Here is a 105,411-nt window from a genome sequence, read left to right on the forward strand (position 1 = left end):
ACCCAAGGTGACTCTTTTGAAAGATAGATTAACGACCGGCTTCCAGTACATCAAACAGGGTATCGGCAATTGAGGTGCCGAACTGGGCATCAATTTCACGGATACAGGTTGGACTGGTCACGTTAATTTCAGTGACATAGTTACCAATCACATCCAGACCGACAAATACCAGACCTTTTTCACGTAAAAATGGCCCGACTTTGGCAGCAATTGCCTTGTCATTGTCGGTCAATGGACGTGCTTCACCCAGACCACCAGCGGCCAGGTTGCCACGCACTTCGCCGTTTTGCGGAATACGTGCCAGACAATACGGAATTGGCTCGCCATTGACCATTAAAATGCGTTTATCCCCTTCTACAATTTCCGGGATATAACGCTGCGCCATAATTGGCTGGGTGCCGTTATTGGTCAGAATTTCAATGGTAGAGCCAATATTCACACCATTCTGATACAGACGGAAAATGCCCATGCCGCCCATCCCATCGAGCGGTTTCACAATCACATCGCCATGTTGCTGAATAAATTCACGAATCAGGCTTTGCTGAGAGGTCACCAAAGTCGGCACCTGCAGCTCCGGGAACTGGGTCGCAAACAGTTTTTCATTACAGTCACGCAGGCTTTGCGGCTTGTTAATAATCCACGCTCCTTCGCGCTCTGCCTGTTCCAGAATATAGGTGCTATAGACAAAGTTCATATCAAATGGCGGGTCTTTACGCATCAGCACCACATCATAGGCTGCGATGGATTCTTTTTGTTTTTCGCCCAGCTCATAATAATGGTTGTAATCTTCAAAGACTTTTAACGGGCTGATTAGACCGAAAGCCTTGCCCTGATCAATATATAAATCTTGTTGTAGTGCATAACCGAGTTCATGACCCCGACGTGCCGCGGCCCACAGCATGGCCATGGTGGAATCTTTTTTCAGGTTCACCGTTTCAATCGGGTCCATCACCACAAGTACGCGCATAATGACTGCTCTTTTAAAATTGCTATGATGTGGAGTATAACGGAGATTCGCTGCCTGTTTTTCTGAATTTGAGTAAAGCTTTGCAGCACTGTATTTGCTGATTTCAGGAAGCTGCCCATGCAACAGCCAATTGTGGGATATCATTTAGATGAAGAAAATCATTGGGTCGCAGAGCTGGCCTGTGGTCATGGCCAGCACGTGCGCCATAATCCGCCATGGCAGAACCGGCCCTGGGTGATGACGGAGCAAGGACGCAAAGAAAAATTAGGGGTGATGCTAGAGTGTAAGAAGTGTGAGGAGGGATTGGAGTAGGTTTCGTGTAAGATATTAAATCAAAAAATAATCCCCTAAAAATAGGGGATATTGCTAATAATGGAATTGACATTGAATAATAGAGATTCGTTCATCTGTCACTTCATAAACCAATCTATGCTTTTCATCAATTCTACGGCTCCAAAATCCTGAAAGATTCGCTTTTAAAGATTCTGGTTTTCCTGTGCCTTCAAAAGGTGTCCTTTGACATTCTTTGATTAAAGTATTGATACGCTTAATTATCTTTTTATCCTGTGTTTGCCAATAGATATATTTATCCCAGACATTATCAGTCCATTCGACGTTACGATTCGTCATCCTCAATCAACTCTCTTTGTTTGGTTTTTCCCTGCACGTAAGTGAGCAATTGATTCATTTAAGCGACTGGCATTATTTGGAGATGAAAGCAGATATAACGTTTCCATTAGGCTATCGTAATGATTTTGCCCCATTACTACAGTATGATCACCTTCTTTTCTTGTAATAAGAGCAACGTCTACATCATCAAGACTTTATCTAAAACAGATTTTAAATTGTTACGTGCATCCACATATGTAAATACATTGTATATATCTATCCCTCATAGGGTAAGCTGCGTCAAAACGCTGCTAGCTAGACTACCTCAGCGGTAGGGATTGAAACTTTACAATATAAATGCACAGAATTCTGTACATATTGTCAATTTCGTATAACAGTTTATTTTAAATAGCTCCAAAATTAGTGGATATTTCTTGAAAATTCAAAGCTGTTTCTTGGGTATTGGGAACATGCCCAAACACATACTCATTCTTCGCCTGAAAAAAGAAATCAAACCTTTTACTCATCAGTGGGTCTTGTTTGCTCTGCTTTTGATACATCGGTGCAAGGTGGTTGAGATAGTAATTAATCCATTCAGCTTTATCGGTAAAGGTGCTGTAATCTTTTAGATCAGCATAGAGGTTTTGTAAGTCATTAGATATGGCTTCAATATTAGGATGAAACAACCAAACTCTAATATCCATAGGGGAAATCACGGTGACTTCATACGGTTGTGAGGGTTCAAAGCGTTGTATTGTATAGAGCTGTGCGCCATATTCGCTATAACTGGAACAAAGTAGTTTAGTATTTTCAATCTGAAAATAGTCAGTTCCTACTTCGAATTCTCTTATTTGTCTAGAAATATCGAGGCATTGAGGAAGTTTGTTGATGTCTGAGTGAGCTAATGTCTTAAATAGTTCAATAGATCGGCTAATGACATAACTTTCACCTATACCCGTGATAATACCTTTGTCCCATGAGTAGATTTTTTGACTTTTTTTAGTATTAAATTGAATTTCACCAGATTCTTTTAAAACAATTTTTTTATTGTCTGTGGTGACAATGATGCTATCATTTAATTGTATGGCTACAATGAAAGTCATGTTTACACCCAAGGTTTTGAAATGTTTATATTTTCCAATTTTAATTGAATTTTTACAATTGATAAAGAATAGGTAAACCTATGGCTGGTGGTTCTCAGATTATCATTAATAAAGATGGTATTAAAATTATAACTCCTGCAAAGTTTGAAGCCAAAGCAGGACAACATCTTTTTAAAAATGGAACAAAAGTTGACATTGCTAGAACAGTTTTGCCTGATATAAGAATTAAAACAGAACATCGAAATTTTCAGGCAATTAATTCCGAAAATAATGAAATTTTAATAAATATTCCTTATTCAATTTTGAATAAAAGAACAGGCATTAAGACCTATGGGTTTACAGATAATGAAGGGATGACACATACAATTAAGTCTCCTGAAACTGATGAACTAGAAGTAAAATGGTTTGATCAAGAAGAGAGTTAATGTGACGACAACAACAACAAGTAATACAACAAAAAGTTCAAACTCACCAACTCAACAAGTTTCTTTAAAACCTGAGGCTGAATTACATCTGTTGGTAGGAAGTGCTTATGGTACAGGAGAAAAGGAATCTCCTTATGGACATACTGCTGTATATATTAAAGTACAAGGGAAAGAGTATATTTACGATTTTGGTCGTTATGGTCGCATTAAACCTGAGACTTTTGGTCCTTTTACTCTATCTGGAGCTAGTAGTCCTCGTGGCGAAGGTATCTTAAAAGTTTGGAGTAGTTTTTCAGCATATATTGAGGAAGAAAATAGGCAAGGGGCGAATAGCGGACGTTCTAGAACAACTTATGCCTATGGCTATAAAATTTTTGATAGTCAGGCTAATTTAGTTATTAATTATTATAATAATTTAATTAAATCATCTTTATCTGTCCAAAATACTACACATTATAAACGATATAAGCTTAATCAAGATTACTTTGCTTTAGGACCTAACTGTACTACCCAAAGTTTAGATGCAACAAAAAAGGCCATACCAAGTATGGCTAAATCAGGTCATAGATTTGTTAACTCTGATAAAGTCTTACCTACTACGGCTAAACTTGCTTTTAAGGCTAGTAAATATGAAATGCCTAACTATTTATTTTTACCAGATAATTTGAATGATTACTTAAAAGAGTCTCCAGATGTAAAAGTTAACATAAAAAACACTTATCGTATTAATAGGTAGTTGAAATGAAAAGAAAATTAATAATCATAATATTATCTTTACTTTTTCTCATTCAACTTTTATTGAATATATATCTATGGCGAGGAACAGAAGTGCCAAAAATTCATATATTAGAAAGACCTTTAAAGATTTATTCATTTGAAGGTAAATATTCCCAGAACTCTACATTACCAGAATATTCGATTCTTCCAGAGGGAACAGTACTATATGATGATAGTGACTCTTTAAATCAAAGAGTAAAAGTTTACTTCAATTTACAGGGGGTTGATTTTAATTTTGAAGAACAAGATCCTGAAATTTTAAAGCAACCTAGTGAGCTTTCAGCCATAAGATCTAAAGACTTATTAAACATGGCTAAAAGTGTAGCTTTAATCCAGAAAGATATATATTTGATTATTAAAAATGATGAGACTATAAATGATTCTGTACGTTCGGCACTTTTTAAAAAGTATAAGATAGATCCATCAGAGTATGAAATTGATTAAAAATTTTTTACAATTAAAATAATACATCTTATGCAAATTCAAAAAGCGAGGATATAAATTCTCGCTTTTTTTCAAAATGAATAAATAAACTTCACCAATAGATCTCTTGCGAAAGTTAATTCAAGAGCATCCAATTCACCATTCCAACAATTAAATTCATTCTTAGACCAAATCGTTTCCGTCTATTTCTATAGCGTTCTGTTAATATCCGAAAATATTTAAGTTTGCCGTTGATAGGGCGACTTGCGCGTGATTTTCCAAATGCCTTTGTGCACTGGAAAATGGGATGTTTACCATCGGTTGGATAATGGGAGCCGGATGAGCTGAGAGGTTCACGTCCGGTTCTGCGAGGGGCTAAGGGTGAGATTCCCTTGGTCTACTCACCCTTATATCCGCACTCATGAAGGGTGGCTATATCTCGCAGTTGTGATTGACCTGTTTTCACGTCTTGTTGTTGGCTGGTCTATGAAATCCAGAATCACGGCAGATCTGGTTTTAGATGCGTTATTGATGGCTTTGTGGCGAAGAAACCCAAAGAACAAAGTCCTAATCCATTCTGACCAAGGCAGCCAATACACCAGTCATGAATGGCAGACATTTCTCAAGCATCATAATCTTGAAAGTAGTATGAGTCGTCGACTTGCGCAGTACACTGCTCATGCCATGACAATGCTGTTGCAGAAAGCTTCTTCCAGCTATTAAAGCGGGAACGAATTAAAAAGAAAATCTATGCGACCAGGACTGAAGCAAGGTCGGATATCTTTGAATATATTGAGATGTTCTACAATTCAAAACGCAGACATGGTTCCAATGGTCAGCGTTCTCCATTAGATTATGAAAAGGCCCATCAAAAGATGATTATGTGTGTCTAGAATTTTGGTGGCTATTCATATCATTCTGATTCATAAGCTCTATCTAAATCCAAAAGCAAATAGGTTTTAAACGGTTCCATCGTATTAAGAAGTTTAAGTCTATCTCAAATTAGCATAATACGCCTCATACGAAATCATATTTTTATTTTATATAAATCATATAGTTATTATATAAAAAAAGCTCAACTCAGCTGAGTTGAGCTTTTTATAGATTGATCACATTCCACGCTGAGTTAGATCAACATTCCAACGATCATTCAATAAAACTGACAAGCACTTAGATCCCATACTTCACACGATAGGCTTCCATCTTCACCAAAGCCTCTTTTTCACCTTTGGCATCTAGATAATTCATCAAATCTTTCATGGTAATTAAGGCATGTACCGGAATTTCTAGCTCTTTTTGAACTTCCTGAATCGCAGACAAATCACCCTGCCCTTTTTCCTGACGATCTAGCGCGACCAGTACACCGGCAATTGTGGCACCCGCATTTTTTAAAATGGTCACCACTTCACGAATTGCTGTACCTGCGGTAATCACATCATCAATAATCCAGACTTTTTTACCTTCAACCGATGCACCGACCAATACGCCACCTTCACCATGATCTTTGGCTTCTTTACGGTTAAAGCCCCAAGGCACACTCACGCTATGATTTTGCGATAAAGCCACCGCCGTTGCCGCCACAAATGGAATGCCTTTATAGGCTGGGCCAAAAATCACATCAACATTTTCACATTCTGTTAACTTGGCTGCATAGCCTGACGCCAGTAATGACAAGGCTTCGCCATCATTTAATAAACCGGCATTAAAAAAATAAGGACTCACGCGACCCGATTTTAAAGTAAACTCACCAAATTTAAGCACACCACGTGATAATGCGAGTTCGATAAAAGCTTGAGGGTTAAATGTCGCTTGCGTTGACATGAGGTGCTCCAAAATTCATAAATTGAGGTAAGACCTGCGCATGATACCAAAGAGTAGCTATCCGAGTGATCAAAAAATTCTTCGTGTGGTTTCAATTAACGTCAATGGCCTGCGTTCTTCGGTCAGTAAAGGCCTGCTGGAGTGGATGGAAAAATCAGAGGCTGATGTCATCTGCATTCAGGAAAGCCGTCTGACCCATGCGCAGTGGACTGATAAATTCAAACCGGAAGGCTGGTATACCCATCTGTTCGCAGCTGAACGTCCGGGCTATGCCGGCACCGCCATTTACAGCCGCCTGCCATTTGTGTCTATTCAGGATGGTTTAGGCTTTGAACTGGCCGACTCCCAAGGCCGTTTTGTCACGGCAGAATTTGATTTAGGGCTGGGTTATCCGGTGCATATCTGCTCACTGTATCTGCCATCGGGTTCATCGGGTGAAGAAGCACAAGCCCGTAAAGACCACTTCCTCGAAGAATATACAAAAATCCTGAAACAATGGCGCGATGAAAATAAATCGATCATTGTCTGCGGCGACTACAATATCGTGCATAAACGTATTGATATTAAAAACTGGTCAGGCAACCAGAAATCTTCCGGCTGTTTACCGCATGAACGTGCCTGGCTCGATCATATCTATGATGATCTGGGCTATGTCGACACCTTCCGTGAAGTGCGCAAAGAAGCCGAACTGTATTCCTGGTGGTCGAACCGTGGCCAAGCGCGTGCCAAGAACGTTGGCTGGCGGATTGACTATCATGCCTGCTCACCGGACTGGAAAGCACGTACCGTCAATGCCTGGGTCTACAAAGAGGAATGGTATAGCGACCACGCCCCGGTGATTATTGATTATAAACTCAACTAAAAACCTTCCTATTGAGTGAACAATTGTTCACTCAATAGAGGTTTATTTCCGACATATTTTGTCGTCATTCAGACCTTTATCTGCTTTTTAAATCGGCGCATTATTGCAGCACGGCAAAGGGACAGTGTCAGGATGACAGCAAAGGGACAGGAAGCCGTAGGATGCAAATAAACAAAGCCATGATGGTCTTTGTTTCAAGGATGTGACATCGGACGTTGTAGTGAGACCCGCATAATCAGGATGATTAAATGCGGGTTTTCTACATCTGGGCTTTTATTTTTTATATTGGCTATTTGCTTTTCGTTTTTTTCTTAGCACGAATAATTCTTATCAAGTGCTGTCTTGTTTTTCTGCCACTATTATGGCGCGGTAGCGTTGCATTTTAATGACGGTTTAATTTCAGAACCATGAACTCAATATTTATACCCGCTATAGTGCAAAACCAATTTTTTGGTTAATCTCTTGAGCATTGTGTTTCTTGCTGGAATCCGCTTTATGCTTAAAATTTATGGTATTAAAAACTGCAACTCCATGAAAAAAGCCTTTGATCTGCTCAATGAACTGGGCCTGGCTTATGAATTTCATGATTATAAAAAACAGGGTATTGATGCAGAAACGCTAAAACATTGGCTGGATGCCGAAGGTCAGGACAAAATTCTGAATAAAAAAGGCACCACCTGGCGCAAGCTGTCGGAAGCGGAACAGGCACAAGCCCTGTCTAGCGAAGCAGATTTAATTGAAGCCTTACGCACTCACAACAGCCTGATCAAACGTCCTGTGCTGGCCACTGCAGACGGCTTTATTGTTGGTTTTGATGAAACCGCCTATCGCGCCTTAAACGGATAAGTTCTTTTATCCGCTTTTGATTTATCCGCTTAAAATCAAAAAGCCTGATGCATCTGCATCAGGCTTTCTGGTTTAATCCGTTTCTATTGGCTGGCTTATTTCACACGAACCCAGGTCTGGTTACGCCCCAGCGCTGCTACGCCAATATAGCCACGCAATTGTAATTTCTGCCCGCCATCAGCCAGTTGACCTTTTAACTTGTAGGTTTTACCTGATTGCGGATCCAGAATTGAACCGCTGTCATAGTTGGTACCACCCGAATTCTTTAAACCACGTACAATGGTTAAACCTTTCAAGGATTTGTTTTTGTAAGGTCCTTCACATTTTGTACAGGCATTTTCTTCACCCGGCGTTAAAATGGACTGAATTGTTGCAGTTAACGTGCCATTTTTCTGCTCGGTAAATTTGACGGTTGCTTTTGCTTGCTTGGTTTTGTCATCAATTGTTTTCCAGACAGTACCATTTAGCGGATCAGCAGCATTCGCCAAAGCTGTTAAACCCATTAATCCTAATGCCAGTGCAATTTTTTTCATTTTTTTTGATTCCCTAGTCTAGTGTTAGACAGCCTTAGTATTAAAAAGTCACTACAAATTTGCAATTTTTGAATGTGACCATTTAGTGTAACCTTGTAAATTGTGTTGGTAAATACGCAAGCACAGGCCAAAATCAAGAACAAGATGGAAGAACAATGAAGATCAACCCGTTATTGAAACAAATTTTCACAGAAGGCTTTTTAAAAACCACCATCCGCCTGCCAAGCCAATATAATTTACCGCATAATCCGCTGCGTTTCGCCCTCGAACAGATGTGCCGGCTGTTTCCGACCAATAAAACTGTCGAAGTCCGCGCTTTACGTCTGGCTGGCCTGAAAGCCGAAGAAATCAAGCCACAAGATGAAGCCACCCAGCTGATTTTCTATATTCACGGTGGCGCCTTTTATTTAGGGTCTTTAAATACCCATCGCCCATTTCTGACTGAACTGGCCGCCCGCACCCAGATGCAGGTGATTCATATCGATTATCCGCTGGCGCCTGAAAATCCATTCCCGGAAGCCTTAGAAGCAATTTTTGATGTCTATCAGACCCTGCTGGATCAGGGCGTACAGGCCAAAGATATTTTGCTGGCAGGAGATTCCTGCGGCGCCAATCTGGCGCTGGCCTTAGCCTTAAAAATCCGTGATGAACAGTTACCGCAAGTCAGCGGCCTCATGCTGCTTTCACCATTTTTGGATTTAACCCTGACCAGTGAATCAATTCGTTATAACCGCAAACACGATGCCTTATTGTCGATTGAAACTCTGGAAACCGGGATTCAATACTATGTGCCACCGTCGGTCGATCGTGGTGATCCGCGTGTTTCGCCGCTATTTGATGATTTAACCGATTTACCACCAACCTTGGTGCAGGTGGGTTCTAAAGAACTGCTGCTGGATGATGCGCAGCGTTTTCGTGACAAGGCCGAACAGGCGGGCGTGAAGGTCAGTTTTAAACTGTATACCGGTATGTGGCATAACTTTATTATGTTCTCACCGTGGTTTGATGAAGCCAAAATGGCGCTGGCCGATTTAGCCGAATTTGCCCATCAGCAGGACCAAGATTAAAACGCCATAAAAAAAGGTCAGTAGAAACTGACCTTTTTTGTGATTAATGCAGCGCCGTAAAGCTTAGATTTTGGCAATCTGGTCTAATGCCGTAGTAATCGCCTGATCTTTAATATCGCTCATGCTAACCCCTTCAGCACGTACTACTTCAATATCACTGACACCGGTAAAGTTAAACACGGTTTTCAGGAATGCTTCCTGGAAATCAACCGGGCTTTGTTCGCCATAGACACCACCGCGGCTGCTGGCGATATACACTTTCTTGTCACCTGCCAGACCGACCGGGCCATTTTCGGTGTATTTAAAGGTACGACCTGCCACGCTAATCCGGTCAATCCAGGCTTTTAAAGTCGATGGCAGACCGAAGTTATACATGGCTGCGCCCACCACCACGACATCAGCATCTAGATATTGTTGCAGAATCTGTTCGCCTAAAGCGCTTTGCTCGGCATTTTGTCCCATTAAAATTTCAGCGGTTAAATGCGGAATGGTCTGTTCAGCCAGATCCAGATAGTCAACTTGGGCCGCTGTATTTTTCGCCTGTAGCTGGTTCACAATAGCTTTAGACAACTGACGTGATACAGAAGCGTCGCCTAAAATACTCGAGTCGATATGCAAAATTTTCATGGGAGAGAATCCTAAACTGTGATTTTTTCAATAGCGCCATTTTACTGCAGTTTAAAATAGAAATAAGTGATTTAAACAACACACACTGTTGCACCCATGCAACGATATTTTCCCGAAAAGTACAAAAAATAGCCATTACCAATTCTCTAAAATCATGATATGTTAGGTTTTATTAAAATAATTGTATAAAAATGAGACTTTAGACGCTCATTTTTGGGGTCGTGATTCACGCATGAAAAGTCGCATTGCGCACAGTGCTGTGCCCACATTTAAATACAAAGTCACCCGTTATTTACTCGAAAAAGAAGTGGTGATGAACTGGAGCACGTTAAACAAATGTATTCTGATGCTGTTTCTGGGCAGCCTGATGCACGTGATCTGGGCCATCTGGAAAAGTGTGGTATTACTCACCCCGGAACTGTGGCGCTGGGTCAATCTGGCCTTGTTAAAACAGCAGCTGGTCATTAATTTATTCGGACTGTTCGTGTTTATTGGCATGATTGGCATCTGCCACTACTTTCGCAAACAGGACTGGACCCGGCGCTATATGCCCTATATTGCGGTGGCCACCTTTGTGGTCAGTCTGTGCCGCGATGGCTATCTGGTCGGGGTGCTGAGTCCGGCCACTATGGTGACCTATATCAGTCTACCCACGGTCGGTCTGGTGCTGTTTGAACGCAGAATTGTCTATTCGGCCTTAATTCCGGCCACACTGTATCTGGTCAGCTGCGGTTATTTAAGCTTTTTCAGCCAGTTAACCTATGCACCTTTATTTTTATTAACCGACTTTCCTTTTGACATCCTCTCCGACCTAAAGGACGGAGATTCCTCCTGCGAGACGCCCATGTCCGAGCGCAAGAATATTCAGTGCTGAGTTTATATCTCTATCGTGGAATGTACCGCACTCCACACACTGCCATTCTCTTATTCCAAGTCCTGCTCTACCTTTCAGACTACTGGAGCGTGAGCCGCAGCACGAGCAAGTTTGGGTGGTATAGGCTTCATTGACTTCTTCATACCATACCCCTGCGTTCTCGCATTTATACTTGAGCATGGTTCTTAAGGTCGTCCAACCTGCATCGAGTACAGACTTAGCTAATTTTGTCTGTGCCAATGCTTTGGCATTCACATTACCAACGAAGATGGCTGCATGTTCATTCACCAGTTTATGACTGAATTGATGCAGCATATTTTGACGTAGATTTTTGATCTTGGCATGAATCGCTTTGACACGTTTTTTATTTCTTGCTCTTTGAGCAATACCAAGTTTTTGTTCATATTGACGATAGATTTTAGGGGCTTTGAACTTTACACCATCTGAGCAAGTCGCAAGGTCTTTGAGTCCTAGATCAATGCCAATTGAGGTTTTAGCGGTGGTTTTCTCTGTTTTAATTGAATCAACCACAAGACATACATACCAACGCCCTCGGCTATCCTCGACAAACGAGCCTGTTTTAACATTGTATTTACTTAGTCCGTAACTGTCCCATAGCTTAAATTGATGCTTGCCGTATTGGACATACCCATCGGCATATTTCACCGCCACTTTTTTAAATGGAATCCAACCGAGAGAACGTCTAGCATTTTTTTTGTTACTGACACGCCATTTTAGCTTGGCTTTTTTAAATTGCTTTCTTCGAGTAACTAATTCTTCCGCAACTGCCTGTATGGTTTGGCTGTGCAAATTGCACTCTTTTGATGTACCTTTCGTGTATTTAGCAATATCGTAAGCTGAAAAGAATTGTTGTTTTCTTTGCAAGTGTTTAAAACACAAATCATTGACATAGTTCCAGACAAAATTAACTTCAGATGCCAATTGGTCTAGCACCTTGCAATGTTTGTCTTTTATGCGTAATTTAAGTGTCTTCATCACTAAAATATATTTGGTCTATGGATAATAGTCAAGAGATTAGAACAGGTCGTCACTGTGTTTTTAATATGCACGTTCATTTAGTCTTTGTGGCTAAATATCGTAGAGATGTTTTTACCAAAGCTATGCTCGAAACTATGAATGAAGTATTCAAGCGCATTTGCTTAGACTTTGAAGCTAAGTTGGTAGAATTTGAGGGTGAGCATGATCATGTTCATTTACTTGTGAACTATCCACCAAAAGTAGCTATTTCTAGCTTGGTTAACAGCCTAAAAGGTGCATCTAGTCGTATTTTAAGAACTAAACACCCTGAAATTAAAAACAAATTATGGGGGAATGCTTTGTGGTCGCCTAGTTATTTCGCTGCATCGTGTGGAGGTGCTCCCATTGGGATTATTAAACAATATATCCAACAACAGCAAACACCGCATTAGCAATCCTAGCTAATCCCCACAAGGGGGACTAGCGGATTGCAGCCTTATATCCCCGCCCTGAAGGGCGAGGTTTTACGGCTAAAGGGAATAAAAATGGCTTCTGGGTGCTGTCGATGCTGTTTTTTATTGTGCCGATTCTGCTGACCTGCCTGGTGCTGTTTGAAATTCTGCTGAGTCAGTGGCGCTATCGGGAGGCGCTGATTGCACATTTAAGTCAGGTCGATCCGCTCACCAATACCTTTAACCGGCGCAGTATCAACCAGTGTCTGGAACAACTGAACCACAAACAGGCACCCTGTTATGCAGTGATTCTGGTCGATCTGGATCATTTTAAGCAGATTAATGATGAGCATGGCCATCATAAAGGCGATGAAGCCTTGGTCCAAGTCTGTCATGTGCTGGCCGGCCATATCCGCGAGCAGGATGTGCTGGGCCGTTTTGGTGGCGAAGAATTTATTCTGGTCCTGAAACAGGCCACTGCGCACCAGGCCAAACAGGTGGCCGAGCGCTGCCGGCAGGCCATCACCCAGATTGAACTGTATGATGAACATAACCAGCCCATCCATTTTACCGCCAGCTTCGGGATTGCCTTATCGCACCACAATACCCCTTATGAAAAGCTGCTCAGTCAGGCCGATCAGGCCCTGTATCAGGCCAAAGCCTATGGCCGTAATCAGGTGGTGCTGTATCAGCCGCTGGAACCAGCAGCCTCTTAAGACTTAGCTAGAGGATGGTTCAGACTGATAAGGCTCCAGATAATTGACCCAGTCTTGTTCCTGTTTCGCGGCCTGTTCCCAGGCCTGCATTGCCGGATGTTGCAGCATGGTCTGCATATAATACTGGCTGTCTTCATTCACGGGCAGCGCATAGCTTTTCAAACGCCAGACCACCGGTGCATAAAAGGCATCAGCAATCGAGAAATCACCACAGAGAAAACCGCCTGGGTCCGGACGCTCAGACCAGATCTGACAGACACGGGCTACATCGTCACGTAAATCAGGTTGCTCAGCCCATAACGTCTGTCCGACTTCTGCCAGATCAGCGCGAATATTCATGCCGCAATGGTTACGCAGTGCCTGAAAACCGCTATGCATTTCAGCAGCCAAAGCGCGTGCCCGAGCCCGCTGTGCCCGACCAGCCGGCCATAGCTGGCGCTCCGGAAACTGTTCGGCCAAATATTCACAAATCGCCAGTGAATCCCAGACCATTAGCCCGTCATGTACCAAGACCGGTACCTTGCCATTCGGGTTAATTGCCAGTACATCCTGTTTAAAATGGCCCGTGCCGCGTTCTTTAGGAAAAGGTAACAGCACTTCACGAAACGGCAGTTCAAAAGCAGTAAGGACCAGCCACGGCCGCATGGACCAGCTGGAGTAATTCTTGTTGGCAATGTACAGTTCCATCATGACTCATCCTCCTCTTGTTGTTTTTAATATTCACGATCGCTGGGCAGTGCCACCTGATGAGATCAAGGGATATGGCGCCAAAGCCTATACAAAGCGACTTAAAAGCTAAAGTTTAATGGGCGGACAGGCCTCGCGCTTATCCGCTGTGATCATCACCATCATGATAGCGTGATCTGCCAGCGCCTGTGTCGAGATCTGTAGCAATTCTGCTGCTAAACCAGATATAAAAACGGCCTGTGAACAGACCGTAAGCAGAATAAGTTGCAGCTCTCTAGCAGTCAGCGAGAGACTCTACTCCCCCGCTTTCTACAGCGCCATAACCAGAGCGCACTTAGAACAGGAAGGCCACACCTAAACCGGCATGATAACTTTTATCAGCGCCATTTAAATCAACACCGACACTGGCATCCAGCTGGGTACGTGCATTTAAGGCATAAATCAGACCTGAACCCAAGGCATATTCTACCTTCTGGCTTTCTGCTTTGCGGTAAATAAACTCGGAGAAGCCGGCCCATTTATCGCTGAGCTGATATTGAATCCCCGGCACTGCCTGCAAGGCCCAATTGCTGTCCTGCCACTCATAACGCATGCTAATTGAGGTGGTGAGTAAATCATTATAGGCGTAGGCCACTGCCGAGCTGAGGCTGTAAATATCCTCTTCGGCACTAAAACCGTCATTCCCGGTGGCAATCTGCGCTTCGGCCAGCACCGCCATCGACAGTTTTTCATCATCTAAATCAATGGCATGTTTCAGACCAATGCTGACATCCCCCAGACCATCTTCTTCAACCGACTGGCCAGCACTTTTTACCCGGCTCCAGCCCGGACCCTGCCAGCCCAGCTGTAATTCTAGATTATCCGCCAGACCGGTACGCAGTAAGGTATCGGCGTGCAGCTGAGTAATTTCCTGCGTCAGACCATTGTCATCTTTGGTTTTCTGATAGTGCGCATTGGCCAGCGCCTGCTCCCAGGCCAACTGACCGACCGGCGTAATTCCGGTGCTCATGCCCACACCCGGACGGTCAAATGCAAACTCGGCGGCAAAGACCTGACTGCTGACTGCAGTCGCCACCATCACACCCAATAATTTCAATGCTGACATAGTGTTTATCTCAATTTTAAGCCAATTCTTTGGTCATTTTCGCGCCATGGGCACGGAGCAGTTCTAAGGTTTGCTGTTCTTCAGGCAAGGCTTCAGCCCAGTTAATTTCATCAAAGTCGCAATCAAAGAATAAATCACTGATGGATGACAAAATGGTCAGGCCATCTTCATCTTTACGGTTTGGATCGACGTTTTCTTCAAGCAGGCGCTTTACCGCAGGTGCACAGGCGGCACTGGCGGCGTCCCATAACGGGCCATAGACTTCTTCCGCATCCCACAAATGCAAATTGACCTTGGCCTGAATTAACGCGTCCAGAATTTCCATATGGACGGCCAAATCCTGCTGTTTTTGTGCTTCATTGTGCGGCTGGCCCGCCTCATAGGCCTCGCAAATGGCTTCCCACCACTGAAACAGGCCATCAGACCAGACTGAAATTACCGGGCCTTTTTCAGGATCAATAAAATTCGGATCAAGCCCCGCGGCCAGAAGCTGTTGCACTTGGGCCTGATCTAGTTCTTCTATGGCTTGCACCAAGCGTTGTTGTTGTGCCGTTAACATGCAGAGAGCTCTCTTCAATCAAATCAATTTCGTTCTATTATGCCCAATTCAGTGAAAATTGTTTAAGCGAAATGTAATCTTGTCGCATGAATTTGCTATAAAAAAAGCCCCAATACTGGGGCTTTTCTGCTTTTCAGCCAATACCTGTCTTATTCGTCGACATCGGTATCTAGGTCAACTCGACCCGGCTGTCCACCACGCGGATGTTCTTTTTTCTCAAAGACATGCTCCAGACTACGTTTTAAACGGTCAATGGCGCCATGAATTGCGGTATCGACATTATGACCACGATGATTGACCACCACAGGCTTCAAGCCGGCCGGGCGTGCTTCAATCATACATTTGATGTCATCATCTCCGCCTTTGTCCCCGTTTTCATCACTTAAATGTACGGAAAAATGGGTAATACGCTCACTATGGCGTTTAAATTCATCACTTAGCTCTGCACGTACGTAACTAATTAATCGTTCGCTACCTTGGATGTTCTTATCTGTACGGATTTCAATATTCATAATCTCATCCTCTCTTTCTTTCGTTTTCTGAATCTTTTTTGTGCAAAACTATTTTATCTTGGCACGTTTGTCGCTTGCTGTTTTCCAGCATATTGAACATCTTCAACCTAATTTGGACGCTACCCTCCACATTGAACGATGAACACTTTTGAGTCTGCAGAACCGTGTCCTTATACTTTGAATATCGGGCCTAACTCAAAAATATGCAAGCAATATTTGATAAAAATTAGCAAAAGGATAACCTGTTGTGACAACTGCTTACTTGCGTGGTCAGGCACTGATTGACTCAATCCGCTCTGCCCCTTATTCACGTGATTTAATTGGCTATCATGGCCAACCGCCGCATCCGCAGTGGCCGAATCAGGCACGTATTGCAGTGCAATTTGTGCTGAATTATGAGGAAGGCGGCGAAAATCATATTGAACATGGTGATGCCGGTTCTGAACAGTTTTTATCTGAAATTGTCGGTGCGGCCAGCTTTCCGGCCAGACATATGTCGATGGATTCGATGTATGAATATGGCTCGCGGGCCGGTTTCTGGCGCATTCATCAGGAATTTCAGCGACGCCAGTTACCGATGACCATTTTTGGGGTCGGTATGGCGCTGGCGCGGAACCCGTATGTGGTCGAGGCCATTCAGCAGGCCGACTATGATGTGGTGTCGCATGGGCAACGCTGGCTACATTATCAGAGCATGGACATGGCCACTGAACGCCAGCATATGGATCAGGCGATCAGTGTCTTAGAAACCCTGTTTGGTCATGCACCCATTGGCTGGTATACCGGCCGCGACAGCCCCAATACCCGCCAGTTACTGGCCGAATTCCCGCAAATTCAGTATGACTGTGATTATTATGGCGATGATTTACCGTTCTGGCAGACGCTGACCAATGCCCAAGGCCAGTCACGACCGCATTTAATTATTCCCTACACCCTCGACAGCAATGACATGAAGTTTGCCGCTGCAGCCGGCTTTAATAGCGGCGAGCAGTTTTATCAATACCTGAAAGATGCTTTTGATGTGCTTTATGCCGAAGGAGAAACTGCACCTAAAATGCTCTCGATTGGTATTCACTGCCGTCTTTTGGGGCGCCCGGGACGCTTTAAAGCCCTGCAACGCTTTTTGGACTATATTCAGTCGCATCCACAGGTCTGGATTTGCCGCCGCGGTGATATTGCTGCGCATTGGTATCGCCATCACGCACCAGAACCCGTCAAATAAAGAAAAACTCGCACTGGACTTGTGCAGCTTTAGCCGTCTCAGTAAAAAATTGGCTTTTCACCGAAATTTGGCACTGATATTGCACTTTTAGCAACAAAATTAAATGTAATGATGAGACCCTTACTGTGCAACTGGATCAATTTAATCAGGCCCCTGAAGCTGAGATTCACCAATTCTTGCAGCAATGTGTACACATTCCGGCATGGGCAACTGCCATTGTCCAACAGCGTCCTTTTGAGAGTATCGAGCAACTTTTAGAATTTTCCCGGCAGCAGGCCAGCCACTGGAGCTGGCCTGAGATTCAGGCCGCACTAGCAAACCATCCTCGAATTGGCGAAAAACAGGCGCAGCAGCAACTCACGGTACAGGAGCAGGCCTTTTCTGCCCGGGAACAAGCCGCCGTCCAGCTCAATAGCGACACCCAGCAGGCACTTTTACAGGGTAATCTGGCCTATGAAAAAAAATTCGGATTTATTTTCCTGATTAAAGCCTTTGGCTTGAGCAGCGAAGATATCCTACAAGCCCTGCAGTATCGTCTGCTGAATGATGCCGACACTGAACAGCGCATTGTGCAGCAGCAACTTTCAGACATTGCCTTACTGCGTTTAAGCCAGGAGCTTCAGCCATGATCAGCACCCATATTTTAGATACCCATTTGGGTCAACCGGCTGCCGGCGTGAAAATCCGGCTGTTTAACCAGCAACAACAGTTGCTGGCCGAAGCCGAAACCAATGCCGATGGTCGGGTCACGGCCGCCGATTTTGCTTTGGCCGACTGTCCGGAAGGCTCATACAGCCTGGAGTTTTATACTACAGCCTATTTTGAGCAAAAAGGCCTAGATAGCTTCTTTCCTAAAGTGGTGATTTACTTCCAGATTAAGGAGGCGACACAGCATTATCACATCCCGTTATTGATCAGTCCTTTTGCCTATTCGACCTATCGCGGCAGCTAAATTTGGTCGGAAAATTGCCAATAAAAAGTTAAATTTGGCTTTATTTTTGCTTAATAACCTGTATCCTTGACACGCTTTTTGGGGAAGACGAAGACACCGTTATGAAACTTACGCAACTTGCTGCACTTTGTGCATTCTCAACCGCTGCTGCCTTCACTCAGGCGAGTCCTATTGTATGGCAAGACTTTAGCTTGACTGGTCTTTATGGTGAAAACTACGAGTTAGGCACTGAAGACCGTACCACCTTAACTGCTGAATACGCAGCTAAACTGAAATATGCAGATGTATTCTTCTTTGTTGACCAGCAATGGGATGGCAACAATGACGATTCAACTTACTTTGAATTGGCACCACGTTTAAGCCTAGGCGAAGTGACTGGTCAAAATCTGGCATTTGGTCCAGTGAAAGACGTGTTAGTCGCAACAACTTGGGAGCACAACGCAGGGCACGGTGGCAACCCTGAGTTCAACAACTTCTTATATGGCGTTGGCTTTGCTTTAGATATTCCATATACCCAATATGCGAACATCAACTTCTATCGTGCTGATAATGATACGACAGATGATGATTATCAAATGACCATCACCTATGCTGTACCATTTAAACTGGGCAATGAAGACTTCCTGGTTGATGCCTTCCTGGACTGGTCAACAGCTGAAGATACTCATGCCAGCGAATTCAACTGGACTTCTCAGTACAAATGGAATGTGGGTAAACACATTTCTCCAGAAACACGTTTATACGTGGGTATTGAACACTCAGTATGGAACAACAAATTTGGCGTAAAAGGCGCAGACCAGAATGATGTCAGCGCACTGGTGAAATACCATTTCTAAGTCGTATACATAACCTAAAAAAGCAGGACTCCGGTCTTGCTTTTTTTATGCCCGCAGCGGCATGATAATGCGCTCATTCCTACCCTGATGTACTGCTTATGCGCTTTCATCTTCGTCCTGCCACCGAACACGATCTTGCTGCCATTCAGGCGATTTATAACCCGGAAGTGCTACAGCATGTAAACACCTGGAATGAACAGCCCTTTGATCTGGCACATTTCCAGCACTGGTTCCAGCAATTACAAAAACAGAATTTTCCGCTGCTAGTAGCCGAACATCTGGACACCGGACAAATTGTCGGCTATGCCGATTATTCCACCTTCCGCAGCATCAGCGGTTTTAAACATACAGTCGAACATTCGGTGTTTATTGACCGTCAATTCAGCCGGCAGGGTTTGGGCAAACAGTTGATGCAGGCCTTAATCCAGCATGCACAGGCACATCAGGTTCATGTGATGGTGGCCGCCATTGACCATGACAATAGCGGTTCAATTGCCTTGCATCAGCAATTAGGTTTTCAGCATTGCGGCTATATGCCCCAAGTTGGAAGAAAATTTGGTCAATGGCGTGATCTGGTGCTGATGCAACTCATTCTGGATCCAGCATCAGAGCAGCCAGCCTCAACACCAGTCGATTGACCTGTATTTCTTGAAAAGCATCCTGCACAGAAAGTTTAATCCAGCGGATTACCGACTATATTGCTGATAATGCCTTTCATGATATGTGGCCCCTGCTCTTGGCGCAGTTCGGCATACCAGGCTTCCGTCACCTGCTGGTCTTTCATATGCGTAACATCACAGCGTTTACGCGCGCGCAGCACCAGCTCATTGGCGCGCTCATTACGTTTATTCTGGTAGCGGCTTAAGGCATCCTGCATACCCAGGGTATTAATTTGTAAGGCACGCGCCAGATAAATAGCATCTTCCATGGCCTGACAACCACCCTGCCCAATATCTGGCGTGGTGCTATGTGCGGCATCTCCCACTAGCACCACCCGGCCTTTATAAAAATTGGCGAAAGGCTCAATATCATGAATTTCCACGCGATTGGTGCGCTGTTCATCAATCGAGTCTATCAGCTGCTGCACCTGCGGACACCAGCCCTGAAAATACTGTTTTAACAGTGTTTTATACTGGCTGCGGTCATTCTCCAGTCCGGCCGCTAGCGGCACATCAAAGAAAAAATAAAAACGCTGATCGGCCACCGGCATCAGGGAAGCGCGCTTGCCTTCTCCGACAAAGGTAGTCCACTGGTCGGCCGGGGCCAGCTGTTCGGACACCTCCACCAGACCATTCCAGTTGACATAACCGGCATAACGGCGCGCAACGGTTTCATCCAGCACATAGGCGCGGGTTAAAGAGTGGGTACCATCAGCGCCGACCAGCAGTTCGGTTTGTAGTTGGGTGCCATCAGCAAAGCTGACCGTCACCTGCGAACCATCTTCCTGGAGTGCCACCATTTTCTTGCCTAAATAGATGTGCTCGCGGCCAAATGCATCCATCAGCATATTTTGCAGTTCCGCGCGCGATACCGGATACGGACGCTGCCCGACTTCTTCAATTAACGGCATCAGGCTGAACTGGGTCATCACATCACCGCTCAGGCCATCGACATAGGCCAGATGGTCCATCTGCCCGCCCAGCTGGGCCACCTGCTCGGTTAGCCCGAGGTAATTCAGGCATTTCACCCCATTGGACCACAGGGAAATAGCCGCACCCACCGGAAGAATCTGCTCGGCCTGTTCATAAATACGTACTTCATGACCAAACTTTTTTAGTGCAATCCCTGTGGTTAATCCGCCAATACCTGCACCAATAATTGTAATTTTCATTTTTCCTCCCAAGGCTTGCCTGTCAAAACTGAACAGCTGAAGCGAAAAACGTGCCATTTCATGCTTAGTCTGGGTCGTATGGCCAGAAGTTGGCACAGGCTGTGCTTCTATCCGCACTAATAGGCCTGCTGTGCAAGCCAAATCTGGCAATCTGGCGCCACTGCCTGATTTCGATACACGGCCGTGCCTGCTGTGAATGAATAATAAATGGAAGAGAATTATGGCCACTTTAATTGCACCAACATTTGACCTACCGCCCCAGCTTCAAACACTGACCAACCTGGCAGATACTCGTATTGGTGCAAAAGTTCTTGAATGTTCAGATGATTTTTTTGCCGATGCGCAGCGTATGCTGCAATTTGCAGCACCAGTATTTGTGGAAGATAAATTTGATAATCATGGCAAATGGATGGACGGCTGGGAAACCCACCGCAAACGCCATGCCGGTTATGACTGGGCCATTGTCCAGTTAGGTGTGGCCGGAACAATTCAGGCACTGGATATTGATACCACCTTTTTTAGCGGTAACTATCCCGCTTCAGCCAGTGTTGAAGCCTGCTATGCACCGCAAGGCAATCTGGAGCAGGCCGAATGGCAGCCACTTTTAGCCAACAGTATTTTGGGACCCAGCCAGCATCATCTGTTTGAAGTCAGCTCTGATGCGGTCTATACCCATGTGCGTCTGAATATTTTCCCCGATGGCGGTGTCGCACGTTTTCGCGTATATGGTGAGGTGAAAATTCAGGCTACAGATCATCAGGGTACGCTGGATTTACTGGCGCTTGAAAACGGCGGTCGGGTAATTGCCTATAGCGATGCCCACTTTGGCCATCCACGGAATCTGATTAATCCGGGTCGTGGCATCAATATGGGCGATGGCTGGGAAACCAAACGCCGCCGCGCGCCCGGCTTTGACTGGTGTATTCTGGCTTTGGGACAGGCCGGCCAGATTGAAAAAATTGATATCGACACCGCCTATTTCAAGGGCAACTATCCGGCAGAAGTGTCGATTCAGGCCGTCTATATTGAAGATGCCACCGATCCGCAACTGATTCCCCAAAGCATGTTCTGGCCATTTTTACTGGAGGCGCAGCCCATGCAGATGGACCATGTGCATTCCTTTATCGAGCAGATTTTAAAGCACGACAAAATCTCACATATCCGGGTCAATATGATTCCCGACGGCGGTATTAGCCGGATTCGCCTCTGGGGCACACTGGTGGACTAACACACCAGCGTCGCTGTTGGCCCACTCCACAGGCTGACAGCGACCTCCATCTCTACCAGTTGATGATGACCATAAAAATACCCGCCCTGGAACCCTCAAACAACATGAAAAATACCATTCAGATTCAAGCATTGACCCTGGACAATTTTGCCCCTTTTGGTGAAGTGATCAGCTGTCAGGGACATGACTATTTTCATATTAACCATGCCCAAACCGAGCGTTATCATGCGCTGGCCATGACGGAAATTCTTGGTGAAGCACAAGCAGGCATTAGTATTTTCCGCAATATCCAGAGTACCCAAATACCGTTTCAGGTAGCAATGCTGGAGCGCCATCCTCAAGGCTCGCAGGCTTTTATTCCGATGCAGGGGCAAGCGTTTTTGGTGGTGGTGGCACCGGGTTTAAATACAGATGAGCCGGACATCAGCCAGCTTCAAGCATTTATTAGCGATGGTTCACAAGGCGTGAATTACCGCGCCGGGACCTGGCATCATCCCCTGCTGACGCTGGAGGCACCTAGCGATTTTGCCGTGATTGACCGGATTGGCTCTGGTCCCAACTGCGATGTGTATGAATTTAACTCGCCCATCCAGATTGTTTCTGCCCAGATTTAATTCTCCATTTGGTTTGACATCCTCACCCACCTGAAAGGAGGGTGATTCCTACTGCTAGACGCTTATGCCCAAGCGCAAGTATGTTCTTGGCGGAGTTTAAATCGCGTTGATTTACACTTCCGCATTCACATTCCCATACTCTTATTCGCAAATCTATCTTTCGGACTGCTTGCGGTGATTGCACCGCAGCTCGAACAGGTTTGGGTTGTGAATCTCTCGTTGACTTCCTCAAACATGACCCCTGCGTTCTCGCATTTATACTTGAGCATGGTTTTGAGTGTTGAAAATCCTGTATCTAAAACAGATTTCGCCATTTTAGTTTTTACAAGTTTGTTCGCACTTAGATCACCAACGACAATCAGTGCATTGTCTTTCACCAGCTGGGTGCTAGCCTTGTGCAAATGGTCTTTACGACAGTTTGCAATCTTGGCGTGTAATGCACGGACACGCTTTTTATTTCTCGCTCTCTGAGCAATCCCTAATTTCTGTTCATATTGATGGTAGAACTTGGGATTGGAAATGATCGTACCATCTGAACAAGTAGCAATATCTTTTAAGCCTAGATCAATGCCCACGGCTTTTGTGGCGGTAGGTTTGTTTTGTTTGGGTGAATCAACCACTAAGCAGACATACCAACGTCCACGACTATCCTCTACAAATGAGCCTGTTTTAATGCTGTATTTCGATAGTCCGTAACTATCCCATAGCTTGAATTGATGCTTGCCATACTGAACGTATCCATCGGCGTATTTAATAGCGACCTTTTTAAAGGGTATCCAACCTAGTGATCTTCTTGCTGATTTCTTATTACTGACACGCCATCTCAATTTTAATTTTTTGAACTGTTTTCTGCGAGTGACCAATTCTTCTGTTACAGCCTGAATGGTTTGGCTATGAAGACTACATTCCTTTGATGCGCCTTTCGTGTATTTAGCAATATCGTATGCTGAAAAGAATTGTTGTTTGCGCTGTAGGTGTTTGAAACACAAATCATTGACATAGTTCCAGACAAAATTAACTTCAGATGCCAATTGGTCTAGCACCTTTGTGTGACTGTTTTTTATGCGTAATTTAAGTGTTTTCATGGGCTTATATTAGGCTTAATATATTGTTTTTTAGCAATTAAACGACATTTCATGTCGTGTCGCTTATATCTCTGACTGAAAGACAGAGGTTTACGCTTCATTTGATAAAAAATAAGCCGGCTTGCCCTTTACAAGCCCAGTATGTGCATGTTTTAGTCAGTACTCTGCCAGTCCGTTGAAATACGCATGTCTAAAGCCGACCTGATGGTTCTGATCTTTTGTATCATTGCTGCCCTGTTACACGGGATCAGCGGCTTCGGCTTTCCTATGGTCAGTACCGCGGCCATCTCCACCTTGTACCCGCTGTCGACCACGGTAGCCTTTGTACTATTACCCTGCCTGATCCTGAATCTGTTTTTACTCAATAGCGACCCCGAACGCAGCTTTCTTCAGGCGCTGCGCTATTATTCCGGTCAATATTGGGGCCTGATTATCAGCAGTCTGATCGGAAGTGTATTCGGTGTGCAGTTACTGCTACATCTAAATGATGGCTATCTCAAACTGCTGATGGGGCTGTTTATTTTATGGTATGTGCTGGATCAGTTTCGCAGCCAGCCCCTGCGCATTCAGGCCAGTCTGAAAAACATGCTGCTGTTTGGTCTGCTGGCCGGTGTGATCGGCGGAGCCACCAATGCCATGGCACCCTTTCTGATGATGTACCTGCTGAGTACCGAACACAGCAAAACCGAAATTGTGCTGATCAGCAACTTGAATTTTGCGGTCAGTAAACTGATTCAGCTGCTGCTGCTTTACCCGGTGATGCTGCAATTTAAATCTGAACAATGGTCCTTACTGGGCTTATTAACCGTGGTGTCGCTGCTCGGGGTCTGGGCTGGCGGCCAGTTACGTGCCCATATTTCCCAGCAGAAATTCCGCTGGCTGATTCTCAGCTTACTGGCCGTGCTGGGCTGCTCAGCTCTGTGGCAAGCCGTGCAACTCCTCAGTCAGAACCCGCATTTTTTTGTGGTTTAATCTTCACTTAGCTGCAAAATAATCAATTTATACTTTGCCCCCTGCTTGAAAAATATTAAATAATAGGCCGATTACTCTAATTCCTATGAATCTATAAAAGGCTCGTATATGAATACAGATACGTTAAAACCACCGATCGAGGCCGCGCCGAAAGGCATTGTCAAAGGCTGGATTATTATTGTCATTGCCGCCCTGCTTTCTTGGGGCTTTTACCATATTTTGCCCTATGATGATTATGCCAATAAAGGCCTAAGCCTGTTACTGTTTATCGGGATTTTATGGCTGACCGAAGCGGTGCATATCACCATTACCGCACTGCTGGTACCGGTGCTGGCAGTAGCGCTTGGGATGCCGATTGAAAATGCCAGCAAAGAGCTGGTGCCGATAACCACCACTCAGGCACTGCAAACTTTTGCTGACCCGGTCATTTTCCTGTTCTTTGGTGGTTTTGCCTTGGCCACTGCCCTGCATATCCAGAAACTGGACCGTAAAATTGCGATGTGGATTATTTCCATGTCTGGCGGACATTTGGGGATTTCGGTGCTGGCCATTTTTGCTGTTACAGCCGCACTGTCGATGTGGATTTCCAATACCGCCACCGCAGCGATGATGCTCCCGCTGGCTTTGGGTCTGCTGTCGCACCTAGATTCAACTAAAGAGCGCTCTACCTTCGTCTTTATTCTGCTCGGGATTGCCTATTCGGCCAGTATTGGCGGCTTAGGAACGCTGGTGGGTTCACCACCGAATGCGATTGCTGCCAAAGCACTGGACTATGACTTCGCTGACTGGATGAAAATCGGTTTGCCGATGATGCTGATTTTACTGCCGGCCATGCTAGTCAGTTTATATCTGGTGTTGCGTCCGAAACTGAACCAGAAAATTCATTTTGAAACTGAAGTGATTCCATGGAACCGAACCCGTATCGCGACCATGATTCTGTTTATCTGTACCGCAATTGCCTGGATTTTTGGCAAAAAACTCAGCGAGAACTTTGGTATTTCATCTCCGGATACCTGGACTGCACTGGTCGCCGCCTGTCTGGTGGTGATTTTAGGTACAGCCACTTGGAAACAGGTTTCTGAAAATACCGACTGGGGTGTATTACTGCTGTTTGGTGGTGGTTTAACCTTAAGTGCGATGTTAAAAGATTCAGGTGCATCGCTGGTGCTGGGTCAAACCGTTGCGGATGTATTTGGTACGGCATCACCGCTGGTGATTATTTTTGTGGTGACCATTTTCATTATTTTCCTGACTGAATTTACCAGTAACACCGCTTCTGCTGCACTGCTGGTACCGGTCTTTGCCGCCATTGCCGACCAGATGGGTATGCCAAAAGAAATTCTGGTGATTATTATTGGTATTGGTGCATCGTGTGCCTTTATGTTGCCTGTAGCAACACCGCCAAATGCAATTGTGTTTGGGTCCGGTCATATCAGACAGCGTGAAATGATGAGTGTCGGGATAGTATTAAACATCCTGTGTACCTTCATTATTGCGCTGTTCGTATACTGGTTCTTTAGCTAAACGCTCAGCATCCATCTAAAAGAGCACTGATTTCAGTGCTCTTTTTTTTGTTTAATTTTTACCTATACTTAGACTATGATCTAAGCCATCAATAAGAATGACACGGGGATTTTTATGGCCAAGTTTTTAAACACCAGTGCAACCAACTTTTTTCTAGAAGAACTGATTAAGAATGCCAAAGAGCGTTTAATTCTGATTAGCCCCTATTTACGCCTCAATGACCGGATTAAAGAATTACTCGAAGATAAAGATCGGCTCAAAATTGACATCCGTATTGTGTATGGCAAAAGCGACCTGCATCCAGAGGAAATTAAGTGGCTGCAAAAACTGGATTATGTCCGTTTAAGCTTCTGCAAGAACCTGCATGCAAAATGCTATCTGAATGAATCAGAATGTATTATTTCCAGCCTGAATTTATATGAATTCAGCCAGATTAATAACAATGAAATGGGGATTCTGGTTCGCAAATACGAAGATGATGAAGTATTTAAAGATGCCTATGAAGAAGCGCAGCGCATTATTCGGATTAGTGATGAAGTCCGGATTAGCCTCGATGAAGTGAAAGCGGATGCTGTGGTGGCAGAAGCAGAACGTGGCGAAGAAAGCTCGACACTAACCAAACTCACCACCTCCAAACTGGCTGCAAAACATAAGTTGAAAACCGCAGATGTACTGGAGAAGTTAACTGCAAAAGGCTTCCTGACCTTAAACGAAAATGGCAAACACTTTTTAACTGAACAGGGTAAAAGTAGCGGGGGTGAGTTCAGATCCAGCCAGTATGGCGGGTATTTTTTATGGAATGAAAATACGGAAATTGAATGACAATTTCCCTCTCCTTTTCGGAGAGAGTTAGGGAGAGATGAAATTGAAGCCTCCACACCTCCCTGCTTACGCTTCGATATAAAGCAGTGCTTATATCTCGCTGAATATTAACAATCTCGCCAAACCTCCCTTCTTGCACTGCAAGATCAAGCCGTGCTGATCTCTTGCTCAGGGAGGCTTTAACTTGTTAAATCCCTCCAACCTCCCTTTGAGAGAGAAATTAAATCGCCACCAACTCCCGAATCCCTTTCTCCGGCATTTCCCTGCCAGCACCTTGTGCAATCACCTGGCCACGTGCCATCACGGTATAGCCATCGGCCAGCTCTTCGGCAAAATCATAGAACTGCTCGACCAGCACAATTGCCATTTCGCCACCATCAGCCAGTTTACGAATCACCCGGCCAATATCTTTAATAATCGACGGCTGAATACCCTCGGTTGGCTCATCCAGAATTAATACCTTCGGTTCAGAAGCCAGCGCGCGGGCAATTGCCAATTGCTGCTGCTGACCACCGGATAAATCTCCGCCGCGGCGCTGCTTCATTTCATCCAGAACCGGAAAAATCTCGTACAGATGTTCCGGTACTTTCCGGGTTTTCGCGCCTTTAAATTTCGCCATCCCAATCAGGATATTTTCCTCAACCGTGAGTGTTGAAAAAATATCGCGGCCTTGTGGCACATAGGCCAAACCTTCACGCACGCGCTGCTCCGGACTAAGCCTGGACATATCTTTGCCATCCAGCAGAATCTGCCCGGACTTAATCGGCAAAATGCCCATCAAGCATTTGAGCAAGGTAGTTTTACCGACGCCGTTACGCCCCAGTACTACCGAACATGCGCCAACCGGAGCCTGAAACGATACATCACGCAGGATATGACTGCCCCCATAAAACTGATTGACGTCTTTGACTTCTAGCATCGCGGTCTCCTTAACGTCCCAAATATTTTTCAATCACATCTTCATTGGCCTGAACTTCGGCCAATGTACCCTCTGCCAGAATGGCACCCTGTGCCAGCACCGTGACTTTTTCACTGATGGTGTCAATAAAGCTCATGTCATGCTCGACCACAATCAAGGTATGATTTTTCTTCAGCTCCAGACATAGCTCTGCGGTGCGTTCAGTTTCGGCATCGGTCATACCTGCCACTGGTTCATCCAGCAAAATCAGCTTCGGGCGCTGCATCAGCAACATGCCAATTTCCAGCCACTGCTTTTGGCCATGCGACAGCAATCCGGCCGGTTTATGCACCAATTCCTGTAAGCGGATTTGCGCCAGCGATTCCTCCAGCGCCTGTTGGGCATCCGGATCGAGCTTGCTAAAGAAACTCTTTTTCACCCGTTTATCTTTCGGCGCGGCTAGCAGCAGGTTTTCCATCACGGTAAAATTTTCAAATACCGTGGGTTTCTGGAACTTGCGTCCAATTCCGGCCTCGGCAATCTGTTCGGTGCTCATCTTGGCTAGATCATAGGTCTGGCCAAAAAAGGCACTGCCTTCCGTTGGACGAGTTTTACCGGTAATCACATCCATTAACGTGGTTTTACCGGCACCATTGGGTCCAATGATGCAACGTAATTCCCCTTCTTCGATATACAAAGACAAGTCGTTTAAGGCGCGAAAGGCATCAAACCAGACACTGACTTTTTCCAAATACAGTGCAATACCGTGGCTAAAATCTGCGCCCTGTTCCTTGGGGCGGCCATAACCTTCAGCAGCATGGCCACCATGAGCTTGCAACAGTTCACTCATTCGCTCCGCTCCTTTTTAAAACGGTCAAACAGACCAATAATCCCTTTCGGCAGGAAGATGGTCACCACAATAAACAGCGCCCCTAAAATCAGTAACCACGCCTCTGGGGAAGCAGCGGTGAAATAGGTTTTGGCCGCGTTAATCACACCCGCGCCGAGCAAAGGCCCAATTAAGGTGCCACGACCACCCGCTGCGACCCAGACCGCCATTTCAATTGAGTTGACCGGGTTCATTTCACTCGGGTTGATGATACCGGCTTGTGGCACATACAGCGCCCCGGCAATACCCGCGATCACCGCAGACAGCACCCAGGCCGACAGCTTGTACCACAGCGTGCGATAGCCCAGATATTGCAGACGGTTTTCACTGTCACGAATCGCACCCAGCACACGGCCATAAGGCTGATTCATCAGATGACGCAACCCGATAAAGCACAGCAGAAGCACCAGCGCGGTGATAAAACACAGGCTGGCCCGCATCGGTGCCGAGGTAATATCCATGCCCAAAATAGTTTTAAAGCCGGTAAAACCATTGTTGCCGCCGAAACCGGTTTCATTACGGAAAAACAGTAGTGCGGCAGCAAAGGTCATGGCCTGGGTGATAATCGAGAAATACACGCCCTTGATTTTGGAGCGAAAAGCAAAGAAGCCAAACACAAAAGCAATGATGCCCGGCACTAAAACAACAAGTGCAAGCGACCAGAGGAAATGTTCCGTACCAACCCAGAACCACGGCAACTCGGTCCAGCTTAAGAAACGCATAAAGTCTGGCAGCCCATCACCCGCGGATTGGCGCATCAGGTACATGCCAAACGCATAACCGCCCAGAGCAAAGTACAGGCCATGACCCAAACTTAAAATACCGGCATAGCCCCAGACCAGATCCAAGGCCAAAGCCACCAGTGCCAGACACATGATTTTGCCAATCAGGGTGACCCAATAAGCCGACAGATGCAGTGCCGAATCACTCGGCAACAGATGCAGCCACGGCAACAGCAGTAAAATCGCAAAACAGGCGGCAATGGCTGCCCCGCTATAGGGTTTATCGGAAAGTAAATGTGTGATCTTCATGCGCTTACTCCACAAAACGGCCTTTGATGGCAAACAGACCTTGTGGGCGTTTTTGAATAAACAAAATCACAAGAACCAGAAGAATAATTTTGGCCAGTACAGCGCCCATGCCAATTTCCAGCGCAGTCCCGCTAATACCCAGACCCAGTGCTGCCAGTACCGCACCCCAGACCTGACCAACCCCGCCAACTACCACCACCAGGAAGGCATCAATAATGTAGTTCTGCCCCAAATCCGGGCCGACATTTCCGACCTGCGCCAAGGCACAACCGGCTAGTCCAGCCAGACCAGAACCCAGACCAAAAGCCATCATGTCGATGCGGCTGGAACGAATTCCGACGGCACGTGCCATCTGACGGTTTTGGGTTACAGCCCGCACAAACAGACCAAAACGGGTTTTATTGAGTAAATAGACCAGTAACAACAGCACGGCGATGGTAAAGACAATAATTGCGATACGGTTATACGGCAGCATCAGGCTTGGGCTAATGGAAATGCCGCCAGACAGCCAGGCAATATTGGACACCTCCACGTTTTGTGCGCCAAAGATCATCCGCACCAATTGCATTAAAATCAGACTCACCCCAAAGGTGGCCAACAGGGTTTCCAGCTGACGGCCATAGAGCGGACGAATTACCGTGCGTTCAATCAGCATGCCAATTAAAGCGCTGACCAGAAAGGCTGCCGGAATCGCCACGATCAGGTACCAGTCCAGATAACTGCCAAAATGGCTTTTAAACAGGCTTTGCACCACATAGGTGGTATAAGCGCCAATCATGATCAGCTCGCCATGCGCCATATTGATGACTCCGAGCAGACCATAGGTGATGGCCAGTCCTAACGCCGCCAGCAGCAAAATACTGGCGGTACTGAGCCCGGAAAATAGATGGCCGGCCCATTCACTGGCCTGTAAGCGGGTCTGAATGGCGCTTTTGGCCTCCAGCAACACGGCTTTCAGTTCCGGATTCAGATTCGGCTGTTGCAGCTCCTGCTCCACCATGGCCAGTACATCGGGACGGTTGGAATCGGCCAGTACCTGGGCGGCCTGAATTTTCACCAGCACATCTGGCTGCTGATAATCCAGCCGTGCTTTGAGCTGGGCCAGACGCGCCTTCACCTTATTATTCCGTTCCTGTAAATACAGGCGATTGATCTGCGCCAGCTGTAATTCAGACAGATTGCTTTCATAAATATCGACAGCTTCAAGGCGCTCAGCCGCATCTTCTGACTGCATTTTTGAATGCGCCAGCGCAAAGGTCAGCGCTTTCTGCAAGGTATTCACCAGCGTGACCTGCGCCAGATCACTTGGCCAGTCGCTGACCGGCTCCAGTGCCGGATAATGCAGTAAACGCTCATCCGATTCCAGAATATAGGTTTGACCATTGGCGCCGCTATAGAGCTGCTGCTGTTCAACATATTGTGCAAGCTGATCCAGCTGTTCGAGGCTGCCGGGCCACTGGTTCAGTAAGGCACGGCGGCTGGCGAAATCACCTTGCACAAATTGCTGGATGGCATCGGCCTGTGTCACAGCAACGGCTGTCTGTGTTTGCGGCTGTTCGGCCTGAGCCAGCTGTATCGATAAAACTTGGGCAAAAATCAGAAAAATAGCGGCGATATTCACGCGAATATTCATTTTATATCCCCCTATTGTGTGTCCTCTTTTTTATAAGAAGGCAGAGAAATCGAAAAAAAACCTGCTGCCGAAGCAGCAGGCGTGATGTCAAACTTACTTCGGAAGATAAGGACTCCAAGGTTCTGCCTGCAGGGTTTGCGGGGTTTTATAGACAATATCAAACTGGCCATCGGCACGGATTTGCCCGATCATGACCGGCTTATGCAAGTGATGGTTTGACGTATCCATTTTTAAGGTATAACCAGAGGGTGCTTTAAATTCCTGACCAGCCATGGCTGCACGGACTTGATCCACCTCGGTAGTGCCGGCTTTTTCTACCGCCTGCTTCCACATATTGATGCCGACATAGGTCGCTTCCATCGGGTCATTGGTCACCAGCTTGTTGGCATTTGGCAGTTTATAATCGACTGCGTACTGCTTCATTTTGTTGGTGAACTCGGTATTGACCGGATTTTTTACTGACATAAAGTAGTTCCATGACGCCAAGTGGCCAACCAGTGGCTTGGTATCAATACCGCGTAATTCTTCTTCACCCACCGAGAACGCCATCACCGGAATATCAGAGGCTTTGATGCCCTGATTGCCCAGTTCACGGTAGAACGGCACATTGGAATCACCATTGATGGTGGAGATGACCGCCGTCTTTTTCCCGGCCGAGAATTTTTTAATATTGCTGACAATGGTCTGATAGTTACTGTGCCCAAACGGGGTGTACTCTTCCATAATGTCGGCATCGGCAATGCCTTTTGATTTCAGGAAAGCGCGCAGAATCTGGTTAGTGGTCCGTGGATAGACATAATCCGTTCCCAGCAGCACAAAACGCTCGGCCTGACCGCCCTCTTCACTCATCAGATATTCCACTGCCGGAATCGCCTGCTGGTTAGGTGCTGCGCCGGTATAGAAAATATTTTTCGACTGTTCCTGACCTTCATATTGCACCGGATAGAACAGCAGACCATTCAGCTCTTCCACCACCGGCAGTACCGATTTACGCGATACTGAAGTCCATGCACCAAAAATGACCGCGACCTTATCCTGAGTAATCAGCTGGCGCGCCTGTTCCGCAAATAGTGGCCAATCAGAGGCTGGATCAACCACCACAGGTTCCAGCTTTTTGCCCAGCACCCCGCCATTGGCATTAATTTCATTGATTGCCATTAGCGCGGTATCTTTTAGCGAAGTTTCTGAAATGGCCATGGTGCCGGACAGGGAATGCAGGATGCCGACTTTAATGGTCTCGCCGGTACTGGCTGCTGGCTGAGCCGTGCTGGCACTGTCGCTACTTTCGGTCGATTTTGAGCAGCCGCTGAGCGCCACAACCCCGGCCATGCTGGCCACTAGTATACTTTTTGAAAACAGATTGCGCTGGAACTTCATGAATTTCTCCACACTTATGCAGCACCTGAATACGGTGCCTGTTGTTCTATGACTGCAGCGGATAATTCAATTTCTATGCCAAACGCAAAAATGACAGGCAGATCTAGACGGGACAAGTAAGATTTAAATCATAAAAATTAGTTACTTATATTAATATAAAAAATGAAAGAACGCCCTTCAGCTACGCTGCACTGATCTGCACCACGCACATGCAAGCAAGGTGTGCTCTTGAGTTTTTAGAGATATTGAAGGATAAGGATACGCAAAAGTGAACAAAAAAAGGGCAACCTGGTACAGCCCGATTGCCTCATTTTGGAGAAAAAATCAGCGACATAAAAAATCTGCACCAAGACGGGTAGGTTTTCTAAAATGATGAAATTTTAGAGTTTTAAACCACCAGATCGGCCAGATTGCCTTTTTGTTCTAGCCACTGCTTCCGGTCTGCGGAGCGTTTTTTGGCCAGCAGTTTATCTAGCAAACCGGCGGTGACATGAATATCATCCAGATCCAGTTGCACCAGACGGCGTGTATCCGGGTCCATGGTAGTTTCACGCAACTGGCTGGCATTCATTTCACCCAAGCCTTTAAAGCGGGTGATTTGCGGATTTTTGCTTTTGCATTTATTTAAAATACTATTGAGCTCATCTTCATCCAGTGCGTAATGTACGTCTTTGTTGTCATCAATCCGGAATAGCGGCGGCATGGCCACAAATAAATGCCCTTCTTCTACCAAGGCCGGGAAATGTTTGACAAAAAGCGCACAGAGCAAGGTGGCAATATGCAGGCCATCGGAGTCAGCATCAGCCAAAATACAGATTTTGCCATAACGCAGTTCAGACAAGTCATCTGAACCTGGATCAACCCCAATCGCAATGGCAATATCATGTACTTCCTGCGAGCCCAGAACCTCATCGGAAGAGACTTCCCAGGTATTTAAAATTTTACCGCGAATCGGCATGATGGCCTGGAAATTCTTGTCACGTGCCTGCTTGGCCGAACCACCTGCAGAATCCCCTTCGACAATAAACAGTTCTGATTCTTCACGGGTCAGACCGACACAGTCGGCCAGCTTGCCTGGCAGAGCCGGACCCGACACAATCTTTTTACGCTCGACTTTTTTGGCTGCTTTTAAACGGCGACCGGCCTTGGAGATGGCCATTTCTGCCAGTTGCAGCGCTACATCTGAATTCTGGTGTAACCATAAGGCAAAGGCATCTTTGGCAATATTCTGCACGATTCCGGACGCTTCACGGCTCGACAAACGCTCTTTGGTCTGACCGGAGAATTGTGGCTCCTGGAATTTTAGCGACAGGATATAGTTCACGCCATCCCAGACATCTTCGGCCGAGAGTTTCAAGTTACGCGGTAACAGGTTACGCAGTTCACAAAACTCGCGCATGGCATCGGTGATACCGGAACGCAAACCATTGACATGGGTACCGCCCTGCGCGGTCGGAATCAGGTTGACGTAAGATTCCTGAATGCTTTCGCCGCCTTCAACATTCCAGCAAATCGCAAATTCTGCGCTGGCGCGTTCTGCATTGCCTGAAGAGACAAAGGCCGGCGCCGGAATAATCTCGCGGTCTTCCAGCTCATCCATTAAATAATCGACCAGGCCATTTTCAAACTGCCAGGTGATTTTTTCATCATTAATCTGGTCAATATAATTGATTTGCAGACCAGCGGCCAAAACCGCTTTGGCTTTTAAATTATGTTTTAAGGCTTTTAAGGCAAATTTAGGCGAATCGAAATATTTAGCTTCCGGCCAGAAACGCACCAGCGTGCCTGACGCACGTTTTGGCGCTTTGCCTTCCAATACCTCTAATGGACCAGTGGCTTCGCCCTGCTCAAAAGCCATTTTGTAGAGATTGCCCTGACGCTGTACATCGACTTCTACCCGGGTCGACAAGGCATTCACCACAGAAATCCCGACCCCATGCAGACCACCGGAAAACTGGTAGTTATCGGTACTGAACTTGCCGCCGGCATGCAGCTTGGTCAGAATAATCTCAATCCCGCTCTGGCCATATTCCGGGTGAATATCCACCGGCATCCCGCGGCCATTGTCTTCTACTGCCAGCGAGCCATCTTTATACACGGTCACGCTAACTTTGGTGGCATGTCCAGCCAGTGCCTCATCGACAGCATTATCAATCACTTCCTGCGCCAAATGGTTCGGACGCGAGGTGTCGGTATACATACCCGGACGGCGACGGACAGGATCGAGACCAGATAAAACTTCAAGAGATTGAGCCGTATATTGAGACACGTTGTACTGTTTCCTTATTTTAGGGAATCCGATAAAAACTGCAGCAGCATAGGTATTTTTAGCGCAAAGTTGTCCATCCCATGATTGCCGCGGGTTTCGGTCATGATCAGAGAGCTATGCTGGGCCTGGCTATAATAACGCTGTGCGTCACGATAATCCAAAACTTCATCGCCTTGCTGCAATAACACTAAAATTTTGTCTGCCTTTTCAACAAAAGGCACTGCCATCTGTTCCAGTTGCTGTAAATGTAGCCGCTCCAGCGTCCAATGTTCATGCACTTTCAGCGGAATTTGGGCATCGCCGAACAGTTCCTGAAACAACTGCCATGGTCGCATAGCCGGATTAATCAGCACAGCCGGAACCGCATAGCGTGCGACCAGTTGTGTCGCATAGAAGCCGCCCAGACTGCTGCCGACCAGCGCTACTTGGTCCAGCTGCTCAATCAGTGCAGATAAGTGCTGCATTACCTCGCGTGGCGGCGCATTCAGATCGGGCAGATGCACCTGAATGTCACTCCGCTGTGCCAGCGCTTGCCGCAACAGCTGGCCTTTGGCAGAAAAGGGATTGCTCCTGAAACCATGCAAATAAATTAAATTCATTGTGCTAATCGGATGTTATCCATGTTCATTGTTGTATTTACTTTTTTGAGACTTTGATCACATTCATGTTTTAATTTGTATGTCACAAATAATTGTTAGACAAAAAAATTAAAACTGGGGCGTCATCCTGGCTATTGTAAAAGTTGTTCGGGATGAATGATATAAAATTAAGCTTAGAAATTTATACCGTGAAGCCAACGAAAAAGAAAGTAGCCGCGACACTATTGTTAGGGGGCAGTAGCACATGCCAAGTTTAACGCCATTGCATGAAACTTATTGTAAATGGGACACCACACCGCCCAGCCAGGCCGATTTACTGGAAGGTCTGGCGCAGCTGTTAAGTATGCCGGTGCATCAGGTGGTCAAAGAGCTGGTGCAGACCATTCAGCGTGAGGTCTTGCTGAGCCTGTTTGGCATGAGTGAACAGCACTCCCGAAAATTCCAGAATATGTCGCCCATTCGCAAGCTGTACAGCCTGTCCTTTGATACCTTGCAAAACTATAGCAACTACCTGCTGGCGCCCAGTCTGCGTCAGGTAATTGATCGTTTTCCGCGCCTGCATGACAAGCCGCTGACACCGTATATGCATGTGCTGGTCGGTATTTTAAATGGGGTGCTGGGTGATTATTTGCTGAATCAGCAAAATCCGCTGGCACTGCCAATGACCATTTATGACCACTACGGCAGTGTGCAAAAAGGCGAGCTGACCGGACAGGTGATTCTGTTTGTGCATGGCCTGTGTATGAACCATCTGGACTGGTCACATCAGCAATATGGTGGTATTGGCGAAAAACTGCTGGCACAGCGCCAGCGCAACACCATGCTGTATTTAAATTACAATACCGGACGGCGTATTTCCGCCAATGGTCACAGTCTGGCCAATACCCTGGAAGATCTGATTCAGCGCAATCCGAATATCACCAGCATCAGCCTGATTGGACATAGCATGGGCGGACTGGTGTCGCGCAGTGCCCTGTTTTATGGCAAACAGGATTTGCATGAGTGGATTCATATGGTCGATAACCTGGTCTGTCTGGGTTCGCCGCATCATGGTGCAGCGCTGGAGCGTTTCGGCTTTCACTTACAGGATAAACTGGGGCGTTTCCCGTTTATGAAAATTGTCGGGCATGTGGTGAATATCCGCAGTAACGGTATTCTGGATTTACGTTATGGCAGCGTGCGGGATGATGACTGGGAACACAATGAAGCGCGAATTGGTGAAATTGATGATAACCGCAAACCGGCGCCCTTCCCGTCCCATATTAATGCCTTTCTGGTGGCCGGCACCATTGAATATGAAAACAAGCGCAACCGCACCCGCAAAGTAATTGGCGATTATCTGGTCAGTGTCAAAAGTGCGCTGGGTGAACATCCGAACCCGCGTTTTCAGCTCAAACTGCCGGAATCGCATAAGGCGGTATTTTATGGTCTGAATCATATGGAAATTCAGTACCATTCTAGCGTCGCCGAGCAGATTGTGAAATGGTTTTATCCTGAAAATGATGACCGGGTCAATGAACAGGTACGTGAATATATTGTCAATTTAGAAAGTATTGAAGGCATTGCCCTGACTTAAAAATTGATGCGCTACAATTAAAACAGGAGGGTCATGGCCCTCCTGTTTTTTATTGATATGGATGACAATATTATTTCTTTTTCACCGGCTTGGTTTTGGCCGCAGTATAGGGATAGGTGCGGATTAACTGCCAGATACTAATAATCGTTAGCACAATAAAGAACACTAACGACCAGACCGGCAAGGATTGACCCAGAAAAGTCCAGTCAATCACTGCACATTCACCAGAACCGGACAGCACCTGTTGCAGCACGGCTTTCATTGGCAAGGCATCGACCAGATAATCCAGCCCCGGACCACAGCTTGGCACCTGGTCCGGCGGCAGGTTTTGCAGCCAGACATGCCGTGCGGCAACACCGGCCGACCATAAAATGCTTAAGCTGCCCAAAAAGGCATACAGTCGTTTAAACGCCCCCGAAAGCGGGTTGTGGAGCAGCGCGATCAGGGAAATGATTCCCAAGCCAATCAGGCCGACACGCTGGAAAACACATAATGGACACGGCGCCAGACCTTGCACATGCTCAAGATACAGGGCGAAGGCCATCCCCACCACACTGGCACAAAACAAAACACCACTCACGAAGCGATAACTCCATTGCATGGTCAATCCTCTTTCTATTTTTATCGGTACTGAGTCAGGAACTGCTCAAAACTCAAGGTCTGTTCCTGCTCAAGTTGCTGTTGTTGTTGCAATGATTGCTGGGCCATTTCTTCAAAATAGGCCAGCGTTTCCGGGCTTAATACATGCGCCTGATAGACGTCGGCATGTTGCTGCGCCATATGGCTGCCAAAGTTCCAGGTGCCGCCCTGATGTAAGGTATCCTCAATCACCTGCGCCGATAGAGTCGCATCGACTTCATCAATCCGGCCGAGCATGGTCGCCAGACCCTGACTATATAGCGTTGTGGCATAGGCCTGATCCAGCAGTTCAGCCAAAGGCTGCATGGCCTGAACATGACTACGGCTCCAGTCTTCAATCAGATAGGACTGGCCATCTGCCAAAATGGTGGCATTTGGCGCACGGCCACGATTCACGACTTCGGCCTGATTGCGCTCAATAATGTCCTGTTCATCATCCAATAACGCCGGACTGTCTTTCAGCAGACAGTACAGTGCCAGCACTTCCAGGAAGCCGGCGGTGTGTTCATCAATCCCGATCGGGCTATACGGATTGACATCGACCGCGCGTAATTCGACATAGCCAACACCCCGATTGGCCAGCGCCTGCGATGGCGTTTCACCCGCCTGCGGCACCTGTTTTGGACGCACCAGACTGTAGTATTCGTTTTCAATTTGCAGCACGTGATCATTGATCTGGATCGGCTCACCCTGTGCATCATTCAGGCCCAAACGGCTAAATGGCTGATACGGGGTTTTGACGGCTTTTTGCAGACCCTCTAAATAACCACTCAGGTTGTTATAGTGAATCCCGAGCTGTTTTTGCGCCGAATTCTGATAACCAAAACGGCCCATGCGCAAGGCGGTGGCATATGGCAGGAACAGCGTGCCGCGTACCAGTGGCAGCAAATGATGTTCACGGCCGGTCATAAAACACTGACACACCGATGGACTGGCACCGACCACCAGCATCACCAGTGGGGTCAGGCGAATAAAATTACGGATTAAACCGAAATAGCGATGGCTGCGATAATCCTGCAGGCTCAGATTTTTGAGTGCCTCATCGCTTTCTTGTTGTTGCAGCGCTTCAAATAAGGCATCCGGGAAAGACAGATTATAATGCACCCCGGAAATGGTCTGCATCCGGCGTCCATAACGCACCCCCAAACCATGACGGTATAAGGTCTTGAAGCGGCCAATATTGGAGCTGCCATATTGCGCCAGCGGAATGCGTTCTTCGGCATCATCCAGCATACACGGCATTGACAGCGGCCAGAGTTTTTCTTCATGTTCCAGCTGACGGTGCACCACGGCATGAATATCGCTTAAATAATTCAGTGCGCCCGGAATACTGTCCTGCGGCGGAGTAATAAACTCCATTAATGCTTCGGAATAATCGGTGGTGATATGCGGATGAGTCAGTGCCGAACCCAAGCCCTTCGGATGGGCTGCCTGAGAGAGAAATCCATTGCTTTGCATACGCAGGCTTTCACGCTCAATACCACGCAACATGCCGTGCAGTAGCGAAGAATCCACCCAAGTCGTTAAAGTATCTTGAGAGGTCGATTCGGGTTGACTCATTACAATCTCGCTTATCGCAAAAAACTACTAAAGAAAATCATCGGTTTATATCAGTATAACGCGATTTAGTGCCGGCACATTACATCCTGTATAGTTTTCAAACAAACCCACAACTTTATTTTTGGCAATTTTTTATCACAAAGTTGCTCTATAAGACATGTGAAATTTGTGATTTTATAATCAAAAGAACAGAGGTAAATAATAAAGCGTATGAATTATCAGGATTTTTTAGATTTTTGGTTTTCTCCTGCTGCGGAACCGAACTGGTTTGTCAAAAGCGCAGAGTTTGATGCCGTGCTTGCAGAAAAATTTACCGATGTACTGCAACAAGCGGCACAAGGAGAACTATGGACATGGCGCGAAACACCCGCAGGTCGTTTGGCTGAAATCATTGTTTTAGATCAATTATCACGTAATTTATACCGTAATGACCCGCGTGCCTTTGCCCAAGATGGAATGGCCTTGGTGTTGGCACAAGAAATGATTCACTTAAAATTGGATCAGGACTTAAACCCAACCGAACGTCGTTTTCTATATATGCCGTTTATGCACAGTGAATCCAAACGTATTCACGAAGTCGCATTAACGTTGTTTGAAAGTTTGAATGACCCCACCGTGTTGGGCTATGAACTGAAACATAAAGTGATTATTGAGCGCTTTGGCCGTTATCCACATCGCAATCAAATATTGGGACGCCAATCAAGCGCAGAAGAATTGGAGTTCCTGACCCAACCGAACAGCAGTTTTTAATTAAAACGCGGTTCATTCTCCCCTTGCAGTATCTTCACAGGAGAACAGCATGAAACATCTAATTCTTGGTTTAGGCCTCGGGCTCAGTCTGCTGCTGGGCGGCTGTGCCACCACACCATCCAAGCCGCTGACCTTTGACCAGCTGGGCCAATATTCGGTGACGCCACTGAACAGCCAGACCTATCGCATCAGTTTTCAGGCCCGCCCCAACATGAGCTTTGGCACCGCCGAAGAAATTACCCTGGTCAAAGCTGCGCAAACCACGCTGCAACAGGGCCATACCTTCTTTAAAGTGCTGGATGATCCGAGTAACCGCAGCCAGCAGCCACCGCGTCAGGCTGTGGTCTATCCGGCACCGAGCTTTTATCCGTATGGCTATTACCGTCGCCATCCGGCTTTCTGGCCTGACCCATTTTATGACTACCCGCAGGTCATTAATGTTGACCCGATTCAGGTTTCCTATACGATTCAATGTTATAAAGATCAAAAAAGTGCCCCAAGTGATGCCTTTGATGCTCGCCTGATCTTGCAGTCACTGGGTGGAAAATACGGGCTCAGTCCAGGCGGTCAGGTGTTACAGCCACCGGTAGCCACTTCAAACTAGGGAAACATGCATGCAGACAGCGCCAGCACCGACTTCTCCAAACCTGCAACGCAGCAAGCGTTTTGCTACCATGGCCCTGATCACGGCCGTGCTGGCCTGGATCTGTTTAATGGTGCTGGCCAAACTGCTGCCCGACTATATCTGGCTGATTCATATTCTGATGCTGTCGGCTGAAGCTGGCGTGGTCGGCGGGCTGGCTGACTGGTATGCGATTACTGTGCTGTTTCGTAATCCCTTTGGCCGGCTGCCCATTCCCAAGTTTCTGCGGGAACATACCGAAATTATTCCGCGCAACAAAGACCGTATTGCCGAGTCGACGGGACGTTTTGTTCAGGAAAATTTCCTGTCGCCGCAAATTGTACAGCGCAGCCTGCACAATACCGATGTATCGCTGGCGGTGGGCAAGTGGCTGGCCAATCCGCAGAATAACCAGCAGGTCAGCCAGCTAATTCAACAGACCGTACCGAAGATTTTTGAATTTGTCGGGCAGGAACAGATTGGCCGCTTTATTCAAAGCAACAGTGTGCAATGGGTCAAAAATACTGACATTAATTATCTGGCCAGTGAAATGCTGCGCGCAGTGCTGGAAAATGATTTCCATCAGGATGTGCTGCAACGCGGGCTGGATCTGGCGCATGACTGGATGCTGCAACATCCGGTAGAAACCCGCGAGCTGACCCGCACCCTGTTTAAAGAACTGGGCGTGTGGCGTCTGGCCAGAGGTGCCAGCTGGATTGGTATTGATGTACAGCAGCGCACCATCGACTCTTTACTGGAACGGGTCGATTCGATGCTGGCCGATCCCGATCATCCGTGGCGACAAAAAGTGGAAGATATGGCGCATCAGCTGATGCAACAGCTGGCCGATCAGGACAGTGCCGCCAGCCAACGCCTGAACCAGACCAAAAATGCCCTGCTGGACAGTCCGCAAGTGCTGAATTTTATTAGCGGTGCAGTGGTGATTCTGTGTGATGCAATCCGGGCAGATCTGGAAAAACCCGATTCCGGTATTGCGGAAAACCTGCGCGTGGCCATTCAGCAGGTCGGTGAGAACATTATCAGTAACGGCGCCGTGCGCCAGTTGCTAAATGACAAAATGAGCGGCATCGCCGTCAATCTCTCTGACCAGTACAGTGAAAAAGTGATCCGTTTTATTAGTGAGCGGATTCATGAATGGGATTCACGCGAGATGATTGGCAAAATTGAAAACGAAGTCGGCGGCGACCTGCATATGATCCGGGTCAATGGCGTGGTGGTGGGGGCCTTTATTGGTCTGGCACTGGGGATTATCCGGGCGCTGGTCGAATTGATTTAATTCAGTTTTTTCGCCCACTGCTTCAATTGCTGGCGGATGGCGGCTTATCATGCGATGTACATAATACAATAACGGTAGTCAATGGTCATGCTTGAACTTCAATCTAAACTTCCTGCGCTTGGCGTGACCATTTTTAGTGTCATGACCACCCTGGCTCAGCGCCTGAATGCCCTGAATGTGTCACAGGGTTTCCCCGATTTTCCGGCCCCACCGGCCCTGCTGGAGGCCCTGTGTCAGGCGACATTAGAGGGCCAGAACCAGTATCCACCCGGTGATGGACTGTTATTGCTCAGAGAACAGCTGGCCACGCAAAAGCAGCAACAGACTGGCCGTTCGTTTGATCCTCACACCGAAATCAGTATTACCGCCGGCGCGACCATTGCCATTTTCTGTGCCATTCAGGCGGTGGTGCAGGCCGGGGATGAAGTGATTATTTTTGATCCCAGCTATGACAGTTATGCTCCCACCGTGCAACTGGCTGGCGGGAAAGCTATCCATCTGGCCTTGCAGCCGCCCCATTTTCAGGTCGACTGGAATCAGGTCAAAGATGCCATTCATGATCGTACCCGTATGATCATCGTCAATACTCCGCATAACCCGAGCGGTACGCTGTGGTCAGCCGAAGACTGGCATACCCTGATTGAGCTGATTCAGGATCGCAATATTGTCGTACTGTCCGATGAAGTCTATGAACATCTGGTCTATGACGGCCAGCAGCATTATTCAGCGCTTGATTTTCCAGCTCTGCACGAGCGCAGTTTTGTGATTGGTTCTTTTGGTAAAACTTTTCATGTCACCGGCTGGAAAACCGGTTATTGCATGGCTTCACCGGCTTTGATGCAGCTGTTCCGGCAGGTTTATCAGTTTGCCAATTTCTGTGGCGTAACCCCTGTGCAAGTCGCGCTGGCGCAATTTATGCAGCAGCATCCAGAGCATATTGCAGAACTGGCTGCGTTCTATCAGGCCAAACGCGACCGCTTTCAGGCCGGTATCCAGCACTCCCGTTTTCAGTGGATTCCCGCGCAAGGCACCTATTTCCAGAATCTGGACTATCGCGCCATCCGCCCGGATTTAAACGATCTGCAGATGTGCCAGTATCTGGCCGAGCAGCACAAGATTGTGGCGATTCCGATTTCTGCTTTTTATCAGACCCCGCCGGATGATTTACGCCTGATTCGGGTCTGTTTTGCCAAAAAAGATGAAACGCTGGATCGGGCCGCAGAAATTTTCTCGGCCTGTTAACACGAGTACGTAAGATCAGCTAAGTTACGCAATTGCTAAGGCTTTTTGCTACAGGCTCATGCTAGGGTAAAGCCATTCATGCACACGATCATAAACCGGTTACAGGATTGCTCATGCCGCAGCATCAACCTTTGGTGAATCAACACAAGCTCTGGAAAACCTTTCTGATTTTCCTGCTGCCGCTGATTGCCACCAATATTCTGCAAAACCTGTCTGGCACCATCAACACCGTCTTTGTTGGCCAGATGATGGGTGTCGATGCCATTGCAGCAGTGGCGGTATTTTTCCCGATTCTGTTCTGTTTGATGGCCTTTGTGATCGGGCTGTCAGCCGGTTCAACCGTGCTGGTCGGGCAGGCCTGGGGTGCGCAGAATATTGAAAAAGTACGCTGTGTGGTCGGCTCGACCCTGTTTATGACCCTGATTGGCGGCACCATCATTGCCATTTTAGGCGTGATTTTCGCCAAATCCATTCTGCTAGCCTTAGGTACCGATCCGCAGGTGATGCATCTGTCGTTGCCCTATGTGCAATGGATGCTGGCCGGTAGCCCGCTGCTGTTTGTCTATATTATTTACACCTCCATTTTACGCGGCGTGGGCGACAGTATTACCCCCTTAATTGCCTTAGGCATGACCAGCCTGATCGGGCTGTTTATTACCCCGGTGCTAATTGCCGGCTATTTTGGTTTTCCGCGTCTGGGGATTATTGCTCCGGCCATTGCCACCATTATTGGTTATCTGGCGGTGCTGATTTTTCTGGCGGTGTATCTGAACAAGAAAAACCATCCGCTACGACCGGATTGGCAATTGCTGAAAAATATTCGCCATCAACCGATCTTGAGCAAGATTATTTTACGTTTGGGTATTCCGACCGGCATTCAGATGGTCACCACGTCGGTGGCCGGTCTGGTAATTGTCGGGCTGGTCAACCGTTATGGCGCTGAAGCCACAGCGGCTTATGGTGCGGTGAATCAGGTGCTGAACTATATTCAGTTTCCGGCGCTGTCGATTGCCATTGCCGCCTCTATTTTTGGTGCGCAGGCGATTGGGGCTGGCAAGTCCGATTTACTGGCCAAAGTCACCCGTACTGCTTTGGGCATGAACCTGATGATTACCGGGATGCTAGTGGTGCTGGCCTATTTATTCTCGAAATATTTAATGGCGCTGTTTATTACCGACCCGCAGGTGGTCGGGTTAGGCCAGCAGCTGCTGTTTATTGTATTGTGGTCAATTCTGTTCTTTGGTGCCAGTGCCATTTTCGCTTCGATTATGCGTGCCAGCGGGACTGTGACCGTGCCAATGATTATTAATGTGCTGGCAATTTTGCTGATTGAAGTGCCATGTGCCTATCTGTTCAGTCAGTGGTGGGGACTGCAAGGCATCTGGTATGCCTATGCGCTGGCCTTTGTCAGTCTGTGTATTTTACAGGGTCTGTATTATCAGTTTGTCTGGAAGAAAAAGACCATTGAGGTGTTGATTTGAGGGCAGGAGATAGCACCTGATTAATTTCCTGAATCACCGCTTGTGCCAATTGCGAAGATAATTGAATACCCTGAATCTCAGCGCCAATACGGCCATTAATCGGTTTGACCTGAATATGTTGATAGTCATAGCTCATGTTAAATTTCCTTCATTTCTCTTTTGATGTTTTTAAAGGTTTCCACTCGGGATGAGCTGATGATGTCAAAACAGCTTATTCAAATCTGTCAAAAACTTGACAGTTTTATTCTGAATTTCAGATAAATAAAAAATGAAATATGCTGAACAGCCACAAAAAAGCCCGCTTAACGCAGGCTTCTTTAAAATACAGTTTATTTACGGCCTTTGCCCAGCTGGGTCGCCACCGCCATCACCCGCTGATAGCCACTAGGGACAATCCGCTGAATTAAATCAATGGCTTTGGCATCATTACCAATCAACAAACGGCGTTTATCTTTTAAAACCGCATCCAGAATATCGCGTGCCGCATGCTCTGCCGGATAACGCAATAATTTATTGAAGGAGCGTATCGACTTTTCTGAATTCATGCCCAGACTGCTCAGACTGTCATTCATTTTCGCGGCGTTGGCAATATTGGTCCGAATCCCGCCCGGATGCACACACAGCGCACTCACGCCACAGTTCTGGATATCCAGTTCCTGACGTAACGACTCGGTATAACCACGTACCGCAAATTTGGTCGCGTTATAGGCCGATTGGGTCGGCTGCGCAGTAATCCCGAACAGGCTGGAAATATTGACAATATGGCCATCACCAGTCTGTTTGATATACGGCAAAAATTCTTTGGTGCCATGCACCACGCCCCAGAAATTAATCCCGACAATCCACTCCAGGTCTTCATAAGAGGCACCTTCAACAGTCGATCCTAAGGCCACCCCGGCATTGTTAAAAATCATATTGACCGAGCCATGATCCTGCACGGTCTGTTCAGCCCAGTGCTTCATAGCCGCCCGATCTGCCACATCCACCTGCGCCGTGGTCACTCGCACGTTATAATCACTCAGCAAGGCTTTGGTTTTAGCCAAACCTTCTTCATTAACATCACTTAAAGACAGATGACAGCCCTGCTGGGCCAATAATACGGCCAGCTGCTGGCCAATGCCTGAACCTGCTCCGGTAATCGCCGCGACTTTATTTTTAAAATTTTTCATTCCGCTTCCTTTTTATGGATGGTCTTGCTGCGTCCCTCAGGCACGGCAGCGCACTTCAATTTCACCACTCAAATATAATTTTGACAATAATCATTGTCAACGCAAAAGCCCGCAGATTTCTGTCTGCTGCGTTCAAATCTGAGTGCCAAACTTCGCACTTAGCGCAAAATCTTGTTAATCTATAGCAATATAGGATGTGAACTGGCCTTTTTACTATGACCGAAGCACAACACCCCGCTCCCCCAAATGCGCAGAATACCCAAAATAAAGAGCGCCAATTTAAAGGATTATCGCTGAGCGAGCGCAAACAGCTACGCCGGGAAAAACTGATTGAAGCCGGCCTGCACGCCTATGGCACGCATGGTTTTTTTGCGGTCACGGTGAAAGATATTTGTACCGAGGCCAAACTCACCGAGCGCTATTTCTACGAATCCTTCAAAAAAAGTGAAGACCTGTTCCAGACCATTTTTTTACAGCTGATTGATGCACTGCAACACAATGTGATGCAGGCCATCATGCAGGCCTCGACCAATCCGCAAAAAATGATTGAAGCCGGTTTAACTGCCCTGCTGACTACGCTCAAAGACAACCCGCAGATGGCTCGGATTATTTATATTGATGCCATGCTGGTGCAGGAACTGCATAATCAGGCCACCATTCAGGAAAGCATGGCACGCTTTGATCGCATGATTCAGGCCTTTGTCATGCTAATGATGCCAAACCTGCAGCATTCAGAGCGTGAACTGTCATTAATTGCCAGCGGCCTGAACGGTTATGTCACCCAAATTGCCATTCGCTGGGTCATGAGCGGCTTTAAGCAGTCAATGGATGAAGTGCTTAGCGCCTGTAGCGTGGTGTTCATTTCCCTGCTCGAACATTTTTCCGAAGCAGAGCCAGAAAATACCAAAAAAGCCTGAATCCCTGTCATCAAACTGCAAGAAAAATTAAATATTTGAATCTTTTATTTAAATTTTTTTAAATTAATTCCGGATTCAGCCCATTCTGTACAAAAATTGTCACAAAACATTGCGAAAATAGCGCTGTCTGCCCTTTCTGCAATGATACTGTCATAATTAATCTTTGTAATAAGCCTGTCATAAATATAAACGGTTCACCGTTCACTTATAGGGTATTGCGTTGTGAAAGATGACTACATTTTAATTGTCGATGATGAACTTCCAATCCGAGAGATGATCCATACCTCATTGGATATGGCCGGCTTTCATTGCTTACAGGCTGAAGATGCCAAACAGGCGCATCAGATGATCGTCGATCAACGCCCGGCACTGATTTTGCTGGACTGGATGATGCCTGGCGGCGTCAGCGGTGTTGATTTGTGTCGTCGTTTAAAACGTGATGAAAACCTGGCGGAAATTCCGGTGATCATGCTGACTGCACGCGGTGAAGAAGACCACAAGGTTCAGGGTCTGGATGCCGGTGCCGACGACTACATGACCAAACCGTTTTCTACCCGCGAGCTGGTATCACGCATCAAAGCCGTACTGCGCCGTGCCAATGCCCTGAATGGTGAAAAAACCATTGATGCCAACGGCCTGATTCTGGATCCGGTTAGCCAGCGCGTCAGCTTTGGCGACAACATTCTGGACATGGGTCCAACCGAATATCGTCTTTTGGCCTTCTTTATGACGCATCCGGAACGTGCCTATACCCGTGCACAACTACTTGACCAGGTCTGGGGTGGCAACGTATATATTGAGGATCGTACCATTGATGTGCATATTCGTCGTTTACGCAAGGTGCTGGAGCCTTTTGGCGCAGACCGCTTTGTACAAACGGTTCGTGGCACTGGATACCGTTTCTCAACCCGTGCGGATGTCGCCTTAGGTTAATCGCTTTTTATGTATGAACCATACCCTGTCCCCGAACTGGCCCGTGACCACAAGAATGTCCGTTACAGCAGTTTGTGGACTTTTGCCAAACAAGATCTCCGTTTACTGATCTTTTTTTTAGTAATTGCAGGTTTTATTGGTCTCGGGATCGAACAGTTCTGGATCTGTATTTTTATTGGCTTTCTGGCGTTTTTCGCCACCCAAATGCGCTCCCTCTATCTGGTCAATGACTGGATTGCCAACCGTCCCTATGATGTTCCCCCCAATTTGCATGGCATTTGGGGGGCTTTATTATTTAATGTCTACCGCTCGCAGCGTCAGGAACGTATTGTCCAGGCCGAAATGGTCGGGCTGATTGACCGCGCTCAGTCGTCACTAGTGGCCCTGGCCGAAGCGGTAGTGCTGATTGATGATAACCATCAGATCGAATGGTGGAACCCGGCAGCAGAGCGCCTGCTCGGCATTCAGCCACTGGATCGTGGTCGCAATATTTTAACCATTTTGCGCCAACCGGCATTTATTGAATATTTTCATCATATTGATCAGGCACCAGATGGCTTGAAAATCAAATCGACCGTGCTGGATGAACACTATGTGCAGGTCAAAATGACCCGCTTTGGTGGCGAAAGCCGCCTGCTGGTGGCACATGACATGACCCGGATGCACAATCTGGAACAGATGCGCAAAGACTTTGTCGACAATATCTCGCACGAATTACGCACCCCGCTGACCGTACTGAGTGGCTATATTGAAACCTTTACCGACCAGGAAGATATGAATCCGCGCTGGAAACGTGCCTTTGAACAGATGCAGTCGCAAACCCGGCGTATGAATGCGCTGGTCAATGACCTGCTGCTGCTGTCGCGTCTGGAAAATGAAAAGACCATTGCTAAAAACCAGATTATTGACATGCCAAGTCTGATGAACCAGCTGTTTGATGATGCGCATGCCTACAATATTGATTATGGCCATACCCTGAATCTGGATATCGACAGTCATTGCGACCTGATTGGCTCCGATATGGAACTGGCCAGTGCCTTTAGCAATTTAATTACCAACGCCATCAAATACACCCCGAAAGGCGGCACCATTACCATTGGCTGGCATGATGATGGCGAGCATGGCTATTTTAGCGTGCAGGACACCGGCATCGGCATTGATCCGAAACACCTGCCGCGTCTAACCGAACGTTTTTATCGGGTAGATAGCGCGCGTAGCCGTCAGACCGGCGGTACCGGTTTAGGGCTGGCCATCGTCAAGCATGTCTTGATGCAGCACAATGCCCATTTAGAAGTCGAGTCCAAAGAAAATAGCGGCTCAACCTTTAAGGCCGTCTTTCCCAAAGAACGGCTGTATAGCCTTTAAACCGAATACCCATAAAAATGCCCGGATTAATCCGGGCATTTTTCATTTCAATACAAACAGCTTAGAGGCGATGACCCATGGCTTTGCCCATTTCCACCAGAGAATTGGCCTGATACTGCGCATCCCACTGCATTTTATCCTGTTCAAATAAAATCACTGCGGTAGAACCGAGATAGAAACGGCCTAATTCGGCGCCTTTTTCCAGGAACAGGTCATGCTGGTTCAGCTCCAAACGGCCCGATGGTTTGACCTTGCCGGTGGCAACCGTTTCAATACCGGCCACAATCATGGCACCCACCAGCACCACCGCCATCCGGCCCATCTCGGTATCAAACAGGCAGACCATGCGTTCATTACGGGCAAACAGTCCCGGAATATGTTCTGCCGTGGTCTGGTTCACTGAAAACAGCTCGCCCGGTACATACAGAGTTTCAGTTAAGGTACCGGCAAATGGCATATGCACCCGGTGATAATCCCGCGGTGATAAATACACGGTGGCAAACTGACCATTTTTAAATGGCTCGGCCAGCTGCGGATCGGCAATCAGGTTTTCAACCGTAAAGTTCTGGCCTTTGGCCTGAAAAATTGCACCATCTTCAATTTTACCCAGCTGGGAAATCGCGCCATCAGCCGGAGAAACAATGCTGTTCGGATCGGCATCGACCACACGCACCCCATCTTTTAAGGCACGGGTAAAGAATTCATTAAAGGATTTGAATTTCAAGGCATTGCCTTGCTCGGCAATCGACATATCAATTCCGTACTGCATTTTAAATGCCTGAATTACTGCGTTTTTCACCATCGGGTGTTCACTGGCAGCAATTTTACCCACCACACGAGACAACTGGTGCTGGGGTACCACGCGCTGGGCCTGAATAAATAATTGTTTTTTTAAACGAGATGTGAGGCTCAAGACGGCAACTCTCCGGTAATGATAGGACTGTCGAGGCGATTGCCCCATTCACTCCACGCACCTGCATACGCCCGGATTGGCCAACCCAGTAAACGTCCCAGAATATAGGCCAGACCGGAACGATGATGAGACTGGCAGTACACCACCACCGGTTGGCTTAAATCAAAGCCAAGTTGTTCCAGACGTTGCTGCGTGCGTTCTAGCGGATGCAATTTTAAATGATTTTCGCGGTCAAGGGCAGTACTCCACTCGAAATGTCGGGCGCCCGGCATGTGACCGCCGCGTCGCGCCGCCAGTCGCTGTCCGCTATATTCTTCTGCAGTGCGGCAATCCCAGAGTTGCAGTTCAGCACTTTGTACCTGCTCTAATAACGCATCATATTGAATTTGATACTGATCATTCAGCTGTACCGGCACCAAATGCTCAACCGGCGCAAAGCTCGGCAGCTCCGACGAGGTCGGCAGACCGGCCGCCAGCCAGGCATGAATCCCGCCATTGAGCAGGCTAGTGTTTTCAAAACCTAAACAATGTAAATTCCACAGCAAACGCCCGGCCCAGGCTCCGCCTTCATCGTCATAGGCCACCACATGATGCTCAGGGGAAATATTTAAATAGCGGATCAGTTCTTCCAGGCCGTCCTGCTCCGGCAATAAACCCGAAGCATACTCTTCCTGACGCAGCAATAGTTTTGGCTTTACATGTAGCGCATGTGGAATATGCAGCTGTTCATAGACCGAGTTGCGGCTTAAATCGACAATACGTAATTTTTCACTGCCTAAATAGGGCACCAGGTCTTCGGCTTCAATCAACAGACCGAAATTGATCGTGGCATCATTCATCGTGGTTGTATGTTTTATCACTATCCTTGTCCCTGATGTTAGCACAAGTCATTTTTAGGATTATCCTGAATTTCTGCATTCCTTGCGCAGAAAAATGGATAGAGGTCAACCCGCCATCAGGGAGAGGACGAGGTCCAGCCTTTGTACTGGACCTGGCCTGTATTTTTGCTTATTCCTGAATATCAAACACCTGACGCAAATAAGCGAGGAAGGTGTCGTTGTCGGTCATGGTTTTGCCCGGACTGTCGGAAATTTTGGCCACCGACTGACGGTTACATTCCACCAGCTTTAACACAATATTCAGCGGAGTTTGTCCCATATCATTGGTTAGGTTGGTGCCAATCCCGAAACTGACCTGAAAGCGGTCTTTAAAGTAGTTGTGTAGCGCCCAGGCTTTTTCCAAGGTCAGGCCATCACTAAAGGTCAGCATCTTGGTTTTGCTGTCAATTTTCAGCTTTTTATAATGGGCATAGGCTTTGTCGCCCCAGCTATACGGGTCACCACTGTCATGGCGCAGGCCATCAAACAGTTTGGCAAAATACAGGTCAAAATCACGCAGGAAGGCATCCATCCCGACCACATCGGTCAGGGCAATCCCCAAGTCACCCCGATATTCCTGTACCCAGGTTTCCAGCGCCGCTTTCTGGAAGTCACGTAAACGCACATCCAGCGCCTGAAAGGCCTGTAAAAATTCATGCGCCATGGTGCCAATTGGAGTAATGCCAAGCTGTTTGGCCAGCAGCACATTGCTGGTGCCGCGGAATACACCCGGCGCGGCGGCATTAATCTGCTGCACCACATGCTTTTGCCAGGCAAAGCTGTAACGGCGGCGTGTACCAAAATCCGAAACCAGAAATGGCGGATCTTCCGGATTCTGCTCGGCGGCATATTGCTGCACCAAGGCCACTTTGGCCTGTAGACGGCGTTCACCTTCGGCCAGCACCTCGTCACTGCGAATACGGCTGAAATACAGCTCATTGACAATGGCCAGCACAAAAATCTCGAACATCATGGCCTGAACCATCGGGCCTTCTACCACAATATCCAGACGCCCTTCACTGTCGATGCCGGCACGAATAAAACGGCGCTTGAGCTGGAACAGTTCCAGATAATCGACAAAGTCGCTTTTGATAAAGCGTAAACTGCGCAAATACTGCAGTTCATCTTCGCTAAATTTCAGGCGGCACAAATGATCCAGCTGTGCATTTAAATCATCCAGAATATCCGCCAGTGGATAGACCGTATCTTCCAGATTACGGCAGCGGAAATGATAGACACTGTGGGTTTGCGGGAATTTATGTAAGACCACCTGTAGCATGGTAAATTTGTACAAGTCGGTATCAAGCAAAGAGTGGATGATTGGTGCCATAAGAGTTCGTTTTTGCTGTACTCCTTGCATTAAAGCATAATTTTTACAGCGATATTTAACCTTTTGTATCGACCATTGGGTAAGAACCTGGCGCTCGGCTAGTCCTCACTCAGCTTCTGAAATTGCTGCTGTTGGCCAAATACCCGGGCAAATTCTTCGGCAGTCAGCTGGCCGGTCTGGACCGCGTGAGCATCACAATCGACCTGACGTAACTGCCGGGCAATACCCCACTCGGCTTTTACAATGGCTGCCATTAGCGCGGTATGACCTTTCTGGTCACGTGCACAGCGGTCGGCGCCATAGGCCAGCAAGGTGCTGACAATTGGCTGATGGCCATAATACGTCGCCATCATTAATGGCGTAAAACCGGCCGAATTACGGACATCGACCGGAAAACCGTGCTGTAAAAATTCCTGAATCACGTCATGCTGGCCACTGCGGGCAGCCGCAAAAAACAGATCAATCAGCTCTTGTGCGGCAGATGATGCTACGGTTTGGCTTGTGGCCGAGAATGAATCTGCTTGTGCCCAGGCTGGTGCTGCGCCTACTCCCAGGCTGAACAGTCCGGCACAGAGCATGGTGAAAATACGCATCTTGCTGCTCCTGTCTGAATCGGCAAAATAAAGAGGTGCCTGTAAAACTCCCCCTAGGGTGCAGGAAAGGTTTGGAGTTTTACAGGACTTTTCGGAGGTGATGCGCTATACCCTAGTCACCAGTTCCTCAAGACCAATCGAGATTAGTCTTTTAATTTTGCAGCTTTAGCTTTAACCGTCGCCAGGTTACCGTTCACCGCTTTGGTCATACGGGTACCGTAGTCTGCATCTGCCTTGTAGAAATAAGACAACATGATGTGCTTGGTTTCTGAATCTTTCACTGCACCTAAGTCAGCAGCCAAGTTCATGATCAGGTCATCTTTCTCTTTAGCTGTGTATGAACGGTACAGCTCACCTGCCTGCTTGAAGTTCTGCTCTTTCACGCCAATTTGCTGTACATGACCAGATAGTGGTGTTTGTACCGCACGTGCTTTTTCAGTGGCAGCTTTTGGCTCTTTACGGCTTGGCTCATAGTTCACATCTGAGTCACGCTCAGATACATTCATGTAGCCATCCTGGTTATTGTTGTTCACATTTACCACTGGACGGTTGACTGGAATCTGCTGATGATTTGCACCCAGACGGTACATTTGTGTATCTGAATAAGAGAAGATACGGCCTTGTAACAGACGGTCTTCTGATGGCTCGATACCTGGAACCAGGTTACCTGGCGCAAATGCTGACTGTTCAGTTTCATTGAAGAAGTTCTTCGGCATACGGTTCAGGGTCAAGGTACCGACTTTAGTTTCTGGAACCAGCTCAGTTGGCCAGATTTTAGTTGGATCTAGCGGATCGAAATCAAACTTGCCCAGGTCTTTAGGATCAAGCACCTGAATATATAAATCCCATTTCGGATAGTTGCCGGCATAAATATTGTTATACAGATCATTGGTCAGGTGGTTAAAGTCCTTACCCTGCATGTCACGGGTCTGCTCCAGATTCATGCCCTTTACGCCCTGCTGGGTACGGAAGTTAAACTTCACATATTTATATTCGCCTTTGGCGTTATACAGCTTGAAGGCATGTACCCCAAAACCATCTAAATGCCGGTAACTCAGCGGTGTTCCCAGATTGGAATAGACATAAGTCAACATATTTACCGACCACGGCTGGCTTTGTAAAAAGTCAAAAATCCGGTTCGGGTCCTGTACATTGGTCACCGGACTTGGCTTCATGGCGTGAATGAAATCTGGAAACTTCATCGCATCACGAATAAAGAACACCGGCAGATTGTTGCCGACCAAATCCCAGTTGCCTTGCTCCGTATAAAATTTCAGACCAAAACCATGCGGATCACGCAGGGTTTCCGGCGAACCTTTGGGATGAATGACCGTAGAAAAACGCAGGAACACCGGTGTTTTGGTACCGGCTTTAAACAGTGAGGCCACGGTTAAGTCAGATAAATCTTTGGTCGCCACAAATTCGCCATAAGCGCCCGTGCCACGGGCATGTACCACCCGCTCAGGAATACGCTCCCGCCCAAAACGCTGCAGTTTCTGCACCAGTTGTACATCTTGCAGTAACACGGCACCGTTTTCACCGGCAGTGATCGAGTTCTGGTTATCGCCTACGGCTGCGCCATTGTCTTTGGTGAGTACTGCTGCTTATGTGCTCAATGTCATGGTTGCCAGCATCGCAACCCATAATGAATGTTTCACCATTCCATCACCTCTTGTTTATGCTTTCCCTTTCCTGCAGGCAAAAAATAGCAATCATGACAAAATTGTGAAAACGGAATATTTTTATAACCAGAATCGTTTTATTAGATAAAACATCAATCCCATATTGGTTTTAAGAGATTTATTCAACAAAAAGCCGACGTTCTCTGTTTTGGATCGCAATTTGCTACAATCTCTCCCCATCAACACAGTCAGACAGTTCATTCGTATGCGCGCATTATTACAACGGGTTCTTGAAGCCAAAGTGGTGGTAGAGGGAGAAGTCACCGGCCAGATCCAGCACGGTATTCTGGTTTTTTTAGGTTTGGGCAAAGACGATAATCTGGACAAAGGCAAAAAGCTGATTGATAAAATCCTGAAATATCGCTTTTTTGATGATGAACAGGGCAAGATGGGCTGGAATGTCAGCCAGGCCGGCGGCGGTATTTTACTGGTGTCGCAGTTTACCCTGATGGCCCAGACCCAGAAAGGTTTACGCCCTGACTTTGGCCCGGCGATGCCCCCCGCGCAAGCCAAAGAACTGTATGATCAGCTGGTGGACTATGCCAAAAGCCAGTTTGCACAGGTAGAAACCGGTATTTTTGCCGCCGATATGAAAGTGCATCTGGTCAATGACGGGCCGGTGACCTTTCAGCTGGAAATTGAATAAGTCTCTACCGGGTGCATAAAAAAGGTCTTCCACTGGAAGACCTTTTTCTTGGGCGTTTTGACGCAGCAATCAGATTGATTTGCCGGTTTTCTGTTTAATAAACTGACGCGCCATTTTAATTTTTTCTTTGACCGGTTTCGGCAGCTTTGGTGGCACCAGTTTCGCCACCTGGTTAAACCAGACCAGCAGACCAAAATCACCTTCCATTTTAATGGTGCCATTTTGCATGCCGGTCATAAAGGCAGTCGGATCGCCTTTCATTAGGGTTTTCACGCCCTGCTCGCTATCGGCAAACTGTAAAATAAAATCGGCTTTTTCAGCATCACCCGACACGGTATCAATGTCGCCATTATTGACAATAATCTGACGGGCAAAACCGGTATCGGTACCAATTTGGATGCGGAACTGACGCTCATGAACCAACTCAATAAATTTAGGGCTGGTACGGGCAAGCTGCTTCATACGCAAAGCCAAACCTGTCACGAGTAAATCAAGCGGATCCGTGCTGACATCAACCAGAGGGAGTTTCACGACAGGAATTGAGGAAAGTTTCATGACGTCCGGGCCTATTGTAATTGTTGGGTTAGATTGCTTTTCATCCTACCATAAACAGCTGATTTTTCAGCAAGGCTTTGTATAACAATCATTATCGAAAGTAAAAAAAAATGTACATGACTGTACATTTTTTGGACGTTTTATCTGTATAGACTTAACGGCTGGAATACTGCTGCTGGTCATCTTCATACACTGGGGTATGTTCGATATAACGTCTTTTGGCCAATGCACGCTCTGCACGACGGTCTTCGCGTAGCAGAAGCAATGTCACAACAATCATCGCCAGGGTTAATGCAGACAGATAGCTGTAGGTCACAGGCAGTTCAAAAACAGTTTGTACGCTAAAACGGACCGTTTCTAAAATGCCCCAAAATGCCATACCGGCCAACATGAAGCTTAACCAACGACGATAAGGCGAAAAGAAAACAGCAATCAAAGCAGCCGCTACCAAGCTCAAGCCGACTATAGTTGCTAAATTCGCTGTTAACATAAAAACCTCCGTCCAAAAATGGATGTGGATCTTGTCGAGTCCCCATGCCATCTTCAATACTTGTAAATGAATGGCAAGGCCAATTTCAAATCTATGGAAGCATTATGAGTAGTTTTCTGGATAAAAAAAGACTTAAATTTTGACCACGCGACACACATTGTCGCAATATTATATTGTCATTACACTTTTTTAATTTTAAAGATTTCTGAAGATAAGGCTACTCCTTCTTTCGCGTGTCATTACAAAAAAACAACCTGCAAAACTGCCCTGAAAAATATTTTTTTCGATGTTTTTAAAGCAGATTTCGATTCAGTCAAAAAATGAATATTTGCCCTTGTTCACTGATTTTGCATAAAAAAAGCGCAGCCCTTATGCTGCGCTTGATTCAACCTGTGATGTGCTTAAGCCCGGTTCAGGTCTTTATCATGGACACCTAATAGATACAAAACACCATCCAAGCCAACGCTGGAAATCGCCTGATTGGCATTTTCACGTACCAGCGGTTTGGCACGGAAAGCAACCCCCAGACCGGCAATGGATAGCATTGGCAGGTCATTGGCACCATCACCTACCGCAATGGCCTGCTCCAGAGAAATACCCATTTTCTCGGCCAGTTCACGCAGCAACAGGGCTTTACGCGCACCATCCACAATATGGCCTTTCACTTCCCCGGTTACCACGCCATGCTCGACATCCAGAATATTGGCATGTACTTCATCAATCCCCAGCTTGTCCTGCAGATATTCGGCAAAGTACTGGAATCCGCCCGATAGAATCGCAGTGCGATAGCCCAGGGCTTTTAAGGTCGAAATCAGACGCTCGGCGCCTTCAGTCACGGTTAAACGCTCGGCGATTTTTGGCAGAACCGACGCATCCAGACCTTTTAGCAAGGCCACACGGGCACGGAAACTTTGCTGGAAATCCAGCTCGCCCTGCATGGCACGCTCGGTAATTTCAGCCACTTGTGCACCGACACCGGCTTCAATCGCCAGTTCGTCAATCACTTCCTGCTCAATTAAGGTTGAGTCCATGTCAAAGCAGACCAAACGACGGTTACGGCGATAAGCATTGTCTTCCTGTACCGCGACATCGACGCTTAGCGCGTTGGACAGGCTTAAACAGGCGGCACGCATGGCTGCGGCATCGAGCATCTGACCGCTTAAACCAAACTGCACACAGGCACGTTTTGGCCCCTGGCTGGAACCATCTGCTGCCGGACGGCCAGACAGACGGGTCACGGTCTCAATATTGAAACCCTGGCTGGATACAATTTGTGTTACTGCCTGCAGATGAGAGGCATTGAGTTCTGGCGCCAAAGCCGTCACGATGTAACGAGTACGGCCACCTTCATTGACCCATTGTTCATACTCTGTTGCAGAGATCGGTTTAAAGCGCACAGTTAAGCCAATATCATGTGCTAAAATCAGGATCTCTTTCATGGCTAATGCGGTAGCCGTCTGGTCATCTGATGAGACGACAATACCTAAAGTCAACTGGTTATGAATGACCGCCTGACCGACATCTAAGATTTGTAAGGAATGAGCGGACAGAACCTGCATTAATCGAGTAAACTGATTCGGTTGGTCAGGTCCTAAAAATGATATAAGAATGATTTCTCGCATGAATTGACTCGGGTCTGAGCTACAACTATTGTTAGAATCATAATCGAAATTAAGTAGAATTACTTTGGAAGTTTACGTTGAATGCGCCTAGACAAGGGCTATTTGCTAGCCTACTGACCATAAGTTTTGCCTTGCATACCTTTTTACTGGTACTGGCAACGACTCACCAGCTCAATGAAAATCGGGCCAGTCAAGGCCAGCTGATCACCAGCCAGCTGGTCACAGACAGCCTGTCCGAGCTGGAACCGGCCAATACCGTTTCACTGGCGCTTCTGGCCGATCGTTATGCTACCAACCCGAGTATTGCCTCAATTCGCATTCTGAATACCAACAATCAGGTGCTGGCCACCGGTGGCCTGGCCAAAACCCGTCAGGGTGAAGTCTTTGTACGCGATGCGCTGCAAAACGAAAAGAAAGTCGGCACCATTGAAGTGACCCTGGTCAAACCAAGTATTGGCGAAATTCTGCGTACCCAGTGGATGGCGATTCTCAGTTCGCTGTTTATTCATGCCCTGCTGTGGCTGGCCTATCGTGCGATTGCCCGTCCAAGCCGTTCAGAATATCTGGCGCGTATCAACAATGAATCGCGTCTGAAACACGAAATCCAGAATCTGACCCAGGCACTGGAGCAGGAAAAACACAATACCGCATTGGCGATTGCACAGGCGCAGCAACAGGCCAAAGCCGCACCAAAACTGAAAGAAAACAAACCGGCCCCGGTTGATCAGCATACAATTTCGTTAAACATCCAGTTCTATGATCCGAAACAGTTGATGGATACGGTCAACAAAACCGTTTCGGTGCCGTATTTTAATCTATGCCAGATTTTCCTGAACAAGAGCATCGAGCTGTGTGTGCAGCACTATAAACTTAGCCAGCAGGATATCACCACGGTACAACCATTCCATGAAGATGGCGCCACCTTAAGCATGTCGGCCGATAAACCGAATGCGGCACCGTGTCTGGCGATGATTGGCACCGTGTTCCAGCTGCTGTCTGAAGTGCTGTATAAACGCTACCGTGAAGAAAAACGCTTTGTGCTGCAAACCCGCAGTGCACTGTCCAGCCCGGTCGATGCCATGCAGCTGTCTTCGGTGCAGGCGGCAGAACGCTTGGTCAGCCAGCTGTCAGCTAAGGAAAATGCGGTGCATTTACCGCATGAATTACTGAAAACCCTGTCCGATCATTATGAACTGGTCAGTATGCCAAACCCGACCAATGTGCTGACCCGGCATGCCTATATGGTCAATGGCATGGACAGTGAAGCGGCCGAACTGGCCCAGCAGTTAAGAACTGAAATTTTACGTGGCAAGCACTCTAAAGCGTCTTAAGACGCAGCAGCCGCTGTCGTCTGATCAAAATCCTGACCCGTGTCAGGATTTTTTGATAGAGGCTTAGAGTTTGAGGAGCTTTTTTTGCAGTAAATAGGCCTGTGCACTGTGCAGGGGCTGTTCCGGTTCCGGCTGCACTTTCTGCCAGTGGCCATCGGACTGCAATTCCCAGGCATTCTGGTTGTCATTTAAATAGCTGCGTAAACCATCTTCGACAATACATTTCTTGATCTTGCTGTCCAGAATCGGGAAACAGGTTTCAACCCGTGAGAACAGGTTACGTCCCATCCAGTCAGCGCTGGCACAGAACAGTTTTTTCTCGCCGCCATGTTCAAAATAATAGACGCGGGTATGTTCCAGGAAACGACCAACAATCGAACGCACCCGGATATTGTCTGACATGCCCGGCACTTGGGGAATCAGGCAGCAAATCGAACGGATAATCAGATCAACCTGCACCCCGGCCTGCGAGGCACGGTATAGCGCCGCAATCAGTTGTGGCTCGGTCAGGGCATTGACTTTAATCATGATCTGCGCGGCTTTGCCGGCCTGGGCAAATTCAATTTCCTGTTCAATCAGTTTCAGCAGTTCAGTGTGCAGGGTGAACGGCGCATGCAGCAGGTTTTTCAGTTTGGCCATTTTGCCCATGCCGGTCAGTTCCTGGAACATGCGGTGCACATCTTCACAGATATCCGGCTGGGTGGTCATCAGGCCGTAGTCGGTGTACATGCGCGCATTGCCGGCATGGTAGTTACCGGTGCCCAAGTGCACATAACGCACCAACTGGTCCTGCTCGCGGCGTACCACCAGAATCATTTTGGCATGGGTTTTATAGCCGACAATGCCATACACCACTACCGCACCGGCTTCCTGCAGCACGTTGGCAACCATGATATTGGATTCTTCGTCGAAGCGGGCACGCAGTTCAATGACCGCAGTGACTTCCTTGCCATTACGCGCCGCTTCAGCCAGTACCTGCACAATTTCCGAGTCCGGACCACTGCGATACAGGGTCTGTTTAATTGCCAGCACATGCGGATCTTTGGCCGCTTCTTTGAGCAGGCTGATCACCGGCTGAAAAGAATCAAACGGATGATGCAGCAATACATCCTGCTTTTTCAGCACCTCAAAAATTGGTTTCTGCTTACGAAACACCGGCGGAATCACCGGGCTAAAAATCGGATATTTCAGTTCCGGACGGTCAAAACTGGTGGTGAGACGCGACAGGTTAATCGGGCCACTGGTCTGGTACAGCTGCTGCTGATCCAGATCAAACTCATCTAGCAAGTAGTCAATAATACTCTGCGGGCAGTCATCTTCAATTTCCAGACGCACCGCGCGACCAAAACGGCGTGATGACAGCTCATCTTTTAAGGCCACCGCCAGATCATCGACATCTTCCGACAGAATCAGGTCGGCATTTCGGGTGACACGAAAAGCATAGCAACCGGTGGCTTTCATGCCCGGGAACAGGTCATTGATATGCTGCTGGATAATCGCCGTCAGGAAAATCTGTTCCTCCCCTTCCCCGGCCACTTCAGGCGGCAAGGCAATTAAGCGCGGCAAGGAACGTGGGGCTGGCACAATCGCCATTTCAATTTCACGGCCAAAGGCGTCTTTACCTTCCAGGCTGACAATAAAGTTCAGGCTTTTATTGACCAGTCGCGGAAACGGATGTGACGGGTCCAGGCTGATTGGGGTCAGTACCGGCTGGACCTGTTTGGCAAAATACTGGGCAATCCAGGGTTTATGCTTGTCCTGAATTTGCGGATATTGAATAAAACGAATCCCGGCCTGCTGCAACTGCGGCAGAATGTCCTGATTTAAGGTGCGATATTGCAGCTCGACCGCCGCATGAATTTCTTCAGATAACTGTGCCAGCACCAGTTCGGTCGGAATTGCATCCGGAGTGCGGGTCAAGGCATTTAAATCCAGCTGTTTCATTAAACCCGCCACGCGGATTTCAAAAAACTCATCCAGATTTCGGGAAAAAATAATCAGAAAGTTTAAGCGTTCCAGCAGCGGCAGACGCTCATCCAGCGCTTGGGCCAATACCCGTTGATGGAACTCGAATAATGCCAGTTCCCGATTGAAATAGGTCATGGATGAATGCTGAAAATCGCTCATATCTCACTCTATGCTGTCTTACAACAGTCTGTTTGTGCCGCCTCTGTGAGGGCATCTTAGAAATTGAATATGACAGTTGTGTTACAAAAATGACCAAATGATGAAAATTAGCCCAAATTTGTTCAAAATAAAAATCTGTTTTTTATCATTTTTTTTATCTAAGTAAAAAGACAGCATATTCAATATGCTAAAGCCTCCTTGCCTTAATGACAGCCAGATGACAGCTGTCCTTTATTGACGCTGCCGGCTGGCCCAATAGCTGGCCAGTGCCGGTCCGGAAATATTGTGCCATAAACTGAAGATAGCACTCGGTACCGCAGTCACCGGAGATGCGGCAAAATGCACCGCCGCCAAGGCCACACCTAAGCCAGAATTCTGCATTCCAACTTCAATCGACACCGCTTTACTGTCGACATAGGGTAATTTAAATAAACGCGCCGCCCAGAAACCGAGTAAATAGCCCAGGCCATTGTGCAGCATCACCACCGCTAAAATCAGCAAGCCGCTTTCCAGAATCTGTGCCCGGCTGCCGGCGATAATTGCCGCGACAATGGCAACAATCGCCACCACCGAAACCAGTGGCATCAGGGTAATGGAACGCTCTACCTGGGTTTTAAACAGCGCGCGTAGCAGCAGGCCCAGCACAATCGGGAACAGCACCACCTGTAAAATCGAGCTCAGCATGGACCAGGCATCAATTTCAATCCACTGACTGGCCAGCACAAAGAAAATCGCCGGGGTCAGTAGCGGCGCCAGCAAGGTCGACACCGAAGTACAGGCCACCGATAAGGCGGTATTGCCTTTGGCCATATAGGTAATTACATTGGAAGCCGTACCACCCGGACAGCAGCCAACCAGAATCACCCCAATGGCAATTTCAGCCGGTAACCGGAATAAGGCACATAACAGATAGGCCAACAGCGGCATCACCATAAACTGCGCGGCCACGCCAATCGCGACTGCTTTGGGGCTTTGCAGCACGCCTTTAAAATCCTGCAGTGACATGGTCATGCCCATACCAAACATGATGATGCCAAGCATCCAGGTAATATAGGCTTTTAACCAGACAAAAGCCTCTGGCTGATACATGGCAATCACTGCAAACAGCAGCACCCACAGGGCAAAAGTTTTCTGTACAAACTGGCTAAAACCTAACACCATAGACCTCGGCACGTTCTGAATGAATGATTCGGGCCAATCAGGCCAGGCTTGGCTGTGCAGCAGGCTGTAACAGGCTCAGCACATCTTTGCTATAGACCCGTTTCACCCCATGCGCCAGCATCTCCTGCCAGGCATGTTGCAATGAACCTTTCAGGTCTATGCCTTTGCTGGCATCGGCAATGACAAAGGTATTAAAGCCCAGCTTGCAGGCATCTATGGCGGTCCAGGCCACGCAAAAATCGGTGGCAATGCCGGTAATAAACACCGTGTCGATACCACGCGCTTTTAAATAGCCAGCGAGACCGGTGGTGGTTTTCTGATCCGCTTCCATAAAGGCCGAATAGCTGTCAATTTGTGCATGAAAACCTTTACGGATAATCAGCTGCGCCTGCGGCAAGTCCAGTGCCGGATGCAGTTCGGCATCGGCTGTGCCCTGGACGCAATGTGCCGGCCACAGCACCTGCTCGCCATATTCCAGCATCACCACTTCATACGGCTGTTTGCCCGGATGATTGTCGGCAAAAGAAATATGATTCTGCGGATGCCAGTCCTGGGTCAGGACAATATTGTCGAAGACCTGTCCCAGCTGGTTAATGATCGGAATAATCTGATCGGCATCAGCGACGGCCAAATTACCGCCCGGTGTAAATCCATTTTGTACATCTACTACGATCAATGCCGTCTGCGCTTGCATAACACCTATCCATGTTTCGCTTATTGTCAGCGTCCTAGCATATACCAAATGGATGGTTTTGTTGCAGTGGAATCATTGGACTGCACGGTGAAAACAAAACAGCCCGCATATGCGGGCTGTCTGAAGGGGTCGTTACAATGCGTGTTTAGTTTTGAATACGACGCACCAGCAGTAACATAAAGATGGCAGAGATCACGATACATGGAATCGCGGCAGAGATCACCCCTGCTGCACCAAAGCCAGCCGTTAACAGTGAACCGGCAATCGCAGGCCCAAGCATCGCACCAACACGGCCCACGGCAGACGCCACACCAATACCGGTACCACGCACTTCAGTTGGATACACAATACCACCGAAGGCATACAGTACACCCTGACAGCCAATGACGAATGCACCCACCAGCGCAGAGGCCAGATACATTTGAGTTAATGAACCTGCAGCGTTCAGTGCCAGCAGACCGGCCAGAATACCGCCGTACATCAACAGAATGACATAGGCTTTTTTCCAGCGATCGGTCAGCATACCCAAAATAACGGTACCAATCGTCGCGCTGACCATAAAGTAGAACTGTGCAGTTGCGCCTTCTTTACGCGAGAAGCCCAGTTCCTGGAACAGCGACGGTAACCAGCTCAGCATGATGTACACCACCATCAGGGTGAAGAAATAGCTGACCCAGATGAACATGGTACGTAGCAGGTTGTTCGAGTTAAACAGATCTTTAAACGAACCTTGTGGCGTAGCTTCTGCTGTCGTATTCGCAGCCTGATCTTTGGCTTTTAAATATTCCTTTGATTCTGGCAATAACCACATCATCACTGGAATGACGATAATAGGTAATAAACCGCCTAGGTAGAAAATGTTTTTCCAGTTAGAACCGAAATCGGTACTGGCAATTAACGATAAAATCGCAGCACCGACTGGCATACCACAGTACATCAGACCGACGGCACGGCCACGGTTTTGTGGTGATACCGCTTCAGAGGCCAGCGTAATCAGAATTGGCATGGCTGCACCCAGACCGGCACCGGCCAGGAAACGCACCACCAGTAATGAGTTAAAGCTGTTGACCCATACGGTACATAAAGTAAAGACCGCAAATACGGCAGTTGACCAGATCAGCACCTGTTTACGGCCAATACGGTCTGCCACGCGTCCACCAACCAGTGCACCAGGCAATAAACCCAGAATCCCTGCACTAAAAAACACCCCCAATTGCGAGCTATCGAGGCCAAAATGCTCACGGATACCAACTGCGGCAATACCTGCTGCCTGGATATCCAAGCCTTCAATGACCGCAATCAAGAAACAGATGGCTACTGTCACAATCGCATGTCGATTATCTGATCTTTCCATTGGAGAATCCTTGTTTCAATCAGTGTTTATAAAAGGTTAAGACCGCCATCATCTATGAGGATGTCCTCTGAATTAACTACCAATAAGTGGAATAAAGCCCCGGTCTGGCAAAAAATTAATAGACATTTCTTATTTTAAGACACGCAAACATATAGTTTTAGAAAGACTTAATTGAGGCATATCAATTTAAAAAAACAATAAAATTCATATAAATATCAAAGGATATAAATAAACAGACAGTCAAAACTATTATTTTTATTTAGATCTGAAAAAAATCATTCCGAGCTGGTTTAAGCAGGAAATGGCATTAAAAAAAAGGCTATTCAAATAATTTTCAGGTCTAGTTTAAGTGTTTTTTTATCTTAATTCCGACCCTTTTACCTGGTTTTCGTGGCTTTTTACTGCATTTTCCAGGCAAAATTGCTGTCCGGACAGCTTCTATAGACCTATGCTTACTCGCCAGTTCATTCTAAAGTCGAAGATGAACCGGAACTGCTGTAAAAGCACCAACTTATGCCTTATACCGGACTATTTTGAGCAGCGGATAAAGTTGATATTGGCTTTGACTTACGCATATTGTTCTGACACACTGAATCAGTCATAATTTGCATAAGCATTATTCAATCATGACTTATTGAATTCTGACTCAAATCAAAATACTGCAACCATCCACGTTTTCTGTTTCTACGAACTTTTGTGGATGGAAAAATAGGATATTTTTTCAAAATGACTCAGCAAGCACAGACCATTCAAGGCTCAATTGTCGCAATCGTCACCCCAATGTTAGAAGATGGCAGCGTAGATTGGAAAGGTCTCGAGAAGCTGGTTGAGTGGCACATAGAACAAGGCACAAACAGTATTGTGGCCGTGGGCACGACAGGTGAAGCCTCTACATTAAGCATGGCTGAACATACACGTGTGATTAAAGAAATCATTCGCGTGGCCAACAAACGTATCCCGGTGATTGCTGGTACTGGTGCAAACTCAACGCATGAAGCAATCGAACTGACCAGAGAAGCCAAAGAACTCGGCGCCGATGCCGCACTTCTCGTCACGCCATATTATAACAAGCCAACCCAGGAAGGGTTATATCAGCATTATAAGACTATTGCCGAAGCAGTGGATCTGCCACAAATCCTGTATAACGTTCCGGGCCGTACTGGCGTTGATATGTCCAATGAAACAGTGATTCGTCTGGCCGACATTCCACAAATTGTGGGCATTAAAGATGCCACTGGCGATGTACCACGTGGCCGTGAATTACTGGCTGGTCTGGCCGGTAAAGACATGACTGTCTATTCAGGTGATGATGCGACTGCCTATCAGTTAATGCTGGCTGGTGCCAAAGGCAATATCTCGGTTACGGCCAATGTGGCACCAAAAGTCATGAGCGAAGTTTGTGCCGCAGCCATTGCCGGCGACAATGACAGCGCTGAAGCACGTAACAATACAGTTGCAAATTTACACAATATTCTATTTTGTGAATCAAACCCAATTCCGGTGAAATGGGCACTTCATGAAATGGGCTTAATTGGTACCGGCATCCGCCTGCCATTAACGCCACTTGCAGAACAATATCGCGCACCGTTACGTGAAGCTTTACAGGCTTCGGGTGTCATTTAATAAGAGCACAATATTATGCAATTACGTTTTGGTTTAATCGCTGCACTTTCAGTGGTAAGTTTGGCAGGTTGTAGTTCTTTAGCCATCAGCAATGGCTCTCTGGATTATAAAGACACCACCACCCTTGCGCCCTTACAATATCCTGAAGGTGCTGTGGCCCGACCAGCAACGCCATTGTATCCTGCACCAACGGTTGACCCACTGGCCATTGAACATGCACCGAAGCTGGAAAACAGCCGTGGCAACCGTTTCGCACTTCCTCGTCCTCCAGCCGTAGAGCCAACTCAGGCCGCTGCTGTACAGGACAACACCGCGCCAGGTCGTCCACAACCGGTTGTAGATGGAAATCAAAATCCACTGCTCAAAATAGATGGAAATTCTGCTACAATTTGGCAGTATACGCTTGCCACACTCAGCAGCCTGAACCATAGCATTATTGGTCAGAGCAAAAACCGTTACGAAGTCACCATCTCGGTCGATCAACAGACCTACGTCTTAAGACTCACCTCTGTCGGTACAAGTAACAACCTGGCTGTGTTCAACGCCGACAACAGTTTTGCAGACAAAGAAAAAGCTGCAGACCTGTTGGCCCAGATTTACCAAAATTGGCCAGCCTAGACATTACTAGGCATTTTTTTCTGAAAAAGGTTCCCTCATGTTAAAACAAACCTTGCTCTATACTGGTAAAGCGAAATCTGTTTATACCACAGATAGTGAAGACCACCTGATTTTAGTCTTTCGTGACGATGCCTCTGCGTTCAATGGCGAAAAGATCGAACAACTAGATCGTAAAGGTAAGGTGAACAACCGTTTTAACGCCTTTATTATGGAAAAACTGGCTGAAGCCGGTATCGAAACGCATTTTGAAAAACTGCTAACCCCAAATGAAGTGCTAGTGAAAAAGCTGAGCATGATTCCGGTTGAATGCGTAATCCGTAACTATGCAGCTGGTTCTCTGTGCCGTCGCCTCGGTGTCGAAGAAGGCAAGGAACTGACCCCGCCAACATTTGAACTGTTCTTTAAAGATGATGCCTTAGGCGATCCAATGGTCAACGAATCTCAAGCAATTGCGCTGGGTTGGGCGACTGCTGAGCAGCTGGCACAAATGAAAGAACTGACTTACAAAGTTAACGATGTACTAAAAGCCCTGTTTGATGCCGGCAACATGATTCTGGTCGATTTCAAACTTGAATTTGGTGTGTTCCACGACCGTATCGTGCTGGGTGATGAATTCTCTCCAGACGGCTGCCGTCTATGGGACAAAGACACCAAGAAAAAACTCGACAAAGACCGTTTCCGTCAAGGTTTAGGCGGCGTGGTTGAAGCCTATGAAGAAGTTGCGGCACGTTTAGGCATCAACCTCGACAATATCTGATCATCTCCAAGATGAACGATAAAAAAACCGGATCAGCTGATCCGGTTTTTTATTGGCTGAGTTTTCTCACTCTCAATCGAAAAAACAAATTCAACTTATAAAAATGATCGTTTTTACATATTTTTAGTTTTGACCTATGCTTAAGCACATAGGCAAGACACGGTAAATTTTACAGTGACTGCCGATCAGTTTCGTTAATCCTCGCGGATGTTCTCTCCCAATCTAACATCCAGTTTGGCCCAATTCATCCCTCTGAATTGGGCTTTTTTTTATTGCTACTGTTGCTACTGCATCCAGCGCCGCTGCTGTAAACGCTCGGCTTCAACTTCGCGTTTATTGCGCGCCGATTCATACAGCTTGGTGCCTTTTAATTCTGGCGGCAAATAATCCTGCAATACAAAATGCTCCGGATAATTGTGCGGATACAGATAATCCACCCCGTAGCCCTGCTCTTTCATCAGCTTGGTCGGCGCATTACGCAAATGTAACGGTACCGGCAAATTGGCGGTTTTTTCCGCCAAGTCCAGCGCCTTGTTAATGGCCAGATAGGTACTGTTACTTTTGGCACTGGTGGCCAGATAGACTGCACATTGGCCCAGAATAATCCGCGCTTCCGGCATACCAATCACCTGCACTGCGCGGAAACATTCACCGGCCAGCAACAAGGCATTTGGGTTGGAATTGCCAATATCTTCCGAGGCAGCAATTAGCATACGCCGCGCAATAAACAGCGGGTCTTCTCCACCCTTGAGCATGCGCGCCATCCAGTACAGAGTCGCATCCGGGTCACTGCCGCGAATCGACTTAATAAAGGCCGAGACCAGATCATAATGCTGCTCGCCAGATTTGTCGTAACGGGCAATATTCTGCTGCGCCACTTTCACGACCAGGGCATTGTTAATACTGTTTTCTGTGTCCGGCTCAAAGGTGCCGGCAATCAGCTCGAGTAAATTGAGTGCCTTACGTGCATCACCCGCCGCAAACTGCACCAGTGCTTCAAACTCTTCAATCTGGATATAACGTTCTTTTAAGAAGCTATCATTCTGGACGGCCTGGGTCAGCAGCTGCTGGATGGCCTCGGCACTCAGTGCATTTAAGGTATAGACCTGGCAGCGCGACAGCAAGGCACTGTTCACCTCAAAAGACGGGTTTTCCGTGGTGGCACCAATCAGGGTAATTTTGCCCTTCTCGACTGCGTTTAATAAGGCATCCTGCTGGGATTTATTAAAGCGGTGAATCTCGTCAATAAACACCACCGGCGTTAGTAAATCGCCGCCATCGGCAATCACTTCACGTAACTCCTTGACCCCGGTATTGAGCGCAGACAGACTGACAAAAGGACGATCAACCGCCTGCGCCAGCAACAAGGCAATGGTGGTTTTTCCAACGCCTGGTGGTCCCCAGAAAATAATCGAAGGCAAATGGCCCTGATCAATCATTTGACGTAACGGGGCCTGCTCCCCCAGAAGATGATCTTGACCGATAATCTGCGACAGATCGCGCGGGCGCAAACGTTCAGGAAGTGGAATATGGCTGTCTGACATAGAAGGTTTTCTGTACAAAGCTGCGGCTGAGTGTACTATGTTATGGCAAAATGCAGTATTTCAATAGCCGATTTTTTAGCGCTTGCTGCGGCAAACTGAGTCTAAATGTAGGCAGTTGTTTTATCAGGTTTAAATCGCCAATTTTGCTCTTAAAGATACAGACGGCCTAAAAACTTAACGTACCCAGCGCACAATATAGTCTTCTATTTCTTCTTCATTGACTTCCGTTTCAGAAATACAGCGGCCAGCGGCCGATTTTTTGGCGCGAATCACGCTCTGACGTGAACCGGTATTTAAATAATGCCAGGACGGCAGGTTTTTACCTTCTTTTAAACGGCGATAGGCACAGCTTGGCGGTAGCCAGTGAATACTGTCCAGCTTTTCCGGCGTCAGCTGAATACAGTCCGGCACCTGTTGCTGCCGGTTCGGATAGTCCGAACAGCGGGCAGTCGTACAATCCAGCAGCTTGCAGGCCACTTTGGTGTAAGCGACTTCATGACTGTCTTCATCTTCCAGTTTAACCAGGCAGCATAAACCACAGCCATCACATAGCGCTTCCCATTCCGCCTGGGTTAAGGCCGTTAACGGATAATTTTTCCAGAATTGGGGACGAAGCTGATCAGACATGATGCACAACACTACAAAATAACCGGTCTATTATAACAGTCTTCTACAAAAGCATGTGCTATGTCATAGATACAATAGAATCATAGACTTAAATAAATAGTTGAACACTTAATAAACAAAAGCAAAACAATCAAATCAGCGACTTGCCCCTATACTTGATCAAGAAGTATAAAAACACATGGAGAAAAATTATGTTTCGTTGGGCCATCATCTTCGCTGTAATCGCACTTATTGCCAGTCTACTCGGTTTCGGTGGTGTCGCTGGTTTATCTAAGGATTTCGCGGTCATTCTGCTGGTTATTGCTGTTATTCTGGCAATTGTCGGCTTCCTGTCTCGCGGCAAGGTATAGTTTCTTATACCCTGACCCTCACAAAAAAGAAGGATGCAAATCCTTCTTTTTTTATGCCTGTGTTTAGACCGACAGCAGATACAGACAGATTATTCTTTGAAAAATAACTTAAAAATATTTTCTCACATTTGTTTAGGCCCATTGAAATGTTTTTCAAACCGCTGTCTCATTTTTATGTTTTAATCGAATTATTTCAAAAAACACAAGGATTGGACGCATGACTTTAGCAATCAAAACTCGCGAAATTCAGTATACGGCGGCAGATGGTAGCCAGTTGGTCGGTTATTTTGCTGCACCCGAAACCGATGCACCAGTCGCGGGTGTGATTGTGGCACCGGAATGGTGGGGCCGAAATGAATATATTGAACAGCGTACCCGCGAACTGGCAGAACATGGTTATGCCGCCCTGGCCATTGATATGTATGGCGACAAGAAAAATACCACCACGGCTGCCCAGGCCAATGAATGGATGAGCCAGACCTTTGAAGACCCGAATACCATTGTGACTCGTGCGTCTGCGGCTTTGGACACTTTAGCTGCCCAACCGGAAGTAAATCAGGCTAAACTGGCAGCCATTGGCTTCTGTTATGGCGGCAAAGTGGTGCTGGATTTGGCCCGTTCAGGCGCCAACCTGCAAGCCGTTGCGACTTTCCATGCCATTCTGGCGGCCAGAGAACCAGCGCAGGAAGGCAAGGTACAGGCAGAAATTCTGGTGCTGCATGGTGAACTGGACAGCATGGTAACGCTGGATGATGTGGCCAGCTTCCGTGAAGAAATGCACGCTGCCCAGGTAGAACATGACGTGATTGTGTTTGAAGATGCCAAGCACGGCTTTAGTAACCCGCTGGCCGATGAACGTGCCAAAGCCAATGGCGTCGACCTCGGCTATAGCCCGGTAGCAGAACAGCAAAGCCTGGATGCCATGTACCAATTATTACAACGCCGTTTGGCCTGATTCTGGCATGAGGCCATATATTGAAAAAGATTAATGAATTTGAATAGAGGATAGAAGAATGACCGAACAAGACTGCCCATATTGCAACTTTGATGAATATGATGTCATTGCCAAAAATGATTATGGCGTGATTCTACCTGAACCGAACGCATTGTCTAAAGGCCACTGTGTCATTATCCCTCTACGTCATGTCAGTTCTTTTTTTGATGTTACCGACAAAGAACGTAAAAGCCTGATGTCGCTGCTGGAACTGGCGCGGAATGAATTACAGCTGCGCCATCAACCGGCGGGCTTTCATGTCGGCTTTAACGATGGCGATGTGTTTGGCAGCCCATCGCAGCATTTGCATATCCACATTATTCCACGCTATGAAGGTCAAATCCTCAAGCTGGACCAACGCTGGGGGATGAGCGGCAGCATCTAAGCCTTGCCGCGACCAAAACAGAAGGTGATGCTATTGCATCACCTTTTTTATTGCCTGCTGCGCCGGCAAGATTTGGGTATACTAGGCGCCTGCTTAACAGTTCCGGTTCTCATGTCTGCCTTTTCTTTTTCCCACGCCCTGCTTTCCTGGTTTGATGTACACGGTCGCCATGACCTGCCCTGGCAGGTGGCCGATGATCCGTATAAAGTCTGGGTATCGGAAATCATGCTGCAGCAGACCCAGGTCAAAACCGTGCTGCAATATTTCGAACGTTTTATTCAGCGTTTTCCCGATGTGGAAAGCTTAGGCCGTGCCTCCTGGGATGAAGTGGCGCCATACTGGGCCGGACTCGGTTACTATGCTCGGGCACGCAATCTGCATAAAGCAGCTGGCATAGTGGCCCAGCAAGGACATTTTCCGGAAAATCTGGAACAGTGGATGGCCCTGCCCGGCATTGGCCGCTCGACCGCAGGCGCACTGATGTCTTTGGGCCTCAGACAATACGGCGTGATTATGGATGGCAACGTCAAAAGGGTGCTGGCGCGCTTTTTTGCCATTGAAGATGATCTGTCCAAACCGGTACATGAACGGGCCTTGTGGCAGCTGGCAGAACAGCTGTGCCCGACCGAACGTAATCATGACTACACCCAGGCGATTATGGACCTCGGTGCCACCATCTGTACCCCGAAAAAACCCTTATGTCTGTACTGCCCGATGCAGCAGCACTGCAAGGCTCACCAGCAGGGCCTAGAAGCCGAATTACCCTTTAAAAAACCGAAAAAAGCGGTGCCTGTGAGACAGGCCCAGGTATTGCTCTTACACAGTGATGGCCAGTGGCTATGGCAGCAGCGGCCAAATAGCGGCCTCTGGGGCGGATTATGGTGCCTGCCGATTATTGATGATCCAGCGCAGTTTCAGGTGCTCTGTCAGCGTCTGGGCCTGAAACAGCGACAACAGCAGCTGCAGATTTCACACAGCTTTACCCACTTTACCTGGCTGCTGGATGCCAGTGTAATTCCGGTCGAGCCGGACCAGCAGGAACATCTGGCGATTGAGCTGGACGCCGAATGGATGACGCCGGCACAGGCTACTGCACGTGGACTGCCGACCGCCATGAAAAAATTGATCTCGGCCGCCGATTTATGACATAGTCAAAGACTGGAATTCGAATACCATCGACATAATAATCATCAGGGAGATGCTGTGCTTCGCTCGATTTCACTCTGCTGTGTTTTCTTCAGTCTGATTCTGCTAGCAGCCTGTACCTCGGCACCGAAAAAACCTGCGGCGCCCCTACCGCCGGCCATGGTCAAAAAACTGCAGCACATGCCACTTAAAACCCGCTTGCCAGTGCCGGTACAGGGCGTCAAACGTCAGCACTTGCAAGATACCTGGGGCGCGTCACGCAGTCGCGGTCGCCTGCATGAAGGCATTGATATTCTAGCGCCACGCGGCAGCAAGGTGTACAGCGCCACCGAAGGCCTCATTGCCGACTTACGCAATAACAATTTGGGTGGTAAAGTGGTATGGATTCTGGGACCGGGCGGCAGCTGGCATTATTATGCCCATCTGGACCGGCATAAACGTGGCCTGAAGGTCGGAGATTATGTCAAGAAAGGCGATCTCATTGGCTATGTCGGCAATAGCGGCAACGCCCGCCATACCGCGCCGCATCTGCATTATGGCCTGTATTTAAATGGCAAAGGTCGCGGTGCAGTCAATCCCTATCCCTATTTACGTTAGTTTGCTTTAGGAAGTGTACATGTCAGAAGCATTGATCAATCGACTGGTCGAATTTGCCGAATCCGGGAATCAACAGAAAATTATGTTGAACGGCCAGAGTCATCAGGGCTGGATCATGGAAATTACTGAAGATGCACTTCTGATCAGCACCGGCTATGCCGATAAATCCGGCAAGGATGTCTGGATTGCCTTTGCCGATCTGCCTCAGGCGGAATTGTCTTACTGGGATAACCGTCAGGATCAATGGGTTCATTTCCAGCTTTAAACCCGTACAGGAGCATCATCTATGGATCGAATACGCTGCGGCTGGTGCTCCGAAGATCCGCTCTATATCGCCTACCACGACCAGGAATGGGGCCGCCCGCTTCACGATGAAGCGCAGCTGTTTGAAATGCTATGTCTGGAAGGCCAGCAGGCCGGTCTGGCCTGGATTACCGTGCTCAAAAAACGCGAATGTTACCGTCAGCATTTTTTTCAATATTCCATTGCCGATATTGCCGCGTTGTCTGATCAGGCCTTGCAGGACAAATTACAGGATCGCGGATTAATCCGGCATCCGGCCAAACTCGCAGCCATCCGCACCAATGCTCAGGCCTGGCTCCAGCTGCAGCAGCAAGGTATCAATCTGGTCGACTGGCTGTGGCAATTTGTCGATCATCAGCCCGAGCAGCATACCGTGCCCGATTATCGCAGCGCCCCGACCTATACTGCAGCCAGTGTGGCACTGTCTAAAGCTTTAAAAAAGCAGGGCTTTCAATTTGTTGGCCCCACCATCTGTTATGCCTTTATGCAGGCCGTCGGCATGGTCAACGACCATGAAGATCACTGCGCCTTTAAATCTCTTCCCCCTTTAGCCGAGGAGCACTCATCATGAGCAACACTACCATTCGTGCCTATGCCGCCATGCAACCCGGCGAAGCGCTGGTGCCATATCAGTTTGATGCTGGCGAACTGTTGCCGCATCAGGTCGAAGTTCAGGTGGAATATTGTGGCCTGTGCCATTCCGATTTATCGGTGATTAACAATGACTGGCGTTCTTCGGTCTATCCGGTGGTGGCCGGGCATGAAATTATTGGTACCATTGTCCAGTTAGGAAGTGAAGCCAAAGGATTATCTGTGGGCCAGCGCGTTGGCATTGGCTGGACGGCAGAAAGCTGCCAGCACTGTGATCCGTGCCTGTCCGGCCGGCAGGTGCAATGTACCGGCGATAGTGTCGCCACCATTGTCGGACATGCCGGCGGTTTTGCCGATAAGGTCCGCGCCGGCTGGCAATGGGTCATTCCCTTACCGGATGATCTGGATGCGGAAAGTGCCGGCCCGCTGCTCTGTGGCGGTATTACCGTATTTGATCCGATCATTAAGCACCAGATTCAGGCGGTGCATCATGTCGGGGTGATTGGAATTGGCGGCCTTGGGCATATTGCCATTAAACTGCTCAAAGCTTGGGGCTGTGAAATTACGGCCTTCAGTTCCAACCTGGAGAAAACCGCAGAGTTAAAAGCCATGGGCGCCGATCATGTGGTGAATAGCCGTGACAGCGCTGCCCTGAAAGCCCAGCGCGGCAAGTTTGACCTGATTTTAAGTACGGTGAATGTCAGCCTGGACTGGCCGGTATATCTGTCTGCCCTGGCACCAAATGGTACGCTGCATATGCTGGGCCTGACCTTAGAGCCGTTACAGGTCTCGGCTGGTGCGTTAATTGGTGGTGGCAAAGCGGTGACAGGTTCATCGACCGGTTCACCATCGACCTTGCGCCAGTTACTGAAATTTGCCGCCCGCAAACAGCTGGCGCCGCAGGTTGAAGTGTTCCCGATGTCGCAGATTAACGAGGCAATTGAACATTTACATGCGGGCCGGGCGCGTTACCGGGTGGTGCTGAAAGCAGATTTTTAATCTGCTTTGAAGCCAAATCTATAATAGATACAATTACTCACGAATAAATTGGGCCGCCTCTGCGGCTGGCCCCGATTGTATAAAAAATGTGTTAGATATTCAGTCTGTTATGGCATATTCTTAACGATGCGCATATATTAATTAGCCAAACCGAATGATTGATGTCAGCGGTTTGATTCAAAAAGTCTGCTAACATGAAAGCAGCTTTGACACGATAAAATGATTTGAGAAAACCTATGAGTAAAGCCTTACCCATTGCTGTTGCTGTAATTTTAGGCGGTGCTGCACTTGTTCCTGTTTATTATGCAACTCAACACCCTGCCACTGTATCCTCAAAAGCATCTGCAAATGCGTCTGCGGTTGAAAAAATCAGCTATGCATTAGGCTATGAAGTTGCCCATCAAACTCCACCAGAGCTGGACATTAACAGCTTTGTGACTGGTGTCCGTGAAGGTCATGCGCGTCAGCAGCCAGCCTATACTGAAGAAGAATTACAAAAGGCCTATGAACAGTTCCAGCAGGAACTGCAACAAAAACAGGCTGATCAGGCCCAGCAGGCACAAACGGCCAGCGATGCCTTCCTGACTGAAAATGCCAAACAGGCAGGGGTACAAACCACCGCGTCAGGTCTGCAATATAAAATTACCCAGCAAGGCAATGGCAAACAGCCAACAGCCAGCTCTGTAGTGAAAGTACACTACACCGGTAAACTGGTTGATGGCAAAGTATTTGACAGCTCGGTCGAACGTGGTGAACCAATCGAGTTCCCGTTAAACCAGGTGATTCCAGGCTGGACCGAAGGGCTGCAACTGATGAAAGAAGGCTCGAAAGCCACACTGTATATCCCGTCACAACTGGGTTATGGCGAACAGGGCGTGCCGGGCATGATTCCACCAAACAGCACCCTGATCTTTGATGTTGAGCTGATTGAAGTAAAATAAAAACAAGGAGAGCCTGGCTCTCCTTCGTTGTTTAGGGACCCATAATATGAAAAAAACGATCACCCTGCTCGGCCTCGCCCTGTGTAGCGCGGCCACACTGGCTCAACCGGTGACCACCAAAAGCTCCACTGAACAGCAGGTGGGCTACAGCTTTGGTTATTTAATGGGGCGCAGCAATGTCGACACCTTAAAAGGTATGGATCTGGATGCCTTTGTGGCGGGTTTAAAAGCCGCCTCACTGGGCCAGCAAGCCAGCCTGAGCGATGAAGACATGGCCCGTATTCTGACCCAGTTCAAAAAGCAGGCCGAAGCCAAACAGCTGATTGAGCTGAAACAGCGCGCTGAAGCCAATGACATGATTGGCAAGGCCTTTCTGGCAGAAAACTCGCGTAAGGATGGGGTGAAAGTCACTTCATCGGGGCTGCAATATCTGGTCTTGCAATCCGGTTCCGGAAAAAAACCGAAGGCCAGCTCCAAAGTACGCGTGCATTATGAAGGCCGCCTGATTGATGGCACTGTATTTGACAGCTCGATGGCGCGTCAGCAACCGGCTGAATTTCAGGTCACACAAGTCATTCAGGGCTGGACCGAAGGGCTGCAACTGATGCGTGAAGGAGCCAAATACCGCTTCTTTATTCCGGCGAATCTGGGCTATGGCCAGATTGGTTCTGGCGATGCGATTGAACCGAACAGCACCCTGATTTTTGATGTCGAACTGCTGGAAGTGATCAATAAATAAAGACGCTTGCGCTGCTCGTGCAGCAGCATCGTGCAATAAAAGCCCATAAAAAAACCCTTTGAGACTCAACGGCTCAAAGGGTTCTTTTATAGGAGCTGAACATCTTTCGTGTTCAGCTCTACCGGATTAAGGTTTTAAATGACGCGGTCTGAAACCGGTGGCCAGCAGACCAAGAGCATACGCTGCCACACCCACCACACACAGCAGCAAAACTTCCAGCACGCGCATCCACTGCGATACATCACCGTTATACCAGCTCAAAGCGTACCACAAGGCAGCCACCATCACCGCATTGGCCGTGCCAAACTGGAACAGCAGTTTTTTCCAGTGCCCGCCAAAACGGAAAATATCGCGTTTATGCAAATAGAAATACAGCATACCGGCATTGACCAGCGCAGAACCTGAAGACGCCAGTGCCAGCGCCATGTGCTCGGCTTCCCAGTCAATCAGTTTAAATAACCCAATAAACACCACGTTTAAAATGGCATTGGCTGCCACCGCCATTAAACCGACCCGGACCGGGGTGCGGGTATCCTGCTGGGCATAAAAGCCCGGAGCAAAAACTTTAATCAGCATAAAGGCGATGACCCCGGCACTCATACATTGCAGGGCCAAGGCCGTCATCTGGGTATCTTCCCAGGTGAACTGGCCGCGCTGGAACAGGGCCTGAATAATTGGGGTCGACAGCATAAACAGTGCAATACTGGCAGGCACACCAGCCAGCACAATAATTTTCGCCGCCCAGTCCATCATGCCACGGAATTTTTCCTGATTCTGCTCGGCATGGCGCGCCGACAAGGATGGTAAAATCACCGTACCAATTGCCACCCCAATCAGGCCCAGCGGCAACTCGGTCATCCGTTCGGCACTGTACAGCCACGATACCGAACCATCCTGCATAAATGACGCCCAGATGGTATTCAGCAACAGGTTAATCTGGGTCACCGATACCCCAAACAGGGCCGGCAGCATCAGCTTCATGATGCGCTCAACGCCTTCATGCTTGAAGTCGATTTTTGGCGGAATCAGCAGCTTTTTACGCCATAATTCCGGAATCTGGATCGCCAGCTGCAAGGCTCCGGCAATAATCACCGCCCAGCCCAAGGCCATAATCGGCTCGGCCATATACGGCGTTAGCCACAGGGCTCCGGCAATCATGGCCAGATTTAGTAGCACCGGTGCAAAGGCCGGCGTGGTAAAGGAGCCATAACTGTTTAAGATGCTGCTGGCAAAAGCGGTCAGCGACATAAACAGCAAATAGGGAATGGTCAGGCGGAACATGTCCGTGGCCAGCGCAAATTTTTCCGGATCGCTATGGAAACCTGGTGCGTAAACGTACATCACCGCCGGCGCTGCCACCATGGCAGCCAGCGTCAGCAGGCTCATCACCGAGGCCAGACAGCCAAACACCCGGCTAATCAGAATCTGCACTTCGGCATGGGTGCGGCTGGTTTTATATTCGGTCAGAACCGGAATAAAGGCCTGGGAAAATGCCCCTTCAGCAAACAGTCGCCTGAAAAAGTTCGGGATACGAAAGGCCACCACAAAGGTATCGAAATCCTTTCCCGCACCAAACACATTTAATAACACAATATCCCGCACCAGTCCCAACACCCGGGACAGCATGGTCATCGCACTGACAATAAAGGTCGATCGCCAAAGCGCCATCGGAACCACCCAAATAAAAATTTAGCCGCTATTGTAAAGAAACCTAAGCACAAGTTTCGTTATGAATTGATGAAGATGCTGCTTCTATCCTGCTGTTGCAGTCACGCAGTAAAGACCGGAACCGGCTCCAGTCAAAATAAGGTCCCGGATCGGTCTTGCGCCCCGGGGCAATATCGGAATGTCCAGCCAGATGACGCTGGATTTTCGGATAGGCCTGCTGCAAGGCCGACACCACTTCCGCCAGTACCTGATACTGGATCGCTTCAAAGGGCAGATCATCACTGCCTTCCAGTTCAATACCAATGGAATAATCATTACATTCCGGCTTGGCCAGATAACTGGAACGTCCGGCATGCCAGGCGCGGTCATTGAAATTGACACATTGCAGCACTTCGCCGCTACGCAAAATCAGCAGATGCGCCGAGACCTGCATCCCTTCAATGGTCTGAAAGTAAGGATGCGCCGACCAGTCCAGCCGGTTTTGAAAAAACTGTTCGATATAACCGCCGCCAAACTGTGATGGCGGCAAACTGATATTGTGAATCACCACCAGCTGAATTTCGGTCTGCTGCGGACGCTGGTTAAAATTCGGTGAAGGCACCTGCCGCGCACCTTTTAACTGTCCCTGGATGACCTGAAAAGAAGCCGCCTGCTGCATAGAATGATCCTGATATTTTTTTCAGTATAAAAATTTAGCCCATCCTAAAACTTTCAGCTGAAAATCTCAAATCAGACAAAAAAGCCGCGAAAAAGCGCATCGGGCCAGCCGAACAGTGCTAATATATCGCGCAATTTTCATGGGTAAAGAGATAAGGACAGGCAATGAGCATACCACAATCTTTATTGGAGCAATCTATCCAGATCAATATTCAGCAGGCCCTGCAGGAAGATATTGGCGAGGCAGATATTACCGCTTTACTTACCCCGGAAGATGAACAGGCCACCGCCACCATTATCAGCCGTGAAGACATGGTGCTGGCTGGTCAGCCTTGGGTGAATGCCTTAATCCAGCAGTACGATCCAAGCGTTCAGATTGAATGGCTGAAACAGGATGGTGATCGCGTGGCGGCCAATGAAGCCTTTTTAAAGCTGGCCGGTTCTGCACGCAGTTTATTGACCGTAGAGCGCCCTGCCCTTAACTTTGTCCAGACCTTATCGGCCGTGGCCACCAAAACCGCCGAATATGTGAAACAGCTCGATGGCCTGCACACCAAACTGCTGGATACCCGTAAAACCTTGCCGGGTCTGCGGATTGCACAAAAATATGCGGTCACTGTAGGCGGCGGTCAAAACCATCGTCTGGGGCTGTTTGATGCCTTCCTGATTAAAGAAAACCATATTATGGCTGCTGGCGGTATTGCCCAGGCCATTGCCAAAGCCCATCAAATTGCACCGGGCAAACCGGTGGAAGTAGAAGTTGAAACCTGGGATGAGCTGAATCAGGCTCTGGACGCTCAGGCCGATATCGTGATGCTGGATAACTTTAGCCAGCAACAGATGATTGATGCAGTCAAGCATGTGGCCGGTCGCTGCAAACTGGAAGCATCGGGCAATATCACCATTGCCAACCTGCGTGAAGTGGCCAGCACTGGTGTCGATTATATTTCTATGGGCGCTCTGACCAAAGATGTCAAAGCGGTCGATTTATCCATGCGTTTTAATGCTTAATCGCAATTCGATATTTGTCGATAACGAAAAAAGGTGCCTCATGAGGCACCTTTTTTATTCATTTAGGGTGAGTCGATGGCCGCAAGACTTTAATCATCTGCACGGCCGTCGCCATCACGGTCCTGATTCAGCATGGTGCCATCACCATCACGGTCATTGGCCGTATCACACGCGCTTAAACCAAAGGCGCCCATCGCCAGTAAGATCATCAAGTATTTCATGGTACATCCCTCTTTTTTGCTGTTTTAAAAAAATCACTGCGAGTTTTAGTAAGCCATGAAGCTCGGTTTCAGCATGTTGGTTTTTGTTATGAAGATGAACCTGCGCACAGCCGCTGGTTACGTTTGCTTCAATCACAAAAAAACGCATCCGGAGATGCGTTTTATAAATATATTGTTCTGATCTTGCAGTGTTTACCAGCCCAAGGCCTGTTGCTGCTTTTTGATCAGTTCCTGAATGCCCTGCTCGGCCATTTCCAGCATGGCATTACATTGCAGACGGGTAAATGGTTTATCTTCAGCAGTGCCCTGAATTTCAATAAATTCACCGGCCTGGGTCATCACTACATTCAGGTCAGTCTGGCAGTTTGAATCTTCTTCATAGCACAGGTCCAGCAATACTTCGTCCTGATACATACCCACAGAAATAGCAGCGACCAGACCTTTTAACGGGTCCTGTTTAATTTTTTTGCTTTCCAGCAGTACATTCATGGCATCGACCAGCGCCACCGCTGCACCGGTAATTGCGGCAGTACGGGTACCGCCATCGGCCTGAATTACATCACAGTCAATGGTAATGGTATTTTCACCGAGTTTTTTCAGATCGACCATGGCACGCAGACTGCGGCCAATTAAGCGCTGGATTTCCTGGGTCCGGCCGCTCTGTTTACCCCGTGCCGCTTCACGGTCACTACGCGTATGGGTAGAACGTGGCAACATGCCATATTCTGCAGTTACCCAGCCCTGGCCTTTGCCTTTTAAAAAGCGCGGTACCGAGTTATCAATACTGGCAGTACACAGCACTTTGGTATGACCAAATTCAACCAAGACAGAACCTTCCGCATAACGTGTGTAATTACGGGTAATTTTGACATCACGCAATTGATCTAGGGTACGTTGGTCGATACGCATAAGTTGTCCTTATTTTGACTCAAATAAATTGTCGGCCAGTATAGCAGATGCAAGCGCACAGGTTTTGTCCCCGGGTCGGCTTTTACACAATCTCGCCACAGAAAAGCGGGCCCTACACAGCTAATGCAACAGCATGGCTGCTGCCCGGGCCGATTCTGCTCTATAATAGCCACAGAGATGAATTTTTAAACAGTATCAGGGATGTGACATGTCGATTCGGGAAGAACGTAAGCAGCAAAGTCGTCAGGCCATTTTAGATGCGGCCCTGACCTTAAGTACTGCCGAGCGCTCTTTTAGCAGCATCAGCTTAAGGGAGATTTCCCGCCATGTCGGGCTGGTGCCAACGGCGTTCTACCGGCATTTTCAGGATATGGATGAACTCGGTGCAGAACTGGTCGATCAGGTGGCGCTGCATTTAAAAAGCATTCTGCATCAGCTGGGTCAGGCCTATTTATATCTGCCCAATGCCAAAACCCGGACCAGCGTCGAACTGTTTTTTCAGGCGGTGGATCAGCATCCGCAGCAATGGATTTTTTTAATTGCCGAGCGTTGGGGCGGCTCGGCCACGGTGCGTCAGGCCATTGCCCGGGAAATCGAGTTTTTAATTGATGATTTTGCCAACGACCTGAAACGGGTCGAAAGCGTACAGCATTTTGAACACCCGGAAGATTTTAAAGTACTGGCCAATATTTTAATTAACCTGTCCTTTAACTGGGCCATGAGCTGGATTGGCCTCAGTCGCCAGTTTGAAGGTGAGGCCCTAAGCCAGCAGCAGCAACAGTTTACCGAGCAGACCATTATCCAGGTGCAATTACTGTTTCGTGGTATCAGCCATTGGGAACGCCCAAGCACCACAATGCATGAAAACGCAGCACTAAAAAACCCGCTTTAAACAGCGGGTTTTTAACATCATGTTGGGCTTTTATTTGGCTTTACGTTCTTTATCGACCAGGTAATTCACCACCTGAATCACTTTGCCGTTATCGCCCGACACCACATATTTACCATTAACCACCACTGCCGGCACACCGGTCAGCTGGTATTGGCGCGCCAGTTTATTGGCCTGTGCCACTTTGGAGGTAATCGCAAAAGAGTTAAACATGCTGTTGAACTTGGCTTCAGGAATACCGTATTTGACAAAGAATTTGGCCTGGGATTTCTGGTCAAAAATCTGCTGGCCTTTGTCATGAATGGCATGGAATAACGGCAAGTGGGTACGTTTACGGACACCCAGTGCTTCCGACACATAATAGCCGCGCGCATTCATTTCCCAGACCTGGTTCATGGCAGCCGGAGTGCGCACAAAGTTCACATCTTTTGGCAGCTTACGCAGCCAGGCTTGCATATGCGGCTCCAAGGTAAAGCAGTGGCCACAGCCATACCAGAAGAATTCACGGACTTCAATTTTACCCGGCACATCGACTTTGCCCGGATTGGCCAGTACGCGATAGTCTTGGCCTTCAACAAAATTGGCCGCCCATGCGCCACTTGAAATTGCAAACATTGCGGTTGCAAGGCTACCCAAAAGAAACTTTTTCATTGAACTTATTGTCCTCATAAATCGTTATGATTAGCTTATGCGAACACTATAAATCAATTATGCCGTTTTCGTTTTGCTTCTGTGAACTTTTTTACGGCTTTTATCGCTTTTTCCAGAATAAACGCTACACTAAACAGCATAGACTTTTTGAAATCATAATAACTTGATTGAGGTGACACCAATGTCGCAACTGAATGTTGATCCGCAAGAAATTGCCAAATTTGAAGCATTCGCAGCTATATGGTGGGATCAGCATTCTGAGTTCCGCCCTTTGCATCAAATTAACCCGCTCCGTTTAAACTGGATTGATGAACATTCAGGCGGACTGGCTGGCAAAAAAGTGCTGGATGTCGGTTGTGGCGGCGGTATTCTTTCGGAAAGCATGGCGCGCCGTGGTGCCGATGTACTCGGGATTGATATGGGCGAGGCGCCGCTGAATGTGGCACGTTTACATGCCCAGCAGGAAGGCGTCGAAAATATTGAATATCGCCAGATTCCGGTCGAGCAACTGGCAGAAGAACAGGCTGGCCAGTACGATGTGGTGACCTGTATGGAAATGCTGGAGCATGTACCCGATCCAGCCTCAATTATTCAGGCCTGCCAGAAGCTGGTCAAACCGGGCGGCCATGTGTTCTTCTCGACCATTAACCGTAATCCGAAAGCCTATTTATTTGCGATTATTGGCGCGGAATATGTGCTGCGTATGCTGGCCAAAGGCACGCATGATTATCATAAATTTATCAAGCCGTCCGAACTGGCACACGATATTCGCAATGCCGGCCTGAAACTGAAAGATATGACCGGTTTGCACTATAACCCACTGACCAAACGCTACTGGCTGGCGCCCAATGTTGATGTCAACTATATGGTGCATACCCTGAATGAAGGTGGCCAATGAAAGCGGTTTTATTTGACCTCGACGGCACCTTAATTGATACCGCGGCCGACTTTATCCGCATTATTCAGGACATGTGCCGCGATAAAGGCTGTGACATTGTCGCCGCCGAGCAGATTCGCACCCAAGTCTCTGAAGGCGCACGCGCCATGGTCAAGCTGGTATATCCGGAGCTGGAAGTGGAAGACCCGGTCTTTTTAGGCCATCGCCAGCGCTTTTTAGACCTTTACGGCGCCGATATTGCGGTAGAAACCGACCTGTTTGAAGGCATGTATCCACTGCTAGAGCAGCTGGAACAGCAGCAAATTCCCTGGGGTATTGTCACCAACAAGCCACGCTGGCTCAGTGAAGCGCTGTTAAAAGCCCTGAACCTGACCGAACGCTGTGCGGTACTGGTCTGCCCGGAAGATGTCAGCAAGACCAAACCCGATCCGGAACCGATGTATCTGGCCGCAGCACAGCTGGGACTGGAACCGCAGCAGTGTATTTATGTCGGCGATCATCCACGTGATATTGATGCCGGACGCAATGCCAGCATGTACACCATTTTAGCCGCCTATGGCTATTTACCCTTACAACACAAAGATGACTTAACAGCCTGGCAGGCAGACTGTATAGTGAATAATGTCACAGAATTACATCAGGTCTTGCACCAGATGCTGTCACAGCAACAACAACATTCAATCACTTCATAATTACAGCAAAAAAACGGAGGTCGATCATGAAATATTCAGAATATCAACCTCGCCCTGATCTGCTCAAAGATCGCGTGATCCTGATTACAGGTGCGGGCGACGGTATTGGACGTGCAGCCGCGATCAGCTTTGCACTGCACGGCGCAACCGTTGTCCTGCATGGTCGCACCCTGAATAAACTGGAAGTCATCTATGATGAAATTGAAGGTTTAGGCGCGCCGCAGCCAGCCATTCTTCCGCTACAGCTGTCCAGTGCGTCATCGCGTGATTATGAATTGCTGGTCGATACGCTCGACAAGCAGTTTGGCCGTCTGGATGGCATTTTGCACAATGCCGGCATTCTGGGTGAACGGACCGAACTGGTGCATTATCCGGCTGATGTCTGGGATGATGTGATGGCCGTCAACCTGCGTGCACCCTTTGTTATGACCCAGGAACTGCTGCCTTTACTGGAAAAATCGGCACATGCTTCGGTGGTATTTGCCAGTTCGGGCGTCGGTCGTGAAGTACGTGAGCGTTGGGGCGCCTATTCGGTGTCTAAAATTGCCATTGAAGCGGTCAGCAAACTGTTTGCCCAGGAAAATGTACATCCGAATATCCGTTATAACTGCATTAATCCGGGCGCGACCCGCACCGCCATGCGCGCCAAGGCCTATCCGGATGAAGACCCGAAAACCTTGCCGACACCGGAATCAATCATGCCAGCCTATTTATATTTAATGGGCGATGACAGTCTGCACATGAACGGCCAGAGTATTGATGCGCAGGATTAATGCCCTTGCTGTATCCATGAAGGAAGCCCTGTGCTTCCTTTTTTATGCCCATCCATAAAGCTGTAATTGCTTCCACTTTGCGTAAATATACCGGTTTGGGCTTAAGTCGGCTTGAATTTCAGCAAAATTTGCCGATACTAAAGCCCTGTTTCTGATTATCCCGAGATACCCATGTCTGACTTTAGCAATATCACAGTAACGACCCATGAAGATGGCATGGTGTCTTTATTGATTAATGGTCAAGCCATTTCTGAAAAATACGGCATGAAATTTGAAGCCAGTATTCTCGATGAGCTGCAGGCACTCGAGGCCGGGCAAAACCTGAAACTGTTTGACCAGTTTATCTTTTCGCATACCGATCTAAACTTTGAACATCACTACAGCTATGTCACCGGTATTTATAAACAGGCCGAGGACTATGCCGTCTATAAAAACTTTGTCTACCGGATTCTGGTCGATGGCCAAGCCCCGGTCGAGCATGTGATTACCAAACAGGGCCAGCCAATGAGCGCTGAAGATGTACGTGAATTTATTCAGGCACATATCCAGAAGTCACTCACCGACTATACTGACCTGAAATATGCCTACTAAACACATGCTTGAATCCAGGACCTGCGGGTCCTTTTTTATACGCTGCTAAATTTTATGCACTGCCAAACCGTAAATCGTATTTTTAAATCATTTTTATAATATTATTCGGTTTTTAAAATTAAAACATCCGACCTATACTGCTACTCAACCGCAATGAATCAATTGAAGGAGTAGCACATGGTCGACCAGCAACGTAAAAATGACATTATCCGTTCCATTGAACACTTACAACTGCCCGCCAGCTTATTGGCTGTACTTGAAGATGGCCAACAGGCCGAATGTCTGGCCCATGCCATCGACTCCCTGCAGGACTTAAGCCAGCAATGGAACTGACTGCGGGCAGAATCCCGGAAATACGGGCTAGGCTTTTTGCGCCCAATGTTGTATAACCAGTTCACGTGACAACAGATAAGTCTTTCATCATCTGTTACTTTTCCAGCATAATATCCAAAATATCTCTGCTTTCGATAAAGAATTAACGATCTTTCTTCACAGTTTCTCTGCATTTTTTTCGTACAGTAAGACACAGTGAAATAAAAGACGATAAACGAGGTTTTTTCACATGAAAAAGATAGTGACAGTTATGGCGATCTCTTTCAGTGCGTTGCTGGCCAGCGGGATCACTGCGGCTGCACCTCAATTTGACAATCCGGGACGCGGCTATGAACAGTCACGTCAGCACGGTCAGGGCAAAAAACATCGTGAATATCGTGAATCGAAAGAGGTTTATGAAAAACGCCGCCAGCGTGAAGAACGGGGCTATCAGCGTTTACAGCAGCATACATGGCAAACCGGTTATGTCATGCCGCAGCATTATCGTGGCAATGGCTACAAAGTCGAATATAAAGAACATAACCTGCCTAAACCGGACCGCAAGCAGCAGTGGTATAAGGTCAATAATGACTATATTCTGGTCAATGCCGATACCCACAGTATTCTTAAAATCCTGTCGTTCTAAGCTGCACTCCAACCGTTTCAGTCCCACTCCTCGGTTGCCCAAACATCAGTTTGGGCTTTTTTATATCGGCACTTCCTCAAACTGCTATTTTGGCTGTAGGGCAGATGCTAGCGGGCTTTCAGGCTCTCCGCTTTTTCTTCATGATTTTCACAATTCATCTCAATTGCTCTCATCCTTTATCTCAACTTTCTGGTTAATTTGAAGGTATTCCAGAGATATACAGTTTGACTCAAAGGTGAGCGTCATGAAAAAAGTATTAACCACCATTGCCCTGTCTTTAAGTGCGTTTATGGCTACTACAGCTATGGCTGCGCCTGATCATCGTGATCATGACCGTCGTGCGACAACCCACTACAAACATCAGGACAGCCGTTGGGACCGTGATCATAAACGTCCGGTTGTGCGCGTGAATCCGAGCCGTGACTGGCGTGTGGGCCAGACCTTACCGCGTGCCTATGACCAGTCCCGTTATAAAGTCAGTGACCGCGAAGCGCGCCGTTTACCAAACACCGGCCGTTATCAGCAGTGGTACAAAATTAATGGCGATTACGTGATGATCAACGAACGTACCAACCGGATTATTCGCATTATGGGCTAAGGGTTTCGTCTCATTTTCCCTTCCCTCTTTACACCTGAACCACCCCGTTCAGGTGTTTTTTTATTTTTTCAGCTTACGCCCCGGTATTTTTTGATTAGAATCCACTATAAGACTTTTGCTTGATTGAGACCGGCATGCACCTGAATTCTACCGAAACATCACACAGCACAACTTTGCAATATGTGCACTGGTTTCGACATTCTGCGCCTTATATCAATGCCCATCGCAACAAAACCTTCGTGCTGATGTTTGATGGTGAAGCAGTCCTGCATGACAATTTCCAGCATATTATTCATGATATTGCCCTGCTGCATTCGCTGGGCATCCGGCTAGTGCTGGTGCATGGTGCCCGTCCGCAGATTAACCAGAATTTACAGGCCAGCCAAATCGACACCCCGTTTCATCAGCAGCGCCGCATTACCACGCGCGAATCGTTAAGCTGTGTCATGAATGCGGTCGGTTCAATTCGCCTGCAAATTGAAGCCCTGCTGTCGATGGGACTGGCCAACTCGCCGATGTACGGCGCCCGCATTGATGTAGTCTCGGGCAATTTTATTACCGCCAAGCCCTATGGTATTCGTAATGGGGTTGATTTCCAGCTGACCGGCGAAGTGCGCAGTGTCGATACCGATGCCATTCAGCGTCATCTGGACAATCATAATATTGTCGTGCTCGGTCCGACCGGCTATTCCACGACGGGCGAAGTGTTTAATTTACTGGCTGAAGAAGTCGCCACCAAAACCGCGATTCGCCTGCAAGCCGACAAGCTGATTTTCTTGGGCAAACAGCAGGGTTTACTGAATGAACAGGGTCAGCTGCAACGTGAAATCCGCCCATCCCAGCTCAATCATTATATTGGTCTGTATCAGGCCAGCCAGCCGGAAATGGCCCTGCATTTACGCGGTGCACAGGATGCTGCCACTCAGGGCGTCAATCGCGTACATCTGATTTCCTATGCCTCTGATGGCGCACTACTGGAAGAGCTGTTTACCCGCGATGGTGCCGGCACCATGATTACCGATGCGCATTATGAAGAAGTGCGCACCGCCAATATTCAGGATGTCGGTGGTCTCATCAGCCTGCTGCGCCCGCTGGAAGAAGAAGGTGTGCTGGTTTACCGTTCACGGGAACGGCTGGAAAATGAAATTGAACAGTTTGCGGTGATTGAACGTGATGGCACCATTTTGGCCTGTGCGGCGCTGTATCCGCTACCGGTCAGCGACAATGAACTGCGCTCGGCGGAAATTGCCTGCGTGGCGGTACATCCGGCCTATCGTAAATCCAATCGCGGCAGCCAGATTCTGCATTATCTGGAAGATAAAGCCCGTAGTCTTGGCATTCAGCAGCTATTTATTCTGACCACCCGTACTGCGCACTGGTTTCTGGAACAGGGCTTTGAGCCGGCCAGTGTCGATGACTTACCCAATGCCCGCCAAGCCTTATACAACTACCAGCGCAATTCACTGGTCTGTAAAAAGTCACTCACCTAGTCTGATCAAAGAACACCAACTTCTGAAAAAAATGCAAAAAAATCCAAGTCACTAAAAAAGAGCTAACTCGCCCTTAAAAGAGCGAGAATGCGCTCTTTATGCTTGTTCAAGGCCGGCTTTAGCTCAATTTGACATATGCTTATCTGCAGCCGGCCCAATTCTGCTGCATCTTACATTAGCAGGAATGGGCATAAGCTTATTCCTGCGCCTTCAATTCCATAAAAATATTTTAAATACAACAATTTAACACTTAAGCTTTTAATAGATTATCTATTTTATAAATCAGATTTATGCATAAGATTTGCACATCTTTATTTATCTTTTTTCCTGATTAGAAATTCCTGATTTGTTATTTTTTTCGAAAAAGAAAAATCTTTAAGGTAGCTCTCATTCTCCACTTTTGAATTTTTTAATTTCCGAGAGCAGGTATTTTCATGAGCAGCCTACGCCGTATTTTTTCAACTCGAAGCGCTATTTTATCTGCCGTGGTGGCGGGTGCCATGTTCATGACTGCCTGTAGCAGCCCCAAAGACGCCGACAACATTATCCTGAATATCGGCTTCCAGAAATACGGCATTTTACCGATTGTCAAAGAGCGCGGTGAACTGGAGCAGGCCCTAAAAGCCCAGGGTGTACAGGTGAAATGGGTAGAATTTCCAGCCGGTCCGCAATTATTGGAAGGTTTAAATGTCGGCAGTGTGGCCTTTGGTGAAGCCGGCGAAGCACCGCCCATTTTTGCGCAGGCAGCCAATTCCAAACTGGTTTATGTGGCCAACCAGCTTAAAGCGCCGCTAGCTGAGGCCTTAATTGTGCCTAAAGATTCGGCCATTCAGTCGGTGCAGGATCTAAAAGGCAAACGCATTGCTCTGAACAAAGGCTCCAATGTGCATTATCTGCTGCTGAAGCTGTTAGCAGCCAACCAGCTTAGCCTGCACGATATTCAAGTGGTGTATTTACCCCCATCCGATGCCCGCGCAGCCTTTGAACGTGGTTCGGTGGATGCCTGGGTGATCTGGGACCCATTCTTTGCCGCAGCCGAACATCAGATTGGCGCACGGGTCATTGCCACCGGCGAAAATCTGGTCAGCAACCATCAGTTCTATCTGGCGGATCGTCAGTTTGCCGAGCAGCATCCGCAGGTTCTAGACACCGTGGTGCAAAGCTTGAACAGCACCACACAATGGGTGGTCCAGCATCAGGATGAAGCGGCTCAACTGCTGCAAAAACCGACCGGCCTGGATGTCGAGGTCTTAAAAACTTCAATTTCCCGTATGGGCTTTGGCGTACAGGCCATCTCTAGTGACGTGGCCAAAGAACAGCAATATGTAGCTGATGCCTTTTATCAGCAAAAGCTGATTCCACAGCAAATTCAGATTCAGGCGGCCCTGCTGAATACGCAGTCGACACAACAAGAATGAGGAATAAAAGATGCGTAAATTAACAACCTGGGCGCTGCTGGGCATTTCCACGCTGGGACTGGGTCTCAGCGGCTGCCAGAAACCGGAAGCCCACAAGGCGGTAACAGACAACAACTCAACTGAACAGGCGGTGAAAACCATTTCTATTGGCTACCAGAAATCTTCCTTAAATTTACTGGTGGCACGTGATGAAAAACTGCTGGAACAGCAGTTCCCACGAGCCAAAATTGAATGGAAAGAATTTCCGGCCGGACCCCAAATGCTGGAAGCCCTGGCCGTTGGCGCAGTCGATTATGGTTCAGTGGGGAATACCCCGCCCATTTTTGCCCAGGCGGCTGGCAAGGAGCTGAACTATGTCGGCTATGAAGTCTATGCCGACCATTCGCTGGCCTTAGTGGTGCCGCAGCAAAGTGCCATACAGACCCTGCAGGATTTAAAAGGCAAACGTATTGCCCTGCAAAAAGGCTCCAATGCCCATGAATTTCTGGCCAAAGTGCTGGCCAAAGCCAACTTGAACTGGTCAGATATTCAGCCAATCTGGCTGCCACCGGCCGATGCACGTGCTGCCTTTGACAAGCAGTCGATTGATGCCTGGGCCATCTGGGACCCGTTCCTGTCTGCGGCTGAACTGCATGGACAGGCCCGCCCGCTGATCAAGACCGGTGAGTTTGACCAGACCTATTCGTTTTATGTGGCCAATCCCAAATTTATTGCCGCACATCCACAGGCCACCACCGGCTTTCTGACGGCCCTGAATGCCGCGGATCAGTGGATTGTTAAACACCAGTCTCAGGCCCTAGAAATTTATCAGAAAAATACCGGCCTGGACCCGGCGGTCGCCAAAAACGCCTTTGACCGCCGCCTGAAACCATCACCGATTCAAAGCTTAAATCCGACGGTCATTCAGGCTCAGCAGAAAATTGCTGACCAGTTCTATCAGCTCAAGCTGATTCCAAAACCGATTGAGGTCCAGCCCATTGTCTGGACGGCTCCAACTGCAGATTGATGACCGAGTAATCCCATTGAAATAAAGGACGATAATATGAAAATTTTCTGGTTTATTCCCACCCATGGTGACAGTCGTTATTTAGGTACCAGCAAAGGTGGCCGTCAGGTCGATCATGCCTATATGAAACAGATTGCGGTGGCAGTGGACAATTTAGGTTATGAAGGTGTGCTGATTCCAACCGGCCGTTCTTGCGAAGATCCGTGGATTACTGCAGCCAGTTTAATTGATGCGACCCAGAACCTGAAATTTCTGGTGGCCTTGCGTCCAGGCGTGACCACACCGGCTTTAGCAGCGCGTATGGCGGCGACGTTTGACCGTTTATCTGGCGGCCGGGTATTGCTGAATCTGGTCACGGGTGGTGATGAACAGGAACTGAAAGGTGATGGTGTCTATGAAGATCATGCCACGCGTTATCAAACGGCTGCGGAATACACCACCATCTGGCGTGAAATTTTAACCCGCTCGCATACAGGTGAATCGTTCAGCTTCCACGGCGAACGTTTACAGGTCGATGAAGCCAAGCTGCTCTATCCACCAGTCCAGCAACCATATCCACCGCTCTGGTTTGGTGGCTCTTCCGATGCAGCCATTGAGCTGGCCACCGATCAGGTCGACACCTATTTAACCTGGGGCGAACCGCCGGCAGCAGTAAAAGAAAAAATTGAAACGGTACGTGCCAAAGCCGCGGCCAAAGGCCGCAGTCTAAACTATGGCATCCGTCTGCATGTGATTGTACGTGAAACCAATGAGCAAGCCTGGCAAGCAGCCAACGCGCTGATCCAGTATGTCGATGATGCCACCATTGCCGCAGCACAGGCCAAGTTTAAAGCGATGGATTCCGTCGGTCAGCGCCGTATGGCTGAACTGCACAATGGCGATCGCAGCAAACTGGAAGTCTCCCCAAATCTTTGGGCAGGCGTAGGCCTGGTACGTGGTGGAGCCGGTACGGCACTGGTCGGTGACCCTGAAACAGTGGCGGCCCGTATTCAGGAATATGCCGACCTGGGTATTAGCACCTTTATTTTCTCCGGCTATCCGCATCTGGAAGAATCCATCCGTTTTGCCGAACTGGTGTTCCCGCTGTTGCCGCTGGAAACCCGCAAGAAACTGGCACAACCGAATTTGACCGGTCCTTTTGGGGAAATTGTTGCGAATAACTATGTCGCCGCAGACAGCCAGGCGAGCAAACAGCTGAAGGAGCCGGCCTGATGAGTAAAACCATTTCCCTGGAGCAGCTGGCAGAGGCCAAAGTTTCACGTGGAACATCATTTGGGCAGCGGGTGCTGCCCTGGCTGGTGCCATTATTACTGATTGCTTTCTGGCAACTGGCCTCAAGTACCGGCCTGCTGGAAAGCCGGATTTTACCGGCACCAACGGCAGTGGTTAGTGCCTTCTGGGGCTTACTGGTCAGTGGCGAGCTGTGGCAGCACGTTCAGGTCAGTGCCGGACGTGCCCTCCTCGGCTTGTTGATTGGCGGTGGTTTGGGCCTGCTGCTGGGTCTGTTAAATGGCTCCTCCAAAACCGCCTCGACCCTGCTGGACACCACCTTGCAGATGATCCGCAATATTCCGGCTTTGGCGCTGATTCCGCTGGTGATTCTCTGGTTCGGGATTGATGAAACAGCCAAATTATTTCTGGTTGCGATTGGCGTGTTCTTCCCGATTTACATCAACACCTATCATGGTATTCGCTCGGTCGATCCACAGCTGATTGAAATGGGCAAAAACTACGGCCTGAGCCGCTGGCAGCTGTATAAGGAAATTATCTTGCCGGGTGCAATGCCTTCAATTCTGGTCGGTCTGCGCTTTTCTTTAGGTCTGGTCTGGGTGCTGCTGATTGTCGCCGAAACCATCTCCGCCCAGTCCGGGATTGGCTATATGACCATGAACGCGCGTGAGTTTTTACAGACCGATATCGTGCTGGTCGGCATCCTGCTGTATGCCCTGCTGGGTAAACTGGCCGATGTGCTGGCCGTGGCTTTGGAACGCTATTTACTGCGCTGGCATGCCGGTTACCAGAAATAAGGAGTAAGCGAAGATGAGTAATTTAATTGCCGGCTTGCATGCCGAGCACAGCAGCCCGAAACTGCGCAGCAATCCGGATATTCAGCCGCAGGCGGTGGCAGGCGCGGAAATCCTGATTGAGCAGTTACACAAGTTTTATGGTTCGGTGAAGGTGCTGCAAGACCTAGACCTGCATATTCAGCCGGGCGAATTTCTGGCCATTGTCGGACGCAGTGGTTGTGGCAAAAGCACCCTGCTGCGTTTAATTGCCGATCTGGAAAAACCAAGCTACGGCGAAATCAAATTTAAGTCGGCACGGCATATCCGCGAAGGCATTACCTCGGATGATATCCGGGTGATGTTTCAGGACCCGCGTCTGCTACCGTGGCGCAGTATCGAGCAGAATGTGCAACTTGGTCTGGGCAAAGACCAGTACGCACATGCCAGTGCATTACTGGAAAAAGTTGGTCTGAAAGATAAAGCTGGCCTATGGCCCTCACAACTGTCTGGCGGTCAGCGACAACGTACCGCGCTGGTACGTGCCCTGTCACATCAACCGCGGATTTTATTGCTAGATGAACCCTTGGGCGCACTGGATGCCCTGACCCGTCTGGAAATGCAGAAGCTGATTGAACGGCTCTGGACCGAACAGGGCTTTACTGCCATTTTAGTCACCCATGATGTCAGTGAAGCGGTACAGCTGGCCGACCGGATTATTCTGCTCGATCGTGGTCATATTGCCAAAACCTTTCAGGTCAATTTACCGCGTCCACGACAAAAAAGTATCGCCTTTGCCGAACTGGAGCAGCAGGTGCTAGATGCAGTCTTGGCCACGTGAGGATTAATTTTGGTCTGAGCTTGCCCCGCCGCTTTACCCTTAAATTCCGGCTCAATTTAAGGGTAAAACTTCATCTCGGTTTATGAAACTTTTGTGACATAGGCCCGAATAGATGCAGGATTATTTCTATAAACTATGTCTTATATTTTGATTTAAAATAAAAGAATAAAAAATCTTTGAAATCAAGTCTTCAGTTATATTTTTTACCAGACTCAAAAAGTGTGCTTTATAGGGCTTAAATTTAACAATCCTGGGGAAATTATTAGTTAATCTACAAAATTCTGCTGCATTTATCATAATTTGCAATAGACGAGGATGCACAAAACTGATGATTTGACGTACAATTCGTGATTCCCCCTTTTCATTGTTTTTTAATTGCTAATGGAACAAAAAAAGAGTACTCAAAAACGACATCAGTTGCTGAACGCAGCACTCGACGTATTTTCCTTATACGGTTTTAATGGGGCGAGCTTAGATGAAATCGCTCAGATTGCAGAAATGCATAAGTCGAATATTTTCTATTACTATGAAAATAAAGAAGCGTTATATGTAGAAGTGCTGACCACTGTATTACAGAAATGGCTGGCGCCACTGCAAATGCTGGAAGCCGAGCTTGAACCTGAAGAAGCGATCACCAACTACTTATTGCAAAAGATTGAAGTGTCTCGCACCCAGCCAAAAGCTTCACGCCTGTTTGCGCTGGAAGTGATTCAGGGTGCCCCGCATATTCTGGAAATCCTGAAAGGTCCGCTGAAAAAACTGGTCAAGCGTAAAGCCAAAGTCATCAGCAACTGGCAGGAACAAGGCAAAATCTCCAAAGATATTGACCCTGAACTGCTGATTCTGAATATTTGGGCCCTGACCCAGAACTATGCAGACTTCGCGACGCAAATGGAAATGGTCACCGGCAAAACCCTGCGCAACCGCAGCATGCAGCAGCGCATTATCCAGCATACCGTGCATCTGATGCTTTATGGTATTGTGCCGCGTCCAGAACTGAATACCGCACCTCCCTCAGAATCAATCGACGATTGAGCATGATTTTGGCATACGACCATAGTTTGCTATGGTCGCCGAACTAAAAACCACTCTGCTGATATAACGACAATAATTTTTTCGCCCCCAGCAACAGATTTTCTTCCCAGTCCAGATGTGCCGTATCGTTGGCGCCATCGGTAATATATTTGACGGAAATCAGCCGTACATCCAGTTTTTTGCAGACCTTGGCCAGCGCATAGCCTTCCATATCCACCAGATTACAGGCCACTTTCGGTGTACCAGTTTCAAAGCTGTCACCGGTGCCACAAATACCAGCCGGTAAATGGGAAAAATGCTGCGGCAAATGAATTTCCGCCGGATGATCGTCATCCATGGGTGTCACTCCGACCTGAAAACCCAACGGCGATACATCCATATCACGCTGTACAAACTGGGTCACTTCCACCAGCTCATGCGCATTAAAATAGGAGCTGCCGGCCGTACCTAAATTTAACAGGGTTTTACAGCCAGTTTTCTGAATTACCTCAAAGGCTTTAAAGGCAGCATTAATCTTGCCAATACCACTATAATGCACCTCGATGCCAGCCTGTTCAAACAGACCTTTGGATTCACTCGGCAATGCCATAATTAAGGCCAGATCCGACATTATTGCTTCTCTACCGCAGTTGCTGGGAGCCACATTAGAAAGCAAAAGGCAGAAAAATAAAAGCTATCCCTGAAATGACAGGTCTTCCAACGACTCCACTTTTTTTCATATCTATGCAGCTTTTCAGTACTGGCTACGCGTTTCCATTTTCATTCGCTCCTGATAAAAACCCGCCAGTGCTGTGGCACCGGTCAAAAATGAGCAAGAAAAATTTTGCATAAAAACAGAACAACAAGACGAATGTGTGAGAATATGGCAATATATAGCCTTTCTTAATGTATAACGTCATTCTTTGCCCATGCAGCTCCTCCGTCTGAATGCTTTAGCGCCTGATTTTCAACTGGAAAAAACTGCCGTTACCATCGGTAATTTTGACGGCGTGCATTTGGGACATCAGGCCATGATTGCCCAGCTAAAACAGCTGGCAGCAGCCCAGCAGCTGAAAACCCTAGTGATGATTTTCGAGCCACAGCCGCTGGAATTTTTTAAAGGCTATGAGGCACCGCCGCGCATCAGCTCCTTAAGAGAAAAAGTCGAATACTTAACCGAGCTGGGTGTAGACTATATTGCAGTCGCCAAATTTGATAATTATTTCCGCAGCTTAAGCGCCGAAGCCTTTGCCGACATACTCAAATATAAACTCAATGCCCACAGTCTGGTGCTGGGTGATGACTTCCATTTTGGCAAAAACCGTCAGGGCAATAGCGAGTTTTTGCAGCAATACGGCTTTCAGGTCACCAACTTAAACACTATTCTGGCCGATGGTGAACGGGTCAGCTCGACCCGGATCCGTCAGACCTTGCAGGCCGGCAATTTAGCGCTGGCAGCCAAATTGCTGGGGCGCCCGTATAGCATTACTGGCCGGGTACAATACGGCGACCAGATTGGCCGGACCATTGATTTTCCAACCATTAATGTCCGTCTGAACCGGCATAAACCCTGCCTGAACGGGATTTATGGCGTGGAAGTGCTCTGTGAAACTGAATCCTTACAAGCCAAAGTTCAGGCAGAGAATCCGAACCAGCCGGGAATTGCCGGCTATGACCCGACCGCGCTGTTTGGCGCCGGTCATGTCGGCACCCGACCAGCCATCAAACAGGACCATCCGGAATGGCGATTAGAAGTACATTTCCCCGAGGTTTCTGCTAATCTGTATGGCCTGTTAATGCGGGTGACGTTCTTAAACTATTTACATGGCGAAAAGGACTATCCTTCGCTTGAAGCCTTAAAAGCTGGAATTGATGATGATGTGGAGAAACTGCTTGAGTTTCGCCGCAGCACCCCAAAATTCCCTTTTGAATAACTCACATTTTTACTGTAAAACGTGTCAGTCAAATGGCTGATTAAATTGGAAGACAACTTGCATGAGCGATAAGCAAACTCCTGAAAATGCAGTGGACTATAAAGCCACACTGAACCTCCCAGGTACTGACTTTGCAATGAAAGCAAACCTCGCAGTACGTGAAGCGAAATGGTTAGAAGAGTGGTATGCCGATGACATTTATCAGCAGATTCGTGCATCGCGTATCGGCAAGAAAAAATATGTGCTTCATGACGGCCCTCCGTATGCCAATGGTCAAATCCACCTTGGTCACGCGGTCAACAAGGTCCTGAAAGACATCATCATTAAAAGTCGTGTCATGGACGGTTTTGACGCGCCATATGTGCCAGGCTGGGACTGTCACGGTCTTCCAATTGAACTGAAAGTTGAAGAAAAAGTTGGCAAAGTCGGCGTCAAAGTTGATGCTTCGACCTTCCGTAAAGCCTGCCGTGAATATGCCTACACCCAGGTCGAACTACAAAAGAAAGACTTTATCCGTATGGGCGTGTTCGGCGACTGGAACAACCCATACCTGACCATGAACTTCAAGCAGGAAGCAGATATTGTCCGTTCTCTGGGTGCCATTGCCAAAGCCGGTCATATCGAGCCAGGCCTGAAGCCAGTGAACTGGTGTCTGGACTGTGGTTCAGCGCTGGCAGAAGCTGAAGTTGAATATGAAGATAAAAAATCCGATGCGATTGACGTCGGTTTTACAGTGGTTGACTTAGCTGATTTGTCTGCACGTTTGGGTGTTGACGTTAAAGACTCAACCGATATCGTGATCTGGACCACCACCCCATGGACCCTGCCAGCCAACCAAGCCGTGGCATTACATGCCGAACTTGAATATCAACTGGTCAAGGCGCGTGGTGAAGAACAGGCCGAGCAAAACTTTATTCTGGCAAAAACACTGGTAGAATCTGCGACCCAGCGTTATGGCTTCAGCTCGGTTGAAGTGCTGGCCGAGTTTGCCGGTAGCAAACTGGAAAATCTGGTGCTGCAACATCCGTTAATTACTGAGCGTCAAGTGCCGGTGATTCTGGGTGAACACGTCACCGATGCCAGCGGTACAGGTGCCGTGCATACTGCACCGGGCCACGGTGTAGACGACTATAAAGTCGGCCTGCAATACAACCTGAAAGTCGACAACCCGGTGGGCGGCAATGGCGTGTATTTACCGACTGCGCCAATTTTTGCCGGTGAACATATTTATAAAGCCAATCCGCAAATTATTGCTGCGCTGGGCGAAGCCAACAAATTGTGGGCACATCATCCAATCAAGCATAGCTATCCGCACTGCTGGCGTCATAAAACCCCGATTATCTTCCGTGCCACACCACAATGGTTTATCAGCATGGATGCCAAAGGTTTACGCCAAGGCGCCCTGAATGCAATTGAAAACGAGATCAGCTTCGTGCCAGATTGGGGTAAAAACCGGATTCAGGCAATGATCGAAGGCCGTCCGGACTGGTGTATTTCGCGTCAGCGTACCTGGGGCGTACCAATCCCGTTCTTCGTGCATAAAGACACCAACGAACTGCATCCACGTACCCCTGAACTGATCGAAGAAGTGGCTAAACTGATCGAACAGGAAGGTATTGATGGCTGGTATAACCGTGAAGCCAAAGACTTCATTGGTGATGATGCTGAACACTACAACGCCGTACGTGACACCTTAGACGTCTGGTTTGACTCGGGTACAACCCACTATGCCGTGCTGCGTGAACGTGAAGAGCTGCAAGATCCGGCCGATCTGTACCTTGAAGGTTCGGATCAGCACCGTGGCTGGTTCCAGTCTTCACTGCTGACCTCGATTGCGATCAATGAACGTGCGCCATACAAAGGCTTGTTAACGCATGGTTTCGTGGTCGATGAAAAAGGCCGCAAAATGTCGAAGTCACTCGGGAATATCATTACCCCGCAAGACATCATTAAAGACATGGGTGCAGACGGCTTACGTTTCTGGATTGCCTCTGCGGATTACCGTTATGAAATGACCGCCGGTAAAGAAATCTTTAGCCGTGCCTCAGACGGTTACCGCCGTATTCGTAACACGCTGCGTTTCTTGCTGGCCAACTTAAACGGCTTTAAACCATCGACTGATGCCCTGCCGGTGGATCAGCTGATTGCGCTGGATCAATACATCCTGCAACGTGCGTCTGAAGTACAAGAAACCATCAAGAAAGCCTATGAAGATATGAACTTCCATATCGTCACCAGCGCCTTGACCAACTTCTGTATTAATGACTTGGGTGGTTTCTACCTCGACATCATCAAAGACCGTCAGTACACCACCAAAGCGGACTCGCAAGCGCGTCATTCTGCACAAACTGCGCTGTATCACCTGGTACAGGCCTTTGTACGCTGGATGGCGCCAATCCTGAGCTTCACTGCCCAAGAAGCATGGCCACTGATTCCTGAGCAATCAGAAAAATATGTATTCACCGCTGAATGGTATGAGCTGCCGGTGGCCTCTGAAGCCAACGTGCTGGCTGAAAGCGAATGGCAGACTTTAATTGCAGTAAAATCTGCCGTGAACAAGTTTATTGAAGCGGCGCGTACTGCAAAAACCGTCGGTTCGAACCTGTCTGCCAAAGTGGAGCTGTGGGCCAATGCCGAGCTGAAAGCAGTGCTGGATAAACTGGGCGATGAACTGCGTTTTGTCCTGATTACCTCTCAGGTGATTGTGAATGAGTTTGATGCCGCACAAGGCGAAGCTTCTGATCTTGACGGTCTGAACGTGAAAGTGTCTGCGGCAGATGGCGAGAAATGTGTACGCTGCTGGCACGTCCTGCCAGATGTGAATACACATCCTGCACATCCAGGTTTATGTGGTCGTTGTATTATTAACCTCCCGACAGGCCAAGGCGAAGAGAGAAAATATGCCTAATCCACAACCGAAAAAGGGCTTATTCCAGTTCTATCCACACAATTTGTGGTGGATCGGACTGTCTATTGTGGCGATTATTCTGGATCAATGGACCAAATGGATTGCAGTCACCCATCTGAATTATGCAGATCCGGTGCCTGTGCTGCCCTTTTTAAATTGGACATTACTGCATAACTATGGCGCAGCCTTTAGTTTCTTGTCCGATGCGGGTGGCTGGCAACGCTATTTCTTCACCTCACTGGCAGGTTTGGTGTCCGTGATCTTTGTGTTCTGGCTGATGCGTATGCCAAAGAACATGCTGGTATTACCGCTGGCCATTGCCCTGATTCTGGGCGGGGCCATTGGTAACCTGATTGATCGGGTCGCTCTGGGCTATGTGGTCGACTTTATTCATGTTTACTACAACAACAGCCACTTCCCTGCCTTTAATATTGCAGATAGTGCCATTACCTTAGGCGCCATCTTGCTTCTTATTGACACGTTTTTCCTGGAAAAACACCGTATTCAACGTGCGCAGGCGCAACATGACTGAATTTATCAATCCGAACGAAGACACTCGTATTGAAGCGGGTTCTAAAGTTGAACTTCATTTTTCTGTGGCCATTGAAAGCGGTCCGGAAATTGACAATACCCGTAGCCGTGCCGAACCGGTCAGTCTGGTGATGGGCGATGGCAGCCTGTTACCGGGTTTTGAAAAAGCCCTGTTTGGCTTGCGTGCTGGTGACCGTCGTACCGTCAGCCTGCCGCCCGAAGAAGCTTTTGGTCCATGGAACCCGGAAAATGTCCAAACCTTTGACACCGTCAAGTTTGAACAGCGTCCGGTTGAAGGCCACATGATCGAGTTTGAAGACAAGGCCAAACAAAGCCTGTATGGCGTGGTCAAATCGGTCAATGATGACATCACTGAAGTCGACTTTAACCATCCACTGGCTGGCAAAGATATTACCTTTGAAGTGGAAATCTTTAAAGTCACTCCAGCGGGCCAGCAAGGCATTCAACTGAAATAAAAGTTCGCATTTTTGAAAAGCTCCTTCGGGAGCTTTTTTTATGCCATTTTCATGATGCAAATACAAACTGACTCTATTCAGGCTAACGCAATTCACGTTAATTTGATCCCTACAGCAAAAACAACACAGGATAAAATATGAATATTCAGATTATTGTCGGCAGTGTACGCGAGGGACGTACCGCTATTAAAGTCGCACACTGGGTACAGCAGGCCATTAAAAGCTATAACTTTAGTACCGTGCAAACCGAGCTGGTCGATTTAAAAGAATGGAACCTGCCACTATTTGCCGGTCCGAATCCGCCGCTAAGCGGTATTTATGACCAGCCGCGTCAACAGGAATGGGCCGACAAAATTGCCCAGGGCGATGCCTTTATTTTTATCAGCCCCGAATATAACCATGGCTATAGCCCGGCCTTAAAAAATGCGCTGGATTACTTAGGCAAAGAATGGCAAGGCAAACCGGCGGCTTATATCGGCTATGGTGCCACCAATGGATCACGCTCGATTGACCAGATCCGTCAGGTCGGCACCCAGCTGGGACTGATTGACAGCAATGCAGTGGTGGAAATCCGCGATATTTTTAGCCGTAACCGTAGCGAAAGCTTTGAACCGAATGAATTTGATGACAAGACCCTGAAACAGGTAGTTGACAAGCTGATTCAATATGTCAGCTCATAATGCCAGCAGCCCTGTAAGCATTTTCTTACAGCAGCTGTGGTGAACTGCGACTAGGGCGCAGAGCGCTTTCATTTTATAGTACCCACATACAGAGACAGGAGGTCTCTTAAATCAAAACAATAACAATAAAAGCAACAACAGCAGGATGCTGATCGGTACGACAGGAGTTATACCGGAATAATGAATCCAGAGAAGCCCGGACAGGATGTTCGGGCTTCTTTTATTTCAGTCCTTTATTTTCTGGTTGGTGTGGATGATGCGCTATTTTAAATCAATCGCTGTTGTACACCTGAGCGTACAGTACTTGTCGGGTTTTGCGGCTGGTTGGTTCTGATCGCCTGACGTATATTAAAACCATACCGGGACAGGAGGTCTCGTTGCATAAAACAATAATCATAAGCCGCATGCAGGATGCACGCACAGATATAACAGGAGTGATATCTGAGAACTGAATCTAAAAAGCCCCGACAGGACGTCGGGGCTTTTTATTATCTACGAATTCATTATTTGGCTGTCATTTTCAGCAAGCTGGCGCCTTTACCATCTTCAATCACCCATAAATGACCGTCACGCGCTTCAATCACCCCGCGAATACGCTGTTTCATGTCCAGCCGTTGTACTTCACGTACCGGTTGAGCCTGGGTATCAATCACAATAATCGCCTGCGACGACAATCCTCCGGCAATGGCCTTATTTTTCCACTGTGGAAACTGATCGCCACGGTAAAAGATTAAACTCGAAGGTGAAATAACCGGGGTCCAGTCCAGTTCTGGCGCTTTAAATTCTGGCCGGGTCGCATGATCCGGAATTGGCTGACCACTATAATGATCGCCATTGGACACGATCGGATAGCCATAATTGGCGCCTTTTTCAATCCGGTTCAGCTCATCTCCGCCTTTGGGTCCCATCTCAATTACCCACAGCTGCCCCGCCGGGTCAAATGCCATACCTAAGGGATTCCGATGCCCCAAGCTCCATACCTGTGCCGCAATCTGGCCCTGAGCACGGAACGGATTATCTGGCGCAGCGCTACCATCTGCATTTAAACGTAAGATTTTCCCTAAATTGGAATTCAGGTCCTGTGCCGGGTCAAACTTTTGTCGCTCTCCCGAACTGACCCACAAATAGCCGGCCTGATCAAATAACAGCCGGTGGGCATAATGCCCCTGCCCCGGAACTTTCGGCACTTGGACCCAGATCTGCTGTACATTTTTCAATTGTGGCTGAGCCGCATCTTTTAAATCCAGCTCGGCACGCGCCACCACCGCGCCATAACCGCCTGTGCCGGCTTCCACATAACTTAAATAGACCCAGCGATTCTGGGCAAACTGTGGATGCAGCGCGACATCACCCAAACCGCCCTGCCCGCCATAGGCAACTTTGGGGACACCTTTAACCTCAAGCAGCAGTTTATTGCTCGGGTTAAACAATTTGAGTCGTCCACGCTTTTCAGTAATTAACAAGCGGCCATCGGGCAGCTCAGCCATCGCCCACGGTTCCTGTAAGCGCGCCACCCGTTCCAGCTGATAAGACTGGCTGGTCTTGCTAGTTTCACTGCTTTGGGCGGCTTTCGCTGAATTGGCAGGCTCGGTCTGGGCATTACATCCGGTGGTTAATCCTGCGATGAGCAATGCCGCAGGCCAGGTCAAATATTGTTGTAGTTTTGCCATGACATTTCCTAAAACAGAACAGACAATATTTTGATTGTAGCCCAAAGCCAGTTTTGACCAAGAGCACTTGCGTAACCTGCCGGACTTTGTCCGTTTTGGCTTACACCGAATGAAGACAATTGAGGCTAGGAGCAAACCCAGAATTTTCGTATTCTAAATTTATCAGGAAACAGGACGTTTCCCAAACGGAAAACAACAATAATTAGTTTGCGCACCAGGATCGTGAGGTACGACAGGAGTTATACCTAAAGCACGAAATACGAAGAAACCCCGTCAGGATGATGGGGTTTCTTTTTATCTGTGGTTTTTGTTTTCTTAATGCCATAAAAAAAGCCCCCAATCTATGGAGGCTTTTTTCATTTAATACCAATTAGGCTTTGGCAATCGCCGCTTTGCCTGCTTTAATCTGTTCTGCTTCATCTTCACTCATGATTAGCGCTACAGCAATTGCGGTAATCAATACCGGTAAACCGACAGCAATAAAGTTGAAGTGTGCTGGCAGGTTCATACCGAGTAAGCCACCAATCAGGATTGGTCCAACAATCGCACCCATACGGCCAATTGCAGATGACCAGCCAATTCCGGTTGAACGTACTGCCAGTGGATAGTATTGCGCCACATAACTATACAGCAACATTTGTGAACCGATTGACGCCGCACCCGCCAAGAATACCAAGATGTACAGCAAGAACTGGTTTGACTGGAAGCCCATCAGACTCATCACAATCGCGCCCATAATCCCCAGGAACATCAACACCGGTTTCAGATGGAAACGGTCAGCCAGAATACCACCGCCGACAATACCAACCACGGCACCCACGTTCATCACCATCATGAACATCAGACTATTGTCCATTGAATAGCCTGCCGCCATCATCAGTTTAGGCAACCAGCTGCTTAAGGCGTACATGGTCAGCAAGCAGGTAAAGAACGCTAACCAGAACAATAAGGTGTTTAACGCACGGCCACGTTTGAACAGACTTACCACGTTGGCTGCTTCCGGCACATCAACCTGATGCAGTTCAAATTTGGTTTCATTGCTAATCTGCACTTCTGGGGCCAAGCGGGCCATGATTGGACGCGCCTGTTCCTGCTTGTTCTCCTTCACAATAAACATCAGCGATTCAGGCAGGAATTTCCAGATAATTGGCAACAGCAACAGTGGAATACCGGCAATAAAGAACATGATTTCCCAGCCAAAGCTTGGGGTTAACCAGGCACCCAATAATGCTGCCATCACACCACCCACTGCATAACCACTAAACATGGTGGTCACCAGCGTACTACGCATGTTCTTTGGCGCGTATTCAGAGGTTAAAGCCACCAGGTTAGGCATCACCCCACCAATCCCTAAACCGGCCAGGAAGCGCAAAATACCGAATTCTGTCGGATTAGAAGCAAAGCCACCTGCGAAGGTTAGACCACTGAATAACACAATACAGATCATGATGACTTTTTTACGGCCAATTTTGTCGGCCAGCGAGCCGAAAATCATGGCACCGAACATCATCCCTGCCAATGCAGTACTGGCCAGCATACCGGCTTGCACCGCACTTAAGCCCCACTCGTCCATTAATAAAGGCAATACCACACCATTAATGGCTAAATCATAACCATCAAATAAAATGATCAGTAGACACCATGCCACTACATTAAAATGAAATGGTTTAAATTTTGCGTGATCAATGACATCATTTACGTTAATAGTTTGATGTGTCATTCCTCACCTCCTGTGAGTCTGTGTTTCAGTGAACTTCCATAGCAACCCATAATGAAGACCCTCATTTCGAGCCTTCTTCATCCACACTTTGCTAGCGGAGTAGATGGTGCAACTTTCACACAATTTACAGAAAATAAGAATTGAACATTAGTCTACAATCCTATTAATAATTAAAGTTTTATATATTATTCTCATTAGACATAAGTTTTATTTTGCTTTATTAAGCACACAAATTTTCTGCATAAAAAAATCCCCCTCGCTTTTGCTTGGGGGATTTTGAATAATGAGCTGGCGATGACTTACTCTCACATGGGTAACCCCACACTACCATCAGCGCG

General features: G+C 47.8%; 107 protein-coding genes and 6 pseudogenes. 67 read left to right on the top strand and 46 right to left on the bottom strand.

Features of this window, described 5'->3' with window-relative positions; all coding sequences use genetic code 11:
- Positions 1-28 precede the first annotated feature (28 nt).
- Positions 29-967 (bottom strand): glutathione synthase, encoded by a 939-nt coding sequence (gene gshB, locus VF685_RS08730; RefSeq protein WP_104513186.1) that lies wholly within the window; start codon positions 965-967, stop codon positions 29-31.
- A 117-nt stretch (positions 968-1,084) separates the two neighbouring features.
- Here gshB and VF685_RS08735 point away from each other — a divergent pair, with 117 nt between their 5' ends.
- Entirely contained in the window at positions 1,085-1,279 is a 195-nt protein-coding gene (locus VF685_RS08735; protein ID WP_005180819.1) for a DUF3565 domain-containing protein, read from the top strand.
- Positions 1,280-1,333: 54 nt separating this feature from the next.
- On the opposite strand, the gene VF685_RS08740 is transcribed toward VF685_RS08735, so the two are convergent.
- From VF685_RS08740 to VF685_RS08750, 3 genes and pseudogenes are all read right to left on the bottom strand, one after another.
- On the bottom strand, positions 1,334-1,597 hold the full coding sequence (locus VF685_RS08740; RefSeq protein ID WP_005180821.1) for a Txe/YoeB family addiction module toxin: 264 nt from the start codon (positions 1,595-1,597) through the stop codon (positions 1,334-1,336).
- Positions 1,584-1,850, bottom strand: a pseudogene (locus tag VF685_RS08745) (type II toxin-antitoxin system Phd/YefM family antitoxin). Before VF685_RS08745 ends, VF685_RS08740 begins: the two are co-directional and overlap by 14 nt.
- Positions 1,851-1,980: 130 nt before the next feature.
- On the bottom strand, positions 1,981-2,679 hold the full coding sequence (locus VF685_RS08750; protein WP_440203608.1) for a hypothetical protein: 699 nt from the start codon (positions 2,677-2,679) through the stop codon (positions 1,981-1,983).
- A gap of 80 nt (positions 2,680-2,759) precedes the next feature.
- Between VF685_RS08750 and VF685_RS08755 the strand changes: the two genes are divergently transcribed.
- From VF685_RS08755 to VF685_RS08775, 5 genes and pseudogenes are all read left to right on the top strand, one after another.
- Positions 2,760-3,104, top strand: coding sequence for a hypothetical protein (locus VF685_RS08755; protein ID WP_005180824.1), 345 nt, complete (start codon positions 2,760-2,762; stop codon positions 3,102-3,104).
- A 1-nt stretch (position 3,105) separates the two neighbouring features.
- Positions 3,106-3,840, top strand: coding sequence for a hypothetical protein (locus tag VF685_RS08760; protein ID WP_152342572.1), 735 nt, complete (start codon positions 3,106-3,108; stop codon positions 3,838-3,840).
- Between the two features lie 5 nt (positions 3,841-3,845).
- Positions 3,846-4,325 (top strand): hypothetical protein, encoded by a 480-nt coding sequence (locus tag VF685_RS08765; RefSeq protein ID WP_034598040.1) that lies wholly within the window; start codon positions 3,846-3,848, stop codon positions 4,323-4,325.
- 233 nt (positions 4,326-4,558) lie between these two features.
- Positions 4,559-4,633, top strand: a pseudogene (locus tag VF685_RS08770) (reverse transcriptase); the annotation flags it as partial.
- Between the two features lie 79 nt (positions 4,634-4,712).
- Positions 4,713-5,197: pseudogene (locus VF685_RS08775) on the top strand (IS3 family transposase); the annotation flags it as partial.
- 277 nt (positions 5,198-5,474) lie between these two features.
- Here the strand turns inward: VF685_RS08775 and pyrE are convergent.
- Complete coding sequence (pyrE, locus tag VF685_RS08780; RefSeq protein WP_127800383.1) at positions 5,475-6,125, bottom strand: orotate phosphoribosyltransferase; 651 nt, start codon at positions 6,123-6,125, stop codon at positions 5,475-5,477.
- 40 nt (positions 6,126-6,165) lie between these two features.
- Here pyrE and VF685_RS08785 point away from each other — a divergent pair, with 40 nt between their 5' ends.
- Positions 6,166-6,987 (top strand): exodeoxyribonuclease III, encoded by an 822-nt coding sequence (locus VF685_RS08785; protein WP_016658733.1) that lies wholly within the window; start codon positions 6,166-6,168, stop codon positions 6,985-6,987.
- Positions 6,988-7,482: 495 nt separating this feature from the next.
- Positions 7,483-7,833, top strand: coding sequence for a Spx/MgsR family RNA polymerase-binding regulatory protein (locus VF685_RS08790; protein ID WP_016658732.1), 351 nt, complete (start codon positions 7,483-7,485; stop codon positions 7,831-7,833).
- Positions 7,834-7,928: 95 nt separating this feature from the next.
- Here the strand turns inward: VF685_RS08790 and VF685_RS08795 are convergent, their stop codons facing one another.
- The gene (locus VF685_RS08795; RefSeq protein ID WP_005180835.1) at positions 7,929-8,366 is read right to left on the bottom strand and encodes a DUF2147 domain-containing protein; all 438 of its coding nucleotides are present in this window, start codon (positions 8,364-8,366) and stop codon (positions 7,929-7,931) included.
- A gap of 155 nt (positions 8,367-8,521) precedes the next feature.
- Here VF685_RS08795 and VF685_RS08800 point away from each other — a divergent pair, with 155 nt between their 5' ends.
- A complete protein-coding gene (locus VF685_RS08800; RefSeq protein ID WP_104513183.1) occupies positions 8,522-9,433 on the top strand; it encodes an alpha/beta hydrolase in 912 nt (303 codons plus the stop codon).
- A gap of 63 nt (positions 9,434-9,496) precedes the next feature.
- On the opposite strand, the gene VF685_RS08805 is transcribed toward VF685_RS08800, so the two are convergent.
- A complete protein-coding gene (locus tag VF685_RS08805) occupies positions 9,497-10,060 on the bottom strand; it encodes an FMN-dependent NADH-azoreductase (protein ID WP_005180838.1) in 564 nt (187 codons plus the stop codon).
- Between the two features lie 232 nt (positions 10,061-10,292).
- Between VF685_RS08805 and VF685_RS08810 the strand changes: the two genes are divergently transcribed.
- Entirely contained in the window at positions 10,293-10,934 is a 642-nt protein-coding gene (locus VF685_RS08810) for a hypothetical protein (protein ID WP_216075207.1), read from the top strand.
- Here VF685_RS08810 and VF685_RS08815 read toward each other — a convergent pair.
- Positions 10,872-11,930, bottom strand: a complete 1,059-nt coding sequence (locus VF685_RS08815; protein WP_034586922.1) for an RNA-guided endonuclease InsQ/TnpB family protein — start codon at positions 11,928-11,930, stop codon at positions 10,872-10,874. The two genes, VF685_RS08810 and VF685_RS08815, sit on opposite strands and share 63 nt — an antisense overlap.
- Before the next feature lie 20 nt (positions 11,931-11,950).
- Here VF685_RS08815 and tnpA point away from each other — a divergent pair, with 20 nt between their 5' ends.
- Together tnpA and VF685_RS08825 are read left to right on the top strand one after the other, a co-directional pair.
- Positions 11,951-12,364: an IS200/IS605 family transposase gene (gene tnpA / locus VF685_RS08820; RefSeq protein WP_104490858.1), complete on the top strand. Its 414-nt coding sequence runs from the start codon at positions 11,951-11,953 to the stop codon at positions 12,362-12,364.
- 92 nt (positions 12,365-12,456) lie between these two features.
- A pseudogene (locus VF685_RS08825) lies at positions 12,457-13,080 on the top strand (GGDEF domain-containing protein); the annotation flags it as partial.
- A 3-nt stretch (positions 13,081-13,083) separates the two neighbouring features.
- Here VF685_RS08825 and VF685_RS08830 read toward each other — a convergent pair.
- The 4 genes from VF685_RS08830 to VF685_RS08845 all read right to left on the bottom strand — a co-directional run bounded on the left by VF685_RS08830 (position 13,084) and on the right by VF685_RS08845 (position 15,943).
- A complete protein-coding gene (locus VF685_RS08830) occupies positions 13,084-13,770 on the bottom strand; it encodes a glutathione S-transferase family protein (protein WP_005180842.1) in 687 nt (228 codons plus the stop codon).
- Positions 13,771-14,101: 331 nt separating this feature from the next.
- A complete protein-coding gene (locus tag VF685_RS08835; RefSeq protein ID WP_104471935.1) occupies positions 14,102-14,872 on the bottom strand; it encodes a transporter in 771 nt (256 codons plus the stop codon).
- 16 nt (positions 14,873-14,888) lie between these two features.
- Complete coding sequence (locus VF685_RS08840; RefSeq protein WP_005180844.1) at positions 14,889-15,431, bottom strand: hypothetical protein; 543 nt, start codon at positions 15,429-15,431, stop codon at positions 14,889-14,891.
- A 149-nt stretch (positions 15,432-15,580) separates the two neighbouring features.
- Entirely contained in the window at positions 15,581-15,943 is a 363-nt protein-coding gene (locus VF685_RS08845) for an HPF/RaiA family ribosome-associated protein (RefSeq protein WP_005180845.1), read from the bottom strand.
- Between the two features lie 247 nt (positions 15,944-16,190).
- Here VF685_RS08845 and puuE point away from each other — a divergent pair, with 247 nt between their 5' ends.
- From puuE to VF685_RS08870, 5 genes are all read left to right on the top strand, one after another.
- Entirely contained in the window at positions 16,191-17,165 is a 975-nt protein-coding gene (puuE, locus tag VF685_RS08850; RefSeq protein WP_075168216.1) for an allantoinase PuuE, read from the top strand.
- Between the two features lie 125 nt (positions 17,166-17,290).
- On the top strand, positions 17,291-17,794 hold the full coding sequence (uraD, locus tag VF685_RS08855) for a 2-oxo-4-hydroxy-4-carboxy-5-ureidoimidazoline decarboxylase (protein ID WP_152342575.1): 504 nt from the start codon (positions 17,291-17,293) through the stop codon (positions 17,792-17,794).
- Positions 17,791-18,117, top strand: a complete 327-nt coding sequence (gene uraH / locus VF685_RS08860; RefSeq protein WP_075175533.1) for a hydroxyisourate hydrolase — start codon at positions 17,791-17,793, stop codon at positions 18,115-18,117. The genes uraD and uraH overlap by 4 nt, the downstream gene beginning before the upstream one ends.
- Positions 18,118-18,218: 101 nt before the next feature.
- Entirely contained in the window at positions 18,219-18,953 is a 735-nt protein-coding gene (locus tag VF685_RS08865) for an outer membrane protein OmpK (protein WP_286385499.1), read from the top strand.
- A 98-nt stretch (positions 18,954-19,051) separates the two neighbouring features.
- Positions 19,052-19,591 (top strand): GNAT family N-acetyltransferase, encoded by a 540-nt coding sequence (locus VF685_RS08870; protein WP_152342576.1) that lies wholly within the window; start codon positions 19,052-19,054, stop codon positions 19,589-19,591.
- 35 nt (positions 19,592-19,626) lie between these two features.
- Here VF685_RS08870 and hpxO read toward each other — a convergent pair whose 3' ends face one another.
- Entirely contained in the window at positions 19,627-20,784 is a 1,158-nt protein-coding gene (hpxO, locus tag VF685_RS08875) for an FAD-dependent urate hydroxylase HpxO (RefSeq protein ID WP_152342577.1), read from the bottom strand.
- 220 nt (positions 20,785-21,004) lie between these two features.
- On the opposite strand from hpxO, the gene alc reads away from it, so the two are divergent.
- On the top strand, positions 21,005-22,012 hold the full coding sequence (gene alc / locus VF685_RS08880; protein ID WP_286385500.1) for an allantoicase: 1,008 nt from the start codon (positions 21,005-21,007) through the stop codon (positions 22,010-22,012).
- A 104-nt stretch (positions 22,013-22,116) separates the two neighbouring features.
- On the top strand, positions 22,117-22,626 hold the full coding sequence (locus tag VF685_RS08885; RefSeq protein ID WP_016658722.1) for an ureidoglycolate lyase: 510 nt from the start codon (positions 22,117-22,119) through the stop codon (positions 22,624-22,626).
- 22 nt (positions 22,627-22,648) lie between these two features.
- On the opposite strand, the pseudogene VF685_RS08890 reads toward VF685_RS08885, so the two are convergent.
- Positions 22,649-23,711: pseudogene (locus tag VF685_RS08890) on the bottom strand (RNA-guided endonuclease InsQ/TnpB family protein).
- A gap of 186 nt (positions 23,712-23,897) precedes the next feature.
- On the opposite strand from VF685_RS08890, the gene VF685_RS08895 reads away from it, so the two are divergent.
- The 3 genes from VF685_RS08895 to VF685_RS08905 all read left to right on the top strand — a co-directional run bounded on the left by VF685_RS08895 (position 23,898) and on the right by VF685_RS08905 (position 27,029).
- The gene (locus tag VF685_RS08895) at positions 23,898-24,683 is read left to right on the top strand and encodes a sulfite exporter TauE/SafE family protein (RefSeq protein WP_163140845.1); all 786 of its coding nucleotides are present in this window, start codon (positions 23,898-23,900) and stop codon (positions 24,681-24,683) included.
- 108 nt (positions 24,684-24,791) lie between these two features.
- Entirely contained in the window at positions 24,792-26,207 is a 1,416-nt protein-coding gene (locus VF685_RS08900) for an SLC13 family permease (protein WP_253097014.1), read from the top strand.
- 114 nt (positions 26,208-26,321) lie between these two features.
- Positions 26,322-27,029: a phospholipase D family protein gene (locus VF685_RS08905; protein ID WP_016658719.1), complete on the top strand. Its 708-nt coding sequence runs from the start codon at positions 26,322-26,324 to the stop codon at positions 27,027-27,029.
- A gap of 220 nt (positions 27,030-27,249) precedes the next feature.
- Here VF685_RS08905 and urtE read toward each other — a convergent pair whose 3' ends face one another.
- The 7 genes from urtE to VF685_RS08940 form a co-directional block, all read right to left on the bottom strand.
- A complete protein-coding gene (gene urtE, locus VF685_RS08910; protein WP_205779216.1) occupies positions 27,250-27,948 on the bottom strand; it encodes an urea ABC transporter ATP-binding subunit UrtE in 699 nt (232 codons plus the stop codon).
- 10 nt (positions 27,949-27,958) lie between these two features.
- Positions 27,959-28,777, bottom strand: a complete 819-nt coding sequence (gene urtD / locus VF685_RS08915; RefSeq protein ID WP_005180868.1) for an urea ABC transporter ATP-binding protein UrtD — start codon at positions 28,775-28,777, stop codon at positions 27,959-27,961.
- Positions 28,774-29,847 carry an urea ABC transporter permease subunit UrtC gene (gene urtC, locus VF685_RS08920; protein ID WP_016658716.1) on the bottom strand — a complete coding sequence of 358 codons (1,074 nt, stop codon included), beginning with the start codon at positions 29,845-29,847 and terminating at the stop codon, positions 28,774-28,776. The genes urtD and urtC overlap by 4 nt, the downstream gene beginning before the upstream one ends.
- Positions 29,848-29,851: 4 nt before the next feature.
- Positions 29,852-31,480, bottom strand: a complete 1,629-nt coding sequence (gene urtB / locus VF685_RS08925) for an urea ABC transporter permease subunit UrtB (protein ID WP_127800273.1) — start codon at positions 31,478-31,480, stop codon at positions 29,852-29,854.
- Between the two features lie 93 nt (positions 31,481-31,573).
- Complete coding sequence (gene urtA / locus VF685_RS08930; RefSeq protein WP_440203609.1) at positions 31,574-32,857, bottom strand: urea ABC transporter substrate-binding protein; 1,284 nt, start codon at positions 32,855-32,857, stop codon at positions 31,574-31,576.
- A gap of 388 nt (positions 32,858-33,245) precedes the next feature.
- Complete coding sequence (gene parE, locus VF685_RS08935) at positions 33,246-35,126, bottom strand: DNA topoisomerase IV subunit B (RefSeq protein WP_163145369.1); 1,881 nt, start codon at positions 35,124-35,126, stop codon at positions 33,246-33,248.
- Positions 35,127-35,140: 14 nt separating this feature from the next.
- On the bottom strand, positions 35,141-35,725 hold the full coding sequence (locus VF685_RS08940; RefSeq protein WP_005180877.1) for a YqiA/YcfP family alpha/beta fold hydrolase: 585 nt from the start codon (positions 35,723-35,725) through the stop codon (positions 35,141-35,143).
- A gap of 244 nt (positions 35,726-35,969) precedes the next feature.
- On the opposite strand from VF685_RS08940, the gene VF685_RS08945 reads away from it, so the two are divergent.
- Entirely contained in the window at positions 35,970-37,301 is a 1,332-nt protein-coding gene (locus tag VF685_RS08945; protein WP_075168204.1) for a PGAP1-like alpha/beta domain-containing protein, read from the top strand.
- Between the two features lie 70 nt (positions 37,302-37,371).
- Here VF685_RS08945 and VF685_RS08950 read toward each other — a convergent pair whose 3' ends face one another.
- Together VF685_RS08950 and gshA are read right to left on the bottom strand one after the other, a co-directional pair.
- The gene (locus tag VF685_RS08950) at positions 37,372-37,902 is read right to left on the bottom strand and encodes a disulfide bond formation protein B (RefSeq protein ID WP_016658712.1); all 531 of its coding nucleotides are present in this window, start codon (positions 37,900-37,902) and stop codon (positions 37,372-37,374) included.
- A gap of 20 nt (positions 37,903-37,922) precedes the next feature.
- The gene (gshA, locus tag VF685_RS08955) at positions 37,923-39,500 is read right to left on the bottom strand and encodes a glutamate--cysteine ligase (protein WP_440203610.1); all 1,578 of its coding nucleotides are present in this window, start codon (positions 39,498-39,500) and stop codon (positions 37,923-37,925) included.
- Between the two features lie 210 nt (positions 39,501-39,710).
- On the opposite strand from gshA, the gene VF685_RS08960 reads away from it, so the two are divergent.
- From VF685_RS08960 to VF685_RS08980, 5 genes are all read left to right on the top strand, one after another.
- Positions 39,711-40,250 (top strand): DUF924 family protein, encoded by a 540-nt coding sequence (locus VF685_RS08960; RefSeq protein WP_005180881.1) that lies wholly within the window; start codon positions 39,711-39,713, stop codon positions 40,248-40,250.
- Between the two features lie 49 nt (positions 40,251-40,299).
- Positions 40,300-40,854: a CC0125/CC1285 family lipoprotein gene (locus VF685_RS08965; protein WP_005180882.1), complete on the top strand. Its 555-nt coding sequence runs from the start codon at positions 40,300-40,302 to the stop codon at positions 40,852-40,854.
- Positions 40,855-40,864: 10 nt separating this feature from the next.
- Positions 40,865-42,169: a DUF445 domain-containing protein gene (locus VF685_RS08970; RefSeq protein WP_440203611.1), complete on the top strand. Its 1,305-nt coding sequence runs from the start codon at positions 40,865-40,867 to the stop codon at positions 42,167-42,169.
- An 87-nt stretch (positions 42,170-42,256) separates the two neighbouring features.
- Positions 42,257-43,411, top strand: coding sequence for a methionine aminotransferase (locus VF685_RS08975; protein WP_440203612.1), 1,155 nt, complete (start codon positions 42,257-42,259; stop codon positions 43,409-43,411).
- 113 nt (positions 43,412-43,524) lie between these two features.
- The gene (locus VF685_RS08980) at positions 43,525-44,892 is read left to right on the top strand and encodes an MATE family efflux transporter (RefSeq protein WP_440203613.1); all 1,368 of its coding nucleotides are present in this window, start codon (positions 43,525-43,527) and stop codon (positions 44,890-44,892) included.
- Between the two features lie 329 nt (positions 44,893-45,221).
- On the opposite strand, the gene VF685_RS08985 is transcribed toward VF685_RS08980, so the two are convergent.
- Entirely contained in the window at positions 45,222-46,061 is an 840-nt protein-coding gene (locus VF685_RS08985; protein ID WP_016658706.1) for an SDR family NAD(P)-dependent oxidoreductase, read from the bottom strand.
- Positions 46,062-46,276: 215 nt separating this feature from the next.
- On the opposite strand from VF685_RS08985, the gene VF685_RS08990 reads away from it, so the two are divergent.
- The 3 genes from VF685_RS08990 to phoR all read left to right on the top strand — a co-directional run bounded on the left by VF685_RS08990 (position 46,277) and on the right by phoR (position 49,276).
- Positions 46,277-46,978 (top strand): TetR/AcrR family transcriptional regulator, encoded by a 702-nt coding sequence (locus VF685_RS08990; RefSeq protein ID WP_286385154.1) that lies wholly within the window; start codon positions 46,277-46,279, stop codon positions 46,976-46,978.
- Positions 46,979-47,200: 222 nt separating this feature from the next.
- Entirely contained in the window at positions 47,201-47,911 is a 711-nt protein-coding gene (gene phoB / locus VF685_RS08995; RefSeq protein ID WP_005180894.1) for a phosphate regulon transcriptional regulator PhoB, read from the top strand.
- A 9-nt stretch (positions 47,912-47,920) separates the two neighbouring features.
- Positions 47,921-49,276 (top strand): phosphate regulon sensor histidine kinase PhoR, encoded by a 1,356-nt coding sequence (gene phoR / locus VF685_RS09000; RefSeq protein WP_016658705.1) that lies wholly within the window; start codon positions 47,921-47,923, stop codon positions 49,274-49,276.
- A gap of 61 nt (positions 49,277-49,337) precedes the next feature.
- On the opposite strand, the gene asd is transcribed toward phoR, so the two are convergent.
- The 5 genes and pseudogenes from asd to VF685_RS09025 all read right to left on the bottom strand — a co-directional run bounded on the left by asd (position 49,338) and on the right by VF685_RS09025 (position 54,651).
- Complete coding sequence (gene asd / locus VF685_RS09005; RefSeq protein WP_005180897.1) at positions 49,338-50,189, bottom strand: archaetidylserine decarboxylase; 852 nt, start codon at positions 50,187-50,189, stop codon at positions 49,338-49,340.
- Positions 50,186-51,028, bottom strand: coding sequence for a sulfurtransferase (locus VF685_RS09010; RefSeq protein WP_005180899.1), 843 nt, complete (start codon positions 51,026-51,028; stop codon positions 50,186-50,188). Before VF685_RS09010 ends, asd begins: the two co-directional genes overlap by 4 nt.
- A gap of 169 nt (positions 51,029-51,197) precedes the next feature.
- Complete coding sequence (pncB, locus tag VF685_RS09015) at positions 51,198-52,397, bottom strand: nicotinate phosphoribosyltransferase (RefSeq protein WP_087662325.1); 1,200 nt, start codon at positions 52,395-52,397, stop codon at positions 51,198-51,200.
- A gap of 98 nt (positions 52,398-52,495) precedes the next feature.
- Complete coding sequence (locus tag VF685_RS09020; protein WP_171431540.1) at positions 52,496-52,990, bottom strand: ankyrin repeat domain-containing protein; 495 nt, start codon at positions 52,988-52,990, stop codon at positions 52,496-52,498.
- Between the two features lie 143 nt (positions 52,991-53,133).
- Positions 53,134-54,651: pseudogene (locus tag VF685_RS09025) on the bottom strand (catalase).
- Positions 54,652-54,877: 226 nt separating this feature from the next.
- On the opposite strand from VF685_RS09025, the gene dtd reads away from it, so the two are divergent.
- Positions 54,878-55,318, top strand: coding sequence for a D-aminoacyl-tRNA deacylase (gene dtd, locus VF685_RS09030; protein ID WP_035363358.1), 441 nt, complete (start codon positions 54,878-54,880; stop codon positions 55,316-55,318).
- A 69-nt stretch (positions 55,319-55,387) separates the two neighbouring features.
- Here the strand turns inward: dtd and VF685_RS09035 are convergent, their stop codons facing one another.
- From VF685_RS09035 to serB, 3 genes are all read right to left on the bottom strand, one after another.
- A complete protein-coding gene (locus VF685_RS09035; RefSeq protein ID WP_016658700.1) occupies positions 55,388-55,873 on the bottom strand; it encodes a hypothetical protein in 486 nt (161 codons plus the stop codon).
- Positions 55,874-56,027: 154 nt separating this feature from the next.
- Positions 56,028-56,363, bottom strand: a complete 336-nt coding sequence (gene aciT / locus VF685_RS09040) for a ciprofloxacin tolerance protein AciT (RefSeq protein ID WP_005180916.1) — start codon at positions 56,361-56,363, stop codon at positions 56,028-56,030.
- 401 nt (positions 56,364-56,764) lie between these two features.
- The gene (gene serB / locus VF685_RS09045) at positions 56,765-57,985 is read right to left on the bottom strand and encodes a phosphoserine phosphatase SerB (RefSeq protein ID WP_005180917.1); all 1,221 of its coding nucleotides are present in this window, start codon (positions 57,983-57,985) and stop codon (positions 56,765-56,767) included.
- A gap of 77 nt (positions 57,986-58,062) precedes the next feature.
- Between serB and VF685_RS09050 the strand changes: the two genes are divergently transcribed.
- Positions 58,063-59,316 (top strand): hypothetical protein, encoded by a 1,254-nt coding sequence (locus VF685_RS09050; protein ID WP_005180919.1) that lies wholly within the window; start codon positions 58,063-58,065, stop codon positions 59,314-59,316.
- Between the two features lie 63 nt (positions 59,317-59,379).
- Here VF685_RS09050 and ppk1 read toward each other — a convergent pair whose 3' ends face one another.
- The 4 genes from ppk1 to mhpT all read right to left on the bottom strand — a co-directional run bounded on the left by ppk1 (position 59,380) and on the right by mhpT (position 64,652).
- On the bottom strand, positions 59,380-61,443 hold the full coding sequence (gene ppk1 / locus VF685_RS09055) for a polyphosphate kinase 1 (RefSeq protein WP_075175034.1): 2,064 nt from the start codon (positions 61,441-61,443) through the stop codon (positions 59,380-59,382).
- 231 nt (positions 61,444-61,674) lie between these two features.
- The gene (locus VF685_RS09060; protein ID WP_286385158.1) at positions 61,675-62,604 is read right to left on the bottom strand and encodes a bile acid:sodium symporter family protein; all 930 of its coding nucleotides are present in this window, start codon (positions 62,602-62,604) and stop codon (positions 61,675-61,677) included.
- 37 nt (positions 62,605-62,641) lie between these two features.
- Positions 62,642-63,298, bottom strand: coding sequence for a bifunctional nicotinamidase/pyrazinamidase (pncA, locus tag VF685_RS09065; RefSeq protein ID WP_045796561.1), 657 nt, complete (start codon positions 63,296-63,298; stop codon positions 62,642-62,644).
- Positions 63,299-63,443: 145 nt separating this feature from the next.
- Positions 63,444-64,652, bottom strand: a complete 1,209-nt coding sequence (gene mhpT, locus VF685_RS09070; RefSeq protein WP_180046851.1) for a 3-(3-hydroxy-phenyl)propionate transporter MhpT — start codon at positions 64,650-64,652, stop codon at positions 63,444-63,446.
- Between the two features lie 726 nt (positions 64,653-65,378).
- Here mhpT and dapA point away from each other — a divergent pair.
- Genes dapA through purC form a run of 3 tightly spaced genes read left to right on the top strand, consistent with a single transcriptional unit; the run spans position 65,379 to position 67,650 of the window.
- The gene (dapA, locus tag VF685_RS09075; RefSeq protein WP_005180931.1) at positions 65,379-66,275 is read left to right on the top strand and encodes a 4-hydroxy-tetrahydrodipicolinate synthase; all 897 of its coding nucleotides are present in this window, start codon (positions 65,379-65,381) and stop codon (positions 66,273-66,275) included.
- 15 nt (positions 66,276-66,290) lie between these two features.
- The gene (locus VF685_RS09080; RefSeq protein ID WP_005180933.1) at positions 66,291-66,893 is read left to right on the top strand and encodes a hypothetical protein; all 603 of its coding nucleotides are present in this window, start codon (positions 66,291-66,293) and stop codon (positions 66,891-66,893) included.
- Between the two features lie 37 nt (positions 66,894-66,930).
- Positions 66,931-67,650: a phosphoribosylaminoimidazolesuccinocarboxamide synthase gene (gene purC / locus VF685_RS09085; protein WP_005180935.1), complete on the top strand. Its 720-nt coding sequence runs from the start codon at positions 66,931-66,933 to the stop codon at positions 67,648-67,650.
- Between the two features lie 284 nt (positions 67,651-67,934).
- On the opposite strand, the gene VF685_RS09090 is transcribed toward purC, so the two are convergent.
- Both VF685_RS09090 and VF685_RS09095 read right to left on the bottom strand, forming a co-directional pair.
- Positions 67,935-69,194, bottom strand: a complete 1,260-nt coding sequence (locus VF685_RS09090) for a replication-associated recombination protein A (RefSeq protein WP_440203614.1) — start codon at positions 69,192-69,194, stop codon at positions 67,935-67,937.
- Positions 69,195-69,368: 174 nt separating this feature from the next.
- Positions 69,369-69,821, bottom strand: a complete 453-nt coding sequence (locus VF685_RS09095) for a YcgN family cysteine cluster protein (protein WP_016658695.1) — start codon at positions 69,819-69,821, stop codon at positions 69,369-69,371.
- Between the two features lie 191 nt (positions 69,822-70,012).
- Here VF685_RS09095 and VF685_RS09100 point away from each other — a divergent pair, with 191 nt between their 5' ends.
- From VF685_RS09100 to VF685_RS09145, 10 genes are all read left to right on the top strand, one after another.
- Positions 70,013-70,171 (top strand): DUF1328 domain-containing protein, encoded by a 159-nt coding sequence (locus VF685_RS09100; protein WP_005006601.1) that lies wholly within the window; start codon positions 70,013-70,015, stop codon positions 70,169-70,171.
- A gap of 217 nt (positions 70,172-70,388) precedes the next feature.
- The gene (locus tag VF685_RS09105) at positions 70,389-71,126 is read left to right on the top strand and encodes a dienelactone hydrolase family protein (RefSeq protein WP_016658694.1); all 738 of its coding nucleotides are present in this window, start codon (positions 70,389-70,391) and stop codon (positions 71,124-71,126) included.
- 58 nt (positions 71,127-71,184) lie between these two features.
- Positions 71,185-71,550, top strand: a complete 366-nt coding sequence (locus VF685_RS09110; RefSeq protein WP_005180943.1) for an HIT family protein — start codon at positions 71,185-71,187, stop codon at positions 71,548-71,550.
- Between the two features lie 111 nt (positions 71,551-71,661).
- Complete coding sequence (mutY, locus tag VF685_RS09115) at positions 71,662-72,696, top strand: A/G-specific adenine glycosylase (RefSeq protein ID WP_104472306.1); 1,035 nt, start codon at positions 71,662-71,664, stop codon at positions 72,694-72,696.
- Positions 72,697-72,753: 57 nt separating this feature from the next.
- Positions 72,754-73,293 (top strand): M23 family metallopeptidase, encoded by a 540-nt coding sequence (locus VF685_RS09120; protein ID WP_005180945.1) that lies wholly within the window; start codon positions 72,754-72,756, stop codon positions 73,291-73,293.
- A gap of 19 nt (positions 73,294-73,312) precedes the next feature.
- Complete coding sequence (locus VF685_RS09125) at positions 73,313-73,558, top strand: hypothetical protein (protein WP_005180946.1); 246 nt, start codon at positions 73,313-73,315, stop codon at positions 73,556-73,558.
- Between the two features lie 21 nt (positions 73,559-73,579).
- Complete coding sequence (locus VF685_RS09130; protein ID WP_440203615.1) at positions 73,580-74,167, top strand: DNA-3-methyladenine glycosylase I; 588 nt, start codon at positions 73,580-73,582, stop codon at positions 74,165-74,167.
- A complete protein-coding gene (gene ahr / locus VF685_RS09135) occupies positions 74,164-75,186 on the top strand; it encodes an NADPH-dependent aldehyde reductase Ahr (protein ID WP_005180948.1) in 1,023 nt (340 codons plus the stop codon). The genes VF685_RS09130 and ahr overlap by 4 nt, the downstream gene beginning before the upstream one ends.
- A 236-nt stretch (positions 75,187-75,422) precedes the next feature.
- On the top strand, positions 75,423-76,127 hold the full coding sequence (locus tag VF685_RS09140; protein ID WP_005180950.1) for an FKBP-type peptidyl-prolyl cis-trans isomerase: 705 nt from the start codon (positions 75,423-75,425) through the stop codon (positions 76,125-76,127).
- 46 nt (positions 76,128-76,173) lie between these two features.
- Positions 76,174-76,866, top strand: coding sequence for an FKBP-type peptidyl-prolyl cis-trans isomerase (locus tag VF685_RS09145; protein ID WP_104472308.1), 693 nt, complete (start codon positions 76,174-76,176; stop codon positions 76,864-76,866).
- A gap of 126 nt (positions 76,867-76,992) precedes the next feature.
- Here VF685_RS09145 and murJ read toward each other — a convergent pair whose 3' ends face one another.
- On the bottom strand, positions 76,993-78,534 hold the full coding sequence (gene murJ / locus VF685_RS09150) for a murein biosynthesis integral membrane protein MurJ (RefSeq protein WP_016658690.1): 1,542 nt from the start codon (positions 78,532-78,534) through the stop codon (positions 76,993-76,995).
- Between the two features lie 43 nt (positions 78,535-78,577).
- Positions 78,578-79,192 (bottom strand): 1,6-anhydro-N-acetylmuramyl-L-alanine amidase AmpD, encoded by a 615-nt coding sequence (ampD, locus tag VF685_RS09155; protein WP_016658689.1) that lies wholly within the window; start codon positions 79,190-79,192, stop codon positions 78,578-78,580.
- 164 nt (positions 79,193-79,356) lie between these two features.
- Here ampD and nadC point away from each other — a divergent pair, with 164 nt between their 5' ends.
- Positions 79,357-80,202, top strand: coding sequence for a carboxylating nicotinate-nucleotide diphosphorylase (gene nadC / locus VF685_RS09160; protein WP_016658688.1), 846 nt, complete (start codon positions 79,357-79,359; stop codon positions 80,200-80,202).
- Between the two features lie 89 nt (positions 80,203-80,291).
- Here the strand turns inward: nadC and VF685_RS09165 are convergent, their stop codons facing one another.
- Together VF685_RS09165 and rph are read right to left on the bottom strand one after the other, a co-directional pair.
- The gene (locus VF685_RS09165) at positions 80,292-80,423 is read right to left on the bottom strand and encodes a hypothetical protein (RefSeq protein ID WP_005180959.1); all 132 of its coding nucleotides are present in this window, start codon (positions 80,421-80,423) and stop codon (positions 80,292-80,294) included.
- Positions 80,424-80,615: 192 nt separating this feature from the next.
- Positions 80,616-81,332: a ribonuclease PH gene (gene rph / locus VF685_RS09170; protein WP_005180961.1), complete on the bottom strand. Its 717-nt coding sequence runs from the start codon at positions 81,330-81,332 to the stop codon at positions 80,616-80,618.
- Between the two features lie 208 nt (positions 81,333-81,540).
- Here rph and VF685_RS09175 point away from each other — a divergent pair, with 208 nt between their 5' ends.
- Positions 81,541-82,224, top strand: a complete 684-nt coding sequence (locus tag VF685_RS09175) for a TetR family transcriptional regulator (protein ID WP_180108493.1) — start codon at positions 81,541-81,543, stop codon at positions 82,222-82,224.
- 30 nt (positions 82,225-82,254) lie between these two features.
- Here the strand turns inward: VF685_RS09175 and VF685_RS09180 are convergent, their stop codons facing one another.
- Positions 82,255-82,872, bottom strand: coding sequence for a thiol:disulfide interchange protein DsbA/DsbL (locus VF685_RS09180; RefSeq protein ID WP_075175029.1), 618 nt, complete (start codon positions 82,870-82,872; stop codon positions 82,255-82,257).
- A 181-nt stretch (positions 82,873-83,053) separates the two neighbouring features.
- Between VF685_RS09180 and ubiG the strand changes: the two genes are divergently transcribed.
- The 14 genes from ubiG to VF685_RS09250 all read left to right on the top strand — a co-directional run bounded on the left by ubiG (position 83,054) and on the right by VF685_RS09250 (position 95,175).
- On the top strand, positions 83,054-83,770 hold the full coding sequence (gene ubiG, locus VF685_RS09185; protein WP_005180969.1) for a bifunctional 2-polyprenyl-6-hydroxyphenol methylase/3-demethylubiquinol 3-O-methyltransferase UbiG: 717 nt from the start codon (positions 83,054-83,056) through the stop codon (positions 83,768-83,770).
- The gene (locus tag VF685_RS09190; protein WP_075167943.1) at positions 83,767-84,462 is read left to right on the top strand and encodes an HAD family hydrolase; all 696 of its coding nucleotides are present in this window, start codon (positions 83,767-83,769) and stop codon (positions 84,460-84,462) included. Before ubiG ends, VF685_RS09190 begins: the two co-directional genes overlap by 4 nt.
- Before the next feature lie 26 nt (positions 84,463-84,488).
- A complete protein-coding gene (locus VF685_RS09195; RefSeq protein ID WP_005180975.1) occupies positions 84,489-85,235 on the top strand; it encodes a YciK family oxidoreductase in 747 nt (248 codons plus the stop codon).
- A gap of 171 nt (positions 85,236-85,406) precedes the next feature.
- Complete coding sequence (locus VF685_RS09200) at positions 85,407-85,826, top strand: hypothetical protein (RefSeq protein ID WP_075167942.1); 420 nt, start codon at positions 85,407-85,409, stop codon at positions 85,824-85,826.
- 177 nt (positions 85,827-86,003) lie between these two features.
- A complete protein-coding gene (locus VF685_RS09205; protein ID WP_164844941.1) occupies positions 86,004-86,159 on the top strand; it encodes a hypothetical protein in 156 nt (51 codons plus the stop codon).
- Between the two features lie 229 nt (positions 86,160-86,388).
- On the top strand, positions 86,389-86,784 hold the full coding sequence (locus VF685_RS09210; protein ID WP_127798993.1) for an RcnB family protein: 396 nt from the start codon (positions 86,389-86,391) through the stop codon (positions 86,782-86,784).
- A 244-nt stretch (positions 86,785-87,028) separates the two neighbouring features.
- Positions 87,029-87,382, top strand: a complete 354-nt coding sequence (locus VF685_RS09215; RefSeq protein WP_286385160.1) for an RcnB family protein — start codon at positions 87,029-87,031, stop codon at positions 87,380-87,382.
- A gap of 134 nt (positions 87,383-87,516) precedes the next feature.
- On the top strand, positions 87,517-88,872 hold the full coding sequence (argA, locus tag VF685_RS09220; protein ID WP_127799908.1) for an amino-acid N-acetyltransferase: 1,356 nt from the start codon (positions 87,517-87,519) through the stop codon (positions 88,870-88,872).
- Between the two features lie 434 nt (positions 88,873-89,306).
- Positions 89,307-90,290 carry a sulfonate ABC transporter substrate-binding protein gene (locus tag VF685_RS09225; protein WP_286385161.1) on the top strand — a complete coding sequence of 328 codons (984 nt, stop codon included), beginning with the start codon at positions 89,307-89,309 and terminating at the stop codon, positions 90,288-90,290.
- A 10-nt stretch (positions 90,291-90,300) separates the two neighbouring features.
- Positions 90,301-91,296, top strand: a complete 996-nt coding sequence (locus tag VF685_RS09230; RefSeq protein ID WP_160240812.1) for an aliphatic sulfonate ABC transporter substrate-binding protein — start codon at positions 90,301-90,303, stop codon at positions 91,294-91,296.
- 36 nt (positions 91,297-91,332) lie between these two features.
- Positions 91,333-92,508 (top strand): FMNH2-dependent alkanesulfonate monooxygenase, encoded by a 1,176-nt coding sequence (gene ssuD / locus VF685_RS09235; RefSeq protein ID WP_180074849.1) that lies wholly within the window; start codon positions 91,333-91,335, stop codon positions 92,506-92,508.
- Positions 92,508-93,323, top strand: a complete 816-nt coding sequence (gene ssuC / locus VF685_RS09240) for an aliphatic sulfonate ABC transporter permease SsuC (RefSeq protein WP_180074848.1) — start codon at positions 92,508-92,510, stop codon at positions 93,321-93,323. The genes ssuD and ssuC overlap by 1 nt, the downstream gene beginning before the upstream one ends.
- Before the next feature lie 13 nt (positions 93,324-93,336).
- Entirely contained in the window at positions 93,337-94,140 is an 804-nt protein-coding gene (locus tag VF685_RS09245; RefSeq protein WP_016658676.1) for an ABC transporter ATP-binding protein, read from the top strand.
- A gap of 381 nt (positions 94,141-94,521) precedes the next feature.
- Positions 94,522-95,175, top strand: coding sequence for a TetR family transcriptional regulator C-terminal domain-containing protein (locus VF685_RS09250; protein WP_005181018.1), 654 nt, complete (start codon positions 94,522-94,524; stop codon positions 95,173-95,175).
- A gap of 43 nt (positions 95,176-95,218) precedes the next feature.
- Here VF685_RS09250 and VF685_RS09255 read toward each other — a convergent pair whose 3' ends face one another.
- Positions 95,219-95,785, bottom strand: a complete 567-nt coding sequence (locus VF685_RS09255; RefSeq protein WP_005181021.1) for a 5'-methylthioadenosine/S-adenosylhomocysteine nucleosidase family protein — start codon at positions 95,783-95,785, stop codon at positions 95,219-95,221.
- Between the two features lie 298 nt (positions 95,786-96,083).
- Between VF685_RS09255 and ribF the strand changes: the two genes are divergently transcribed.
- From ribF to VF685_RS09280, 5 genes are all read left to right on the top strand, one after another.
- Positions 96,084-97,088 carry a riboflavin biosynthesis protein RibF gene (gene ribF / locus VF685_RS09260; RefSeq protein WP_016658673.1) on the top strand — a complete coding sequence of 335 codons (1,005 nt, stop codon included), beginning with the start codon at positions 96,084-96,086 and terminating at the stop codon, positions 97,086-97,088.
- A gap of 61 nt (positions 97,089-97,149) precedes the next feature.
- On the top strand, positions 97,150-99,996 hold the full coding sequence (gene ileS / locus VF685_RS09265; RefSeq protein WP_104472324.1) for an isoleucine--tRNA ligase: 2,847 nt from the start codon (positions 97,150-97,152) through the stop codon (positions 99,994-99,996).
- Positions 99,989-100,528, top strand: coding sequence for a signal peptidase II (gene lspA / locus VF685_RS09270; protein ID WP_163170499.1), 540 nt, complete (start codon positions 99,989-99,991; stop codon positions 100,526-100,528). The genes ileS and lspA overlap by 8 nt, the downstream gene beginning before the upstream one ends.
- The gene (locus VF685_RS09275) at positions 100,521-101,003 is read left to right on the top strand and encodes an FKBP-type peptidyl-prolyl cis-trans isomerase (RefSeq protein ID WP_005181033.1); all 483 of its coding nucleotides are present in this window, start codon (positions 100,521-100,523) and stop codon (positions 101,001-101,003) included. The genes lspA and VF685_RS09275 overlap by 8 nt, the downstream gene beginning before the upstream one ends.
- Before the next feature lie 137 nt (positions 101,004-101,140).
- Positions 101,141-101,683 (top strand): NADPH-dependent FMN reductase, encoded by a 543-nt coding sequence (locus tag VF685_RS09280; RefSeq protein WP_005181039.1) that lies wholly within the window; start codon positions 101,141-101,143, stop codon positions 101,681-101,683.
- Positions 101,684-102,186: 503 nt separating this feature from the next.
- Here VF685_RS09280 and VF685_RS09285 read toward each other — a convergent pair.
- Both VF685_RS09285 and VF685_RS09290 read right to left on the bottom strand, forming a co-directional pair.
- On the bottom strand, positions 102,187-103,353 hold the full coding sequence (locus VF685_RS09285) for a PQQ-dependent sugar dehydrogenase (protein WP_005181040.1): 1,167 nt from the start codon (positions 103,351-103,353) through the stop codon (positions 102,187-102,189).
- Between the two features lie 370 nt (positions 103,354-103,723).
- The gene (locus VF685_RS09290; RefSeq protein WP_016658670.1) at positions 103,724-105,073 is read right to left on the bottom strand and encodes an aromatic acid/H+ symport family MFS transporter; all 1,350 of its coding nucleotides are present in this window, start codon (positions 105,071-105,073) and stop codon (positions 103,724-103,726) included.
- Positions 105,074-105,411: the final 338 nt, after the last annotated feature.

The organism is Acinetobacter sp. Brlt_5, from assembly GCF_051949055.1.
Lineage (GTDB): Bacteria > Pseudomonadota > Gammaproteobacteria > Pseudomonadales > Moraxellaceae > Acinetobacter > Acinetobacter indicus.

Coding starts and splice junctions, on each gene's coding strand:
- VF685_RS09090 (WP_440203614.1), bottom strand. CDS start 69,194: ATGTCAGACAGCCATATTCCACTTCCTGAACGTTTGCGCCCGCGCGAT.
- VF685_RS09250 (WP_005181018.1), top strand. CDS start 94,522: ATGGAACAAAAAAAGAGTACTCAAAAACGACATCAGTTGCTGAACGCA.
- VF685_RS08895 (WP_163140845.1), top strand. CDS start 23,898: ATGTCTAAAGCCGACCTGATGGTTCTGATCTTTTGTATCATTGCTGCC.
- VF685_RS09105 (WP_016658694.1), top strand. CDS start 70,389: ATGACTTTAGCAATCAAAACTCGCGAAATTCAGTATACGGCGGCAGAT.
- VF685_RS08805 (WP_005180838.1), bottom strand. CDS start 10,060: ATGAAAATTTTGCATATCGACTCGAGTATTTTAGGCGACGCTTCTGTA.
- VF685_RS08990 (WP_286385154.1), top strand. CDS start 46,277: ATGACCGAAGCACAACACCCCGCTCCCCCAAATGCGCAGAATACCCAA.
- VF685_RS09215 (WP_286385160.1), top strand. CDS start 87,029: ATGAAAAAAGTATTAACCACCATTGCCCTGTCTTTAAGTGCGTTTATG.
- hpxO (WP_152342577.1), bottom strand. CDS start 20,784: ATGAAAATTACAATTATTGGTGCAGGTATTGGCGGATTAACCACAGGG.
- urtE (WP_205779216.1), bottom strand. CDS start 27,948: ATGCTAGAAGTCAAAGACGTCAATCAGTTTTATGGGGGCAGTCATATC.
- VF685_RS09200 (WP_075167942.1), top strand. CDS start 85,407: ATGTCTGACTTTAGCAATATCACAGTAACGACCCATGAAGATGGCATG.
- VF685_RS09205 (WP_164844941.1), top strand. CDS start 86,004: ATGGTCGACCAGCAACGTAAAAATGACATTATCCGTTCCATTGAACAC.
- nadC (WP_016658688.1), top strand. CDS start 79,357: ATGAGCATACCACAATCTTTATTGGAGCAATCTATCCAGATCAATATT.
- VF685_RS09225 (WP_286385161.1), top strand. CDS start 89,307: ATGAGCAGCCTACGCCGTATTTTTTCAACTCGAAGCGCTATTTTATCT.
- VF685_RS09100 (WP_005006601.1), top strand. CDS start 70,013: ATGTTTCGTTGGGCCATCATCTTCGCTGTAATCGCACTTATTGCCAGT.
- VF685_RS09060 (WP_286385158.1), bottom strand. CDS start 62,604: ATGGTGTTAGGTTTTAGCCAGTTTGTACAGAAAACTTTTGCCCTGTGG.
- mutY (WP_104472306.1), top strand. CDS start 71,662: ATGTCTGCCTTTTCTTTTTCCCACGCCCTGCTTTCCTGGTTTGATGTA.
- VF685_RS08840 (WP_005180844.1), bottom strand. CDS start 15,431: ATGTTAACGGCACAACAACAACGCTTGGTGCAAGCCATAGAAGAACTA.
- ampD (WP_016658689.1), bottom strand. CDS start 79,192: ATGCAGCAGGCGGCTTCTTTTCAGGTCATCCAGGGACAGTTAAAAGGT.
- phoR (WP_016658705.1), top strand. CDS start 47,921: ATGTATGAACCATACCCTGTCCCCGAACTGGCCCGTGACCACAAGAAT.
- ileS (WP_104472324.1), top strand. CDS start 97,150: ATGAGCGATAAGCAAACTCCTGAAAATGCAGTGGACTATAAAGCCACA.
- alc (WP_286385500.1), top strand. CDS start 21,005: ATGGCCACTTTAATTGCACCAACATTTGACCTACCGCCCCAGCTTCAA.
- ssuC (WP_180074848.1), top strand. CDS start 92,508: ATGAGTAAAACCATTTCCCTGGAGCAGCTGGCAGAGGCCAAAGTTTCA.
- aciT (WP_005180916.1), bottom strand. CDS start 56,363: ATGTTAACAGCGAATTTAGCAACTATAGTCGGCTTGAGCTTGGTAGCG.
- VF685_RS08735 (WP_005180819.1), top strand. CDS start 1,085: ATGCAACAGCCAATTGTGGGATATCATTTAGATGAAGAAAATCATTGG.
- VF685_RS08960 (WP_005180881.1), top strand. CDS start 39,711: ATGAATTATCAGGATTTTTTAGATTTTTGGTTTTCTCCTGCTGCGGAA.
- urtA (WP_440203609.1), bottom strand. CDS start 32,857: ATGAAGTTCCAGCGCAATCTGTTTTCAAAAAGTATACTAGTGGCCAGC.
- VF685_RS09290 (WP_016658670.1), bottom strand. CDS start 105,073: ATGACACATCAAACTATTAACGTAAATGATGTCATTGATCACGCAAAA.
- VF685_RS09145 (WP_104472308.1), top strand. CDS start 76,174: ATGAAAAAAACGATCACCCTGCTCGGCCTCGCCCTGTGTAGCGCGGCC.
- VF685_RS08905 (WP_016658719.1), top strand. CDS start 26,322: ATGGCCAAGTTTTTAAACACCAGTGCAACCAACTTTTTTCTAGAAGAA.
- VF685_RS08790 (WP_016658732.1), top strand. CDS start 7,483: ATGCTTAAAATTTATGGTATTAAAAACTGCAACTCCATGAAAAAAGCC.
- VF685_RS09245 (WP_016658676.1), top strand. CDS start 93,337: ATGAGTAATTTAATTGCCGGCTTGCATGCCGAGCACAGCAGCCCGAAA.
- VF685_RS09195 (WP_005180975.1), top strand. CDS start 84,489: ATGAAATATTCAGAATATCAACCTCGCCCTGATCTGCTCAAAGATCGC.
- VF685_RS09255 (WP_005181021.1), bottom strand. CDS start 95,785: ATGTCGGATCTGGCCTTAATTATGGCATTGCCGAGTGAATCCAAAGGT.
- VF685_RS08975 (WP_440203612.1), top strand. CDS start 42,257: ATGCTTGAACTTCAATCTAAACTTCCTGCGCTTGGCGTGACCATTTTT.
- VF685_RS08865 (WP_286385499.1), top strand. CDS start 18,219: ATGAAACTTACGCAACTTGCTGCACTTTGTGCATTCTCAACCGCTGCT.
- VF685_RS08980 (WP_440203613.1), top strand. CDS start 43,525: ATGCCGCAGCATCAACCTTTGGTGAATCAACACAAGCTCTGGAAAACC.
- VF685_RS09175 (WP_180108493.1), top strand. CDS start 81,541: ATGTCGATTCGGGAAGAACGTAAGCAGCAAAGTCGTCAGGCCATTTTA.
- purC (WP_005180935.1), top strand. CDS start 66,931: ATGTTAAAACAAACCTTGCTCTATACTGGTAAAGCGAAATCTGTTTAT.
- VF685_RS09280 (WP_005181039.1), top strand. CDS start 101,141: ATGAATATTCAGATTATTGTCGGCAGTGTACGCGAGGGACGTACCGCT.
- pncA (WP_045796561.1), bottom strand. CDS start 63,298: ATGCAAGCGCAGACGGCATTGATCGTAGTAGATGTACAAAATGGATTT.
- ssuD (WP_180074849.1), top strand. CDS start 91,333: ATGAAAATTTTCTGGTTTATTCCCACCCATGGTGACAGTCGTTATTTA.
- tnpA (WP_104490858.1), top strand. CDS start 11,951: ATGGATAATAGTCAAGAGATTAGAACAGGTCGTCACTGTGTTTTTAAT.
- mhpT (WP_180046851.1), bottom strand. CDS start 64,652: ATGGAAAGATCAGATAATCGACATGCGATTGTGACAGTAGCCATCTGT.
- VF685_RS09275 (WP_005181033.1), top strand. CDS start 100,521: ATGACTGAATTTATCAATCCGAACGAAGACACTCGTATTGAAGCGGGT.
- VF685_RS08785 (WP_016658733.1), top strand. CDS start 6,166: ATGATACCAAAGAGTAGCTATCCGAGTGATCAAAAAATTCTTCGTGTG.
- urtD (WP_005180868.1), bottom strand. CDS start 28,777: ATGAGTGAACTGTTGCAAGCTCATGGTGGCCATGCTGCTGAAGGTTAT.
- VF685_RS09140 (WP_005180950.1), top strand. CDS start 75,423: ATGAGTAAAGCCTTACCCATTGCTGTTGCTGTAATTTTAGGCGGTGCT.
- VF685_RS08800 (WP_104513183.1), top strand. CDS start 8,522: ATGAAGATCAACCCGTTATTGAAACAAATTTTCACAGAAGGCTTTTTA.
- VF685_RS08970 (WP_440203611.1), top strand. CDS start 40,865: ATGCAGACAGCGCCAGCACCGACTTCTCCAAACCTGCAACGCAGCAAG.
- ppk1 (WP_075175034.1), bottom strand. CDS start 61,443: ATGAGCGATTTTCAGCATTCATCCATGACCTATTTCAATCGGGAACTG.
- ahr (WP_005180948.1), top strand. CDS start 74,164: ATGAGCAACACTACCATTCGTGCCTATGCCGCCATGCAACCCGGCGAA.
- pyrE (WP_127800383.1), bottom strand. CDS start 6,125: ATGTCAACGCAAGCGACATTTAACCCTCAAGCTTTTATCGAACTCGCA.
- VF685_RS09125 (WP_005180946.1), top strand. CDS start 73,313: ATGTCAGAAGCATTGATCAATCGACTGGTCGAATTTGCCGAATCCGGG.
- dtd (WP_035363358.1), top strand. CDS start 54,878: ATGCGCGCATTATTACAACGGGTTCTTGAAGCCAAAGTGGTGGTAGAG.
- VF685_RS09010 (WP_005180899.1), bottom strand. CDS start 51,028: ATGAATGATGCCACGATCAATTTCGGTCTGTTGATTGAAGCCGAAGAC.
- rph (WP_005180961.1), bottom strand. CDS start 81,332: ATGCGTATCGACCAACGTACCCTAGATCAATTGCGTGATGTCAAAATT.
- VF685_RS08845 (WP_005180845.1), bottom strand. CDS start 15,943: ATGAATATTGAAATCCGTACAGATAAGAACATCCAAGGTAGCGAACGA.
- VF685_RS09230 (WP_160240812.1), top strand. CDS start 90,301: ATGCGTAAATTAACAACCTGGGCGCTGCTGGGCATTTCCACGCTGGGA.
- VF685_RS09080 (WP_005180933.1), top strand. CDS start 66,291: ATGCAATTACGTTTTGGTTTAATCGCTGCACTTTCAGTGGTAAGTTTG.
- VF685_RS08945 (WP_075168204.1), top strand. CDS start 35,970: ATGCCAAGTTTAACGCCATTGCATGAAACTTATTGTAAATGGGACACC.
- urtB (WP_127800273.1), bottom strand. CDS start 31,480: ATGAATATTCGCGTGAATATCGCCGCTATTTTTCTGATTTTTGCCCAA.
- VF685_RS09110 (WP_005180943.1), top strand. CDS start 71,185: ATGACCGAACAAGACTGCCCATATTGCAACTTTGATGAATATGATGTC.
- VF685_RS08830 (WP_005180842.1), bottom strand. CDS start 13,770: ATGATGGAACTGTACATTGCCAACAAGAATTACTCCAGCTGGTCCATG.
- lspA (WP_163170499.1), top strand. CDS start 99,989: ATGCCTAATCCACAACCGAAAAAGGGCTTATTCCAGTTCTATCCACAC.
- VF685_RS08835 (WP_104471935.1), bottom strand. CDS start 14,872: ATGTCAGCATTGAAATTATTGGGTGTGATGGTGGCGACTGCAGTCAGC.
- VF685_RS08950 (WP_016658712.1), bottom strand. CDS start 37,902: ATGCAATGGAGTTATCGCTTCGTGAGTGGTGTTTTGTTTTGTGCCAGT.
- VF685_RS09190 (WP_075167943.1), top strand. CDS start 83,767: ATGAAAGCGGTTTTATTTGACCTCGACGGCACCTTAATTGATACCGCG.
- VF685_RS08755 (WP_005180824.1), top strand. CDS start 2,760: ATGGCTGGTGGTTCTCAGATTATCATTAATAAAGATGGTATTAAAATT.
- VF685_RS09210 (WP_127798993.1), top strand. CDS start 86,389: ATGAAAAAGATAGTGACAGTTATGGCGATCTCTTTCAGTGCGTTGCTG.
- VF685_RS08940 (WP_005180877.1), bottom strand. CDS start 35,725: ATGAATTTAATTTATTTGCATGGTTTCAGGAGCAATCCCTTTTCTGCC.
- VF685_RS08810 (WP_216075207.1), top strand. CDS start 10,293: ATGAAAAGTCGCATTGCGCACAGTGCTGTGCCCACATTTAAATACAAA.
- VF685_RS09020 (WP_171431540.1), bottom strand. CDS start 52,990: ATGCGTATTTTCACCATGCTCTGTGCCGGACTGTTCAGCCTGGGAGTA.
- ribF (WP_016658673.1), top strand. CDS start 96,084: ATGCAGCTCCTCCGTCTGAATGCTTTAGCGCCTGATTTTCAACTGGAA.
- serB (WP_005180917.1), bottom strand. CDS start 57,985: ATGCGAGAAATCATTCTTATATCATTTTTAGGACCTGACCAACCGAAT.
- VF685_RS08815 (WP_034586922.1), bottom strand. CDS start 11,930: ATGAAGACACTTAAATTACGCATAAAAGACAAACATTGCAAGGTGCTA.
- VF685_RS08900 (WP_253097014.1), top strand. CDS start 24,792: ATGAATACAGATACGTTAAAACCACCGATCGAGGCCGCGCCGAAAGGC.
- VF685_RS08870 (WP_152342576.1), top strand. CDS start 19,052: ATGCGCTTTCATCTTCGTCCTGCCACCGAACACGATCTTGCTGCCATT.
- ubiG (WP_005180969.1), top strand. CDS start 83,054: ATGTCGCAACTGAATGTTGATCCGCAAGAAATTGCCAAATTTGAAGCA.
- VF685_RS08795 (WP_005180835.1), bottom strand. CDS start 8,366: ATGAAAAAAATTGCACTGGCATTAGGATTAATGGGTTTAACAGCTTTG.
- gshA (WP_440203610.1), bottom strand. CDS start 39,500: ATGAGTCAACCCGAATCGACCTCTCAAGATACTTTAACGACTTGGGTG.
- argA (WP_127799908.1), top strand. CDS start 87,517: ATGCACCTGAATTCTACCGAAACATCACACAGCACAACTTTGCAATAT.
- VF685_RS08765 (WP_034598040.1), top strand. CDS start 3,846: ATGAAAAGAAAATTAATAATCATAATATTATCTTTACTTTTTCTCATT.
- urtC (WP_016658716.1), bottom strand. CDS start 29,847: ATGAAGATCACACATTTACTTTCCGATAAACCCTATAGCGGGGCAGCC.
- VF685_RS08740 (WP_005180821.1), bottom strand. CDS start 1,597: ATGACGAATCGTAACGTCGAATGGACTGATAATGTCTGGGATAAATAT.
- VF685_RS08750 (WP_440203608.1), bottom strand. CDS start 2,679: ATGACTTTCATTGTAGCCATACAATTAAATGATAGCATCATTGTCACC.
- murJ (WP_016658690.1), bottom strand. CDS start 78,534: ATGGCGCTTTGGCGATCGACCTTTATTGTCAGTGCGATGACCATGCTG.
- dapA (WP_005180931.1), top strand. CDS start 65,379: ATGACTCAGCAAGCACAGACCATTCAAGGCTCAATTGTCGCAATCGTC.
- VF685_RS09165 (WP_005180959.1), bottom strand. CDS start 80,423: ATGAAATACTTGATGATCTTACTGGCGATGGGCGCCTTTGGTTTAAGC.
- VF685_RS08965 (WP_005180882.1), top strand. CDS start 40,300: ATGAAACATCTAATTCTTGGTTTAGGCCTCGGGCTCAGTCTGCTGCTG.
- gshB (WP_104513186.1), bottom strand. CDS start 967: ATGCGCGTACTTGTGGTGATGGACCCGATTGAAACGGTGAACCTGAAA.
- VF685_RS09285 (WP_005181040.1), bottom strand. CDS start 103,353: ATGGCAAAACTACAACAATATTTGACCTGGCCTGCGGCATTGCTCATC.
- VF685_RS09180 (WP_075175029.1), bottom strand. CDS start 82,872: ATGAAAAAGTTTCTTTTGGGTAGCCTTGCAACCGCAATGTTTGCAATT.
- pncB (WP_087662325.1), bottom strand. CDS start 52,397: ATGGCACCAATCATCCACTCTTTGCTTGATACCGACTTGTACAAATTT.
- VF685_RS08985 (WP_016658706.1), bottom strand. CDS start 46,061: ATGAAAAATTTTAAAAATAAAGTCGCGGCGATTACCGGAGCAGGTTCA.
- VF685_RS09130 (WP_440203615.1), top strand. CDS start 73,580: ATGGATCGAATACGCTGCGGCTGGTGCTCCGAAGATCCGCTCTATATC.
- VF685_RS08885 (WP_016658722.1), top strand. CDS start 22,117: ATGAAAAATACCATTCAGATTCAAGCATTGACCCTGGACAATTTTGCC.
- uraH (WP_075175533.1), top strand. CDS start 17,791: ATGATCAGCACCCATATTTTAGATACCCATTTGGGTCAACCGGCTGCC.
- VF685_RS09035 (WP_016658700.1), bottom strand. CDS start 55,873: ATGAAACTTTCCTCAATTCCTGTCGTGAAACTCCCTCTGGTTGATGTC.
- VF685_RS09095 (WP_016658695.1), bottom strand. CDS start 69,821: ATGTCTGATCAGCTTCGTCCCCAATTCTGGAAAAATTATCCGTTAACG.